Below are 113161 nucleotides of genomic sequence, written 5' to 3'. Positions count from 1 at the left end.
GCGGGCGTCCCTTTGCGGGACATGCTCAGGGTAATGCCTTTTGTTTTAACAGCTTTCTGATACTCATAAGATGTATAAACAGAACCTTGGTCACTATGTAACACGCAGTTCTCTGGCAGTGCGGGCAGCTGATCAAGTGTGTGTAAGACAAAGTCTGTGTCCTGTCTATCGCCAATTGTAAAAGCAATCACTTCTCCATTGTATAAATCCAATATACTGGAAAGATACAATTGTTTCTGCCCATAAGGCAAATATGTGATATCCGTTACTAGCTTTTCCAGAGGGCGATCAGACTGAAAGTTTCGATCCAATATATTCTCGGCCACGGCATATGGCTGCCCATCTTTCTTGCGCTTTTTCACCTTAACCCGGCATTGCCACTGATTCTTCTGCATAATGCGCTGAACCGTTTTATGATTCACACGCATTCCCTTTTTTAATATGGCTGTGATTTTCCGATAGCCATATCGAAACTTGTGTTCTCGGCACAACGTGCCGATTTGTTTTTCTAAATGGCATTTAGGGTTATCTTTCATCAGATTCTTCTTCCAACGATAATAAGATGCTCGTGAGATACCTAAATGAATACAGATATCCTGTATGGTCATTGTGCCGCGCAATGCTTCTACAAGCTCGACTGGCGTTTCGCTATCAGCTTCCTTTCCAATTCGTTGTACTTTTTTAAAACTTCATTCTGTTGTCTCAGATAACGATTTTCTGCCTGCAGTTTCTCTAATTCGGAAGAATACTCCGGGCCTTTTCCGTAAGTGTATTGCTTTCCGACAGGCTGTTCGAATCGATGTGTATCCCCAGTCTTATGCCATCTAACCCATGTCTGAACCTGTGTCTTATTCTTAATATTCAATTCCTGCATGATCTCTTTCATAGGCACGCCTGCCAATCTCATTTCTACAGCCTTCTGTTTCACTTCAACCGGATAACTCACTCTTGTCCCCATAGAAAAAACACCTCCAAGTCTAATTTCGGCTAACAATCATCCGTTTTCAAACTTGAAGGTGTTTTTTGTTTGTCTCATCTTATGGGGTCAGTCCCTAGTATGCAAGGTTTTTTATTATGCGTTCATAGCGTAAATGGTAAAAGACAGGTATGTGGCAAAAGCGCTCCATAATAAATAAGGAACCAGAAGCCAGGCTGAAGCTTTACTGTATTTACTGGCAATGAGCAACAGAATGAGTGTTGTCACCGCCACAAGCAGGCAATCGATAGATGCAGCAAGCAAATTTTTCTGTGTGAATTGAAAATAGCTGAATCCTTGATTCACGATATAATTGATGAGAAGCATCACCCAAAAAGCTTTGGATTCTTTACATGAAAACTTTGCGTATATTAAGGCTGCTGTGAGCGAAATAAGCGCAAACAAAACCGTCCATATGATGCCGATCACTGATCTGCTCGGCGTCCAGTCAGGTTTTTGCAGCGCGTCGTACCATTCCCGGTCGATGGGAAAGAGAACCCCCGCTAAAGAAAACAAGACATATGTAATGATAAATACAATAATCGCACTGATATACTTCTTTTTCATTTGTTCCCTCCGTCATTCAATGTCAATACGTTAGTTCCCTTTTTTTGGAAAGATTAAACTTTTTAAAAGGTTTATGCACCATTAAGTGTATGGGTTTTCAGTGTGAAAATGCAGCAAACCATTTATTTGTATTCAAAAACCCCGGCAGGCCGGGGTTTTAATCAGCATGAAGATCGCCGAATGTCGTCATAATTCCTTCTTCGTCAAGTTCCTGTTCATATTTTTCGTGTGCTTTGCTTGGATACACGGAAATGTTTTTGCCGGTAATATCTGTCGCGATAAAGTTTTCATAATCCTCAGCATAGCCGATGTTTTCTTCTGAGTTCATTGTCATATCCCCGTAGCTGAGCGGAGGATCCTCTAAATCCTGAGGCGTTTCTGAGTTTCCGTATTCCTCAACATCCTGATAAGCATCTTCACTATCGTAAGCCGCCCGGATTGATTCATCATCATCAAATTCAAACTGTCCGAACGGTGTTTCCTCTTCAATCGGCCTGTCTTTGGAAACGGCATCCTGCGAGGAATATTCCGCCAATGTCGTAGCCGTCGGCAGAGCTTCGAGTCTGTCATAAGGAATGTCCTTGCCGCTGACTTCACATGTGCCGTATGTGCCGTTTTCAATTTGTTTCAGAGAGTAATCAATGTCGCGAAGGTGCTCCCGTTCATGGTCGAGCAGAGCCAGGTCTTTTTCCCGCTCGTATAATTCGGTCGCCTGATCGCCGGGATGATTGTCATAGGAAGACAATTCGCCGGATGACTGATACGGGAATTCATCAGTTAACTGAAATTGATCATTTTCTTTAAAGCGGCTTAAAATATCATGTCTGGCTTCTTCCAATTCTTTTTTTAAGTGTGTGATCTGTTCGTTTGTAAGCACATCAATCCCTCGTTTCTATGTGATGCTTACTGTTAGTATGAACGCTTTTGCGCAGAAAAATGGTGGATAAAAATAGTCATTTTCCCATGAGGAAGTAAAAGGATACAGTGATTGCCGAGAGTGGGGAAAGAAAATTCAAGTTTGTTTCTTTATTCATTTGCGCAAAAAGGTTTATAATAAGAAATGCAGGCATTTTGTCGTGCTCAAATCTGTGTGTTTGACACAAAGTCATCACAGGTGTATTGTATTAAAAGCATTTAACGGATTATGGAGGAATGTCTCATGGTGACAACGGTGCAGCATACGTTCCGAGAGGAAGCAGATCATGCATTACATAAAGCCAAACAAGTCAACCATGCTGTCTTATTGAGCTATTCAAGACGTATTGCGTCTTTAGACCCTCTATCATTTTTCAAAGACGGAGCAAAAAAATATAAAGGCAAACGATTTTTTTGGTCAGAACCCGGTAGTGAATTAACAATAGTCGGTCTTGGCACAGAAGCGCTGTTCCAATCGAATGAAAAAAATGGAAAGCGTTATCACGACGTTTTTGAACAATGGGAGCGCTTTAAAAAGACGGCTTTTCATATTCATGAAGAAGAAGAGGCGGCGCATACCGCGGTCGGCCCTGTTTTATTCGGCGGCTTTTCATTTAATCCCGCTGAAGAGAGAGGAGACGAATGGAACGGGTTCGAAGAAGGACTGTTCTTTATCCCCTCACTCATGCTGACAAAGACGGCAGATGGTGATTATTTAACCGTCAATCAATGGGCAGCAGACGGTAATCAGGCAGAAGATACGCTGAAACGTCTGAAATCTTTTTCGGAAGCTTTTTCAGTTTCTTCAATTGAGTATGAAGAATATCCTGTTTTAACAAAAGCGGAAGAACTTGATGTGGAAAACTGGCTTGAAGCCATTAAAACAGCAACAAATGATATGAAAGCAAATCAATATGATAAAGTCGTGCTGGCAAGGGAAGTTGTTTTGTCATATGATGGGCCTATTCCGGCGGAGAGCGTTGTCCGTAAGCTTTTGACAGACCAAACGACAAGCTATGTTTTTGCGATTGAGCAGGGAGATAAATGCTTTGTCGGCGCTTCACCGGAACGGCTGATCAAAAAATCCGGCAAAGACGTCATGTCCACCTGTCTGGCAGGTTCAATTAAGCGCGGAGAAAATCAACAAGAAGATGACCGTCTCGGCAAGGAATTGCTGCATGACGAAAAAAATCTCGCGGAACATGATTTTGTGGTTCAGATGATACACGATTCTTTCTTGTCGAGCTGCAGCGATGTGAAAAAGCCTGCAGGTCCGCAATTATATAAAACAAAAAGTGTTCAGCATCTATATACGCCGATCACAGGCCATCTTAAAACGTCCGCTTCGCTGTTTGATTTAATTGAAAAGCTGCATCCCACACCGGCATTGGGAGGAGCTCCCCAGCAGAAAGCTGTTGAAGTTATCGCTGATATTGAACCGATGACACGCGGATGGTACGCGGCACCGATCGGCTGGATGGACGGCGGGGAAAACGGAGAATTTGTCGTGGCTATCCGATCAGGACTGATTGAAGGCAAAAGTGCGCGGCTTTTCGCAGGCTGCGGTATTGTTGAAGATTCAGATCCGCAATCAGAATATGAAGAAACACAAATTAAACTAAAGCCGATGATCTCTGCTTTAGGAGGTGAAAGGCTTTGACAAACCCGATTACACATTATATCGGAAGCTTTATTGATGAATTCGCTCTATCGGGTGTCACCGACGCGGTTGTTTGCCCGGGATCGAGGTCAACTCCCTTGGCGGTTTTGGCGGCGGCCCACCCGGATATTCAAGTCCATATACAGATTGATGAACGGTCCGCAGGTTTTTTCGCACTCGGTCTTGCAAAAGCCCGCCAGCGTCCGGTCATGCTGATTTGTACGTCAGGAACGGCAGCGGCTAACTTCTATCCGGCCGTGATTGAAGCTCATTATTCAAGAGTGCCGCTTATTGTCCTGACTGCTGACCGGCCTCATGAATTGAGGGAAGTGGGGGCGCCTCAGGCGATTAACCAGCATTTTCTGTTCGGTAACTTTGTTAAGTTTTTCACAGACTCGGCTCTGCCTGAGGAAAATCCTCAAATGCTGAGCTATATCAGAACATTGGCCGGCAGAGCCGTAAGTGAAGCCGGGAAGCGTCCGATGGGGCCGGTCCATATCAATGTGCCGCTCAGAGAGCCTTTGATGCCGGATTTATCAGCCGGACCTTTTGAAAGAATGAGAAAGGGGCGGCACGTCTCAGTCACAACAGGGATTCAGTCAGCTGATCAAGATTCTCTCTGTCATATTACAGAGCGTCTTGCGGGGACCGAAAGAGGTATGATCGTCTGCGGCGAAATTCACGGTGAAGCAGAAAAGCAGCAAATCATCGCGCTTGCCGAGATGCTTCAGTTCCCGATTTTGGCTGATCCGCTTTCAAACCTCCGAAACGGGGAGCATGATAAGACGCTGATTATTGATGCTTATGACTCGTTTTTAAAAGATGAAGAAATAAAAGAGGCGCTGCGCCCTGACGCTGTGATCCGCTTCGGTCCGATGCCGGTTTCCAAACCGCTCTTTTTATGGCTCAGAGATGATCCTGCCATTGAGCAGTTTATCGTCGATGAAGACGGAGGATGGAGAGATCCCACCCAGGCCGGCGCGCATATGATTCATTGCCATCCGTCGGTGTTTTTGGAAGCGGTCCGTTCAGCTGAAACCGGAAAACGGCCGTCCGGATGGCTTGAGAAATGGCAATTTGTCAATGACCGGTTCCGGAGTCATTTACAGGCCGCGAACATGGATGATTTATCATTTGAAGGAAATGTATATCGTCAGCTTCAGCACCTTGTCCCTGAAGGCAGTTCGATTTTTGTCGGCAACAGCATGCCGATTCGCGACGTGGATACGTTCTTTGAAAAACAAGATCGTTCCTTCCGTGTTTATGCCAACCGCGGCGCTAACGGCATTGACGGAGTTGTCTCCTCGGCTATGGGACTGTGTGAGGGTACAAAAGCTCCTGTCACGCTTGTAATTGGAGATTTATCGTTTTACCATGATTTAAACGGGCTGTTAGCGGCTAAAAAACTTGGAATTCCGCTTACGGTTATTTTAATAAACAATGATGGCGGCGGGATTTTCTCGTTTTTGCCGCAGGCATCTGATAAGACTCATTTTGAAGAACTGTTCGGTACGCCGACGGGTCTTGATTTCCGGCATGCCGCCGCACTGTACGGCGGGACGTATACTTGCCCTGAGACATGGGAAGCATTTAAGGATGCGTATCAGCCGCAGGCGGACAAGCCCGGACTTCATATAATCGAGCTGAAAACAGATCGGACATCAAGAGTTCAATTCCATCGCGATCTGCTGCAGGACGCAGTGCGGGAAGTGAAAAAAGAATGGAAACTGTAACTGTTAAAACGGCCGACGGTGTATGCTATCGGACTGCTGATAGCGGACACGAATCGTCTGAAGCTATTGTTTGTCTGCATGGATTTACGGGCAGCAAAGAATCATGGATGTTTTTACGCGGCATGTTTCCCGGCGAACGAATGGTGATGATTGACTGCCTGGGTCACGGGGAGACAGACGCGCCTGGGCAAGCGGCAAGGTATAGTACGAGCCGGCAGGTTGCGGACCTTGCCGCCGTTTTTGATCAATTAAAACTTCACAAAGTGAAACTTATTGGTTATTCTATGGGGGGGAGACTTGCGTATTCCTTTGCACAGGCATTTCCGCATCGGGTGTCAGCGCTTGTTTTGGAAAGTACAACCCCGGGCCTGAGCACGCTTCAGGAACGCAAGAAGCGGATTCAGTCAGACCGGAAGCTTGCTGACTTTATATTGCGGGAAGGTATAACATCGTTTGTCGATTATTGGGAGAGCATTCCGTTGTTTGCCACGCAGCTTTCTCTGCCGGACAGCGTAAAGGCATCCATCCGTGCCGGCAGGCTGAAAAATAATCCGTCCGGACTTGCAGGCAGCCTGCTCGGAATGGGGACGGGCTCACAGCCTTCCTGGTGGGAGGCATTACACCGCATCAAGGCGCCCGTCCTGCTCATATGCGGTGAATGGGATGAAAAGTTTTGCGCTATTAATCAAAAGGTGCATAACCTGCTCCCATCAAGTAAAATAGAGGTTGTCAAACAGGCGGGGCACACGGTACATGTGGAACAGCCGCGAATTTTTGGTAAGATAGTAAGTGAGTTTTTATACGGCTTGTAAAGCATAAAGAAAATAGCTTTTCGGCCGGACTCAGGCAAAAATGAAGGAGGTCATATCAATGGCTGCAGAATGGAAAAGTGAACGTCAGTACGATGAAATCCTGTACGAGACGTATAACGGTATTGCAAAAATAACAATTAACCGCCCGGAGGTACATAACGCATTTACTCCTAAGACGGTATCAGAAATGATTGACGCGTTTGCTTGTGCGCGTGATGACTCCAATATTGGTGTCATCGTTCTTGCGGGAGCGGGAGATAAAGCATTCTGTTCAGGCGGAGACCAAAAAGTACGCGGTCACGGCGGATATGTCGGAGACGATCAGATCCCGCGTCTGAATGTGCTTGATCTTCAGCGTTTGATCCGTGTTATTCCTAAACCGGTCGTAGCGATGGTATCAGGCTATGCCATCGGCGGAGGCCATGTGCTTCATATCGTCTGTGATTTAACGATTGCGGCCGATAACGCGATTTTCGGCCAAACCGGACCGAAAGTGGGAAGCTTTGATGCCGGTTACGGCTCAGGTTACCTGGCGCGTATCGTCGGACATAAGAAAGCCCGTGAAATCTGGTACCTGTGCCGTCAATACAACGCGCAGGAAGCGCTCGACATGGGGCTTGTCAATACGGTTGTCCCATTAGAGAAACTTGAAGAGGAAACAATTAAATGGTGTGTAGAAATGCTTGAGAAAAGCCCTACAGCCCTTCGTTTCCTTAAAGCGGCATTTAACGCAGATACAGACGGCCTCGCCGGAATTCAGCAATTTGCAGGAGATGCAACGCTTCTTTATTACACGACTGACGAAGCGAAAGAAGGCCGCGATTCCTTTAAAGAGAAACGCAGTCCCGATTTCGGTCAATTCCCTCGTTTTCCGTGATCAGATGACACTACGAAACAGCTTGAGCCGCTCTGGTCCAAGCTGTTTTCTTTTCAAAAAAAGTACTTTTACCTCGGAGATGATAACATGCTGACAGAACAGCCGAATTGGCTCATTCAAAGGGCTCAGCTGACACCAGAGAGAATCGCTCTCATATTTGAAAACAAACAGATGACATTCAGAGAATTATATCATGCTTCTAAACAAATGGCCGCGCGGCTGTCCAAATACTGCTCGCTTAAAAAAGGAGACCGTGCCGCGATTTTGCTTTCTAACAGACCGGAAATGGTTTATGCCGTTCACGCCTGCTTCTTATTAGGGGCGGAAGCTGTGCTGTTGAATACGAAACTCTCAAAACAGGAACGGTTGTTTCAGCTCGAAGATTCACAGGCAAAGCTTTTATTGACGGAGGACGGTTTTTGCCGCGAAGATTATGAATCTGCGGTCGCCGCCGCGGACGTGGACGAGCTGCAGGCCAAAGCCGCGGGAGACATGGAACCTGAAGCTTATGTAACGCTTGATGATACGGCGACTCTCATGTATACGTCAGGAACAACGGGAAGGCCGAAGGGGGTGCAGCAGACTTTCGGTAATCATTATTCCAGCGCTGTATCGTCTGCGCTGAATCTGGGGGTCACGGAGCGGGACCGCTGGCTTATTGCGCTGCCGCTGTTTCATATCAGCGGTCTGTCTGCGCTGTTTAAGTCGGTCATTTACGGCATGCCTGTCGTGCTTCATCAAAAATTTTCTGTCACCGATGTGCTTGACAGCATCAGCTGCCATCAGGTCACGATCATTTCAGCGGTGCAGACCATGCTTTCGGGCCTGCTTGCGGAAACTGAACAATGTCCTGAATCACTGCGCTGCATTCTGCTTGGCGGGGGGCCGGCACCGCTGCCGCTCCTTGAAGAATGCCGCAGGAAACAATTTCCGGTATTCCAATCTTACGGCTTGACTGAAACCTGCTCACAGATTGTCACGCTTTCTCCGGAATTCAGCATGGACAAGCTCGGCTCGGCCGGTAAACCGCTGTTTTCATGCGAAATTAGAATTGAAAAAGACGGAAACCCTTGTGCGCCGTTTGAACACGGTGAAATTACGGTGAAAGGCCCGAATGTGATGAAAGGGTATTATCATCGTGACGACGCAAACCAGGCCGCTTTTCATAATGGATGGTTTAAAACGGGCGATCTTGGCTATTTGGATGATGAAGGGTTTTTATACGTGCTGGACAGGCGGTCGGACCTCATTATTTCAGGCGGAGAGAACATCTACCCGGCAGAAGTGGAAGCGGCGCTGCTTGCCCATCCGGCTGTAGCGGAGGCCGGTGTTTCGGGAGCAGAAGATCCGAAGTGGGGGAAAGTGCCGCATGCTTTTCTCGTGCTGACTTCTTCTGTCAGTTCTGAGGAGCTGACCGCCTTTTGCCGTGAGCGGCTTGCAAAATATAAAATACCGGCTGCTTTTTTCGCGGTTGACGAGCTCCCGCGGAACGCGTCCAATAAACTGATGAGACATCGGCTGAATGAGCTTCGTAAAGGAGAATTGTCATGATTAAGATTGAAAAAATCACCCTTTATCATGTAAGTATGAGGCTGAAAAAACCGTTTAAAACAAGTATTGAAACGCTGCAGGACCGTAAATTTTTGATCGTGGAAGCGATCGATGAAACCGGGAGAACCGGCTGGGGGGAGGTATCGGCGTTTTCTTCTCCGTGGTATACAGAAGAAACGATTCAGACATGCGCGCATATGCTGAGAGATTTTTTCATCCCGAATGTCGTAGGCCGCGAGTTTTTCCATCCGTCAGAGGTGCCTGACAGTCTCGCGCGTTTCAAAGGAAACCGCATGGCAAAAGCGGGGCTGGAATCAGCCGTGTGGGATCTATATGCCAAGAAAAAAGGGATATCACTCGCAGAAGCCTTAGGGGGCAAAAGAGATAAAGTGCCCGCCGGCGTGGCGGTGGGTCTTGCTTCGGCTGATGAGATGCTTCGGGAAATTGAGCAATACGTAAAAGAAGGTTATCAACGTATAAAAATAAAAATTCAGCCCGGCCATGACGTTGATCTGGTCAGAGCCATCCGCAGCCGTTTTCCGAACGTACCGCTGATGGCGGATGCCAACTCGGCATATGAACTGAAAGACATCAGCAGGCTGAAAGAGTTGGATGAATTCCAGCTCATGATGATAGAACAGCCGCTTCAGGCAGATGATATTGTCGATCACCGCCACCTGCAGAAACACTTGAGAACCGCGGTATGCCTTGATGAAAGCATATGCTCATATGATGACGCAAGGCGGGCGATTGAGCTTGGGAGCTGTAAAATCATTAACATAAAACCGGCGCGTGTAGGAGGCCTGACAGAGGCTTTAAAAATACATGACTTATGCAGAGAGCATCACATGCCGGTTTGGTGCGGCGGAATGTTTGAAACCGGCATTTCGAGAGCGCAGACAGTCGCGCTTGCTTCGCTGCCGCAATTTACGATACCGGGTGATATTTCCTCATCAGACCGATACTGGGAGGAGGATATTGTCACTCCCGACATCCATATCGAAGAGGGGTTCATCTCTGTTCCGGACGGTCCCGGACTGGGTGTCGAAGTCAATCAGGAAATAATGAGAAAATACGTCACCCAAATGGACGTTTTTACGACAAACAACTGATAAAAAGACATTTCAGCGAGTTGAGCTGCCTGTATGCTGCTGTTATATTGAAACTGTTCATCATCACCCCTTCCCCCGTTTGAACCGGCTGTATCAGCCGGTTTTTTTAATGAGCGGACACTTGACAAATGTGAGTGTGTGCGATAATTTTGCACAAAGGAAACTTTTTGTCCTGTATCAATCATTTGTTCTTAAATATAAAGAATTGTCATAAGACTGACATCAACATCACATTTAAAAGAGAACGGGACAAAGGAAAGGGGACGGATATGAAAAAAAGCAGTGTAATGGCGTCTGTGCTGATGGTTTGTTTTGCATTGTCTTCATGCAGCTCTGAATCTTCAGGCGGACAAAAAGGAAAGCTCACGATTACGGCTACCACTTCTCAGGTGGCTGACACCGCTGAACATATCGGCGGAGACCATGTTGAAGTGACGTCACTGATGGGGCCTGGAGTCGACCCGCATCTTTATAAAGCATCACAAGGAGATACGAAAAAATTAACGGAGGCGGATGTTGTTTTATACAGCGGACTTCACTTAGAGGGGAAAATGGAGCATATGTTAACGAAAATCAGCAGGCAAAAGCCGTCCGCAGCAGTGGCTGAATCAATACCGAAGGAGAAATTGATTCCAGCGGGTGAGAATATGTATGATCCGCATGTATGGTTCAGCATTCCGTTATGGCTGTATGCCGTTGACGAAATCGAAGCGCAATTAAAAAAAGCAAAACCGGAATATGCAGACGACTTTACAAAAAACGCCCAAGAGTATAAAGAGAATTTGAAATCTTTAGATAAAAAATCGAGAGAAAAGATCGGGACAATTCCCGAAAAAAGCCGTGTACTAGTTACGGCACATGATGCCTTTGCGTATTTTGGCAAGGAATACGGATTTGAGGTCAGAGGACTTCAAGGGCTGAGCACGGACTCTGATTACGGACTGAAAGATGTTCAAAAGCTTGTCAGTCTGCTTGCGGATAAGGAAATTAAAGCTGTGTTTACGGAAAGCAGCGTATCGAAAAAGTCAATAAACGCGGTTGTTGAGGGCGCCAAAGAAAAAGGTCATGATGTTTCGGTCGGCGGCTGGCTGTATTCAGATGCCATGGGCGAAAAGGGGACAAAAGAGGGCACGTACGCCGGTATGATCGCCCATAACATAGATACGATTGTCAGCTCATTAAAATAAACAGGAAGGGAGAGAATGACGTGTATCCTGTCAGCATTGAAAATGTGACGGTAGCCTATCACAAAAAACCGGTCCTGCAGAACGTCACCATGCAGGTGCCGGAAGGAAAACTGATCGGGATTATCGGGCCGAACGGAGCCGGAAAATCAACGTTGATAAAAGCTGTTTTAGGATTAACGCCAAGCGCCTCCGGAACGGTCTCTATTTATGGGAAATCATCAGAAAAGGAGCGGAAGAGGATCGGCTATGTTCCGCAGCGCGGTTCTGTGGATTGGGATTTTCCGACAAGCGCTCTGGATGTCGTTTTAATGGGAAGATATGGGCATATCGGCTGGTGCAGGCGTCCGAAAAAACGTGATATTGATTTTGCTGAAGCCTGTTTGGATAAGATCGGTATGCTTGATTATGCCAAAAGGCAGATCAGCCAGCTTTCAGGAGGCCAGCAGCAGCGGGTTTTTCTGGCCCGGGCTTTATGTCAGGATGCGGATATATACTTTATGGATGAACCGTTTGTGGGAGTTGACGCCGCTACGGAGCGGGCGATTATCACGCTGTTGACGGAATTAAAACAAAAAGGAAAAACCGTGCTCGTCGTCCATCATGACCTGCAGACGGCAAAGGAGTATTTCGATTGGATGCTGCTGCTGAACATGAGAAAGATTGCTTTCGGACCGACTGAACACGTGTTTACAATCGAAAATTTACAAAAAACGTACGGAGGAAGGCTTGCATTTTTGAAAGATCACCTCCTGGCCGAAGGGGGAACGGGCTGATGGCGCTGCATCATATATGGCTTCAGCTTCAGGAACCGAATACCCAATGGGTGTTGGCGGGAACTTTGCTTCTCGGCATGGCAAGCGGCGTGCTGGGAAGCTTTGTGCTTCTCAGGAGGCAGAGTCTGATCGGCGACGCCATGGCTCATTCGGCTTTGCCCGGAGTATGTCTTGCGTTTCTCATTGCCGGAGAAAAGACGATGCTGTTCTTCTTGATCGGAGCGGCTGCCGCGGGGCTTGCTGGAACTTGGTGCATCCAGAACATCACGGAGCATTCAAAAACGAAGGAGGATTCTGCGATCGGCATCGTATTGTCCGTGTTTTTCGGGATCGGCATTATTCTTCTGACCTATATTCAAAGACTCGGTTCCGGAAGCCAGAGCGGGCTTGATTCTTTTTTATTCGGTCAGGCGGCGTCACTCGTTAAACAGGACATTGTCATCATCGGAGTCATTTCTGCCGTTCTGCTTTTATTGTGCGCCGTCTTTTTTAAGGAATTCAAATTGATCACATTTGATATGGCATTTGCGAAAGGGGCGGGACTGCCTGTCAGGTTTCTGAACGGACTGCTGGTTTTTTTAATTGTTTGTGCGGTTGTGATCGGGCTGCAGACGGTCGGTGTCATCTTAATGGCGGCCATGCTTATTACGCCGGCGATCGCCGCAAGGTATTGGACGGAGCGTTTAACGGTCATGATCGTGCTGTCCGGATTAATCGGCGGGTTATCCGGTGTGGCGGGAACGCTTTTAAGTACGACGACGGACGGTATGGCGACCGGGCCGTTAATTATTTTAAGCGCGGCTTCCGTTTTTCTGTTTTCTCTATTATTCGCTCCGGATCGCGGACTGGTGTCAAAGACGGTTAAACTTTTCCGGCTGAGAAAAAAGACCGCTTTTGAGCAAACGCTCTCAGCTATTTACGAGATGAGTGAACAAACGAATGAAACCTCAGTCACCGGGCAGATGTTGAAAAAAGAATGGGAGCGCCCTATCAGGAAACTGGAGAAAAAGGGATACCTCAAGCGCAGCGGAGCCGAACAATGGCGGATGACGGAGGCAGGGCTGACGAAGGGATACGAAATTGTCTTATCACAGCGCATGTATGAAGTTTACCTCATGCATGAAACGGAACTGGCCGGTATAGAAACGGCCGCCAGGGACGAATTTCATCCGGATCTTCTGCCGAAAGAACTGAAAGAAAAGCTTTTGCAGCTTTTACGATTGCACGGGCGAATGCCGAATGAATCACTTCAAAAGGAGAAGGGAGGCGCTTACAATGAGTTATGAAGCGTGGATTATCGCAACGGGAATCTTAGTCGGCGTGAGCTGCGCGTTAATCGGCACTTTTCTTGTGCTGAGAAACATGGCGATGCTTGCTGACGCGATCAGCCACACGGTGCTGCTCGGAATTGTCGGCGCTTTCCTTGTGACGGGAGCCCTTAACGGAATTCCGATGTTTATCGGAGCTGCGGCATCCGGGCTGCTGACGGCTTTTTTCGTACAGTTTCTGCACAGTAAAGGCGTGCAGTCTGACGCGGCTATCGGTGTCGTTTTTACGTCCTTGTTTGCGATCGGCGTCATTCTGCTGTCTGTATACGGCAAACATGTACATCTTGATATAGAACATTCGCTTATGGGAGAAATTGCTTTCGTTCCGTGGAATACAGCTCAGCTGTTCGGCTTCGATATCGGCCCTAAAGCGTTTTGGATGATTTTATCTGTGCTTATCATCAATGTGCTGTTGATTGTCTGCTGCTATAAAGAATTTAAAATCGCCGCCTTTGACCCGGAAATGGCGATAGCCATCGGCATTCCTGTCCTGGTCATTCATTATGTGCAGATGGGTATGCTGTCGCTTACGACGGTTGCTTCTTTTGATTCAGTGGGAGCGGTTTTAGTCGTTGCGATGCTGATTGTACCGCCTGCAGCCGCCTATTTACTGACAAACCGCCTTTCTTCCATGCTTTTCATCAGCGCGGGTATCGGCGGGCTGTCAGCCGTATTGGGATATGGCGCCGCCACATGGCTCAACGTGTCAATTTCAGGTGCGATGGCTGCGATGACCGGCGTGTTTTTTCTGCTGGCCTTTCTGTTTTCTCCGGCTCAAGGGCTGATTTCAAAAAGGCTTGCGGCGCGGAAATTAAAAAGAGCTGTATAAAACAGCTCTTTTCTTTTATAAATCATGCGGTTTAAAGGTTTTGCAATCCGTTTCTTCACTTTTTTCAGCGGTTTCGCCTGTATGGCTGACCACATAAATAGCGTCGGCCGTGCATTTGTTTCCTCTGCCCCAATATGAACAGTTATTGACTTCACACAGAATTTTTTGGTCCATGCTGGCTCCCCTCCAAGATAAAAGGTACGCCATTAGTATGAGCCGCCCTGATTTCTGTTATTCCTCCTGGCGGATATAACGTCTGTCTTTCATAAAGAGCTTCCAGAAGAAATAAAACCCGGGAAACAAAATGATGAAAGCGACGATATACGTCATAAACAGCGCCCTGAAGGTTGCCGGCTCCGTAAATCCTGACATGACCGTAATATCCGGGTAAATCATATAAGGAAGATGCGCCCGTCCGTATGCATAGCTTGCCAGAAAGTATTGAAGCGCAATGGCGATCATGGCGATTCTCGGTTTGCCGAGGTTGCGGCCGAAGCGCTTATTCGGCAAAAACAGAGCCACACCGGCAATGATAAATGTAATGACAGACAGAATGAGCCATGTCTTGTCTTTCATCATCCCCGTATACAGCCAGCCGGCTTCAGAGCGTAATGTCAGCATAATGAAGAAGGCAAACAGAAGCGACAGCGGCCCTGTTAGTAAAGAGCTCCGTCTGTAGATGCGGTACGCATGCTCCTCTTCCGCAACATTTGAAAAATCGGCCAGAAGCAGTGAAGATAAAAATAAAGTGCTTAAAATGGCAAAGCCGATAAACGCATACGCATTAAGGCTTGTAAAGACATTTGCCAAATTCAGGTGATACACGCCGCCCGTCTTCTCAATAAATCCTCCGTGTGTGACCGGAAGGACCAAAATCAGCACAGCGGGAATAATGAAGCCCGAAATTCCGGAGATATATCTCATGATTTTTCTTTCCTTCGCAGTATTGGAGAAGACGAGAAAGCCGCTGCGGATGGCCAAAAGCAGCAAAATAATACTCCCCGGGATCAATAAAACGGTTCCCAGCACGAAGGTTGCCCCTGGAAAGAAGCTGAATAGGGCGACAACGATCGCGACGATAAAGACGTTGGTCACTTCCCATGTCGGGGACAAATAACGGTTGGCGATGTTTGTCGCCTTTGTTTGTTCTCTATTTAAATAAATCATCGACCAAAAGCCTGCTCCGAAGTCCATCGTTGCCATGACCGCGTAGATAAACACGAAGCCCCATACGATTGATATCGCAATGAGAGCATCCATGGTAATGTCCATTTCAATTCAGCCCTTTCTATTGTTAGGATTCCGCCGCTTTTACATCCTCCTCAACGGGATGTTTGCGGAAATAATAAAGCAGCACATAAATGACTGCGGCTGCCAAAATGGCGTAAACGACCGTAAACAGGATGAACAGCAAACCGATTGAACCGGTTGTCGTGACGACATCAGACGTTTTCAGGAGATGGTAAATCACCCATGGCTGCCGCCCCGTACAAGCGAATATCCACCCGAATTCAATTCCGATCAGACTGAGCGGTCCTGCGGTTAAAAATAAAATCAAAAGCCAAGTCGGAAAGCTGTCTTTCTTTAAAATTTTTCTCCAAACGATGCCGATGATTGAGTACAAAATGAGCAGCATCCCGATGCCGACCATTCCGTTAAAAAGTGTATGGATGAATAAAGGCGGCCACTCGTCTTTCGGAAACGCGTTCAATCCTTTGACGACGGTATCAAAGCTGTTTGCAGCCAAAAAGCTTAAAGCCCAGGGTACTTCTATCGCCCATTTTACTTTTTCTTCTTTTGCGTCAGTAAAACCCCCGATCGCAAGCGGAGCGTGTGATCTAGTTTCAAACAGCCCTTCTGCGCCCGCAAGCTTCTCAGGCTGGTATTCGTAAAGAAGCTGGGCTGACTCGTGACCGTTTAAAGAGGCAAGAATGGAAAAGATTCCGCCGATCGTTAAGGCGAGCAGCAGCGCTTTTCGGTGAAAGCGGTATACCTGCTCCTGTTTTCTCGTTCTCAGCATTTTATAAGCCGCAACTGACGCAACGATAAATGCACCGGTCATGAAAGCCGTCAGTACGACATGGCCCGCGGTGGTGAAAAAGCTTGGATTAAAAAACGCTGCCCAAGGTTCGACATCAGTGATTTTGCCGTTTAAAATTTTAAAGCCGGCCGGCGTTCCTTCAAATGCGTGAACATTTGTGATTAAGACGGCGGATGCCGCGGCGCCGATCAAAACGAAAATAACGGCAATGATGCGCATCGCCGGAGTCAGCCGGTCAGCGGCGTAGACATAAATGGACATAAACAGCGCTTCGATAAAGAAAGCATAAATTTCAATCTGAAACGGGAGTGACATCACCCTGCCGATGACTTCCATGAATCCGGGCCACAAAAGGGCAAGCTGTGTACCCGCGATCGTTCCGGTCGGTATCGCCACGCCGAGCAGAACAGCCTGCGCCTTCGTCCACCTTTTCGCCATAATGGCATAATGCGGATCTTTTGTTTTCTGATAAATCAATTCAGCCATTAAAATCATCAGAGGCAAGCCGACACCAAGCGTCGCAAAAATAATATGAAAGCCCATGGTTGTCCCGAACAGGCTTCTGGCTAACACTAAATCATCCACGATCATAAACCGCCTTTCTAAATTACCGTTTTATGTAATGTGGTTATATTATTTGCTGAAGCGATTAGATTATTCTTCTGATTCCATATATGTGCAGGGTTTAGAAACCAAGGGATCAGGGCATATATGATTGACAAGCGGTTATTTAAGGTTTAAAATAAAACGTAATCATTACGATTTGAGAAAGGGAGATCAGCATGAAAAAAGATATTCATCCGGATAACCATCAGGTGATTTTTCAAGATGTGAACAGCGGCTACCGCTTTTTAAGCCATTCTACGAAAACGTCAGAGGAAACGGCAGAGTGGGAAGACGGAAAAACATACCCGCTGATTAAAGTAGAAGTCAGCTCAGATACGCATCCGTTTTATACAGGCCGCCAAAAATTCAACGAAAAAGGCGGGAGAGTCGAACAGTTCAACAAAAAATACAATATGGGGAAATAAGACAAGCCCAATGGGGTTTGTCTTATTTATTGAGCACTTTGTCATCTCGTGCGGGGAGTGACGAATTGACCCGCCTTATGTTATATTGTGAATAAAAAAGCAGAAAGGAAACACCAAGATGAGTCTTCTAAACGATATCATGCAATTTAATGAGCAGTTCACTAAAAACAAAGATTATGAAAAATACCAAACATCTAAATTCCCGGATAAAAAGATGGCGATTTTGTCCTGTATGGACACGCGTCTTGTAGAATTGCTTCCGCATGCGATGAACATGCGAAACGGCGATGTGAAAATTATTAAAAGTGCCGGCGCGCTTGTCGCCCACCCGTTCGGAAGTATCATGCGCAGCCTTTTAGTGGCCGTATACGAATTAAACGCCGATGAAGTCTGCGTTATCGGCCACCATGATTGCGGCATGAGCAAAATCAACAGCGAGGATATGCTTGATAAAATTATCGACCGCGGTATTCCGAAAGAGCGGATTGACATGCTGAAGCACTCAGGAGTTGATCTTGATCAATGGCTGAAAAGCTTTGATTCAGTAGAAGCGAGTGTTACAGACAGCGTAAACGTCATTAAACACCATCCGCTATTCCCTGACAATGTGCCGGTGCACGGTCTGGTGATTGATCCTGAAACTGGTAAACTTGATCTGGTGATCGACGGCTACCAGCATATGGACTAATGTTTTTGTTTTTTGTCCGGTACGGGATCAACACCGCCCGGATGAAAAGGGTGGCACTTTAAAATCCGCTTCAGTGTCAGCCATCCGCCTTTTAATGCGCCGTGAGTCTTGACGGCTTCGATTCCGTACTGTGAACACGTCGGATAAAAGCGGCATGACGGGGGTGTCAGCGGAGAGATGAACTTCTGGTATCCGCGGATGAACGCAATCATTATGGTTTTCATCAAAAAACCACCTTTCTGATGCTAGTATAGAAAAAAAATTTCAGATTGAAAAGCTTCCGCCACAATTCTTATCGGAAAACTGTGTTATAATGGATGCATATTCTGAAAAAAGGGAGTGCCATTATGCCTTCAGTAGAAAGTTTTGAGCTTGACCATAATGCGGTTGTGGCTCCGTATGTAAGACATTGCGGAGTGCATAAAGTCGGAACAGACGGCGTCGTGAATAAGTTTGACATTCGCTTCTGCCAGCCGAACAAACAGGCGATGAAGCCGGATACGATTCATACGCTTGAGCACTTGCTTGCGTTTACGATTCGCACACATTCTGAGAAATACGATCACTTCGACATCATAGATATCTCACCGATGGGCTGCCAGACAGGCTATTATCTTGTTGTCAGCGGCGAGCCGACAGCGGAAGAAATTGTAGACCTGCTTGACGCTACGCTGAAAGAAGCCATCGATATTACGGAGATTCCGGCGGCCAACGAAAAACAGTGCGGCCAGGCGAAACTTCATGATTTAGAAGGCGCGAAACGCCTGATGCGTTTCTGGCTGTCACAGGATAAAGAAGATTTGCTGAAAGTGTTCGGATAAAAAACAGGCCTTTTTGCTGACATGCAAAAAGGCTTTTTTACATATTTCTAAAAAATGTCACACCTTGTGTGTAAGCGTTTGCTAAAATAGAAGCAAACATAAAGGAGTGATGGGATGAAACGGGCTGTATTGGCAGGTATGTGCGGTATGGTATTTTTATTATCTTCCTGCGGGGGCAATTCGGACAAAACCTCCGCGGATGAGGAGCCTAAAGCGCTTGAGGTCAAGCTTACAGGACCGGAAACGGCAGCACCGCATGAAAAAGCGGAATACAAGGCGGAGGTTTTTTACGGCGGCAAGCGTGTCACGGATGCGGATGAAGTCATGTTTGAAGTATGGAAAGAAGGAAAAAAAGGCAGCAGCAAAACAAGCAAGGCCAAGGAGGAAAAAGGGGCGTATCACCTGCGGACTGAATTTGATGAAGAGGGTGTCTATACCGTTCAATCCCACGTAACGGCAAAACAGCAGCATAATATGCCGACTGTAAAAGTGCGTGTCGGGGATGCTGAAGCTGCCGATGATTCCTCCGGCCATGAGGAACAGACGCATCATCATTAAGGATTTTTTTTATCCGTCAAGCCTTTTGATGCGTCCTCCGGCGGGTCAATCGTATGTTTTACATTATAAGCTCTTACAGTCGACCAGATGGATAAAAGCAGCACGGCGAGCACGATAAGAAAGCCGAAGCTCAGAAGAAGCAGCATGAAATCCCTCCTTTTTAACAAATCATAACATATTTTCCATCCGTAAAATCAAGGGCTAAAAATTTATGTTTTAACACACGATATATAGGGTATATCAATAGTAAACCAAAGGAGGAAGATAGGCATGTCAGAAAAACTATTGGATGCAGTCAATAAACAAGTTGCAAACTGGACGGTCATGTATGTGAAATTACATAACTATCATTGGTACGTCAAAGGGAAGGACTTTTTCACATTGCATGAAAAGTTCGAGGAGCTGTATAACGAAACGGCTACATATATTGATGATCTGGCAGAACGTCTGCTGGCATTAAACGGCAAGCCGATCGGCACAATGACGGAATCATTGAAGACAGCGTCTGTAAAAGAAGCGGAAGGCAATGAGAGCGCAGAACAAATGGTACAGAACATTTATGATGATTTCACTGTCATTGCGGAAGAGCTGAAAAGCGGCATGGACCTCGCAGATGAGGTAGGAGACGAAACGACCGGTGATATGCTGCTTGCCATTCACCAGAATATCGAGAAACATAACTGGATGCTGAAAGCGTATTTAGGATAATCAACAAGGGAAGACCGGGGCTATAAAGCACTCGGTCTTTTATTTGGCTGCCGAAGAGAGGTGTTGTCCATTTTTCTGAAAAATCCAGTCCGTTCCATTCACTTTTCATAGAATAATGTAAGGCCGTTTCTGTGAAAGGATGTTGGATCAAGTGGGCAAAGACTTTGGCATCTTTTCGTTTTTTGCAGTGATCGTGTCGGCAGCGGGGTTTTTCTTCGGAGGTTTTCAGTATTCGTTTCTGATTTTGCTATCGGTCATGGCGATTGAGTTTATCAGTACAAGCTTAAAAGAATCTCTTTTGCAGCAGCTGAGCGCAAGAAAGCTTTTTGCGCGGCTGGTCAAAAAAATCGTGACCCTGGCATTAGTCTCAGTTTGCCATTTTTTTGACCAGCTGCTTCATACCGAAGGCGCCATCCGTAATTTGGCTATCATGTTTTATATCTTATACGAATCGGTTCAGATCGTGATTACGGCAAGCTCGCTGGGCATACCGGTTCCGCAGGTGCTCGTCGACCTATTGGATACCCTGAAAAATAAATTCAAGCGCAAACCGTAACATTTGCTTCAAAGGAGGCTATACTAGCGGGTATGATGGTTTTCCTCTGAATTTTTGATAAAGGGCTTCCGAACAAACGCAACTGTGGTATGATGTATGGAAGATATGAAGGAACGGATTAGAGGGATAAACATGTACGAGTTTAAAGACTATTATCAGAACACTGTTCAGCTCTCCTTTGAACACCAGCCTTTTTCAGACAGCCCGAAGCACGTATGGGTCATATGCCGATATGGAGATAAGTGGCTTTTGACCGAGCATGAAGACCGGGGGTTTGAATTTCCGGGCGGAAAAGTGGAGCCGATGGAATGTGCGGAGGAAGCGGCCCTGCGCGAGGTGAAAGAAGAAACCGGCGCCGCGGTAAGACATCTGAAGTACGTCGGACAGTATAAAGTTCTCGGCAGGGAAAAGGTAATCGTGAAGAATATTTATTTTGCCGATATTGAAAAGCTTGAAAAACAGGCTGACTATTTTGAAACAAAGGGGCCGGTGCTGTTCAGCGAACTGCCGGAGAATCTCCCCCGAAATAAAAAATTCAGTTTCATTATGAAAGATTCGGTGCTTCCGATCAGTCTGAAAAAGCTGAAAGAGGACGGCGTATTTCAATCATAAAAACGAAGACCCGGCGTTTACGCACGGGTCTTTTTTATATTTTTCCTTTCGTCCATTTTCTTTCTAACAGTTCGACTCCCTGATACATCAATGTCGCAAAAATCGCGATGATCAGAAGGCTTAAGAACACAAGAGTGAAATTGAAGACCTGGAATCCGTAAATGATCATGTAGCCCAGACCTTTTTCGGAAACGAGAAACTCGCCGACGATGACACCGACCCAGGATAAACCGACGTTCACTTTAAGCGCGGAAATAATCGCGGGGGCGCACGCCGGCAAAATGACTTCTTTAAACATGATGCTTCTTTTCGCTCCGAAGGTTTTCATGACCTTAATATAGTTTTCATCCACTTCCTGAAAAGCCGTAAAGACGACGATTGTCGTGATAATGACACTGATGACTGCTCCCATGGCGACAATGCTTGTGAAATTCGGTCCGAGAGCCACGATGAGAATCGGTCCGAGTGCGACCTTCGGCATCGCGTTTAAAATGACGAGGTACGGGTCTAAAACCCGGGCGAGCCTGTTTGACCACCATAACAGAGCGGCGAGGCATGTGCCGAGAAGCGTGCCGAGCAAAAAGCCGAGAACGGTTTCTCCTAAGGTTACGCCGATGTGCGCCGCAAGGGATCCGTCCGCAATCTTTTCAACTAAAAGCCTGCAAACGGCGGAGGGTGAGCTGAAGATTAACGGATCGATCCAGCCCGCCCTGCTCGATATTTCCCATCCGGCAAAAAATACGATGAAAATGGCGGCCTGATACGCACGGATCCGGAGCTTTTCTTTTTGGTGTCTTTTCTTAAACTGCTGATGAAGCTGTTCAATCGTGCCGCTGCTGTTTTTCAAGGGAATTCAGCTCCTTCCATATGGTTTGAAACAGCGGCTGAAAGGCCGGATCCTGACGCGCGTCAAACGGATCTAAAGCCGCGAGCTCCTTAGGCACGGTGAATATTTGGTGGATGGTGCCCGGCTGATTCGAAAATAAATAGATCGTATCGCTCATGGCGATGGCTTCACCGATATCGTGGGTGACGAGCACGGCGGTTTTTTGAAAATCCTTTAATGTTCTGAAGACAAGGTTTTCTAAAGAAAGCTTCGTTTGAAAGTCCAGCGCGGAAAACGGTTCATCAAGGAGCAGCAGGCCCGGGTCCGGCGCAAGAGTTCTGGCAAGTGCCGCCCGCTGCCGCATCCCGCCTGACAGCTCTTTCGGGTATTTCTTTTCAACGCCGATTAATCCGAGCTTAGGCAGAAGGCTGAGAACTTCAGCTCTTTTTTCTTCTGTTAATGTTTTTGAAATGTGTAAACCGAGCAGCACGTTTTCCTCAATTGATTTCCAAGGAAATAAATAATCCTGCTGAAGCATATAACCGATTTGGTGTTCTTTATGGTTCGGCACGCTTCCTTCAATCAGCACCCGGCCTTGCGCAGGGGTGATAAGGCCGGCCAGAATGGACAGGAGTGTGGTTTTTCCGCATCCGCTCGGCCCGAGAAAGGAGATGAAATCCCCTTTTTCAATCTGAAAATGTATATCTTTCACGGCGGTTGTCTTTTCTTTCAGCGAGAAATAAGTATGTGTTACATGATCGACATGTAAAAAAGACATTCATGTTCCTCCTATTGTTCTGAGGTGACTTTTTTGGCGATTTTTGTGTTGACGAGTTTGCTGTACGGAATGTGTTTCGGGAGCTCTCCGGCTTCATCCATAATAGATTGAAGCTGTTCCCATTCATCCTTTTGCAGAACTGGGTCTGCAGAGAATGACTTTTGTTTTTTATAGCGCTCTATTGATGTTTCGATAATGGCCGGATCGGTATCGGCAAATTCCTTCTGAATCGTTTTTGCGATGTCTTTGGCCGGATGGCTTTCCACCCATTGCTGGGCGCGATAGATGGCGCGGGTGAATTTTTCCGCCGTCTTTTCATTGCTTTTCAAATAACTTTCTTTTGCCATAAAGGTTGTGTATGGCACTTGGCCGGAAGCTTCTCCGAAGGATGCGACGATATGGCCGATGCCTTCTTTTTCAAATTGGGATGCCGTCGGTTCAAACAGCTGCACATAATCACCCGTTCCGGATGCGAATGCGTTGGAAATATTGGCGAAATCAATGTTTTGAACGAGGTTAATGTCTTTTTTCGGCTCTATGTGATTCTTTTTCAGGACGTACTCACCGGCCATTTGGGGCATGCCGCCTTTTCGCTGGCCGAGAAATGTTTTTCCTTTTAAATCGCTCCATTTGAATGATTTCTCATCCTTCCGCGACACGAGAAATGTGCCGTCCGTCTGTGTCAGCTGCGCGAAGTTGATGACCGGATCTTTTGCTCCCTGCGCCTCCACGTAAATGGATGTTTCAGAACCGACCAGCGCGATATCAGACCCGTTTGACAAAAGCGATGTCATCGTTTTGTCTCCGCCCCATGTTGTTTGAAGTGACACTTGGAGCCCTTCTTTTTTAAAGAAACCTTTTGCTTCAGCGACATACAGAGGCGTATAGAAGATGGAGTGTGTGACTTCCGCCACCTTTACCTTCGTCAGACTTTCTTCCTGTCTGCAAGCCGGAAGAATGAGCAGGAAAAAGGCGCATATGACAAAAACGCAGCCCGTTTTGAGCCATTTGTTCACGGTGTAACCTCCTTGTTTTAAGCGTTAAAATAACCTTTTCTGCTTTACATATCGTATGATGGGTATAAAAAATGTGTGAGTGCCCATATTCACGTTGGGAAAGAATAAAAAAACTGATGATATAAGGAGGCTCATTGTTTTGCTGGTAGAAAAGAAAAGGTTCCCGTCTCCGAGTCCGCATGTCCGCCTCTTTGAGGTATGCTATGAGTCAGAAGGGCTGAAGGTAAAGGGGCTCCTTGCCGAGCCTGCGGCGCCGGGCACATATGACGGTTTTTTATATTTGCGCGGCGGCATAAAAAATGTCGGCATGGTACGCCCCGGAAGAATCGTTCAATTCGCTTCCCAAGGCTTTGTCGTGTTTGCGCCTTATTACAGAGGCAACCAGGGCGGCGAGGGAAATGAAGATTTTGCGGGAGAGGACAGAGAGGACGCGTTTTCCGCTTTTCGCCTGCTTCGGGAGCATCCGAACGTCAGGGAAGGGCGGGTGCATATTTTCGGTTTTTCCCGGGGCGGAATCATGGGGCTTTTGACCGCGATTGAAATGGGGCATCAAGCGGCTTCGCTCGTATCATGGGGCGGTGTGAGCGATGTGGTGCTTACTTATGAAGAGCGGAAGGATATGCGGCGGATGATGAAGCGGGTGATCGGCGGCACGCCGAAAAAGGTGCCGGATGAATACAGATGGCGTTCGCCGTTTGAAAAAGCAGACCGCATTCAGGCCCCTGTGCTGCTCATCCATGGAGAGAATGATGAGAATGTTTCGATCAAACACGCCCGAATGATCGAGGACAAGCTGAAAGAGGAGGGGAAACCGGTGGAAACCTGGTATTACAGCGGTTTTACGCATTATTTTCCGCCGCAGGAAAACAGACGCATTGTCCGGCGGCTGGCGGAATGGATGAAGACACGGTAAGATGCCTGATTTATGATATGATAATAAAGAATAAGAGAATGAAAGGGGATTTTCATTTTGGGAATGCCTGTTGAATTTAATACCATGATTGTGACAAAAGGCAATGAAAAACGGATAGAGGAAAATATCTTTTTATTGGAGAAAGAGGGCTACCGCGTCTATCCTCTTGATATTCCGATGGACGTGCGCAAAACGAAAACCGGCGAGAAATCCGGCACCGGCGAGGTCCAAAAGCTCGAATGGGCGAACGGCCGGACAAGCATTACATACAGACTCACGTCGCTTCATTCGACAAACTGAAAAAACAAAAGCCGAGGGCATAAACGCCCTTGGCTTTTTTGATTACACGAGAGGTCCGCCGGCTTTGGCAATCGAGTCTGCATGGGAAAACTTTTTAAAGTTTTCTTTAAACTCATTGGCTAAAAACAGCGCTTTTTCGTTGTATGCTTGTTTATCGCTCCATGTGTTTTCAGGCTGAAGAACTTCATCCGGAACGCCCGGAACATGAACGGGACTGCGCAGGCCGAAAATGCTGTCTGCCGTCATGTCAGTCTGGTTCAGCCTGCCTTCAATAGCGGCCTTGACCATCGCTCTTGTATACGAAAGTTTCATCCGTTCTCCGACTCCGTACCCTCCGCCGGTCCAGCCTGTGTTGACCAGGAAGACTTGAACGCCGTGTTCGTCGATTTTATGCCCGAGCATTTCGGCATATACATGCGCCGGAAGCGGAAGGAACGGTGAACCGAAGCACGTCGAGAAAGTCGTTTGCGGAGATGTCACGCCGCGCTCGGTTCCCGCAAGTTTACTGGTGTACCCGCTTAAGAAGTGATACATCGCCTGTTCCTTCGTCAGTTTGCTGATCGGAGGGAGCACACCGAATGCGTCCGCCGTTAAAAAGACGATTGCCTGCGGATGGCCGGCAATGCTCGGCTGCACGATATTGCCGATCATCTCAATCGGATATGCGGCTCTTGTGTTTTCCGTGTAGAAGGAATTGTCGTAATCCGCTTCACCCGTTTTTTCATCAAGCACGACATTCTCAAGAACAGACCCGAAGCGGATCGCACGAAAAATCTGCGGTTCTTTTTCCTCGCTCAGATTGATACATTTAGCGTAACATCCGCCTTCAATGTTGAAAACGCCGGAATCTGACCAGCCGTGCTCGTCATCGCCGATCAGTTTGCGGTCCGCATCGGCTGAAAGCGTCGTTTTCCCTGTGCCGGAAAGACCGAAAAACAGGGCGACATCGCCTTTTTCACCGACATTGGCTGAGCAGTGCATCGGCAGTATATCCTGCTGCGGAAGCAGGAAGTTCATAATGGAGAATATTGATTTTTTCATTTCTCCGGCGTATTCGGTGCCGCCGATTAAAATGACGCGCTTTTCGAAAGAGACAATGATAAATGTTTCCGAATGCGTGCCGTCCGTCTCCGGATCTGCTTTAAAATGCGGAGCCGAGAGAATGGTGAAAGGCTGCGCTTGCGGATCTCTTTCATCCGTCTCCGGTCTGATAAACAGCTGGCGTGCGAATAAATTGTGCCACGCAAATTCATTTACGACCGTAATCGGGAGTCTGTATTTTTCATCCGCTCCTGCGAATCCTTCAAAAACAAACAGTTCATCCCGCTGTTTTAAGTAGCTGACGACTTTGGCGTACAGCTTTTCAAACGCCTCTTCAGAAATGGGCTGATTCACCGCGCCCCAATCAATTTGATTTTCTGTGCTTTGTTCACGGACGATAAATTTATCTTTAGGTGACCTGCCTGTATAAGCGCCGGTGGTGGCGCGTACGGCGCCCGTTGATGTCAGCGTTCCTTCATTTCGGCTGATCACTTTTTCGGTAAGTTTTGGAGCCGATAAATTATGATGCACATTCGGACTTGCAAGTAATGCTTGAAGATCTGCGGTTAAATCAACTAATTTCATAAAAACCTTCCTTTGCCGGTTTATTTGTATTTCGCTGAATGTGGAATTAGTATAACATATATCTGAAAATAGTCTATACTATTTGCGGTTTTTTGTTTGTGTTTTTCCATTGCTTCCCGAAATAAAGGCGCGTAATCACTTTAATTCATATTGACACTTTCCGCCCTTTTACGATAAGATATTTCATTGAGCGGATACTCTTATCCCGAGCTGGCGGAGGGACAGGCCCGATGAAGCCCAGCAACCGGTTTCTCTGTAAAAAAGCAGGTGAAAACACTGTGGGAAACCAAGGTGCTAACCTGATGCAAGGTTTAATATTTTCCTTGAGCGATAAGAGTGAAAGGCACACAGACCAAACCCTTTCCTCGAGTGGAAAAGGTTTTTTTATTTCATAAAATATGCCAATTAACATTCTCTGATATAGTATGACATTGTATTAAGAGGGAGCGAGTTCCGTATCATATGAGAAGGTCTTGCAAAAGATCTTTTTTCAGGAGGAAAAGTGAATGAGTAAAAACCGTCGACTATTTACATCTGAATCTGTTACTGAGGGTCATCCGGACAAAATCTGTGACCAAATTTCTGACAGTATCTTAGATGAGATTTTAAAAAATGACCCGAACGCGCGCGTGGCCTGCGAAACATCTGTAACGACAGGACTTGTGCTGGTAAGCGGAGAGATTACTACATCAACATACGTTGACATTCCGAAAACAGTCCGTGAAACGATTAAAGAAATCGGCTACACACGCGCCAAATACGGATTTGATGCGGAGACTTGCGCTGTTTTAACATCAATTGATGAACAGTCTGCGGATATCGCAATGGGTGTCGATCAGGCTCTTGAAGCGCGTGAAGGCACAATGAGCGATGCTGAAATCGAAGCAATCGGAGCGGGAGACCAAGGCCTGATGTTCGGTTATGCGTGTAACGAAACGAAAGAGCTTATGCCGCTTCCGATCTCTTTGGCGCATAAATTAGCCCGCCGTTTGAGCGAAGTCCGCAAAGAAGACATTCTTCCGTATCTTCGCCCTGACGGCAAAACGCAAGTTACCGTTGAATATGATGAAAACAACAAGCCGGTCCGCATCGACGCGATCGTTATTTCAACTCAGCACCACCCGGAAATTACGCTTGAGCAGATTCAGCGCAATCTGAAAGAGCATGTCATTAATCCTGTCGTGCCTGAGGAACTGATCGATGAAGAAACAAAATACTTCATCAACCCTACGGGACGTTTCGTAATCGGCGGACCTCAAGGTGACGCGGGTCTTACCGGCCGTAAAATCATCGTTGACACATACGGCGGATATGCACGCCACGGCGGCGGCGCATTCTCCGGTAAGGATGCGACGAAGGTAGACCGTTCTGCGGCATACGCTGCGAGATACGTAGCGAAAAACATCGTGGCAGCAGGCCTTGCTGATTCTTGTGAAGTGCAGCTTGCATACGCAATCGGCGTGGCACAGCCTGTTTCTATTTCCATCAATACATTTGATACAGGAAAAGCTTCTGAAGAAAAACTGATCGAAGTCGTACGGAATAACTTCGACCTGAGACCTGCCGGCATTATTAAAATGCTTGATCTGCGCCGCCCGATCTATAAGCAGACTGCTGCTTACGGCCACTTCGGACGTCATGATGTGGATCTTCCTTGGGAGCGTACTGACAAGGCGGATGCGCTTCGCAAAGAAGCACTAGGAGAATAATTTTATAGCCGCTTACTTAAGCGGCTTTCCCTTTTTGTAGATGCTGCCATGCTTATTTTTACATAGCGTGAAACCAATGGCGTAACACAGCGTCTATAAAAAGGGGGTCCAATTAGAAAATTACACTTATGGAGGCTATACTATGTGTGGATTTGTCGGTGTTTTTAATAAGCATCCATTAACTCAAACCGCAGATCAAGAAGAGCTAATCAAACAAATGAACCAAATGATCGTTCACCGCGGTCCTGACAGCGATGGGTATTATCATGACGAGCACGTCGGATTCGGCTTCAGACGGCTCAGTATTATTGACGTAGAAAACGGCGGACAGCCTTTATCATATGAAGACGAAAAATATTGGATCATTTTTAACGGCGAAATCTATAACTACATTGAATTGAGAGAAGAGCTTGAAGCGAAAGGCTACACTTTCAATACAGATTCCGATACTGAAGTGCTCCTTGCGACATACCGTCATTATAAAGAAGAAGCCGCTTCAAAGCTTCGCGGAATGTTTGCGTTTTTAATCTGGAACAAAGCTGACCGCGTTATGTACGGCGCGAGAGACCCGTTCGGCATTAAGCCGCTGTATTACACAACCATCGGGGACAAAGTATATTTTGCATCTGAAAGAAAAAGTTTAATGGCCGCTCAAAACGGCATTGATCTTGATACAGCTTCTTTACAGCAATATATGTCTTTCCAATTCGTTCCTGAACCGAGCACGCTTGACGCTGAAGTGAAAAAAGTCGAGCCGGGCAGCCAGTTTACGATCCGCCCGGAAGGCGACATCGCGTTTAAAACATATTTTAAAGCGAACTTTAAGCCTGTTCAGTCTGATGAAGATAAATTGGTGAAAGAAGTCAGAGACGCAATCTTTGACTCTGTCAAAGTTCACATGAGAAGTGACGTTCCTGTCGGTTCGTTTCTATCCGGCGGTATCGACTCTTCTTTTATCGTCTCAGTTGCGAAAGAATTTCACCCGAGCCTTAAAACATTTTCCGTCGGTTTTGAGCAGCAGGGCTTCAGTGAGGTTGACGTAGCGAAGGAAACGGCTGCCGCGCTCGGGATTGAAAATATCAGCAAAGTCATTTCTCCTGAGGAGTATATGAACGAGCTTCCGAAAATCGTCTGGCACTTTGATGACCCGCTTGCAGATCCGGCGGCGATTCCTTTGTACTTTGTCGCAAAAGAAGCGAAAAAACATGTAACGGTCGCGTTATCCGGGGAAGGCGCGGACGAGCTGTTCGGCGGGTACAATATTTACCGCGAACCGCTTTCGCTTAAACCGTTTGAACGCATTCCGTCCGGTCTGAAAAAAATGCTTCTTCATGTGGCGTCCGTCATGCCTGAAGGAATGAGAGGGAAAAGCCTCTTAGTCCGCGGCTGCACACCGCTTGAGGAGCGTTATATCGGTAATGCGAAGATTTTTGAAGAGCCCGTGAAAAAACAGCTGCTCAAACATTACAATCCAGAGCTTTCATACCGTGATGTCACGAAGCCGTACTTTACGGAAAGCCGTTCATACAGCGACATTAATAAAATGCAGTATGTTGACATCCATACGTGGATGCGCGGCGACATCCTGTTAAAGGCTGACAAAATGACGATGGCCAACTCATTGGAACTGCGCGTGCCGTTCCTTGATAAAGTCGTGTTTGACGTGGCTTCTAAAATTCCGGATGAACTGAAAACGAAAAACGGCACGACGAAATACCTTCTGCGCAAAGCTGCTGAAGGGGTAGTGCCTGATCATGTGCTTAACCGCAAAAAACTCGGCTTCCCTGTGCCGATCCGCCACTGGCTGAAAAATGAAATGAACGAATGGGTTCGCAACATCATTCGTGAAAGTGAAACAGATGCTTATATTGAAAAGGATTATGTCCTTCAGCTTCTAGAAGATCATTGTGCCGACAGAGCGGACAACAGCCGCAAAATCTGGACCGTGCTGATCTTCATGATCTGGCACAGCATCAATGTTGAAAAAAGACTGGTGCCGGAAGAGCTGAATCATCAGCCGAAAGAAGTCATTTTCGTTTAATCCAAAAGGCTTTCGATGTTATCGAAAGCCTTTTTTCTATTGTTTTTTTGTAAACCGTCTATTCCGCTCTGTTTTCGACAAAGTATTACGCAATATTCAGAAAAAGGTTATAATAGGACTAATCGGGTAGATTCCGGAAAGTGTTTTCTGGCTATTTCGTCTCGGTTTGTTGTTTCTTTGTCAAAATCAGGGGGAGGGAGAGTTATGCAAAACAAAGAAAAAACGCTTCACCGCGGCTTGGAAGAGCGGCATATCTCGCTTATGTCGTTGGGCGCCGCGATTGGAGTCGGGCTGTTTCTCGGGTCGGCTTCTGCCATAAAGCTTGCCGGGCCGGGGATTTTAGCCGCTTACGCCTGCAGCGGACTGATTATGTTTTTTATTATGCGGGCATTAGGGGAAATGGCGATTCAAAAGCCTGTAGCCGGCTCATTCAGCCGGTATGCCAGAGATTATCTCGGTCCGCTTGCCGGGTTTTTAACAGGCTGGAATTATTGGTTTTTATGGGTTGTTACCTGCATGGCGGAAATCACCGCGGTCGGCATTTATATGGGCTACTGGTTCCCTGACGTGCCGTCATGGATCTGGGCGCTTTGTGCACTCGTCATTATGACGGCTGTCAACTTTCTGGCGGTCAAAGCGTACGGTGAGCTTGAATTCTGGTTTGCGCTCATTAAAGTCTTGGCGATTCTGTCAATGATCGCGATCGGTCTGGTGATGATCGTATTCGGTCTCGGAAACGGAGGCGTTGCGCTCGGAATCAGCAATTTATGGAGCCACGGCGGCTTTTTCCCGAATGGGATTAAAGGGGTGCTGCTGTCGCTTCAAATGGTCATGTTTGCCTATCTCGGGATTGAGCTGATCGGTGTCACAGCCGGTGAGGTCAAAAATCCGGAAAAATCACTGGCGCGGGCCATAGATACTGTTTTTTGGCGCATTCTCATTTTTTACGTCGGAGCTTTGTTTGTCATTATGTCAATTTATCCGTGGCAGGAAATCGGTTCAGGCGGAAGCCCGTTTGTTTTGACATTTGAAAAAATCGGAATACCCGCTGCAGCCGGAATCATTAATTTTGTCGTATTGACGGCGGCTCTTTCTTCCTGCAACAGCGGGATCTTCAGTACGGGGCGCATGCTGTTCAATCTGGCGGAACAAAATGAAGCGCCTAAAGCATACGGTACGGTCACAAAAGGCGGTGTGCCGGGAAAAGCGGTATTGGTTTCAGCGGGCGCGTTGTGCATCGGCGTTTTGTTGAACTACGTGGTGCCGGCGAAAGTGTTTACGTGGGTGACGAGCATTGCGACGTTCGGGGCGATTTGGACATGGTCGATTATTTTGCTTTCTCAAATGAAATATCGTAAAAGCTTACAGCCGGAACAACGGAAAAAACTGAAATATAAAATGCCTTTATACCCCTTTTCCTCATATATCTCGCTGGCATTTCTGGCTTTTGTCGTTGTGCTGATGGCTTTTGATGCAGAGACCAGGGTGGCCGTCATCATCGGTCCTGTCTGGTTCGGCATATTATTAGCCGCCTACTACGGGAAAGGTTTCCATAAAAGAAAAGACATAGGTCTGGAAAACGGACAGACATTCGCCGAAAAAGCGTAAAAAAAGAGCCCGGAACATGGGCTCTTTTTTTTCATAGGATCGGGCCGGCGGGGGAAGAATAAAACAAATTCCTGAACATTTTGCTTCTGTTTCCTGACAATCGGGAGAATGCAAATGGTTTTTACTTAAATAATATTTTGAAAAATGGTACAGTAGTAAAAACAAAGCTGATCTATTTTTATTTCTTTTGCAGTGTTTTATAATATCGGCCTTTTTCAACATATTCCGTTCTGATTCTTTCCATGTCCTGTATGTCTTCTTCTGTCAGCCGGCGGATAACCTTTGCGGGCCGGCCGAACGCAAGACAGCCGGGAGGAATGGTTTTGCCCGGAGGAACGAGACTTCCGGCGCCGATAAACGCGCCTTCTCCGATTTCCGCCCCGTCAAGAATGACGGAGCCCATACCGATTAAAGCATTCTTTTTGATGATTGCGCTGTGCAGTGTAACCTGATGGCCGATCGTGACGTCATCTTCAATAAGAAGCGGGCGGTTCGGACTTTGATGCAGACAGCTCAAGTCCTGTATGCTGACTCTTTTTCCGATCCTTGTCGGCGCAACATCCCCCCGGATGACGGCCGAGAACCAGATGCTTGATTGTTCTCCGATCACGACGTCGCCCGTAATGACGGCGTTATCCGCAATGAACGCTTCAGGATGTATGTCAGGCGTAAATTGTTTATAAGGGTAGATTATCATGTCTCATCCTTCTTTCTCTAAATTTATGTAAGAGGTGAACTGCATGTGGACTTGGAAAGCAGACAGGCCCGTCGGTACCATTGTCATTATCCACGGGGCGAGCGAATACCACGGGCGTTATAAATGGCTCGTTGAAATGTGGAGATCTTCCGGATATAACGTGGTGATGGGCGATTTGCCCGGTCAGGGAACGTCGACCCGCGCCAGAGGGCATATTCGCTCTTTCCAAGAATACATTGATGAAGTAGATATATGGATTGATAAAGCGAGAACGCTTGAAGCGCCCGTTTTCCTTTTGGGCCACAGCATGGGCGGACTGATTGCGATAGAATGGTTTAAGCAGCAGAGAAATCCCCGCATTACGGCACTCATTTTATCATCACCTTGTCTGGGTCTGCAAATAAAAGTCAATAAAGTCCTTGATTTTGCGTCTAAAGGACTGAACGTCCTCGCTCCGTCCCTCAGAGTGGATTCCGGCTTATCACCTGATATGGCAACGAGGAATGCGGATATGATTGAAGCGGATCAAAACGATTCTTTATATGTCACGAAGGTATCCGTAAGATGGTACAGAGAGCTTTTAAAAACCATTGATGCCGCTATGGTGCCGACTGATGCGTTTTTAAAGGTGCCGCTTTTGCTTATGCAGGGCGGAGATGACAAAATCGTCGATAAAATGAAGGTCCGCAAATGGTTTTCCGGTGTGGCTTCCCATAATAAATCGTACCGGGAATGGGAAGGGCTTTATCATGAAATTTTTAATGAACCGGAAAGAGAAACTGTGTTTAAGGCGGCAAAAGCCTTTACAGATCAGTATATTTGAATTCGCTGGGGGTGCATATGTTGACAGTACCGGAACATCCTTTTAACCTTATGGCAAAAGTGTATCGGGAAATTTTTCCGCTCGTTCATCAGGAATTGAACATGTGGCGGGAAAAATCAGATTCCATTAAAAATACCGAGCTGCGGCAGCAGGCGGCTGCAAGTATCCGCGATAAATCGTTTCATTGTGAAGGCGGCGGCATTTTAGCCCTGCTTTCGGGAGAGCAAAAACAGAAATGCGTGCAATTTATCATCGCGTATCAGACAATCAGTGATTATCTGGACAATCTGTGCGACCGCAGCACCTCGCTTGATCCCGAGGACTTCCGCATGCTTCATCTTTCCATGCGTGACGCGCTGACGGTCGGTGCCGAGGTGCGGCCGTACTATCAGTACAGAGACGAGCGGGATGACGGCGGTTATCTTCATGAGCTGGTCAGAACATGCCAGCGGGTGCTCGGGTCAATAGAACATTACGGTATCATTAAACCTTATTTGCTTGAGCTGTGTGATTATTATTGCGATCTTCAGGTTCATAAGCATGTCGTTGAGCATGAACGCGTTCCGAGGCTTAAAGGCTGGTTTGAGCAGTACCGGTCACAGCTTCCGGAAATGGAGTGGTTTGAATTCTCGGCCTGCGCCGGATCGACGTTAGGCATTTTCTGTCTCGTTGCTTACTCGTTCCAGCCTGATTTTAACGAACTTACCGCTGAGAAAATCCGCAGCAGTTATTTTCCGTACATACAAGGGCTGCATATACTGCTCGATTATTTAATTGACCAGGAAGAGGATCTGCTTGAAGGCGATCTGAATTTCTGTACGTATTATCAGTCTCATGAAGAAATGATGCAGAGACTGCAGCATTTTATTGAAAAAGCGGATGAACATTTGAAAGGCATTCCGCATGAAAATTTTCACCGGCTGATCAACAGGGGGCTGCTCGGCGTCTATTTATCCGATGACAAAGTCGCCGGCCAAAAAGAAATGGGCCGCCTCGCGCGAAAGCTGATCAGGGCAAGCGGAAAAACGTCATTTTTCTTTTATATCAACGGAAGAGCCTACCGCAAATTTCAGAAGATGGCTTGGACGAAAAGTTCGTAATGGGTGAACTGCGCCTCTCGTGTAAATCATGACGGCGCAGTTTTTTATTTATGACGTGAAGTATGAAATGAAACATTGTTTGCGCCTGCAGAATATGATACTTTAATTTTATGAAAAAATTAAAGTATTTAGCGGTTATAGCATTACTTTCCATTTCCGGAGGCTGCTCCGTCATCCATGCTTCCGCCGGCTATCATCCTGTCTTGATAGCGCACAGGGGCTCTTCTGCGATTGAGCCGGAACATACAGCTTTGTCTTATGCGCGTGCCATTAAAGACAAAGCAGATTATATTGAGATAGACTTACGGGAGACAAAGGACGGCCATCTGATTGCAATTCACGATAAAACGGTAGATCGGACAACAGATGGTAAAGGGATGACAGATGATCTGTCTTTGGCTCAGATTAAGAAACTGAATGCGGGAAAAGGAGAAAAGATTTTAACATTAGAAGAAATCATACAGAAATTCGGACAAACTGCCAATTACTATATTGAGACAAGAGAAAGCAACGGCAGCCTGGTGATGGAAAAGAAACTGATTGACATATTACAAAAACATAAGCTGATTTCCAGCCATAAAGCAGTCATTGAGTCTTTTAGCGGGAAGAGCTTAAAGAAAGTTCGATCTATGAATAAAAAAGTTCCTCTTGTCCGATTATTAAAAGATAACGAGGCTGAGGAGATAAATGATAAGCAGCTGCAAACCATTAGAACGTATGCTGATACAGTCGGGCTCAACGCCAAATTGGCAAATGAAGCAGTCGTGAAGCGCATTCATCACAATAAGATGAAAGTGCACGTGTTTTTTGATAAGGAAGACGAGCATACGCTGACGCCTATTATGCTGAAACAAAAAGCAGATGGTATCTTTACAAACAATCCCGCTTATACACGCGGCGTGCTGCAAAACAGTAAATAAAAAGAGACATGCGCATTTTACGCTGTCTCTTTTTTTAACGGTTTCTTTTTTGCCGCAAGGTGCATTGCGAATTTGCCGATCAGCCCGATGACAAAAAATGCAGCAAACCACCAGTAATAGGTTTTCGCGAACTCAAATCCTAAATGTCTTGATAAAATGATGACGAACATCACATAGGGAACACTTGAAAATATGATGCGAAGAATATTCAAACTGCCGCTCCTCCCAGATGTTACACTTAAAGATGTGCTTTTTTCCATTATTTCATAGTAATTGATGTTTCTTGAAAAGTAAACACAAAAAGAGTCGGCCCGCTTATGACAGGCCGATTCTTTATTTGCCGGCAGATTTCTTTTCAATCGCTATAATAAACGGCGGGTCGTTTCGCTGGTTGAGAAAGCCGTAGCTCAGCACGCGCGCTTTTTCCTGATCAAGATTGCTGCAGTACTCCAGTAATGCACTTTTTTCCGTCTTGCCTTCAGGATGCCCGTGGTACACAACGAGAACGATCAGCCCGTTCTCCTTCAGCAGTTCAAGGAGCTGTTCGATCGCGGAAATGGTTGAGTGACCGTTTGTCGTAATGCTTTTATCGCCGCCGGGCAGATAGCCGAGATTAAAGACGGCGCAAGCCACACGACCGAGCGCATCTTCAGGCAGCGATGCCTTTATTTGATCATGGCTCTTATGGTGAAGCGTGACGCGCGGGCCGAAGTCGGCACCGAGCCGCTCCTTCGTTTTAGCGAGTGCGTCCGCTTGAATATCAAAAGCATGAACATGTCCTGTCTCACCGACAAGGCCGGCCAGAAAATATGTATCATGTCCGTTGCCCATCGTCGCGTCAACCGTGATATCACCTTCCTGTGCGGCGGACTTCAGCAATTCTTTACTGAAAGGGAGGATGTGCATCAAGGTCATAGGGCGGTCTCCTCCCCGATCTTTCTGAAGAGCTTCCCTTGATAGCTTCCCCGTGTTTCCAGCTCTTTTTGAATGGCGCCCAGTACTTCCCACTTATTGACGCTCCACATCGGTCCGACCATTAATTCGATCGGCCCGTCTCCCGTAATGCGGTGAACAATCATTTCCGGGGGAATGATTTCGAGCTGATCACATACAAGACTTACATATTCTTCTTGAGAAAGGAACTCCAGCTTTCCTTTTTCATATTGCTTCACCATCGGTGTGCCTTTTAATAAGTGAAGCAGGTGAATTTTAATGCCTTGCACATCCAAATCAGCGACGGCTTTGGCCGTCTCCATCATCATGTCCCTGTTTTCAAGCGGAAGCCCGTTAATGATATGGGAACAAACGCGGATGCCGTGTTTTCTCAGTTTATTGACACCCTCAACATAGCAGTCAAAGTCATGGGCGCGGTTGATCAGAAGGGCGGTCCGCTCATGCACGGTCTGCAGCCCGAGTTCAACCCATAAATAGGTCCGCTCATTCAGTTCGGCCAAATATTCCACGACATCGTCCGGCAGGCAGTCCGGACGGGTCGCGATCGACATGCCGACAACGCCGTCAAGCTTGAGGACGGATTCAAATTTTTCACGCAGCTCCTCTACCGGGGCATGCGTATTCGTGAACGCTTGGAAATATGCGATATATTTGCCGTCTTTCCACTTTTCGTGCATACGGTTTTTGATATCGTGAAATTGCGTGAGTAAGTCATCGGCCCGATTGCCGGCAAAATCGCCGGAGCCCGCCGCGCTGCAGAATGTGCAGCCTCCGTGTGCAACCGTGCCGTCCCGATTCGGGCAGTCAAAACCGCCGTCAAGCGCGACTTTAAACACTTTATGCCCGAAATGCTCCCGCAGATGATAATTTAATGTATGGTACCGTTTTTCCGTATTTGAATAAGGAAAAGGGTTATTCTCGTTCAATGTTCAAAAAGCCTCCCTCACATCAGATGCATCCTAAAATTGTAGCATGAATGATGGGGGTTCACAATCTGAAAACAGGATGCGGCTTTCTTTTGTTTATTATGACTGCAGGCAGGATTCTCATTCCTTTAGCTTAAACACGGAAAATTTGGTTCTCTTTCCTTCAACCTTCGGGTGTTATTATTTTTGGTCCGCTCAAACTAAGTTTGATTTCCCATTCACTGAGGAGGGGTTTCGTTGGCAACAAGACAATCAGTAGATGAACATCTCCAAAGAAGCGAACAGGCGTATGAATTTGCGAATGAACAATTTATGACCGCTTCGAAACAAGAGCATTATAATGATAATGAGTACAGTGAAGCGCAAATGATGCTTGAAAACGCGGTGAATGAATTAAACAAGCTGTCATTATCTGCGAATGATCAGCAAAGAGAGCAGCTTTACCGAATGAGATTGCAGCTGCAGACCTTGCAAAACAATATGATTTTGCAGCGTAATTTTGATTACTGACCGCTCCGTTTCAAATGGTTCAGCCAACCTGCCGGAATCCCGGCGGGTTTTTTTGTATTTTTTTAAAAAAAGAATTGACAATAGGGCGGAGTGTGTTTATTGTATTACGTGTACTACTTGATGTAATACACATAAAACACTCGAAAAATGAAATCGACATATAAATGTTAAGCATAGGGAAGGGGAACTTTCATGAAAAACAAAAGATCCGTAAAACAAGATGTGCCTCTTATTATCGCCGCCTCGGTTTTGGCCAGCAGTCTGTTTGCCGTTCTTGTCGTCATCGGATTTCAATGGCAGAACATTTAAAGAAAGAGAGCAGCTCGTAAAAGAAAGAAGGGAAGTAAATGATTCAAATCGATCCGAGAAGCTCAACTCCGATTTATGAGCAGATCATACAGCAACTGAAAGAGCTTTGTTTAAAAGGGATCATGAAGCCGGGGGATAAACTTCCTTCTGTCAGGGAATTGGCAACGATCATTATCGCCAATCCGAACACAGTCAGCAAAGCGTACAAGGAGCTCGAACGCGATGGTGTCATTGAAACGCTGAGGGGAAGAGGGACGTATATATCGGAGAATGCAAAAACGACATTGGTTGAAGGGAAGATGACGATGATAAAAGAGCAATTGAAACAGCTCATCATCGATGCCCATTACGCGGGAGTTGAGCTGGAGAAGCTGCAGGAATGGATAAAGGAAATCAGCGCTGATCTGAAAGGAGGCAAGGATCATGATTGAATTGCGGAATCTCTCAAAAACAATAGACGGTAAAGAAGTGCTCAAGGATATTTCGCTCACCATCGGAAAAGGGGAAATTTTCGGACTGCTCGGGCGAAACGGATCAGGGAAAACAACACTGCTCCGGCTCATTCAGCAGATTCTGCTGCCGGATCAAGGGACGGTTTTATTTAATCAGGTGGAAATAAAGCGACATCCGAAAGTAAAACAGAACATCATTTATATGCCTGTTGAAAATCCTTTTTATGACAAGTATACATATAAACAGCTTGTTGCGATTGTAAGCAGAATCTATCCGAATTTTGATGTGACTTACGCCAATGAGCTGATGAACAGGTACGGCATTCCGGAAACGAAGAAATACCGTGAATTATCGACAGGCCTGAAAAAACAGCTTGCGCTCGTCCTTGCCTTTGCTTCACGTCCGGCTCTTATCCTTTTGGATGAACCGACGGACGGAATTGACGCCGTAACGCGTCATGACGTGCTTCAGCTTATGGTGGATGAAGTGGCTGAACGGGAAACGAGCATTCTGATTACCTCACACCGTTTAGAAGATATTGAGCGAATGTGCAACCGGATCGGGTTTTTGGAAGGAAATCAGCTGACGAATGTGATGGACTTGGATGATATGAAGGAAGAGTACATGAAAATTCAAATGGCATTTGAAGAGGACGTCGCCTTGAAGATCAGAGAACAAAACATACCGATTCTCGACCATGCCGGTGTGTTTTATACGGTGCTGATTCAAAAGAACGATGAAAAGAAAAAGAACTTTCTGCAAGAGCTGCAGCCGAAAGTATGGAACGAACTTCCTGTGAACTTAGAAGAAGTCTTCATCGCGAAGTTCGGAGGGAACCGGAGATGGTAGACAGGGGATTGCTGTACAGGGAATGGGTGCAGAATCGAACTGTTCTTGTGATGGTCGGTATTTTTTTAGCGGCGGTCAATCCATTTGAAGTGTTAAATACCTATCTGGTCTATCAAGGCTGTCTGGACACCCCGGAAGCATATTGTAACTTTTATGTGAATTCTCTGGAGAGCGGAATGCTGAACTTAAACTGGGCGCCCGCTGTCATTTTGGCGGTTTGCTTATTCGGACTGGAGCGTACGAAAGGAACGATTGATGCGCTGTTCAGTCTGCCTTATTCCCGCGCTCAGGTGTTTCACACTAAATTTTGGCTCGGGGCGGCGCTCATTACCGGCGCTCAGGTGATCGGCTACGGGCTGGCTGAGCTGCTCATTCTTCTGTTAAAGCCTGAGCGCGTATATTTCTTTCACCATTACAGCGTCGGAGAGATTATTGTGAGTGTTTTGGCTTTTACATTGGTTGCGAGCGCAGGCTGCTTAACGGGCAATACATTCGCCCAGCTGTTAACGGCGTTTACTGTGTCGATATCACCATACTTGATCATTACGTTGCCATTGTCCAATGTAGAAGTCATCTTCGGAGCCGGCATGTATGAGCTGATGCCGTCAGTCGATGCTTATATCAAAGTATACAATTTTTTTCAATATCTGAATCCAATAACGTACGGTGATACCGATTGGGTATCTGCCAGCAAGTATATATTAATCATTCCGGCAGTGATGAGCATTGTATTTTATGCCATCGGGTACTTTTGCTATGTCAGGCAGCCGGTGGAACGGAACGGCCGTTTTTTTCTCTGGAGACAGCTTGACCGGCCCATTCAGATTGTGGTGATCATAATCGCCGTTCTCGGTTTTGGCCTGGCGGGGTACTCGACGGGACATACGATGACAGGGTATGTGGCCGGGATGCTGGTCGGAGGAGCGATCGGATTTTTGGTCAGTTATTTTGTGATTTATAAAAAAACGAAGCATGTGTAAGAGAGGAGGACCGGAATGATACCGCGGGGATTGTTGTACACAGAATGGAAAAAAAATCAGTGGTTGTTTTTATGCAGCGGCATTCTTTTAATGGCGGCAAACCCTTTTATGGTTTATAACAACTACTCAACATATCAAGAATGTTTGAATAACCCAGCTCTTCAAGATTGTGAATTCGTTGTCAATTATACGAATGGGTCGCCTCTTTCCTTCAGCTGGATTGTGAGTGTCATCATTGCCGTCTTCTTATTAGGCTTGGAACGGACAAAGGGAACGATGGATGCCTTGTTAAGCATGCCTTACAGCAGAGGCCAAATCTTTCAGACGAAATTCTGGCTCGGCGGGGCAGTCATTGTTGTTCCTCAGGCGATAGGCTATGGAACGGCGTCATTGCTGATATCTTTGCTGAAACCGAGCCATACGTACGATTTTGATCATTTTTCAATCGGAATGATTGTCATCAGTTTTATGGCTTACGCCTTGTTAATGGCATCCGGCGCATTAACGGGACAGATATTCGCCCAGCTGTTAACGGCGTTTACCGTCACAGTTCTGCCCTTTTTACTCATCGGTCTGCCGGCCGCGAATTTGGAGGTCGTATTCGATTTTAGTGTCGGAGATCAATTTTCTTTTATCAGCAGTTATATCGAATCCCGTCTTTTTATATTTGTAACCCCTATTGGATATGTGTTTAACGACTGGATCAGAGAAAGGGATTTGATTTTAATCATTCCGATTGTGATGAGCCTTGTCTTTTATCTGATCGGTTACGTCAGCTTTCTGAAACATCCGAATGAACGGAACGGCAGATTCTTTCTTTGGAGAAAATTGGACCGGCCGGTGCAGATCTTGGTGATTGCCTTTGCCGTTATGGGTTTCGGCGTTTTCGGATATGGGGTCACAGACACGATGTTCGGCTATTTAGCCGGCATTATCTTCGGCGCGATTATCGGGTTTTTCATCAGTTATTTTACGGTTTACAGGAAGTCAAAGCATATGTAGATCTGTTTGAAAATGAGCAGTTTGGAGGAAGGCAAGGTGCCGATTAGCGGTTTGCTTTATAAAGAATGGAAGCAGCGGCAGACGCTGCTGCTTCTTACATCGGGGTTCTTAGCTATTTTAGGCCCTTTGGCAATTATAAATGAGTATTTTCACTATAAGGATTGTTTAAAAACACTTCATCAATATTCAGGTTCAGTTTGTACGTTCAGCATTGATTACAGCAATCGGAATTTGATTGGGCTGCATTTCATTCCTCCGGTTATGATGGGGCTTTTTCTGATAAGAGGAGGCAGGGCTGAAAGGATGTTTACACTGAGTCTTCCGTATTCGAGAAGCCGGATATTTCATACGAAGTTTTTCTTGGGAGCAGCCGTGTTAGCCGGCTCGCAGTTTGTTTCTTACGGAGTATCTGACCTATTGTTTCTAGCGCTTAAACCTGACGCTGTCCATCATTTTCAATCATTCAGCTCAGGGATGCTGGTCATCAGCTTGATGATTTATGCATTAGTGACAGCTGCCGGCACGATAACGGGCAATTTAGCGGCGCAGCTGATCACGGCGTTCACGGTTTCCGTCTTTCCGATCGTGGTTATGACGATTTACTTGTTAAACGCTGAGTTCCTTTTTGGCAGGCAGGCTGTGCCGGATATTGATTTCCCTTGGAGCGGATTTCTGATCTATTTCATGCCTGCCGCTTACATCCATACCTCATGGATGTATTACATGAAACACGCATTGTTAATTTCCGCAATTATGGGATTTTGTTTCTATCTATTCGGCTATGCGAATTTCCTGAAAATGCCGAGTGAACGAAGCGGACATTTTATCCTAAGCAAACACATTGAACGCACCATTCAAGTGCTCGTCATGGTGCTCAGTATGCTGGGAAGTGCGGGGGTATGCGGATATGCTTATAACGGTTCGTATACCGGTTACATATTCGGCATGCTTATCGGCGCGGTGATCGGGTTTTTCATCAGTTATTACTTCATCTATAAAAAAACGAAACAGATATAAGGGGGAGTGGTGTACATGATAGAAGTACAGCATATTGATCATTCATTTAAAATCGGCAGGAAAGGCAGAGAGAGTGAGGTTCCGGTATTGAAGGATGTTTCTTTGACCGTTGAAAAAGGGGAAATCGCCTGTATCGTCGGGCGGAGCGGTTCCGGAAAATCAACGCTTCTGAATTTAATTTCCGGATACATAGCGCCGACGAAGGGCCGTATCGTCATTAATGGCACTGATGTGACGGGCTTCAGTGAAAAAGAGTGGGCGCAGTTCCGCCTCGGGCATTTCGGTTTTATTTTTCAAAGTTTTCAGCTCATTCCGAGTCTGACAACCTATGAAAATGTTGAAATGCCGCTTGCCTTAAAAGGCGTCAAACCGTCTGAACGCAAGCAGAAAGTCGCGGACATGCTGAAACGGGTCGGACTTGAGAATCATGCGAATCATTATCCGAATGAGCTGTCAGGCGGCCAGCAGCAGCGTGTCAGTATCGCAAGAGCCCTGATTTTAAATCCGTCGATTATTTTAGCTGATGAGCCGACGGGAAGTCTCGATTCAGAAACGGAGCTTGAGGTGCTTGCGTTAATTCAGCAGCTGAACCGGGAGCGCGGGATTACATTTGTCATCATTACGCATGACGATGAAGTCGCTTCGATCGCGCATTCAAAATTCCAGCTGCATGACGGTGTATTAAAAGGGGGCGTTACTGTTGAGATTTAAGGATCAGATTCACTTTATCAGAAGAAATATGAAGAAAAACCGGCTGCGTGTTTTCATGACGGTGCTGGCAACGACAATGGCGTGCGCGTTTTTGGTCGTGCTGGCGTCCGTCGGATTCGGCATCCAAAAAACGATTACAGACATTACGATGAGCCAGCAGATTGTTACGGAAATCAATGTGCTCGGCCAAGAGAACGGAAAAGCCGTGAAGAAATCAGACTTGGAAAAGTATAAGAATGTCAAGTCTGTCGTTGAAAGAACACAAGTGTATGAACCGAATAAAGCGTCGTTAGGAAACCGAACAAATGAAGATTCTGCCATTGTGCTGACAAACATGAACGATGAAGTCAAAGCCAATATGGAGCTTGATCAGGGAAGGGTCGCCCGTACAGAGAATGAAATCGTGGTCGGCTATGATTTTGCGAAGAACCTATTGACGAAAAAAGAGGCTGACGCTTACGACAAAGAGTTAAAGGATCACCAAGGCGACATGTCGGAGGTGAAAAAACCAAAAGGCTATACGAAAGACCTGCTTAATAAAACGATACAGCTGAGCATCTCCAAAACAAACAAAGACGGAGACGTTGAGAAAACGAAAACGTACGACTTCAAAGTAGTCGGAATTACAAAAAAACCGTCCCAAGATTGGATAGAAGATACAAATATTTTTGTGAGTGATCAATTCAAGAAGGACTTCTCAACATTCTTGGATCTGAAGAATGGAAATGTGGAAAAAAACATCAATGTGTATGCGGACAAATTCGATCATGTCGATCAGATTACCCATGACCTCACGGATGACGGCTTCTATGTCAGGTCTGTCACAACCGAGCTGAAGGGCGTCAATACCTTTTTCCTCGTCTTTAAAATCGGCCTGATCTTTGTCGGCTTTATCGCCGTCGTGATTTCTGCCATCGGTATTTTCAATACGATGACAATGGCGGTTACGGAAAGAACGCAGGAAATCGGGATTATGAAAGCGATCGGCGCAAGCCCGTCCATCATCCGCAGAATGTTCCTGATGGAAAGCGCCTATATCGGGATATTAGGTTCTGTCATCGGGATTATCATTTCTTACGGAGTGAGTTTTGCCGTCAATCTGGCTGTGCCGGTTATCTTGAAAGCGGTAGGGGGAAACACCGGAGCTGAAGATCTTCATTATACCTTCTCCTATATCCCGCTCAGCCTCGTTGTGATCGCAGTTGTCATTTGTGCGGGGGTCGCGGTGATTTCCGGTATGAATCCGGCCCGCAAAGCGACAAAAACCAATGTTCTGACTGCATTAAGAAGAGAACTGTAAAGGAAAAAAGCCGGCTGGACATCAGCCGGTTTTTCCTCTATCTATCAGAAAAGGGCGGATACCATGTTTCACATTTTGTTAATAGAAGATGATAACACTTTGTTTCACGAGATGAAAGAGAGATTAACGGGCTGGTCATTTGCGGTGCACGGAATAAAAGATTTCAGCCGGGTCATCCGGGAGTTTTCCGAAATTAAGCCTGATTTGGTGATCATTGATGTACAGCTGCCGAAATTTGACGGCTTTCATTGGTGCAGAATGATACGCTCCCAATCAAACGTGCCGATTCTCTTTTTGTCCTCGCGCGATCATCCCGCGGATATGGTCATGTCGATGCAGCTCGGGGCAGATGATTTTATTCAGAAGCCTTTTCACTTTGATGTGTTAATCGCGAAAATACAGGCGGTGTTCCGCCGTGTGCATCAATACGGCACAGAACCGGCGCTGATGAAAAGATGGTGCGGGGCGGTCATTGACACAGAAACCAACACGGTCAGCCGTAAAAACGGTTCGGTCGAGCTGACCAAAAACGAAATGCTGATCTTAAAACTGCTGGCTGAGCAGAAAAATAAAATCGTCAGCCGGGAAGAACTCATCAGAAGCCTATGGAATGATGAGCGTTTCGTCAGTGATAATACGCTGACGGTGAATGTCAACCGGCTGCGGAAAAAACTCGATCAATTAGGCATCGGGAAAATGATTGAAACCAAGGTGGGGCAGGGATACATCGCAAAGGAAGAAGACGGTCTTTATGATTAAGTCATTTCTGCTCGAAAGAAAAAGCTGGATCGCGATGTTTCTTTTGCAGCAGGCTGTGCTCCTTTTTGCGGCATATATTGATCCGTCTATTCCGTTTTTTTCGGTGCTGTATTTCGTTTACCTGTCGCTTCTTGTGTTTCTTGTATTTCTCTTGTTCCGCTATCGTAAAGAGACCGCCTATTATAAAAGCTTAAGAGAGTGGGACGCCAATTTAGACATATCTTATCTTAAAGCGCCTGACAGTCCGTTTGAGTCTATCGTTGAAGAAAGCATTGAAGGGCAGACAGAGCAGTTAAGAAAAAGCTCACTTCATCTTCAGGCGGCGTCAGAGCATGAAAAGGACGATCTGATGTCATGGATTCACGAGGTCAAAACACCGCTGACAGCGATGCATCTCATGATCGAGCGCCTTGATGAACAGCAGCTGAAAGCCCCTTTGCTGTATGAATGGCTGCGGATTCACCATCTCCTGGACCAGCAGCTTCATCAGAAACGATTGTCCTTTATTGAAAATGATTTATCATTCCAGCGAATTCAGCTCAGACCGCTCGTTTTCAAAGAAATTAAAAATCTGCAATCATGGTGTATACAAAAAGGGATCGGGTTTGACATTCAGCTTGATTCACCAGACGTTCACAGTGACGGAAAATGGCTTTCCTTCATCATCAGGCAGCTGTTAAGCAATGCCGTCAAATACAGTGAGGCGGATGACATTACCTTAAAGAGCTATGAACAAAACGGCCGGGTGCATGTGGATATCGAAGACCGCGGCATCGGCATCGAGCCCAAAGATCTTCCGCGCATTTTTGAAAAGGGATTTACCTCGACGCGAATGAGGCGTGATCACGCGTCAACGGGGATGGGCCTGTATTTGGCTCAAAAAGCCGCGGCTCCGCTTCTTATCCGGATCAGCGTGCGCTCTGAGCCGGAAAGCGGCTCGGTTTTTACCTTGGTGTTTCCGAAACAGAACGATGCCGTCAGCATGTTCAGCGTGTGACAAAAGTGTCACATGCTTTTCTCTTTTGTTCGCTTAATCAAACGAAAAAAACGGTTTCTGTTTTTAAAATAAAGATAACCAATGTAAAAGGAGAATCATAACGTGATGATTTTAGAAGCAGGCAATATACAAAAAAGCTACGGAAACAAGCTGAATAGACAAGAGGTGCTGAAAGGAATTGATCTTCAGATTCACAAAGGGGAATTCGTCAGCATTATGGGCCCGTCGGGATCAGGGAAAACGACCCTTTTGAATGTGCTTTCCTCCATTGATAAAGTGAGCGCGGGCACCATTAAACTGAATGAGACGGAGATTACATCCATGAAAGAAAAACAGCTTGCCGAATTCAGAAAACGGCATCTTGGCTTTATTTTTCAGGATTATAATTTATTGGACACCCTGACCGTGAAAGAAAACATACTCCTGCCGTTATCCATTACGAAAATGTCTAAGAAAGAGGCGGACCTGCGATTTGCCGAGACGGCAGAGGAGCTTGGGATCTATGATTTGCGACATAAGTATCCGAGTGAAATTTCCGGCGGGCAAAAACAGCGGACGTCTGCCGCAAGAGCTGTTATTCACGAGCCGGGCATTATTTTTGCTGATGAGCCGACCGGAGCGCTCGATTCAAAGGCTGCCATGGATTTACTGAATAAACTCAGCCGTCTGAATCAAAAACGCCGCGCCACCATTGTGATGGTGACGCATGATCCGGTTGCCGCCAGCTATTCCGGACGTGTGGTTTTCATTAAAGACGGCCGTGTGTATACACAGCTGAATAAAGGCGGCCAGGACAGACCGGACTTTTTTCAGGATATTATGAAAACGCAAAGTGTATTGGGCGGAGTTCAGGCATGAGTATTCATCATTTGATCTTCCAGAACCTGAAAAAGAATATGAAAAACTATTACCTTTACGTTTTTGCGCTGGTGTTCAGCGCCGCCCTTTATTTCGCGTTTGTCACGATGCAATACGATCCGGCGCTTGATGAAATGAAAAGCTCCATAAAAGGAGCGGCGGCAATCCGGGCCGCCTCTGTACTGCTTGTGGCGATCGTGTCGGTATTTCTTTTATACGCCAACACCATTTTTATTAAACGGCGCGGCCGGGAAATCGGCTTATTCCGATTAATCGGCATGACGAAAATGCACATTTTCCGCATACTCAGCACAGAAAATTTCATTTTGTATTTCGGATCGATTTGGATCGGTATTTTTGCCGGCTTTTCTCTCTCGAAATTATGTATGATGATGCTGTTTCATACAGTCGGTGTGAAAGCCTCTGTCTCACTGTTTTTTTCAAGCAAGGCGTTCGTTCAGACGTTAATTGTGTTCGGGGCAATTTACCTGCTGATTATGATGATGAATTACTTATTTATTAAACGGCAAAGCATTTTGTCTTTATTTAAAACCGCGTCATCGTCAGAAAGCGGCATAAGGCGGCTCTCTTGGGTGCAGATGGCGATCGGCGTTGTCGGTATCGGGGCCATTATCGCCGGCTATGCCGTGTCCGCGGATTTATTTGGAGGCAGTTTTACGAGCATGAATGAACTGTTTTCGGCAATGGTGTTTATTCTCGGCTCGGTCATTATCGGAACCTATCTGTTTTATAAAGGTTCGGTCAGCTTTCTGGCAAATCTCATCCGGAAATCAAAAGGCGGATATCTGAATGTCAGTGAAGTGCTGTCTTTGTCATCCATCATGTTCCGGATGAAGTCAAACGCCGTCCTGCTGACGATTATTACGACTCTTTCGGCGCTGGCAATCGGTTTGCTGTCTCTAAGCTATATCTCGTACTATTCCGCGGAAAAATCGGCTGAGCAAAATACAGCCGCGGACTTTGCCTTTGATAACCAAAAGGAGACTGACTCATTTACCGCTTTATTGAAGAAAAACGGAATTGAACACAAAGTGAAAACAATCAAGACCATTCAAGCCGGTGTCAATATGAAGAACATCATAAACGGCGATATGAAAAGCTTTCAACAAGACCCGTCCAGCTTGGCGCTGCCGATTATAAGCGAGAAAGACGCAGAAGGGACGGAGCTTTCTGACGGAGAAGCCGTGTTTACCGGATATAATGATATGATGAAAAGATTTCTCGACCTGAAAACGTCAGGTTCCATTGATATAAACGGCAAAACGGATAAAATACCGCTGGCGTATAAGGGCTTGAAGAACGACTTCCTCCTGTCATATACATTTACAAGCGGAGGGCTGCCGACCGTTATCGTCACGCAGCAGGTATTTGATCGGATCGAGAAAGATATCGACCCGTCCATCCAGGGAAAATCAAATCGGTTTTTCGGCATTACACTCAAACGTGAAGAGGACATCCAAAAAGCTGATGGTCTGTTTCAGGCGCAGCACTATTCTGACGGCGCGCTTTCACAATTTGAAACGGCTGACACCCAAAAGAAAAACATGGGGCTGATCATGTTTATTGTCGGCTTTTTGGGATTAACCTTTCTGATCACCTCAGGCTGTATCCTTTATTTTAAACAAATGGGCGAGTGTGAGGATGAGAAGGCTGATTACACGATATTGCGGAAGCTCGGCTTCACAACGGGGGATCTGCTGAAAGGCATCCGACGGAAGCAGGCGTATCATTTCGGGATTCCGCTCGTTCTCGGGCTGTTCCACAGCTATTTTGCCGTTCAGTCAGGATGGTTTTTATTCGGAACGGAAGTGTGGACGCCGATGATCATCGTCATGGCGCTGTATACGCTGCTGTACTCCATCTTCGGCATGCTGTCGGTGCTATACTATAAAAAGGTCATTCAATCCGCCTTGTAAAACAAGTTGAGGAGCCTCCGCATAAGCGGAGGCTTTTTTTGTATGAATAGAAGAAAGCGATTTTTAAAAGAATAGACATACGTCATTTTCTCGCGCGGGGGAGCCTTATGCAGAAGTATTTTCAATTGAAATCTGAAACAGGAGCCTTTCATCTTTTTTCCAAGGAACACATTTTCACGCTGTTGATCATCGGATTGCTGGGGACGGGCGTGATCATGTTCCGGAAAAAGCTCAACCAGAGGCGGCCGAATCGCGTTTTCCGCTATGTGCTGTTCATTCTCCTTGCCGTGTCGCAGATCAGCTATCATATATGGCTGCTATGTCATCATGCCTGGTCGCTGAAAACAGCTCTGCCGCTGCAGCTGAGCGACCTTTCCGTCTATTTGGCGATGCTGATGGTCATGACAAAAAGCAAAAAACTGTTCGCCTTCCTCTATTTTGCCGGTTTGGGCAGCGCCGTACAGGCGATGGCAACACCTGATTTAGGGGCGTATTCTTTCCCGCATTTTCGGTACATCGTGTTTTTCGTCTCTCACGGCTGTGTTTTTCTTACCTGTCTATTCATGGCTGCTTCAGAAAGGTACAGGCCGTCGGCGCGCGGGCTGTGGGTATCGGTGCTGATCGTAAATCTGTACGGGGCGTGTGTCTTTTTTATTGATCGTGTGCTGAATGCAAATTACCTATATTTAATGAAAAAACCGAAGACCGCTTCGCTTCTGAACGTTTTCGGACCTTGGCCGTGGTATCTTCTATCAATGGAAGCGGCGGTGATATTGAGCTTTTTCATTCTGTATATTCCGTTTTGGCTGCTGAGGAAAAGAGCATGAGGCCGGCCTGTTTTTATGAATACAATCATTTGTAATTTTTTCAACATTCCGGCATTATTTTTTTCAGATTCTGGTGTTGAAAAAAGACGTCCGCGGCGATAGAATGAATGTGCTATGATAACGTGTTCGATACGGAGCCGCGGCTTGCGGTTTCCGTTTTTTCATGGGATTTTTTATAGAGAGAGGGGGATCGGTATGCCGCGCGCTTTGAAGATATTAATCATCGGAATGTTTATCAATGTGACGGGCGCATCTTTTTTGTGGCCGCTGAATACGATCTATATTCATAATCATTTAGGGAAATCGCTGACTGTTGCGGGGATTGTTCTGATGCTGAATTCCGGTGCCAGTGTGGCGGGGAATTTATGCGGCGGATTTTTGTTTGATAAAATCGGCGGATTCAAATCCATTATGCTCGGCATTATGATCACATTGGCAAGTCTTCTCGGACTCGTTCTGTTTCACCAATGGCCTGTTTATATTTGGCTGCTCATCATTGTCGGCTTCGGTTCCGGTATCGTGTTTCCGGCCAGTTACGCCATGGCGGGAGCGGTATGGAAAGAAGGCGGGCGGAGAGCTTTTAATGCGATTTATGTAGCTCAGAACGCAGGTGTCGCCGTCGGCTCGGCACTCGGCGGGATGGTTGCGGCGTACTCGTTTACGTACGTGTTTTTAGCCAATGCTATGCTGTATGTGCTGTTTTTCCTTATCGTATTTTTCGGGTTTCGAAATATCAAAACCGGAAATGCGAGCCAGGTTTCTGTCCTGGACTACGAGCCTGTCAGCAGCAGAACGAAATTTACGGCGCTTCTCATATTGAGCGGCGGGTATGTTCTCGGGTGGATTGCCTATTCTCAGTGGTCCACAACCGTTGCGTCACATACTCAAAGCATCGGTATGCCGCTTTCATTATACAGTGTGCTCTGGACCGTAAACGGAATATTAATTGTCGCCGGACAGCCTCTCATAGGAGTTGTTTTGAAAAAATGGTCCGGTGCGTTAAAAACGCAGATGGTCATCGGCTTTTGTATTTTTATCGTCTCGTTCGGCGTGCTTCTCAGCGCCAAGCAATTTCCGATGTACCTCACCGCAATGGTGATTTTAACCGTCGGAGAAATGCTTGTCTGGCCTGCCGTGCCTACCATTGCCAATCAGCTTGCGCCTAAGGGGAAAGAAGGGTTTTACCAAGGATTCGTCAACAGTGCGGCGACGGGCGGCAGAATGATCGGGCCGCTTCTTGGCGGCGTGCTGGTTGATCAGTACGGAATGAGCGTGCTGCTGTTGATCCTGATGGTGCTTCTTGTTGTCAGCATCGCAGCGACGGTGCTGTACGACAAACGCCTGAAAACCGTTAGTAAACAAAACGTCCAAGTGCGATGACGACATAAAAAAATCCCGCTGTTTCGGCGGGATTTTTTTGTTTATACGACCGGAAGCACGTTGACCGCGTCCTTAACGTTTAAATATGTCTTTAATGAAGAAAAGCTGGCATCAAGCTGATTCATTCTCATGGCGAGGGAAGGCTTGATCCCGGTGATAATCAATTCCGTGCCGATTAATTTAAGCAGGTGGTGCAATTTGAAAATCCGGTCTGCGGTCTGTTCGTTTACCTCGGCCAGACCTGATAAGTCTATAATTAAGTAATCATCTTTAGATGCGGTTAATATGTCCGTCAAAGTTGTCACGATTGAATCAAATCGTTCTTCCGTTAAGTTTCCCACTAACGGCAAAGCGGAGATGCCGTTTCGGATCGGAACAATCGGCGTTGACAGTGTCGTGATTTCTGCGAGGGAATCCTCAAGGAGCTTTTCGTATTCTTTCTGCTCTGTGATGTCTTTTTGAAAACCGACAAAATAGAGCTTGTCTTCAACATACAGAGGATCAATGTTGAGTTCATTCCAAAATGGGGTGCCGTCTTTTTTGACATTTTTCAGCCGCACCGTGATCTTTTCTTTCTGGTTTAAGCTCTTTCTTATTTTCGCGACTTGTTGACGGTCGGTTTCTTTGCTTTGCAGAAATCTGCAGTTCTTACCTAATATCTCTTCGGAAGAGTAGCCTGTCATATCCATAAATCCCTGATTTGTATATATGATGGGATTGTCCTCAAGAGAGGGGTCTGTAATCACCACGCCGATACGTGCGTGATCAAGCGCCTTTTTGATAAGCTCCAGCTGCTCCGGTTTTCCGAATACATTTGAGTCAGCCATGTAAAACCCCCTTTTGGCCGTAAAGCTGCGCGCTTTTTCAGCCATTGTTTCTCCCCTTTTTAAATGAATCTACAGTAACCGTAGCATAACATATGTTCTGATTCAAGCAGCCGAAGTTTGCAATTTGTCATTCGGGCTTGTCCTCATATACACTGAATATATAAGGGGAAGGCACATCATCGCTAAGTAAGTGACTAGGTCATTGTCACTGGGTGAAAAATGAATCTAATGCATCAAGCTTACCGATCATGTGTTCACATATAATGGAAGAAACAAGCTTTTTACTTTCCTGCTCAATCGCCGGTATGTAGATATCGAAAATCATCGTATTCGTAAGGGGGCTGGATGGCCTGAAGTCGCTTTACTAAATAAGGGCTTTAGGAAGGTGATGAAGATGCTGCATCAGGTAATAATTGCTTGTGTAATTGGAGGAATCATGGGGGTTCTCGGTCATGTGAAAAAGAGAGGCAGGCTGGAGAAACCCAGAATGACAAAGCGGTTTATCTATCTCGGTTTTTTGGAAGATGGTTTTATCGGAATGGCTGCTTCCATCTTACTTGTCTTATCCGCTGACCCCGATTCAGGAATTCAACTCGTCATCTTATCCATAATCGCAGGCTACGGCGGAGAAGCTGTTCTCAGGAGCTTTGATTTTGTCAGAGAACAAAACAGTGATTCGGCCGAAGCAAAACCACACCAGCAAAAAAATCCTCCATCAAAATAATATCCCCGCTCACGACCCGTTCCGGGTACATTCCCATTGTATACAAACCTGCTTGCACTTATGAACAGAATTCTATAAAATACAGGTAAGATTACGGTAGCGATAAGAACAGTGAAGAGGAGCAGTAAGAAGCAGATTTTGCAATCAGAGAGTTGACGGCCGGTGCAAGTCAATCAAGTCTGTTTCCGAACTCGCCTCAGAGTTGCAGCGGCAAAACCGCTGACGCATAACTGCGTTAAAAGTATCAAGTGAGTGTGGCTTAAAAGCGCGCTAACGAGGGTGGTACCGCGGGAAACAAAAATCTCTCGTCCCTTTTTGGGATGAGGGAGTTTTTTTTAGTTTTAGAATAATCTGAATACAATCTTCCTCATCCCGTCAATACTTGGACTACATACGCCGTATTCAATCAGAAGGAGGTTTTTACGTTGAGTTTTCAGCACGAAAAAATAGAAAAGAAATGGCAGAATTACTGGTTGGATCATAAAACGTTCGCCGTCAGTGAAGAGAATGACAAGCCGAAGTTTTACGCGCTTGACATGTTCCCGTATCCTTCAGGAGCCGGCCTTCATGTCGGACATCCGGAAGGCTATACGGCAACCGATATCCTTTCGCGCATGAGACGCATGCAAGGATACAATGTGCTTCATCCGATGGGATGGGACGCGTTCGGGCTTCCTGCCGAGCAATACGCGCTTGACACGGGGAATGATCCGGCTGAGTTCACAAAACAAAATATAGATAATTTCCGCCGTCAGATTCAATCACTCGGATTTTCTTACGATTGGGATCGTGAAATCAATACGACTGATCCGGACTATTACAAGTGGACGCAATGGATCTTCACTAAGCTGTACGAAAAAGGGCTCGCTTACGTAGACGAAGTGCCGGTCAACTGGTGCCCGGCGCTCGGAACGGTGCTTGCGAACGAAGAAGTCATTGACGGCAAAAGCGAGCGGGGCGGCCATCCGGTTGAACGCCGCCCGATGAGACAATGGATGCTGAAAATCACCGCTTATGCGGACAGGCTTCTTGAAGATTTAGAAGACCTTGACTGGCCGGAAAGCATTAAAGACATGCAGCGCAACTGGATCGGACGCTCAGAAGGCGCAAACGTGCATTTCGCGATCGACGGCACTGATGACACGTTTACGGTGTTTACGACAAGACCGGACACGCTGTTCGGCGCGGCTTATGCCGTACTGGCTCCTGAGCATGAGCTTGTGGAGGCCATCACGACGCCTGAACAAAAAGAAGCGGTAGACGCTTATGTTAAAGAAGTACAGGCGAAAAGTGACCTGGAACGGACGGATCTTGCGAAAACAAAAACAGGCGTCTTCACGGGCGCATATGCCGTAAACCCTGCAAACGGAGAAAAGCTGCCGATCTGGATAGCGGATTATGTCCTCGCCTCTTACGGAACGGGCGCTGTAATGGCCGTGCCGGCGCATGATGAACGTGATTTTGAATTCGCCAAAGTGTTCAGCCTGCCTGTCAAAGAAGTCGTAAAAGGCGGAAACACGGAAGAAGAAGCGTACACGGGAGACGGAGAGCATGTCAATTCCGGCTTTCTGAACGGACTGAATAAAGCGGAAGCGATTGAAAAAATGATCGCCTGGCTTGAAGAAACGAAAAACGGTGAGAAAAAAGTGACATACCGCCTGCGTGATTGGCTGTTCAGCCGCCAGCGCTATTGGGGCGAGCCGATTCCGGTTATTCATTGGGAAGACGGCACGTCAACAGCCGTTCCTGCGGAAGAGCTGCCGCTGATTCTGCCGAAAACCGATGAGATCAAACCGAGCGGAACAGGTGAATCACCGCTTGCCAACATTAAAGAGTGGGTGGAAGTCACTGATCCTGAAACGGGCAAAAAAGGCAGAAGAGAAACGAACACGATGCCGCAATGGGCGGGAAGCTGCTGGTATTTCCTCCGCTTTATCGACCCGAAAAATCCGGATCAGCTCGCTTCACCTGAGAAACTGGATAAATGGCTGCCCGTTGATATTTACATCGGAGGAGCGGAGCATGCCGTGCTTCACCTTCTGTACGCGCGTTTCTGGCATAAATTCCTCTACGATATCGGTGTCGTGCCGACGAAAGAACCGTTCCAAAAGCTGTATAACCAAGGAATGATTCTAGGGGAAAACAATGAAAAAATGAGTAAATCCCGCGGAAACGTCGTCAATCCGGATGAAATTGTGGCGTCTCACGGAGCAGATACGCTCCGCCTGTACGAAATGTTTATGGGGCCGCTTGATGCATCTATCGCCTGGTCTGAATCAGGTCTTGACGGAGCTCGCCGCTTCCTTGACCGTGTATGGCGTTTGTTTATCGAGGAAAACGGCGAGCTGACGGGCAAAGTGACAGAAGGCGCGGGCGAAACTCTTGAGCGCGCCTATCATGAAACGGTCATGAAAGTGACAGAAAACTTCGAAGCCCTTCGTTTTAACACGGGCATTTCTCAGCTGATGGTCTTCATTAATGAAGCTTACAAAGCGAATGAACTGCCGAGAGAATATATCGAAGGTTTTGTGAAGCTGCTTTCTCCTATTGCGCCGCATTTGGCGGAAGAACTGTGGGAAAAACTCGGGCACGAAGGTTCGATTGCATACGAGGCTTGGCCTGCTTATGACGAATCAAAACTGGTGGATGATGAAGTGGAAATCGTCGTCCAGCTGAACGGAAAAGTAAAAGCGAAATTAATGGTTCCGGCTGATGCTGATAAAGCAGCGTTAGAACAGCTCGCACAAGCTGACGAAAAAGTAAAAGACCAGCTTGAAGGAAAAACGATCCGAAAAATCATTGCCGTACCGGGCAAGCTTGTCAATATCGTGGCAAACTGACCGGACGAAGCCCCTCTCCTACAGAGAGGGGCTTTTTTATCAGGCCTCTATCATAGAAATTGCACCGCAGGCTTTGGTATACTTAACACCATAAAGATGAATGGGAGTGTCACACATTGAAAATAAATGAAATCAGCACAGCCGCACTGGAAGAAAAATTAAAAGCGGGAGAAGAGCTGTATCTGATTGATGTCAGAGAAGACGAAGAAGTTGCCGAAGGAATGATTCCGCAGGCCGTTCACATCCGCATGGGAGACATCCCTGAGAAGATGGATGCGTTAGACAAGGACAAGGAATATGTATTTATCTGCCGTTCCGGAAAAAGAAGCATGAACGTTTGTATGTATTTACATGAGCAGGGCTTCCGTACGGTTAATGTTGAAGGCGGCATGCTGGAGTGGGAAGGCGAAACAAAGCCGAAGAAATAACGCTTTGAAGTGGAAGAAGAAAAGGGACGTGCGTCTTTTTCTTCTTTTTTTATAAAAAAACGGGAGGCGAATCAGGTGAAACCGATGATCCGCGCTATGAAAACAAACGATATCAAACAGGTCCGGCAAGTCGCAGAACGCAGCTGGCATCATACGTATGAAGGGATTATTCCCAGACACATTCAGGATCAGTTTCTCGAATCCGCCTATCAGGATGAGATGATGGAACGCCGGCTCTTGCATTCTCTGTTCTTTGTGGCAGAAGAAGAAAGGCGAGTGCTCGGTTTTGCAAATGTCACCCCGGTTCAAAAAGACGGAAATGCGGAGCTGACCGCCATCTATATTGACCCGGATTGCCAGGGAAGCGGGATAGGAACGGCACTCCTTAAAGAATGCATCAGGCAGTCCGGCGGGGTAAAAAAGCTTTATGTCCATGCAGAAAAAGAGAACCGCATCGCCTTGTCCTTTTATCAAGCGAAAGGGTTTCAATGGGTATGTGAATTTGAAGAAGACTTTAGGGGACACACCTTACAGACGGTCAAACTAGTGCTGAACATATAAAGCGATCCAGCCTTTCCGGGGCCGGATCGCCAATGATCAGTGATAAGCCGGGAGCCGGTCTTTGTGCGCTTCAAATAAGTCATCGCACAAAGATATGATGTCATTCATGGAAAGCTCGGCGCTCGTATGCGGGTCAAGCATGGCCGCCTGATATACGGCTTCCTTTTTTAAAGTAACGGCCGCTTCGATGGTTAAAAGCTGTGTGTTAATGTTTGTTCTGTTGAGCGCCGCGAGCTGCTCCGGAAGTTCGCCCGAATAGCACGGCATAATGTGGTTTTTGACGGCTGTGCAAGGCACTTCAACGACCGCTTTCGCGGGCAGATTCGGTATCAGCCCGGTATTCAGCACATTGCCGCCGAATGTGAACGGACGGCCCGTCTCCATCGCTTCTATAATTCTCGAACCGTATTCTTTTGAGCGTTCATGCGTCAGGTTTTGGTTGTTGATGATGCCGTCTCTCATCGTTTCCCAATTGTTGATTTGTTCCGCGCATCTCCTCGGATATTCATCAAGCGGAATTTGGAGTTCATCTATCAGCTCCGGATACCGGCTTTTTATAAAATACGGGTGATATTCGGCATTATGCTCAGATGATTCCGTTACGTAGCAGCCGAATTTATCCATCAGCTCAAACCGCACCATGTCCTTATGTTTCGTCTTTTGTTTTTCGCGTGCCCGTCTTTTAATTTCCGGATATAAATCAATTCCATCTTTTTTAATCTCCAAAAGCCAAGCCATGTGGTTGATGCCGGCAATGCGTTCTTCCGTACCTTCATGATCCATGCCGAGTGAGTCAAACAGATCTTTGGTACATACCTGGACGCTGTGGCACAGGCCGACCGTTTTGACATTTGTATGTCTGAGCATCGCTCCGGTCAGAGAGGCCATCGGATTTGTATAGTTTAACAGCCACGCATCCGGGCAGACCTCTTCCATGTCTTTTGCGATGTCAAATAAAACGGGGATGGTGCGAAGGGAACGGAAAATGCCGCCTATTCCGACGGTATCGGCAATCGTCTGGCGGAGACCGTACCGCTTCGGGATGTCAAAGTCAATAACCGTCGCGGGTTTATAGCCTCCGACCTGAATGGCGTTTATCACATAGCCGGCGTGTTTAAGCGCCTGTTTTCGGTCATCGTAGGAGATGATGGATATACTCGTATTGTAGCGGTCTCTCATGTTTTCCAGCATGAGCTGGGATTCTTTCAGCCGTACAGCGTCAATATCATAAAGCGCGAATTCAAACCCGTTTAATGCTTCAGTCAGTAAGCAGTCCCCCAGTACATTTTTTGCGAAAATCGTGCTCCCCGCTCCGATAAACGTAATTTTCTTCAACAGAAATTCCTCCCTTTTCTTCTCAGCCTTTGACCGCCCCGGAGGACAGCCCTGAGATAAAATATTTTTGAAGCGCCAAAAACAATACGACCATCGGCAGCATCGCCATAATCGCGGCTGCGGCGACTAAGTGAAGATTGTTCGCGTTTTCGCCGAAGAATCCCGCCATGGCCACGGTCAATGTCTGCACCTTTTGATCTTGTAAAAAGAAAATCGCAAATTGGTAATCGTTCCAGATAAACACGCAGGAAATAATGCAGACCGTTGCGGTAATCGGTTTCAACAAAGGAAACACGATTGTATAAAAAGTCCTGATCAATCCCGCGCCGTCCATCCTGGCGGCTTCCTCAAGCTCTTTCGGAATGGAAGAGCGGATAAACCCTGAATATAAGAAAACGGTCAGCGGCATATATGCAGCCGTATTAATGAGAATGGCTGCGGCATGCGTATTGATCAGCCCCGCATCAGCGACCATCTTGTATAAAGGAACCATGGAAGTCAAAGGCGGGATGATCATGATAGAAATCAAAAGGCCGAAGACGATTTTGTTCAGCTTTGTATTTCTTCTAGCGAGCGGGTATGCGGCAAGCGAACCCATGAAAATTAACAAAGCGGCGGAAACGGCTGTAATGATAATCGTGTTCAGAAAGGATTGCCCGAGAGAGGCACGTTCCCATGCTTCACGAAAATTCTGAAATGAAAAGGCGGATGGCAGCGACCATTTTGAACTGTAGTCTCCTTTTGCTTTTAATGACGTGGTCAGCAAAATATAAAAGGGGACAATATGAACGCACGAGATAACGGCTGCCAACAGCGTAAAAATCCGCATTCGGGCTGTTTTCATGACATTTCCGTCTCCTTTCGCTTGAAATACACGAGAGCCGAAAAGCTGATGACAAGAATAATGACGGACATAAATACTCCTTGGGCGGCGGCATATCCCGCATCCTGCCGTTTAAAATATAAATCATACATAAACGTCGACATCGATTGAGAGGAATTGCCCGGCCCTCCTGCGGTCAGCGCGAAAATGACATCAAACAGCTTCAGCCCGCCGATGATATTGATGACCATGTTGATGGTGACAGCCGGCATCAATAATGGCAGGGTGATGGTGAAAAACGGCTGAAGACCTCCAGCGCCATCCATTTTTGCGGCTTCGTAATAATCTTTCGGAATGCTTTGCAGCCCCGCTAAATATACAATCATCGCAATGCCTGCGTATTGATACGTGTTAATCATGACGATAATCCACGGGTTTGCCGCAGGGCTTGCCAAGGCGTTGACAGGACCGATTCCCAGTGCGCCAAATACATCATTCAGCGCACCCCCGTCATATGAGAAAATAAAATACCAAATGTATCCCATAATCAGCGGACTGATAATGACGGGCAGGTAGACGATCGTTCTTGTGAGCGCCTTCATTTTTAAGCTCTGATTCAAAAGCAGCGCATATAAAAGTCCGAGCATATTCTGAAAAAAAGTGCTTCCAATGCCGTAAAGCAAAGTGTTTTTCACAACAAGCCACGTGTCCGGATCTGTAAAAAGCCTTTTATATTGAGTGACCCCCACCCATTGATACGTCTGTGAGAAGCCGTTCCAGTTTGTAAATGTGATAAAAGCGCCTTTGACAAACGGAAAAATCATGAAAATAAAAACCGTGGCAAGAGCGGGAACGTACATCCACCACAGTGACGCGGGTTTTACTGGCTTTTGATGTTGAAATCCTTGGGTTTCTCTTGCAAGATCACTCATTCTTTTTCAGCTCCCCGTGAATCAGATTGAAGCCGGAGCCGCTTATATTCCCTGCCGAGTTTCGCTGAAATTTCAGCGGGGGTTAAGATATCGGCCATCAGCTCCTGCCCGGCTGTTCCCATCACATCCCACATTCCGTTCGGCAAATAAAGGCGGTCAAAATAAGGCTGCACCTTAATATGCTGATAGCGCTTATAGTCATTTGCGTAGAAAATGTCCGTTTGTACATTCACTAATCCGGCCGGAAGCGAGGTCGCTTCGGCAATTGATTTTGCATGCTCGGGTCGGGCCATAAATGCGATAAACTGTTTCGCTTCTTCAAGCCGCGGGGAATCCTTGAATGCCGCCAGCGTGTAACGTTCGCCTCCGATCCAAACCGGCGCGTCTCCCTTGTGGACGGCCGGGGTCGGTATGATGCCGACTTTTACCTTCGGATTGATTTGAGCGACGTCTTGGCCGAGGGTGCCGCCCTGCAGCGTAAAGGCGATTTTGTTTTGCGCCATCAGTTCAATGAGCTGGGATCGTTTTGCCGTCACGGCATCTATATTGAGCAGGTTTTCCTTTTGCATCTCTTTCAGTTTGTCAGATAAATAGGTGAAGTGTGTCCAGCGGAAGGTTCCGTTTAACAGCTGTTTTTTGTAACGGTGTGCGGGATCTGTGATGAGAAGCGGTGCGGCGAATTGATCGTAATATTGGGCAAATGAGCTTTTCTCATAGCCGGCAAACCAAAAGGGGGTGATTGTTCCGCCGCTTTTTTCTTTAATCTGTCTCAGTGCCTTCATAAAATCATCCATTGTTTCCGGCGGTTTGATTCCGTATTTTTCCAATAACGTGCGGTTGTAGGCCAGTCCGTCCTTTGCCTGATTCAGAGGGAAGGCGTATATTCTGCCTTTGGCGTCTTTGAGCATGCTGTTTAAATTCGGATCGAGCCGCTTCGTCCAAGACATGCCGCTGAGGTCAGCGGTATATTCTCCGTAGCGGATTTTGGCCCAGCCGTGTGTGTCGAAAAGATCGGGCATGTCACCGGCCGCCATTCTGACCCTCATCATATTTTCGTAGTCATTGCCTGGGAAATGAACGTTTACTTGAATGTCCGGATGTTCTTTTTGGAATGAATCAGCCAACTTTCTGAATACGGCGCGTTCGCTGTCTGAGGATATTGTGGAATAGACTGTCAATGTTTTCTGCTTTTCTCCGGCGCCGCTCTGTTCTGCCGAGCAGCCGGGAAGGATCATGCAAGTAAAAGAAAGAAACAAAGCCAGTAAGCGTTTCATCTTTTCCTCCTTTAAATATGATAGTAACGCTGCGGGACACGTCACCTCCTTTCTTGTGAGCCGCAGCTTTGTCTGACAATCAATGAAGTGGGGAGCGTCACGGCCAGCGGGACGGTTCTGCCGTTTAAACGGTCGAGAAGCAATTTGACACCCGTCCGGCCCATCTCTTCCGTGTATACTTTTACCGTTGATAACGGCGTGCTGGCGTATTCTGCCTCATCAATTCCGTTGAAGCTGACAACCGCCGTATCGCGCGGGACTTGAAGGCCGGCTTCCTGCAAGGCTTTTAAAGCGCCGACAGCCATCGAATCACTTGCGATAAAAAAGGCATCGGGGAGACTTCCGCCTTTGATGGCTTCATTCATCAGCCGGAACCCTTCGTGCATGCTGTATTCGCCGATCAGTACATGCTCCGGCTCGGCGCCGGCCATTTGTAAGAAAGCGGTCAGACGCTTATCCTCAATCGTTTTATTGCTGTTTACGCCGTCTATGACGGTATGCTCCCGCTCCCGGCCGCCGATATAACCTAGCCGCTGATAACCGAGCGACAGAAGATGTTCTATCGCCTTCTGCGCTGCGGCATAAAAATCCACGCTGACGGAATCGTAGCGGGCGGGATCGGGTGTGCCGTTAACAAATACCGCGTGCCTGAAAGCGGCGCTGATATTCGTAAGCGCCTCGTCTTGCAGGCTGCCGATGACGATGACGCCGTCCAGTTCGTGAAACATATGCTCTTGAAAAGAACCGAGATGGATAGAAGATGTGATAAAAACTTTTTGCCGAAAGCATTCTTCCTCAATGCCTTTTCGGATCGCCGAAAAATAAGGATCCTGCCGTTCTTCTTCGGGTGACAGGCAGCTGACAACGCCGATCAGGGGCGCTGAATCGCTGCGGCTGCGGTTCTTCCGTTTTTTTGCCGACGGCTGATAGCCCAGCTCATCGGCGATCCTCAGAACTTTTTCTCTTGTTTCATCAGTCACGGCCAAAGAGTCATCCTTATTTAAAATTCTCGATACTGTCGCGCTGGATACAGATGCCTGTAAGGCAATATCTTTGAGACGGACCATTTCGCATCTCCTTTTTACTAAATATTTACTAAACAGAAATGACCTGGTTATTGTTAAAATGATATTATCATACGTTAGTAAGCGTTTTCAATAACTATTTTTGGTTGCTTTTAGTAAAAATCAGTAAAAAAGAAAATCTGTTTTTCTCTATCATATTTCAATTGAACCGGAATAAATTGATAGAGAAAGGAGAGGGTGATGTGCTGAAGATAGCTGTTTTTGATGAGGAGCATGAAAAGGATCTGCAGACTGAAGTCAATACATTTTTAAAGGGGATTTCTGATGAACAGCTCGTTGATATTAAATATACGGTAGCGGCGGCCTGTGATCCTGAAGGTGAGCAGCTTTATTGTTTTTCCGCTCTCATTTTATACCGAAAATAAAAAAGCCCGGACGAAAGGGACTGACCCCATAAGATGAGACAAACAAAAAACACCTTCAAGTTTGAAAACGGATGATTGTTAGCCGAAATTAGACTTGGAGGTGTTTTTTCTATGGGGACAAGAGTGAGTTATCCGGTTGAAGTGAAACAGAAGGCTGTAGAAATGAGATTGGCAGGCGTGCCTATGAAAGAGATCATGCAGGAATTGAATATTAAGAATAAGACACAGGTTCAGACATGGGTTAGATGGCATAAGACTGGGGATACACATCGATTCGAACAGCCTGTCGGAAAGCAATACACTTACGGAAAAGGCCCGGAGTATTCTTCCGAATTAGAGAAACTGCAGGCAGAAAATCGTTATCTGAGACAACAGAATGAAGTTTTAAAAAAGTGCAACGAATTGGAAAGGAAGCTGATAGCGAAACGCCAGTCGAGCTTGTAGAAGCATTGCGCGGCACAATGACCATACAGGATATCTGTATTCATTTAGGTATCTCACGAGCATCTTATTATCGTTGGAAGAAGAATCTGATGAAAGATAACCCTAAATACCATTTAGAAAAACAAATCGGCACGTTGTGCCGAGAACACAAGTTTCGATATGGCTATCGGAAAATCACAGCCATATTAAAAAAGGGAATGCGTGTGAATCATAAAACGGTTCAGCGCATTATGCAGAAGAATCAGTGGCAATGCCGGGTTAAGGTGAAAAAGCGCAAGAAAGATGGGCAGCCATATGCCGTGGCCGAGAATATATTGGATCGAAACTTTCAGTCTGAACGCCCTCTGGAAAAGCTAGTAACGGATATCACATATTTGCCTTATGGGCAGAAACAATTGTATCTTTCCAGTATATTGGATTTATACAATGGAGAAGTGATTGCTTTTACAATTGGCGATAGACAGGACACAGACTTTGTCTTACACACACTTGATCAGCTGCCCGCACTGCCAGAGAACTGCGTGTTACATAGTGACCAAGGTTCTGTTTATACATCTTATGAGTATCAGAAAGCTGTTAAAACAAAAGGCATTACCATGAGCATGTCCCGCAAAGAGACGCCCGCTGATAATGCCTCCATCGAATCGTTTCATTCCTCACTAAAGTCTGAAACGTTCTATCTTAACAGCATTGATCGAACTACGACGACCATCGTAGAACGCACTGCCATAGAATACATTCATTATTATAACAATATTCGTATTCAAACGAAACTAAACAGCCAATCGCCGATACAATATCGGCAATTGGCTGTATGAAGGTGTTTTGATCCCTGTCTCAAAAACAGGGGTCAGTCCCGAAATGCCGGGCTTCTTTGTGCATTATGCTTTTTTGACGCGGGGACTTCTCGGTTTTTGGTATTTCTCCGCTTGTTTGATTCCTTTTCTCTCGCTCGCTAATGACTTGTACAGAGACACGATCATCAGAAGGATCACGACTGAAAACGGAACCGCGGCGAGAATGGCCGTGTTTTGCAGTGCGGCCAGACCGCCGGAATATAATAATACCGCTGCCACGGCGGACTGGATGATGCCCCAGATGATTTTCACCCGGTTTGAAGGGTCTAATGAGCCGTAAGACGTTTGCATTCCAAGCACAAATGTCGCTGAATCCGCTGATGTAATAAAGAATACAGCGATCAGAACAAGCGTTAATACGGATGTCACCATTGTCAGCGGATAGTGGCTGAGTGCGCCGAACAGCATCGTATCCGTTGACATTCCCGCGACATTGAATACGCCTTTCTGCTGAAGATCCATCGCGGATACACCGAAGATCGCAAACCATAAGAAAGCCAATATACAAGGTGTCACCAACACCCCGATTAAAAATTCCCGGATCGTCCGGCCCCTTGATACACGGGCGATAAAAATGCCGACAAACGGCGACCAGGATATCCACCAGGCCCAATAGAAAATGGTCCAGCTGTTAATCCATTCGCGTTTTTGGGGATCATTCGGAGACAAGCGAAAGCTCATCTGCACGATATTTTGGATGTATTGGCCGATAGAATCGGTAAATGAGTTCATAATCAGCACCGTCGGGCCTGCAATGAGCATAAAGATCATTAAAATACCCGCGAGCGCCATGTTGGTATTGCTTAAGTATTTAATCCCTTTGCCGATTCCGCTCCACGCAGAAATCAAAAATAACACGGTCACGACAGCGATCAGGATCAGCTGAATGGAAAATGTTTTTGGAATGCCGAATAAATAATGCAGACCGCCGTTGATCTGAGTCGCTCCGAGCCCTAAGCTTGTCGCCACACCGACAACGGTCGCAAACACCGCGATACAGTCAATTGCTTTGCCGATCGGCCCGTTTACTTTATCGCCCAAAAGCGGTGTCAGTGTGCTGCTGATCAAACCGGGCGCGTCTTTTCTGAATTGAAAATATGCGATACATAAAGCGACGACCGCATAGATGGCCCAAGCGTGCAGCCCCCAGTGGAAAAATGTGTACCGGAGCGCATCACGAAATGCTTGGGGCGTTTCTGTTTCACCTGAGGGAGAGCTGATGGCGTAATGGCTGATCGGTTCCGCAGCCCCGTAAAATACCAAACCGATTCCCATGCCCGCGCTGAAAAGCATGGCAAACCATGATAATAAGCCGAATTCCGGTTTTTCCCCGGGTTTTCCGAGTTTTATTGTGCCGATCGGACTCACAATGAGAAAGAGACAGAAACCGACAAATATAGAAACGACCAGCAGATAATACCAGCCGAAAGAATCCGTAATAAATTTTTGTGCCGTATCAGTGACTTGCTGCAGGCTGTCAGGAGAAATGGCCCCCCATAAAACCGCAGCTGCTGTGATGACAATCACAATCCAAAAAACACTGGAGATGTTCTTCTTCAAACGTTCTCACCCTCTGACTATTTTTTTCAATACGCCATTTTGTTTTAGTGTGGTCGTACGATTACAGATCATTCCTTTCTTCCTATTCCCTCAATCAGGTGAAACAAAACGCAGAAAACTCTATCATGTTTTTGGTCAATTATCAACGGGGACGCTCAGGTAAATGCGCTTTAAACCATTTAGAACGAGCGTGAGAAACGTCCTGCATTCAAACCGGCGAGACGACCCGTGACAAAGGCTGAAGTGATATTGTAGCCCCCGGTATAGCCGTGAATGTCGAGTATTTCTCCGCAAAAATATAAGCCTTCCATTTTTTTAGACGCCATTTGTTTCGGCTCAATCTCTTTTACGGAAACACCTCCGCCTGTGACAAACGCTTTGTCCAAAGAAAGCGTTCCGTCAGCGGCAACCGTAAATTGTTTGCAGTCTTTGACAAAAGCCCTGAATTGATCCTTCGGCAGTTCCGTAAAGCTTGTCTGCGGATCAAGACCGTTCCGTTCCAGAAGAAAAAGCAGGTACCGTTCCTGCATCCACGGCTTCAGCGCGTTTTTGAGCGCTTTTTTCGGTGCGTCTTTCAGTTCCTTGTGCATCTTTTGAAATAACTCTTCCTCGTTGATGCCGGGAAACAGATCGATGCGGAGTTTGACCTCTGGCTGCTTTTTCAGTTCTTTGACGACAAACTGGCTGCAGCGGAGAATGGCGGGGCCTGACAAGCCGAAATGGGTAAACAGCATGTCCATCACGTGTGTGACGATTGGTTTTCCTTTTTTATTCAGGACGCTGACGGCCGCGTTTCTAAGAGACAGCCCCTGAAGTGTTTTTTGTTTAATAAACGGTTCTGACGACGTAACCGGCACTTCCGTCGGAAAGAGTTCGGTCACGGTATGACCGGCCGCTTCCGCCCATGCATAGCCGTCTCCGGTGCTGCCGGTATGCGGGACTGATTTTCCGCCGACCGCGATAATGACGGCGTCTGCGTTAATGTGTTCGTCATTGTTTGTCGTAATGCCTGCTGTCCTGCCGTTCTCGTACCGCACTTCTTTGATTTTTTCATTTGTGCGGATGATGACATTCAGTTGTTTTAATCGGTTCAAAAGCGCATCGACAACGCTTTGCGCTTTGTCCGTCACCGGGAACATGCGCCCGTGGTCTTCTTCTTTCAGCTGAATGCCGAGTTTTTCAAAAAAGGCGATGATATCTTCATTATTAAATTCGGAAAACGCGCTGTATAAAAAGCGGCCGTTGCCGGGGATGTGTTTGATGATTTCTTCAACGGTGAGGCGGTTGGTCACGTTGCAGCGCCCGCCGCCGGAAATCGCCAGCTTCCGTCCCAGCTTGTTTCCTTTATCGATTAATAATACGTCCGCCCCTTCTTCGCCTGCGGCAATCGCAGCCATTAAACCGGACGGACCGCCGCCGATCACAATCACGTCATAATGTTTCATATTTCATCAACAACTTTCTTTTTCACGTATAATAGGCGGAAATGTCCGCTTTCTGCTATTATAGCGAAAGAAAGGGAATCCTTAAACGTATTTAGTTTTTTAAAGGGTTTTCCCAAAAAGTTTCCCGCTGTAATTATTACCGTCTAATTGCCCAGTTGTGTTAAAATAGAAAAGTTGAATCTTCGTAGAAAATGGTGATGAGGAAACATGTCAAGCAAATTGTTAAGGGGCACGTTCGTGCTGACGCTCGGCACCTATATATCGCGGATTTTAGGGATGATTTATCTGATCCCGTTCGGAGCGATGGTCGGAGCGACGGGCGGAGCTTTGTTTCAATACGGATATAATCAATATACACTGTTTTTAAACATTGCCACGATGGGATTTCCCGCCGCGGTTTCAAAATTTGTCTCGAAATATAACTCCAAAGGAGACTATGAGACGAGCAGGCGGATGCTGAGAGCGGGAATGTCGGTTATGCTCGTAACCGGGATGATCGCTTTTTCAATTCTTTATATTTCGGCGCCGTTTTTTGCGGAAACATCTCTCGGCGGCACGAGTAACAACGGACTTACGATTGACCACGTCGTTTATGTCATCCGGATGGTCAGTCTGGCACTTTTGGTCGTGCCGATTATGAGTCTTGTGCGCGGTTTTTTCCAAGGTCACCAGATGATGGGGCCGACAGCCGTTTCACAGGTTGTGGAGCAGCTTGCCCGGATTATCTTTTTATTGGGCGCAACGTATTTGATTTTAAGAGTGATCAACGGCGGCCTTGTCATCGCGGTCGGATACGCGACTTTCGCGGCGCTGATCGGATCATTCGGAGGGCTTGTCGTCCTTTATATTTACTGGAATAAGCGGAAGGGCGATCTCCTGGCGATGAAGCCGAATCTCGTCCCGTCTGCGAACTTAAGTTATAAAAAAATGTTCATTGAGCTTTTCAGTTATGCCGCTCCTTACGTATTTGTCGGACTGGCGATTCCTTTGTATTCATATATCGATACGAATACGTTTAATAAAGCGATGATTGCGGCGGGCCATAAGGATATCAGCCAGGACATGCTTGCGATTGTCACCCTTTATGTGCCGAAGCTTGTTATGATCCCGGTTTCTCTGGCGACCGCTTTCGGTCTGACGCTGATTCCGACGATTACTGAATCGTTTACGAGCAGGAATTATAAGCTTTTGAACCAGCAGATTAACCAGACGATGCAAATCATTCTGTTTTTGGTTATTCCCGCCGTTGTCGGGATGTCCGTGTTATCGGGTCCGGCCTATACGTTCTTCTACGGCTCTGAAAGTCTTCGCCCGGATATCGGACAGGATATATTGTTCTGGTACGCGCCTGTCGCGATTCTGTTTTCTCTGTTTACCGTAAACGCCGCGATCCTGCAAGGGATTAATAAACAGAAATTTGCTGTCGTGAGCCTTTTCATCGGCGTCATTATAAAAGTGGTGCTGAACGTGCCGCTGATCAAGCTGTTTCAGGGAGACGGGGCCATCCTGGCAACGGCGCTCGGTTATATCGCTTCTCTTCTGTACGGTTTTATCATGATTAAGCGCCATGCGGGCTATTCGTATACGGTACTTATAAAACGGGTCATTTTAATCGCAGTCCTGTCCGTCCTGATGGGAGTCGCGGTCAAGCTGACTCAATGGCTGCTCAGCTTCTTTGTAACATACCAAAGCGGCCAGGTGTATGCGGCGATTGTCGTCTTTGTCTGCGCCGCTGTCGGCGGTGCGGTGTACATGTTTGCCGCGTACCGAATCGGATTTTTACAGAAAATGTTTGGAAACCGTCTGCCCCGCGTTTTGAGAAGAGGCAGGCATTCCGCCCATTAAGAATAATGAATAGTCCGCTTATCGCGGGCTTTTCTTTTTAAAGGAGAGGATCAGGATGAGACTTGATAAGCTGCTTGCCAACAGCGGATTCGGCTCAAGAAAAGATGTGAAAAAAATCGTCAAGGCTGGGGCTGTCATGATTGACGGAGAGCCGGCGAAAGATGTGAAAACCCATGTCGATCCGGAAAAACAGGACATCACGGTATACGGAGAGCCGGCAGATTATCGTGAATTTATTTATGTCATGATGAATAAGCCGCAAGGAGTGCTGTCCGCTACCGAAGACAGCCGCCAGCAAACGGTGGTTGATCTGCTGACGCCTGAAGAACAGCGATTTGAACCGTTTCCGGCGGGACGTCTTGATAAGGATACGGAAGGCTTTTTGCTTCTGACCAATGACGGGCAGCTCGCTCATCGCCTGCTTTCTCCGAAAAAGCATGTGCCTAAAACATATGAGGTCCGGTTAACTTCACCCCTGTCACCGGAAGACATCATTCATCTGGAAAGAGGCGTCGTCATTGAAGGAGGATATAAGACGAAGCCGGCAGCCGTTGAAATCATTACAGAAAGCCCGGATGAAACGGTGATTCACTTGACCATTACAGAAGGCAAATATCATCAGGTGAAGCTGATGGCAAAGGCTGTCGGAAATGAAGTGGCTTATTTGAAGCGGCTTTCGATGGGGGCTGTTTCTCTTGACCCGGATCTAAAACCGGGAGAATTCCGCGAGCTGACTGAAGAGGAGCTCGAAACGCTGAGAGGCGCTGAAGTGTAATCGATATCAGAAAAGCCCAAAACAGATTTGTTTTGGGCTTTTTATATAGAGGAACAAAAAACAAGGCAAAGACGCTGCTTTGCCTTGCAGCATGTCAGGCCGAAAAGGGCCTTATGTAATTGTTCGCTTAAGATGTAATTTTCACTTTTTTTCGTGTTGTCTCCCACTTGCCTCGGCTAGGACTATGAACAAGATCATTGTATGCTAACACATTTAAGTCTCGCTGAATGGTTCTAGGTGTAATGCCGAATTCATCAACCAGTTCCTGTGTTGTCACAAGGCCTTTTTCCTGGATGAACATGTAAACTGATTTAATCCGAGTCAGCATACGATTTGTTGAAGGTTTCAAAAAACCACTCCCTATCATAAGATCGGATGGACTTGATATACCACAACTTTCGACTCTAAAACTTCGTACGAATAAGCAACAAAGGATGACATTCTGTTTTTTCTCTTTTAACTGCCTCCATTATACACGATATGGACAACATGAATCTAGGAATAAGCGCAGATAATTTTTTCCAATTGGGTGCCGCCTTGGTGCATTACTATGCCCGGTCCGCTTTTATTATTATGGAAACTGAAACTTTTTTTAAACATGTCCGTATGAAAACCGGGGAGTGAGACATTTGGGAGAATTATTGAATGCAAACATTGTCTGCGCCGGTTATGCTGACAGGCCGAAGGTGATTTCTGATGTATCTCTGTCAGTCAACGCTGGTGAAATTGCCGGTTTAATCGGAGCGAACGGCGCGGGGAAAAGTACAGTGATAAAGGCGGTTCTCGGGCTGTCCCGGGATATAGAAGGCGATATTGAGTGGAATGATTCATCTTATGCTTACATACCGGAGCGTCCGAGTTTTTACGATGAACTGACGCTTTGGGAGCACCTCGAGCTGACCGGGTCATTGCGGGGTATAGAAGGGGAAGAATGCCGTGAGCGGGCAGGGCGGCTGCTTGAAGAGTTTTCGCTGACGTCTGTAAAACATGATTTGCCTTCCGGCTTTTCAAAAGGGATGCAGCAAAAATTGATGCTCATACAGGCATTTTTGGCGAAGCCGGATATTTACATCATTGATGAGCCTTTTATCGGACTTGATCCGATCTCAACGAAGCTGTTTACCGACATGCTGATTGTTGAGAAAGAAAGGGGCGCGGGGATTTTGATGTGCACTCATGTTCTGGATACGGCGGAAAAAATCTGCGACCGGTTTTATTTGCTGGATCAGGGCGCTCTGCTTCTTCAAGGCACGTTAGAGGAGCTTCAGGAAAAAACGGGGAGCCGTTCACTGCTGGATTGCTTTTATTCAGCGGTTCGGAGCAGTCAGCGATGACCGGGCGGGCTTTGTTTTTTCAAAGGCTGTTTCATTATTGGCGGTATCAATGGAAGGTGTTCCAGACGGTCATTGATTGGACGGTCGCGCTGTATATCGTTCTTCCCGCTGCCGCATTTGCCGTTTATCAATATGCTGATTGGCTGAACGGCAGGGGGCTTCTTAATGGAGCGGCAGGAGTATTAGGGTGGGGCTGGCTGTATGTATTCAGTGCCCTGCTGTTGTGCACGGGTTTTATTCATACCTTTTTGCTGGAAGCGGATCACGTATTTTTGGTGCATGTAAAACATCTGATGCAAAAGCTGAAACGGTATGCGCTTTTGTATTCGATGTTCCTTTCCCTTATCAAATGGGGTGCGCTTGCCGTATTGTTATTTCCCTTATGGCGCCAATACGGTGACTGTACCTTACCGGCATATTCAGGTATGTTTTGCTGTCTGTTCGGCTTCCATACTGCAATATTAGCGGTGCACCGGCACAGAAAAAACAGCAGGCGGACATTCGGGAATCAGGCGGCGGGCTGGCTGAAAGTGATGGTTCTGATGGCGGGGGCGTTTTTTATGATCGTCTTTGCCGCCGAATGGTATTGGCTTTGGCCGGCGGGCTGTATATTGTTCATCTGTTCCGCTCTTTTGACTTGGAAAGGGACGGAGACATTATCAGCCTTTGAGGAAGAAGTGCTTGAAGAGAACAGGCGCAAGCTTTCATTCGCGGCCTCTGTTTTGATGCTCAGCCATGATGTGCAGCTCCCGAATGGTAAAAATAAAGGGCGGAGCAAGCCGTTTTTATATCCCGGCTCAAAGCACATCTTTACAAAACGGTCGGCGTATACGGCGTGGAAAGAATTGTTCTTTAAAGTGCTGATCCGAAACGGCGGGTATCTCCGGCAGCTTTACCTTTTAACCGCGGCTTTTACGGCTCTTATTCTCGTTCTTCCGCTCTTAGTGAAGCCGGCAGTCCTTATTTTATTTGCGATCGTCAGCCGCTATGCCGCGTCGCTTTTATTTGACCGGATCACGGATAAACCGGTTTTAAGCGGTATCAAGAGAGACAGTGATGACTATTTCAGGGCGCGAAACAGCGCATTAACCGTCATTCAAATCATCTGTTCCGCCTGGTGTCTCATTGCCGCGATTCTTTCCGTTCTTTATATGTGAAAATCCCTTTCCGAAAAAGGAAAGGGATTTTTCTTAATGTCCGTTCAAAATAAAAAGCTGAATAAAAAACAGCACGGCGAAGATGATGACTAGAGGATGGATTTCGCGCCATTTTTTCTTAGCTGCTTTAACAAGCGGATATGAAATGAAGCCGAGTGCGATTCCGGTTGAAATACTGGACGTTAAAGGCATCGCCAAAATGACGAGAAAGGCCGGGAACGCTTCATCAAGCTCATTCCAGCGGATATTTGAGACTGCGCCCATCATCAGGCTGCCGACAATAATCAGAGCCGGTGACGTAATCGCGGACACTTCCGATAAGACGCTGACAAGCGGGCTGAAAAACATGGAAACGGCAAACATAACGGCTATCGTCAGCGCCGTCAGACCCGTTCTTCCGCCGGCCGCCACACCTGCTGAAGATTCAACGAACGCGGTCGTCGGGCTGGTGCCGAAGATGCTTCCCACCGTCGTAGCGGTCGAATCAGCCAAAAGCGCTCTTCTGGCATTCGGAAGCTGATTGTTTTTGATCAATCCCGCTTGTTCGGCGACACCGATCATGGTGCCGGTCGTGTCAAAAATCGTAACGAGAAGAAAAGAAAACACAACGGCGTACAGACCGTGATGCACGACATCCCCGAGGGCACCGAACGGATTTGTGATCAAAAGCCCCTCCGGCAGGTGCGGGAAGGACATGAATCCTTTCGCGAAATGGATCTGTCCGGTCAAAAAGGCAATGATAGCGGTCAGCGCCATTCCGATGAACAGAGCCCCGTTTACATTCAGCACCATCAGTACAATACTGATGATAAGTCCGATAAGCGTTAAAATGACGGCGGGCGAATGAAGATCGCCGAGTGCGACCAGATTGGATTTATCAGCCGTGATGATTCCGGATTGGCGTAAGCCGATAAAAGCGATAAATAAGCCGATGCCGGTCGTAATTCCGTATTTTAAATTGTCCGGAATCGCTTCTATAAGTTGTTTTCTTAAAGGCGTTAACGATAAAATAATAAAGATGACTCCCGCGATAAAAACGGCGCTGAAAGCCGTCTGATACGTAATGCCGCTGCCTGTGCCGACAACGTGAAAGGCGAGATACGCGTTTAAGCCCATGCCGGGGGCAATGGCGATCGGAAAATTCGCAGCGAGAGCCATCCATAAAGTTCCGACAATGGAAGCGATAATCGTCGCGGTGAATACCTGGTCAAACGGAATCCCCGCATTGGAAAGGATCACCGGATTGACGACAATGATATACACCATTGTGAAAAAGGTGGTCAATCCCGCGGTAATTTCTCTTTTTATTGTCGTTTGATGCTTGTCGAGATGAAACATAAGTACCTCCAATGACGAACATTTTTTCAAAACATCATCTATATTATTCGTTTTATCGACATTTTGCAAGTCTTTATCAAGAAAGGGGATTTGTGATGAACTGGGAAGTTGAAGTCATCAGAAACAAAGAAGATCTGATCCGTGACACGCAGAAGTTTTTGCAGATCAACAGCGTAATGGACGAATCAACAGCCGGTCCCGGCCGGCCGTTTGGAGAAGGCGTCAATGCCAGCCTGACGTCACTGCTGGAATTCGGTAAAAAAGAAGGCTTCACCGTAAAGAATCTTGACGGCTATGCGGGCCATATTGAATGGGGAACGGGTGACGAAATCGTCGGCGTTTTGTGCCACGTCGATGTCGTTCCGCCCGGAGACGGCTGGACGAGCGATCCGTTTTCAGCCGATATCAGGGATGGCCGGATATATGCCAGAGGCGCCATTGATGATAAAGGGCCGACAATGGCGGCGTTTTATGCGCTGAAAATCGTCAAAGACATGCAGCTCCCTTTATCCAAACGCGTGAGAATCATCATCGGAACGGATGAAGAAAGTGATTGGAGATGCGTGGATCACTACTTCAAACACGAAAAAATGCCTGACATCGGCTTTGCTCCTGACGCAGATTTTCCGATCATTAACGCGGAAAAAGGAATTATAGATGCGTCACTGCGCATTGTAAAAAGCGCTTCTGACAAAGACGCAAAAAACGTGCTTCTGTCATTCCGTTCAGGACTGCGTTTGAACATGGTGCCGGATGCGGCTGAAGCGGTTATTGAAGGGAACGGTCTTGATGCCGTGCACGCGTATTTCAGCAAATGGCTTGAGCAGTCAAAAACACAAGGTGAAGCAGTTTCGGAAAATGGAAAACTGACGCTTCGGGTGTACGGAAAATCATGCCACGCGATGGAACCGGATAATGGTGTCAATGCCGGCTTAAAGCTTGCTGAATGCCTTAACGGAACAGAGCTGGATGGAGCCGGAAAGCACTTTGTCAAAACCATCAGTGACTATTTTTCAAATGATACACGAGGCAAAAAGCTGAAAATTGATTGCAGGGATGACATCAGCGGAGAGCTGACATTGAATGTCGGCACCTTTACATACAGAAAGGGTGAGGAAGGAGAACTCGGCATCAACATCCGTTATCCCGTCACTTCAGACAGCAAAGTCATCCGTGATGCTTTTACGTCTGCTGAAGAATTCCGGCTTGAAGAATTTAAAGACAGCAAACCGCACCACGTTTCTGCTGATCATCCGCTCGTAAAGACGCTTCAAAAGGTTTACGAAGGACAAACGGGAAAGAAAGCGGATCTGATTTCAATCGGCGGAGGAACGTATGCGAGATCCCTTTCGGCGGGCGTCGCGTTCGGGCCGCTGTTCCCCGGCCGGCCTGACAGCGCGCATCAAAAGGATGAGTACATTGAAATCGATGACCTTCTCAGGTCAACGGCTTTATATGCCGAAGCCATTTATGAGCTTGCCAAGTGATAATAAAAAGGGACGCCGAAAGCGGCATCCCTTTTTATCATTCAAATGACCATAAATCCGTTGATAAATAACGTTCTCCCGTATCGGCCGTCATACAGATGACGATCTGTTCGGAAGGGAGGCGTTTGGCGGTTTCAATGGCGGCAAAGCAGGCGGCGCCTGAAGACGGGCCGACGAGTATGCCTTCTTCCCGGGCCAGACGCCGTGTTGTCGTATACGCATCTTCATCAGATATTTTCATGATTTCATCGTAAACGTCCTGATTCAGTATGCCGGGAATAAATCCGGGGCTTGTCCCGACAAGCTTATGAGCGCCGGGTTTTCCGCCAGACAGGACGGGAGATCCCGCAGGCTCGGCGACATGAACAATCATATCCGGGAAAAGCTCTTTCAGCGTTTCTCCGGTTCCGGTAATGGTTCCGCCCGTTCCCGCCGTTGCCACAAAAGCACCGAGCGGTCTGTTGAGCTGCTGAACGGCCTGATAGATTTCAATGGCTGTCGTTTTTCGGTGGGCATCTGGATTTGCGCCGTTATCGAATTGCATCGGGATAAAACTTCCCGGAATCTGTTCGGCGAGTTCTTTCGCTTTTTTGATGCTGCCGGGCATTCTTTCCGCCCCCGGTGTTAACACAACCTCCGCGCCGTACGCTTTCAGGAGGTTGATGCGTTCTTTCGTCATCGTGTCAGGCATGACGAGGATTGCCTTGTAGCCGCGCGCCGCCGCGTTCATCGCCAGGCCGATGCCTGTGTTGCCGCTTGTCGGTTCGATGATGACAGAGCCGGGTTTTAAATGCCCGCTGTTTTCCGCTTCAATGATCATATTGTAAGCCGCTCTGTCTTTGACACTGCCGCTCGGGTTAAACGATTCTAATTTTAAATAGACCTGTGCTGCATGTTCTGGCTGAAGGCGATTGAGCTTTACGATCGGTGTGCCGCCGATCAGCTCCGCCGTGCTGTTTACGATTTTCAAGGCCGGCTCATTCCTTTCTGTATAAAACGTTCGGTACATAATATCCTATCATAATGAGCGGACAGGGTTCTCCTCTCCGCTTATCCGTTTTATAATAACACCATAACCAAAGAGGGGGAGATCCTCGTATGAAAGCTTCATTGCCGCATTATTTTATCGGCATTCCGATTCCGGCTGACATTGCTGAACCGATTTGGGAAGCAGCCAAAAAGGAGCCGGCGTTATCATTCAAAAAATGGGTGCACCCGCATGACTATCATATTACGCTCATTTTTCTCGGAGCCGCGGATGAAGAACGGCTTGCGAAATTATCGTCTCTGCTCGCAGATGCTGCGTCGGCAGCGCAGCCGTTTACCGTACAGTTTCAGCATCTGGATATTTTCGGCGACCGCAGACAGCCGAGAGTGCTTCACCTTGAGCCCGAACGGAATGAACTGCTCTTTGATTTGCGGGAAAAAACAAAACAGGCTGTTTTGAAAGCCGGTTTTCAAGTGGAAAAACGGCCGTATCACCCTCATATGACGATGGCGCGGAAGTGGGCGGGAGACCGGCCGTTTCCTGACGATGTGCCGTTTGAAAGCGGCAGGGTGCAAAGTGCCGTCAGCCGGTTTTCCCTGTTTCAGACCCATCTTGACCGGTCGCCTAAATACGAAGAAATCGCACAGTTTCAATTGACATAAACAAATATTCGGAGTGGAGAAATCACATGGCACAGATCATCAAAATTCACGACTGCATATCCAGATATGAACTTGATCCATACCATTATATGAACCAGTTTATCCGGCTGAAGAAAGAACGCTGGGAGGCGCTTCTTGAAGCGTTTGACCGGATGACGGAAGAAAGGGAAACGGAAACGGCTGCCGTCGGGGAAACCGATCAAGCGCCGGCCAGGAAAAAATTTTCCTTAAAAAAGAGAAAAGAAGAAAATACGGCCGATATAAATGAAAAGAGGCACCAATGGTTTGATGAACCGGAGGGAGAAGAGGCGCTGTTCGGGAATCTTCCGTCTCAAAAGTCTGAGCTCGCGCCTTTTTTCAAAGATCAGCTGTATGACTTTCAATTAAAATGGGCGAGCTCCACGCTTTCTCAAAAGTCTGAGCTTCCGCAGGCGGTCAAAAGGGACAGGATGTTAAAAATGCTGGCTCAAAAGCTGCCCGATTCCTATTTTGTGATGTATCATCCGGTTCTGCAAATTCAGCAGGCGTCCGTCGAACTGAGCATTATCATCATCTCGCCGCTGGAGATTTTCTGCGCCGCTTTTATGGAAGCAGAAGAGGACAGCGTATATATCGGATCAAAACACCGTTTTTGGGAAGAAAGAGGCTCCGGCAGCACGCGCCAAGTATTGAATCCGTCTCTCAGCCTGCACCGGACGGACTCGGTCGTTTCGCAAATCATAAAAGAAAAGCAGGCCGACATTCCCGTGCGGAAGCTTTTGCTCAGCAGAACGTCTTATATTGATTACCCGGAGCCGCCGTACGGGCTGGAAATAGCTGATAAACGGACTGCCGCAGGGTGGCTGGAAAAGCAGCAGAAAAATACGGCGCCGATCAAGCACCACCAGCTGAAGGCGGCGAAGGCTCTTTTGTCTTACGGGTTGAGCGATTCAAGCCGGAGACAGGAATGGCTTGATTAAAGCGGTCGTTTGCCGGCTGTCTCTTCATCTATGAAGCAGGTGAGAACAAACGATGAGTCAATGGTTTTTTATTATTAATCCGGTCTCAGGAGGCGGGCGGGGACGGCGTGTCTGGAAATCAGTTCAAAAAGAGCTGACCAGGCGCGGGGTCAGCCACCGCTCTTTTTTGACCGGGCATCCCGGACATGCGGAGGTGCTGGCGAGACAGATTTCAATGATGCAGGATCATAAGCTTAAGCGGCTGTTCGTCATCGGCGGTGACGGGACGATGCATGAAGTCATTAACGGACTGAAAGGAACGGATCAGATTGAGCTGACCTTTGTGCCCGCCGGTTCGTACAATGACTTTTCCAAAGGGCTCGGTATTAAGAAGTCGGCGCTCCTCCAAGAAATCAAAAGTCTGCACCGCCCGCTCACACGGAAATTTTTTGCGGGAAACATCAACTTTTTTCATGACAAAGCGCAATCACTTTATTTTATTAACCACCTGTCTGTCGGTTTCGATGCCTCAGTTTTGAAGGCAGCCGCGAATTTTCCGTTATCGCGCGTTCTTCGGTTTTTGCGTCTCGGTTTTGTGATTTACCCGCTCGCGCATTTACATACGGCCTCGGGGTTTCAGCCGTTCAGATTTGTTTGCACGGCAGACGGCCAGAGGCGTGAATTCCGCAATGTCTGGTTTGTCATTGCGGCTAATCATCCTTATTACGGAGGCGGCATGAAAGCGGCGCCTTCAGCAAATCCCCGTCAAAACCATTTTGATATTGTCATTGCAGAAAACCTGTCCTTTTTCTCGCTGTATCGTTTTTTATGGGCGATGAGCTTCGGCCGGCATATCAAAATGGACGGAGTGACGATGATAAAGGGGAAGGAATTCGTTTTTGAAACAGATGGGAAAATTCCGTTTCACGCTGACGGCGAGCTGATCGGAACGACGCCGTTTCGGCTTATGCCGGGCGGCGCGCCGTTGAAAATAAAAACATAATAAACAAATGAAACCCGTCAAATGTTTCACGGCAAAGAGCGGTTCGCGGCATAAATCTTCAGAATTCACAGGTGTTCTTGCTAGTTTTGCTTGACGAAGTTTGTGCTGTAGCGCTAAAATTTATAGGACGGCTATTGATTAGCATATGAGACTCTCAATAGCTGTCTTTTTTATTCTCATGAAATTGTTTATGACAGGCCGCTCCGCCAATAGAGAAAGGCTGGAGGCCTATTCTAAAATATTTTAAGAAATGATGGGTTGAACATTGATATGAACTGGTTGGGACAATTACTAGGTAGCGATTGGGAGATCTTCCCCGCCGGAGGAGCTACAGGAGATGCATATTATGCGAAACATAACGGCCAACAGCTTTTTTTAAAACGTAATAGCTCGCCCTTTTTAGCCGTGTTATCCGCCGAAGGCATTGTTCCGAAGCTGGTTTGGACAAAACGGATGGAAAACGGAGACGTCATTACGGCTCAGCATTGGATGGCGGGCAGGGAGCTGAAGGCAAAGGATATGAGCGGACGCCCGGTGGCTGAGCTGCTCCGCAAAATCCACACATCAAAAGCTTTGCTCGACATGCTGAAAAGATTGGGAAAAGAACCGCTTGATCCGGGCGCCCTTTTGACGCAGCTGAAGCAGGCCGTCTTTGCCGTGCGGCAATTTTCGCCGCTTATTCAGGAAGGCCTTGCTTATTTGGAAGCTCATGTGGATCAGGTGCAATTCGGTGAAAAAGTCGTTTGCCATTGTGATGTGAATCATAATAACTGGCTTCTGTCAGAAGACAACCAGCTGTATTTAATAGATTGGGACGGCGCTATGATAGCCGATCCGGCCATGGATCTCGGCCCTTTATTGTATCATTACGTCGAAGAGCCAGCGTGGGACAGCTGGCTTGGGATGTACGGCATGAAGCTCACGGAAGGGCTTCGGCTGCGGATGGCGTGGTACATGTTATCGGAGACCATCACCTTCATCGCCTGGCACAAATCAAAAGGAAACGACAAAGCGTATCATGATGCCATGGAAGAGCTTCATGCCCTGATGAAGCGGATTGTCAAGTAGTCAGGAGTACGAATCCATCTGCTCCACCCATTGGGACAAATGGTTTTGGTGCTCCTGAATATGCGTGTCGATGGAATCGGCCGTGATGCCGGACTGGCTGTAGCGGTAGACGTCCTCGAGCACGTTTTTTATATTTGAATCAAGCCCGGTGTTGGCCATCAGTGATTTGATGACGCGCTCCAGCTGTTCATACTCGGCAACCGTGCCGCAGCAATCCAATTGATGGTCGGCCAATATGTCCTTTAATAACCGGACCTGATGTTCGCTTGTTAAGCCCATGATTCATATACACATCCTTTCTGTGTCATACATTGTGCAAAGCGGTGCGGTTTTATGCATCACATGAGTGTTCCGGACCGGGGGAGCCTCTTTTTTTATGCAGCCGGCGCCTTTAAAAGGCGCTTGCGGCTCTTTATGTTTCATGGTATGTTGTTACTCGAAATTATAGATAGAGGTGTCAATCATATGAGAATGCGCCATAAACCTTGGGCGAATGATTTTCTGGCAGAAAACGCAGACATCGCCATCAGTGATCCGGCCCAGTATAAAGGGCGGTGGAACACGGTCTTTGGCAATGACAACCCGATCCATATTGAAGTCGGTACGGGAAAAGGGCAGTTCATTTCTGGAATGGCCAAGCAGAATCCGGATATCAACTATATCGGAATTGAGCTGTTTAAAAGCGTCATCGTCACTGCCGTCCAAAAAGTAAAGGACAGCGGGGCTCACAATGTCCGTTTGTTAAATATAGACGCGGAAACACTGAATGACGTATTTGAACGGGGCGAAATCAAGCGCGTATATTTAAACTTTTCTGACCCGTGGCCGAAAAACCGTCACGAAAAGCGCCGTTTAACATTTAAAACGTTCTTGAAAAAATACGAAGAAGTGATGGGCGAAACAGGTGAGATTCATTTTAAAACCGATAACCGCGGTTTATTCGAATACTCTCTGAAAAGCTTTTCCGAATACGGCCTGCTTCTGACGGAAGTCAGTCTTGATCTGCACAACAGCGATCCGAAGGGCAATATTATGACAGAATACGAAGAAAAATTCTCCGCGCTCGGCCAGCCGATTTACCGGGCCGAAGTTGAATGGAGAACAAAAGACAGACTCTGATGCGGGAGTCTGTTTTTTTATGCCGCCATTTGCTACCATTACATCAGGAGGGATCAAGATGGAGACATTGAATATTGGGAATATTTCATTAACATGGCTGGACGGCGGTGTAACGCATATGGACGGCGGAGCGATGTTCGGCGTTGTCCCGAAGCCTTTATGGTCGAGAAAATACCCCGTAAATGACAAAAACCAGATTGAATTAAGAACAGACCCGATTCTGATCAGAACAAACGGCCTGAATCTATTGGTTGACGCGGGTATCGGCAGAGGGAAATTTTCTGATAAACAAAAAAGGAATTACGGCGTAACACAGGAATCCAATTTAAAACACTCTCTTCGTGAACTCGGGCTTTCCTGTGAGGACATTCATATTGCGGCGATGACCCATCTTCATTTTGACCATGCATGCGGCTTGACGGAATACAGCGGAGAGGAGCTTGTCTCTGTTTTCCCGAATGCCCGCATTATCACTTCTGCAACAGAGTGGCGCGAAATGAGAAACCCTAATATCAGATCGAAAAATACATATTGGAGAGAAAATTGGGAGGCGGTACAAGATCAGGTCGAAACCTTTGAGAACGAGTATCAGCTGACAGAAGGCATTACGATGCACCACACCGGCGGCCACAGCGACGGCCACAGCGTCATCGTCTTAGAAGACGGCGGGGAGACGGCTGTGCATTTTGCCGACCTGATGCCGACGAATGCGCATAAAAATCCGCTATGGGTGCTGGCATATGATGATTATCCGATGACCTCCATTCCGCAAAAGCAGAAATGGCAGACGTTCGCGGCAGAAAAAGACGCCTGGCTGATCTTCTATCACGATGCGATTTACAGAGCGGTAAAATGGGGAGAAGACGGCGAAGTGGCTGCATCTGTCAGACGGGAGAAAAAATAGGCGGATCGATGATTTACCTGTATGAATTTCGGGAATAAAAGCAAACCTAAGACAAATTGCTTTGAAAGGAAGAGACAGGTGAATCAATTTCAAGTGACGAAAGATGGAGAAATCAAAACAACTCTGCGCGGATTAGAAGTGCTTTCTACGCCTTTTTTAAATAAAGGGGTGGCCTTTACACAGGAGGAAAGAAAGGAACTCGGGCTCGAGGGATTTCTGCCGCCGAAAGTATTGACAATCGAAGAGCAGGCGAGGCGGGCCTACGAACAATTCAGTTCGCAGCCTGATGAGCTGAGCAAAAATGTGTACTTGACCGCTCTCCATGATCGGAATGAAACGTTATTTTACAGGCTGTTAAATGATCATTTAGGCGAAATGCTGCCGATCGTATATACGCCGACCGTCGGCACCGCGATCCAGCGTTACAGCCACGAGTACAGAAAACCCCGCGGTCTGTATTTGTCAATAGATGACCCTGAAGGAATGCGCGCCGCATTTCAGCAGTTCGGAAAAAATGAAAACATTGACTTAATCGTTGCCACAGATGCGGAGGGTATTCTGGGAATCGGTGACTGGGGCGTCGGCGGCATCGCCATTTCTGTCGGAAAACTCGCGGTGTATACGGCGGCCGCCGGAATTGATCCGTCACGAGTGCTTGCGGTCGTATTAGATGCCGGGACAAATCAAGAAAGCCTCTTAAATGACCCGCTGTACGTCGGAAACCAGCATTCAAGAGTGCGCGGCGAGAAATATGACCGCTTTATTGATGAGTATGTCTCGCTTGCCCGGGAAACATTCCCGAATGCGCTGCTTCATTGGGAGGATTTCGGTACGGCTAACGCCCGCGGCATATTAAAACGGTATAAAGATAAAGTCTGTACGTTTAACGATGACATTCAAGGAACGGGCGCGGTGTCGCTTGCAGCTGTTTTAGCGTGTGCGAAAGCGTCAAAAGTGCCTTTAAAAGAGCATAAAGTCGTCGTCTTCGGCGCGGGAACGGCCGGTATCGGAATTGCTGAGCAGCTGCGCGAAGCTATGGTGCATGACGGATTAAGCGAAGAAGAATCATACAGCCGCTTTTGGTGTATCGACAGAAACGGATTGTTAACGGATGATATGAAGGACCTGCGTGATTTTCAGGTTCCGTACGCCCGCCCTGCTGATGAAGTGAAAGAGTACGGCCGCAGCGGTGAAGGCGGATCAATTGATCTGGCGGAGACGGTGCGACAGGCCAAGCCGACGATCCTGATCGGCACATCCACCGTTTCAGGCGCATTTACGGAAGAAATCGTCAAAGAAATGGCCTCACATGTCAAACGGCCGGCTATTTTGCCGATGTCAAATCCGACGACATTATCAGAAGCAAAACCTGAAGATTTAATTAAATGGACGGAAGGCCGCGCGCTTGTCACAACGGGAAGTCCGTTTCCGCCTGTTGCGTATAACGGCGTTACCTACCATATCGGACAGGCGAACAACGCGCTCGTATTCCCGGGACTCGGGCTCGGCACGATTGTGACAAAAGCAAGGCTCATTACGGACAATATGTTCGTTGCCTGCGCGAATGCCATCGCCGGTATGGTGGACGTCGGCAAGCCGGGAGCGCCGATGCTTCCGAAAGTGGAGGATCTCAGGACGGTATCGGCAACAGTGGCGGTAGCCGTAGCTAAAGCTGCGATTCAGGACGGTGTAGCGGAAACGGAACCCGAGGATCTGATCCAAGCGGTGCAGGACGCGATGTGGAACCCCGTATATAAACGAATTCGGCCGATGTAACCGAATAAAGCCCAAAACGCTGATGGTTTTGGGCTTTATTTTTTGCTTGTCCGAATTATGAGGCGACAGAATCAATGACATCGACAATCTGGCCTGTTTTTGCATTGACCATAACTTCATATTGCTCCAGTTCGCCGAATGCCGAACGTGTCACGCCGGTTTTGTATACCTGGATGGTTTCTCCGTTTACCTGGTAGGGCTCGGGCTCTGTGTAAATCCATGATCCGTCTATCGGCCCGCGCTGTTTAAAAGCCGCTTTCACGATACGGAGCGCTTTTTCTGAAGAGATATAAGGTTTCATCGCATACTTTTTCACTGCGATGGCAGCGCATAATCCGACTCCTGCACCTAAGAGAAAATGACGTAATTTCAATATGAAGCACCTCCAATTATGTCGTAGTTTTTATTATACAGAAGATGCCAGACGGTGTTAAGTAAAGCGGCGGTTTTACAGCCCATTCAATCTGAGCGCTTGGAAAACAGTTGTTTTTCTAATAAAATAAAAGCATTACATAGAAATGAGGGGAAAATATGAATGAGGAAACGAAAACGCTTTTCCGGACGCTGACGCAGCTTCCCGGCGCACCGGGGAATGAACATCAGGTCCGCTCCTTTATGAAACGGGAGCTTGCGAAATATGCGGATGACATCGTGCAGGACAGACTCGGAAGTGTTTTCGGAGTAAGGCGCGGCGCTGAAGACGCGCCGACCGTTATGGTAGCCGGGCATATGGACGAAGTCGGGTTTATGGTGACACAGATTACGGATAACGGCATGCTGAGATTTCAGACGCTCGGCGGCTGGTGGAGCCAGGTGCTGCTTGCCCAGCGCGTCGAGGTGCAGACGGATAACGGACCGATTATCGGCGTCATCTCAAGCATCCCGCCCCACATTTTAACGGATGCCCAGCGCGCAAAGCCGATGGAGATCAAAAATATGATGATTGATATCGGTGCCGATGACAGAGAGGACGCGGTCAAAATGGGGATCAGACCGGGACAGCAGGTCGTGCCGGTCTGCCCGTTCACCCCGATGGCCAACGAGAAGAAAATATTGTCCAAAGCGTGGGATAACCGCTACGGCTGCGGGTTAAGCATTGAACTATTAAAAGAGCTGCACGGAAAAGACCTGCCGAACAATCTGTACGCCGGGGCCACCGTTCAGGAGGAAGTCGGCTTGAGAGGGGCGCAGACAGCGGCCAACATGATTCAGCCTGATCTCTTCTTCGCGCTTGATGCCAGCCCGGCAAATGATATGAGCGGCGATAAGGAGCTGTTCGGCCGTCTCGGCGAGGGGGTGCTGCTCCGCATTCTCGACAGAACGACGGTCATGCACCGCGGGATGAGAGAGTTCGTCCTTGATATGGCGGAAACGCACAATATCCCTTATCAATATTTCGCTTCAGGCGGAGGAACGGATGCCGGACGGGTCCACATATCAAACAGCGGGGTTCCGTCTGCCGTCATCGGCATTTGTTCAAGATACATTCATACAAATGCCGCTATCATCCATGTCGATGATTATGCAGCGGCGAAAGAAATGCTCATTAAGCTTGTCATGGCGAGTGACAAACAGACGGTCGAAACGATCAGAGAAAATGTATAAAAAAATAAGCAGTCAATAAGTCCCTTTGAATACTTATTGACTGCTGTTTTTACATTCTGTTTTAAGCCGCATGATCGAGACAGTTCATTAAAGCGTATTGAAAATAGAATTAGGTAACACATATTATTTTTCAATATTATTATCAAAATGGTTCCAATCCAAATAAACAACCACGAATCTTTATTGCAATGATAAACGTTTTTAAATCAAAAACATGCTGCAAGCATTGAGATGAGCAGCGATTTCACAAAAGTCGAGTCATTTGCATTTTTTATTTGTTCTGCAAGGAGGTATGATTATGACAAAAAAGACAAACATAAAATTTCCTCTTGAACTGATTCATACTGAAGTGGTGAGTTTAGGTAAGCAGGACCGCATAAAGGCGGCCTGCTTATTCTGTTTCAAATAAATAAGAGAGTGCTTTCATCGCTTGATTTACGGTTTCGACCGTAATATTCGCTTTTCCGGAAAGCTCTTTCAGCGGATGATGAAGTTCTTTCGGGCGGATGAGAATGAGCGGCTTTCCTTTTGCGATGGCATAAGAAGCATCCATCGCGGTATTCCACTGTTTATATTTCTCGCCAAACAGGGCGATCACAAAATCGGCTTTTTCCATCAGCACCTCTGTACGGAAATTGTTGATATCAGAAGCTCTGGCGTCTTTTAAAACAGAATCGGGCTGCACGCCCATAATCTCTTCTCCGATATTGTCTGAGCGTTCATGGTTTTCCATCGGACCGACAAACGTAATCGGCAGGTTCAACGCTTTTGCTTTTTGTTTGATTTCATCCCGCCAATCACTGTGGATTTCACCCGCTAAATACACGACAAACTGCATCTTTTGCCCCTCCTTATGTGCATATTCAGAATTTCGTACGGCTACAAGCAAAATGGTAAACGAAACTTGCTTGATAATGCAAATGAAATATGATAATGATATTGCATATAGTTGGTCTTGCCGTAAACAGTCTGGTATGATCCAATTGGACAAACATCAGCATATAAAAAACTCATAATCCAGATGGAGGAATGACAATGAAAAAGATTGAAAGCACGGAAGAATTGCAAAAAGCGGTACAAGACGATTGGGCGGTATTTATGTTTTCAGCGGATTGGTGCCCGGACTGCCGCTTTGTGGAGCCGTTTCTTCCTGAGCTGGAAGCGGACTTTCCTGAATTCACTTATTACTACGTAGACCGCGATCAATTTATTGATACATGCGCGGAATGGGAAATTTACGGCATTCCGAGCTTTGTTGTGTTTAACGGCGGAAAAGAAGTGAACCGCTTCGTCAGCAAAGACCGTAAAACAAAAGAAGAAATTGAGCAATTTTTAACCGATTCCCTTGCTAAAGCATAAAGGAGGCCACGGGCTTTGAAAATGACGTCAAGGAAGCTGGCGGATTTATTAAAACAGCGCCTGCAGCACGAGAACCGATCCTTCTTTTTTGACAGAGAAAAAGACACCCTCCGTGTTGAGGATCAAACGACCAAAAAAGGCATCACATTGGAGCTCCCGCCGATCATTGCGAAGTGGGAGACAAAAAAAGAAGAAGCGATCGACGAAATCGTCTACTATGTGTCAGAAGCGATGGAGGCGATGGAAGGCAGCGGACAGGAGATGTCCGGAAAGGAAGCCGGAATCTACCCGGTCATCCGCTCCACGTCATTTCCCGATCAAACGAGCGACGGCATTCCGCTCGTGTATGATGACCATACGGCCGAAACGAGAATCTACTACGCGCTTGATCTCGGTAAGACGTACCGCTTAATTGACAGCCGTATGCTCGAGAAAGAAAACTGGACAAAAGAACGCATCAGGGAGACGGCGTCATTCAATCTCCGCTCTCTTCCTTCGGTCGTGAAACAGGATACGGTTGCGGATAATTATTTTTATTTTTTCAGGGCGAATGACGGCTATGACGCCAGCCGGATTCTCAATGATTCGATTCTTCATGAATACAAGCAGGCCGCTGAAGGCGAATTAGCGATTTCCGTTCCGCATCAGGATGTATTAATACTTGCTGACATTCGAAATGAATCGGGTTATGATATTTTAGGGCAAATGTCCATGAGCTTCTTTGCAAGCGGCACGGTGCCGATTACGGCCCTTTCATTTCTGTATAATGAAGGCAGACTGGAACCTGTGTTTATCATGGCGAAAAGCCGGCCGAAAAAGGATTAGAAAGGATTTTTCTTATGAACGCTTTTTACAATAAAGAAGGTGTGGGAGATACGCTTCTGATCTCTCTTAAAGATGCAGCACGCGAAGAAATCGGCTATGAAAGAGAAGGCGATGTCGTCAGAATCTTTAACAAAGAAACAAAAGAAACGACGGGCTTTAACATTTTTAACGTGTCTTCTTACTTACAGATTGAGGACAACGGCCCCGTCGCTTTGTCTGAGACATTCGTTCAGGATGTGAATGAAATACTGAACAGAAACGGCGTTTCAGAAACGCTGACGGTTGACCTTTCTCCGAAATTTGTTGTCGGTCACGTTGAATCGAAAGAAAAACATCCGAATGCGGATAAACTGAATATCTGCCAAGTGAATGTGGGAGAGGAAACCCTTCAAATCGTTTGCGGCGCGCCGAACGTGGACAAAGGGCAAAAAGTCGTCGTCGCTAAAGTCGGCGCGGTAATGCCGAGCGGACTTGTGATTAAAGACGCTGAATTAAGAGGCGTTCCGTCAAGCGGCATGATCTGCTCCGCGAAAGAACTCGCTTTGCCGGATGCGCCGGCGGAAAAAGGGATTCTTGTTCTTGAAGACAGCCGCGAGGCCGGCGAAGCATTTCAATTCTAACTCCCATAAATAAGCGCACAGAATCGAATGATGTGAGAGAAAGCCGTTAAGCAGGCCTGCTTAACGGCTTTCTTCAGTTGGGAGCTTAATCTTTTCTGAGCCGCCCGGCAATGGTATACTAAATATCGTCCCAGACTACTAAAAAGGGAGTTAGAGAGTGATTAAACATGAGTTGGCTGAATAAATTTTTTGACTTATTTTTAGGTGAAAAAGAAGAAGAGCATGAACGTGAACCGAACACGCATGCCCAAATCCCGAAACAGCACATACCGGATCAGCCAGAAGGCAAATTAACGCGCATGGAAGATCCTAAAATATATTACGAATATCCGAAAGGGAATTTCCGCTTCCCTGTCGTTCCGGACGGCTATAAGCGAACGGAGCAAAACCAAAGACAGCGGGAAAGGCACGAACGCCGCCAGCCGTCCCGGGGTTATGCCGCCGGGAAGGAGCAAACCGAGCGGAAACAGCATACACATAAAGAGCCTGATGCCGTGAAAAAGCCCTTTAAACCGTCATCCATTCCTTCACCGGTTTACGGCTTTCAATCTCAGCACAGCATCAAAAAAGCGCCTATTTCCGAAAAGCGGCGTGAAGAGAACGTAACATTGCTGTCAGAGGAGCAATTTGTTCCGCCAAAATCCGGTCAGGAAACGGAAAAAGAGCCCGTCTTCACAACATCCGGCATAACAAAACAGACGAATGACCGGCCAGACCCGTTTGCGAAACAAGAAACGGAAGAAATCCAGGCCGTTAAAAAAGAGGAGCTTCACACCGAGGCTGAGAATGCAAAAGAGCAAGTGTTTGCAGCACCAGAACCGCAGCAGGCTGAAGAGCGGGAGCACACGGAAAGCGCGGAGTCTGCCGGCTTTACAGAAGAACAGGAGCATGAACAAACCCGCCCGCAGCCTATAATAGAGCCTGAGTATGAAGCATCCCGAACGGCTGACAACACAGAGGAACAAGCGGCGCCGCAGGAGGAATATCAAGAGCCTGAGCCGGAAAAAGCACCGCCTTTTGAAACCGCAGAAGAACCGGTGTATACATACACAGAACCCGGATACGATGAGGAAGTTCAGCCGCAGTCTGAAGACAAGCCCGAATCAGGTGAAACCGACGCGAAACAGGAAGCAGATGCTCAGCCTGAGTACAATGAAGCCGAGCGGCATTCAGATTCCGAGCCTGAACCTGCAAGCATCGAGACGGCCGATGCCCCGTCCCGGCCTGCCGAAGAAAAAACGGAGCATCGCGGACAGCCTCAGACTGTGAAAAAAGCGGAGCGGCCGAAAGAGCGCAATGTTCCGTTTAACGTCATGATGCTTAAAAGCGATAAACACAAGCAGACGAAGACGCCAGAGGGCGGAGCGAGCTATGTCTTTCCGAATCTGTCGCTTCTGGACGTACCGCCGGCGCAAAGACATGACGACCAATCGTGGATTGAAGAACAGCGCGAGCTTTTAAACGTTACACTGAAAAACTTTAATGTGCGCGCCCAAGTCGTTCATGTCACACAAGGCCCGTCCGTCACACGTTTTGAAGTGCATCCTGAGCCCGGAGTGAAAGTAAACAAAATTACAAACTTAGCAGATGATATTAAACTGAGCCTGTCTGCCAAGGATATTCGGATTGAGGCGCCGATCCCCGGTAAAAACACGATCGGCATTGAAGTTCCGAACCGCGTAAGCAAAGTCGTCGATTTACGGCAGATGATCAGAAGCGCCGCTTTCAGGACGAATCCGTCTCCGCTTACAGCCGCGCTCGGTGTCGATATTTCCGGAAACCCGGTCGTCATTGATTTGAAAAAGATGCCGCACGGGTTGATAGCGGGTGCGACAGGATCGGGAAAAAGCGTCTGCATCAATACCATTTTGGTCAGTCTGCTTTATAAGGCGGATCCGAGTGATGTCAAAATGCTTCTGATTGATCCGAAAATGGTCGAGCTTGCGCCTTATAACCAAATTCCGCATTTGGTCAGCCCCGTCATCACGGACGCCAAAGCCGCGACCGCCGCGTTAAAATGGGTTGTGGAAGAGATGGAACGGCGATATGAACTGTTTGCCCATTCGGGTGTGAGAGATATCGGCCGCTTTAATGAATTAACCGCCGATCATAAGACAGGCGAAAAGCTCCCGTACCTCGTAGTGGTCATTGATGAGCTTGCTGATTTAATGATGGTCGCGCCGAACGATGTGGAAGAAAGCATTGCCAGGATCGCGCAGAAAGCGAGAGCCTGCGGCATTCATCTGCTTGTCGCGACACAGCGTCCGTCTGTCGATGTCATTACCGGAATGATCAAGGCAAACATACCGACGAGGATTGCATTCTCCGTCTCAAGCCAGGTAGATTCCAGAACGATCATCGACATGGCGGGAGCGGAAAAGCTGCTCGGAAAAGGCGACATGCTGTACTGGGAAAACGGTACCGGAAAACCGGTGCGCCTGCAGGGCAACTTTGTATCCGACAGAGAGATTGACCGCGTCGTCTCTCATGTCAGAAAGCAGCTGCCGCCTTCTTATTTGTTTGAACAGGAAGAACTGATCAGGCAGGGAACCGCCCTCAAGGAAGAAGACGAACTGTTTCCTGAGGCGTGCCAATTCGTCGTGGAGCAAAACAGCGCCAGCACCTCAAGCCTTCAAAGAAGGTTCAGAATCGGTTATAACCGCGCCGCGAGGCTGATTGACATGATGGAAGCCGAAGGCATGATCTCAGAAGCGAAGGGCAGCAAACCCCGTGAAGTGCTGATTACGGCCGCTGACATTGCTCAAGAATAAGAATATCGTTCATTTTTCTCACAAACATGGTATGATAGTGGATGGACCATCAAAACTGCATCACTGTCACGCGCTGAAATATCATGCGGCAGGTTTAATCAAAAAGAAAGTTACAGATACTGACGATAACGTAAAAATAAATGGAAGCGCCGCTGTGCGGGCTTTTCGCCCGCGGCGGTCGCAAAATGAAATGAGCGTCATATACTGGGGAACAGATAGACGTTTGTTGGAGGTACGATTATGACTGTTTATCATTTTGTTGGAATAAAAGGGACAGGTATGAGCCCGCTTGCTCAAATCCTGCATGATACAGGGTATCAGGTGCAGGGATCGGATATCGAGAAGCAGATTTTCACTCAGGCTGCCCTTGAAAAAAGAAATATCCCGATCTATCCGTTCAGCACCGATAACATCAAACCCGGCTTAACGGTAATCGCCGGAAACGCATTCCCTGATTCTCATCCGGAAATCGCAAAGGCGCTCGCTGAAGGGATTCCTGTCATCAGATATCATAAATTTTTAGCTGAATATATGAAAAAATATACAAGTGTCGCGGTAACGGGCGCACACGGCAAGACGTCCACAACGGGCCTCTTGGCACACGTGATGCAGCAGGCGAAGCCGACTTCGTTTCTTATCGGGGACGGGACGGGCAGAGGAAATGAAAGCAGCGAATACTTTGTATTTGAAGCCTGCGAGTACCGCCGTCATTTCTTAAGCTATCAGCCTGATTATGCGATTATGACGAATATTGATTTTGACCACCCTGATTATTTCGCCAACATTGACGATGTGTTTGATGCTTTCCAAAACATGGCGCTTCAAGTCAACAAAGGCATCATTGCCTGCGGTGATGACGAGTACCTGCCGAAAATTCACGCCAATGTGCCTGTCGTGTATTACGGCACGGGAGAAGAAAACGATTTTCAAGCGAGAAACATCGTAAAAAATACGGAAGGCACGACATTTGACGTCTTTGTCCGCAATACGTTTTACGATACGTTCTACATCCCGGCATACGGCCATCACAATGTCCTCAATTCCTTAGCGGTCATTGCGCTCTGCCACTATGAAGAGATAGACGTGAACATGATTAAGCTCGGACTTGAATCATTCGGCGGCGTCAAACGCAGATTCAATGAAAAAGTGATCGGCAGCCAGGTACTGATCGACGACTACGCCCACCATCCGACTGAAATCAAAGTCACGATTGAGGCGGCGCGCCAAAAATATCCCGAACGTGAAATCATCGCGGTATTTCAGCCGCATACGTTTACACGGACGCAATCATTCCTGGATGAATTCGCAGAAAGCTTAAGCGCGGCCGACCGCGTGTATCTGTGTGACATTTTCGGCTCTGCCCGCGAGAACGTCGGCAAGCTCACGATCACGGATCTTCAGGAAAAAATCGATAACGCAGAACTCATTGAAGAAAATGACACATCCGTGTTAAAAGCGCATGAAGGCGCAGTGCTGATCTTCATGGGCGCCGGAGACATTCAAAAATATATGAGAGCCTATGAAAACGTCATAGCGTAACGAAAAAGCAGTGGGGCTCTCACTGCTTTTTTGTGCGTGCTGCAAAGGGATTTACCGAGAAACGGAGAAATAGTATACATACAGATCTTTCATATATGTTTATCATTTTAAGAATTGGGTATATACCACTATATCCTGCAATAAGGAGGTATTAGATGATCATCATTCTTTACTTAAGCGTCGCACTCATTGCCGTTGCATTTCTCATCCTCGTCATCTATCTGTCCAAAACATTAAAGTCCGTGCAGATGACTTTAACAAACGTTGCCTCGACTTTAGACGGCCTTGAAGGGCAGATGAAAGGCATTACCGCAGAGACAACCGAGCTGTTACATAAGACAAACCGTCTCGCGGAAGACATTCAGGAAAAATCAGAGAAATTAAATACGGTTGTCCATGCTGTCCAGGAAGTGGGAACTTCCGTCCAGCAGTTTAATACATCCATAAAGCAGGCAGCAGGTTCCGTTACGGCCTCTGTAAGAGAGAATCAGGATAAGATCAGTCAGGTTGTCACCTGGAGCCAGGCCGCTATGGAAATATGGGACAAGTGGAAGCAAAAGAAAAAAACATCGCTTTAATCATAAGAAAAATCCACTAAGGAGGAATCATAATGAGCAAAGATGGAATCAATAGTAAGGATTTTTTAATCGGAACGCTGATCGGGGGAATTATCGGCGCGACAACGGCGTTGTTTCTGGCGCCTAAATCAGGTAAGGAGCTGCGCGACGATCTCGGCAGTCAGGCTTCTGCGTTAAAGGATAAGACGGACAGAATGACGGCCGACGCGAAAGAAAAAGGCTCTCAATATGTCAGCATCGCCAAGGACAAAACATCTAATATCACCCAGCTGGTAGCTGATCAGTCAGGCCAGATTATGAATAAAGTGAAGGATTTAAAAGACCGTTCTAAGAGCACACTAACCGAGAAAGCCGAAGAGACGAGAAGCGAAATGCAGGACACGGCCCAAAGCATCAAGGCCGAAGCGGAAGACGCCGGGGAAAAAGCCGGTCAGGCAAATCGCTGATCTTCAATAAGGAGAGATAACCGACATGACAAAACAGCTGATATCGTCTGAAGAAGAGTTCAAAAATGCCGCTGAGAAAGAAAACACGCTCGTGTTTTTGAAACACAGCACAACCTGCCCGATCAGCCAAGCCGCGTTTCAGGAGTTTGACGCCTTTGCATCGGAGCATTCGGAAGTGCCTTCTTATTACCTGCAGGTGCAGGACAGCCGGCCGCTTTCAAACTATATCGCCGAGACATACGGCGTGAAACATGAAAGCCCGCAAGTATTCGTCATTACAAACGGCGAAGTGAAATGGCACACGTCTCATTCACAAATCACAAAAAACGCAATAGAGCAGCACCTTTCATAATTGCTGGCCGCCGGTTGATACCGGCGGTTTTTTTTTGAAAAAAACTATTGATCATTTCAGCCGGATCATGTAGGATATCAATATACGTTACTTCAACGCATAAAAGCTTAAAAGCGTTTTGGTGATAAAGTAAAATGTGAAAAAATTTATTATTTCATATTCCTATTTTCGCATAACTGTAGTAAGATGCATGTTAACCATTAAAATAAAACATAGCATAGAAGGGATGAAAAAGATGAGCAACAAGGAATTAGAGAGCCTAAGACAGCAGGCAGACGCACTAAACTTAGAAATCCTTAAATTAATCAATGAACGCGGAGCCGTTGTAAAAGAAATCGGTAAAGCAAAGGAAGCACAGGGTGTCAACCGATTTGACCCTGTCAGAGAGCGTACAATGCTTAACCGCATTATTGAAAGCAATGACGGCCCATTTGAAAACTCAACGATCCAGCATATTTTCAAAGAAATTTTCAAAGCCGGACTTGAACTTCAAGAAGAGGATCACAGCAAAGCGTTGCTCGTCTCCCGGAAGAAAAAAGCAGAAGATACGATCGTTGATATTAAAGGCGAAAAAATCGGTGACGGCGATCAGAGATTCATCGTCGGACCTTGTGCCGTAGAAAGCTATGAGCAGGTTGCCGAAGTAGCGGCCGCAGCGAAAAAACAAGGCATTAAAATCCTGCGCGGGGGCGCGTTTAAACCCCGCACAAGTCCGTATGATTTCCAAGGTCTCGGTGTAGAAGGCCTGCAAATTCTTAAACGCGTCGCTGATGAATATGACCTCGCGGTGATCAGTGAAATCGTAACGCCCGCCCACATTGAGCAAGCGATTGATTACATTGACGTCATTCAGATCGGCGCGCGGAACATGCAAAACTTTGAATTGCTGAAAGCGGCCGGCTCCGTTAAAAAGCCGGTATTGTTAAAACGCGGTCTTGCCGCAACAATTTCAGAGTTCATCAATGCAGCTGAATACATCATGTCACAAGGAAACGATCAAATCATTCTTTGTGAGCGCGGAATCAGAACGTACGAAACGGCAACGAGAAACACACTCGACATTTCTGCCGTGCCGATTTTGAAACAGGAAACTCACTTGCCGGTGTTTGTTGACGTCACACACTCAACAGGACGCCGCGATCTCCTGCTTCCGACAGCAAAAGCGGCGCTTGCGATCGGCGCTGACGGCGTGATGGCCGAAGTTCACCCTGATCCTTCCGTTGCCCTTTCAGACTCTGCGCAGCAGATGGATATACCTGAATTCGAGAAATGGCTGAACGAATTAAAGCCAATGCTGAAAGTAAAAGCATAATACAACGTTCCGCTCTTTAAAGGCCGCCTCGCGCGGCTTTTTTTTCGTATCTTCATTTTATTTAATTATAAAATGAAAGTGAACGTTTTCATCACTGGGAAAAACGTGTATAATTTCATGAGAGATATTTAAATTTGATGAATAATGAAAAATAATGTACACTACTGACTTACGCTTACAATCATAAACGACAGAATGCGAAATCGTACGACATTTCTTTACATAAAGTGTTTATGCTATAGATAAGGATAAGTGTATCCAGTAAAAGGAGTGGTTTCAGTGAGCAACATTACGATATACGATGTGGCCAGAGAAGCAAATGTCAGTATGGCAACTGTTTCCCGCGTCGTGAACGGCAACCCGAATGTAAAACCGACGACCAGAAAAAAAGTATTGGAAGCCATTGACCGGCTCGGCTACCGCCCGAACGCGGTGGCAAGAGGGCTTGCAAGCAAAAAAACGACAACGGTCGGCGTCATCATCCCTGATATCTCAAGCATTTTCTACTCGGAACTTGCGCGTGGAATTGAAGATATCGCGACGATGTACAAATATAATATTATTTTAAGCAACTCGGACCAAAATCTTGAGAAAGAACTGCATCTGTTAAATACGATGCTCGGCAAACAAGTGGACGGTATCGTATTTATGGGCGGCAACATTACGGACGAGCATGTCGAAGAATTTAAGCGCTCTCCTGTGCCGATCGTCTTGGCGGCATCAGTGGAAGAACAGGGCGAGACGCCTTCTGTCGCCATTGATTATGAACAGGCGATTTATGATGCCGTTAAGCTTTTCATTGATAAAGGGCATCGCGATATCGCATTCGTCTCCGGACCGATGCAAGAGCCGATCAACCGTTCGAAAAAACTGCAAGGGTACAAACGGGCGCTTGAAGAAGCGGCGATTCCGTTTAACGAGCAATTCGTAGCGGAAGGCGATTACACCTATGATTCCGGTATGGAGGCGCTTCAAAGCTTGATGGGCCTTGACCGGAAACCGACGGCGATTCTTTCTGCGACGGATGAAATGGCCCTCGGCATTATCCATGCGGCCCAAGATCAAGGTCTTTCGATTCCTGATGATCTTGATATTATCGGTTTTGACAATACGAGATTGAGCCTGATGGTCCGCCCTCAGCTTTCAACAGTCGTGCAGCCTACGTACGATATCGGCGCCGTGGCGATGAGACTTTTGACAAAACTGATGAACAAAGAGCCGGTTGAAGAGCATATCGTCGAATTGCCTCACCGCATCGAATTAAGACAATCAACCAAGTCATAAAAAAACGGAAAAGCAAGCTTCACTCTGAGGGGTGGAATCTTGCTTTTTTACTTGAGTAAGGAGAAGATATGAAACGTTTTGATTATCTGACGCCCGTTGGCTTTATGTTAGGCTGTATTATTGTCGCAATCGGTATTCTGTCAGGGACGGGACTGGCGGGAATCAGTTCATTTTTAGATTTGACTTCTTTTTTAATCGTCACAGGTGGCCTTGCTGCGGCGGTCTTTATCAGTTTTCCGCCGAGGGATTTAAAGAAAACCCCTTCTGTTCTGAAACAGGTATTCTCCCGTCAGGATGACAATGTGAAAGAGCTTGTCAGAGTATTTGTCAGCCTTTCGGAGCAGGCGCGCAGGCAGGGGCTGCTGTCTCTGGATGACCAGGCGCGTGAGATCAAGGATCCGTTTTTAAAAAAAGGGCTTTTGCTTGCGATTGACGGCTGGGACGAGGAAACGATCCGGCTGGTGATGGATTCTGAGATCGCCGCGATGGAAGAAAGACACAGAAAAGGAAGACGCGTTTTTGAAAAAGCCGGTGATTTCGCACCCGCCTGGGGAATGATCGGGACGCTCGTCGGACTCGTTCTCATGCTTAAAAACTTAAATGACCCGCATACCCTCGGACCGAACATGGCCGTTGCGCTATTGACGACGCTGTACGGAGCGCTGCTTGCCAACTTGGTATTTATCCCAATCGCGGCAAAGCTTGAAGAAAAAACGGAAAGTGAAATTTTCATCAAACAGGTCATGATCGAAGGGGTTGTCGGCATCCAATCGGGCAAAAATCCCCGCAACCTCGAAAGTCAGCTTGTCGTCTTCAGCTCAAGAGAAGACTGGCGTAAAGGACAGCCTGCGAACAAGAAAAAGGGCGCTGTCCATGAAGCTTAGAAAAGAGCGTTTTGAAAGAAGAAACAAACCGGAACATTCCGGCGGTTCACCAAGATGGATGGTGACGTTCGCTGACTTGATCACGCTCATTCTCGTGTTCTTTATATTGCTTTTTTCGATGTCGCAAATAGACGCGGAAAAATTTCAATCTGCCGTTTCATCGATTCATACAAACGGCAGCGGGGGTGAACCGGCGTCATCAGACAAAGCAAACGAAAATAAAGAACAGGATTTGCTGTTACAAAACGTGAAGACATACATAAAAGCGCATCATTTGAGTTCGAAATTGACGGCGAAGCGCGATGAGCGCGGAGTGGTTCTGGTGCTGCAGGAGGCCGTTCTGTTTCAGACAGGAAAAGCGGATGTGCTGAAAAACGCCGAGCCGGTTCTGCATCAGATCGCGGTGCTTTTAAAAACAATTCCGAATGACATACAGGTAGAAGGCCATACGGACAGCCGCCGGATTTCCACCTATCAATTTCCGTCGAACTGGGAGCTGTCGTCTGCAAGAGCGGCGAGTGTGATCCGGTATTTTACCGCGAATGAAGACTTTTCCGCCAAACGGTTTATCTCTGCCGGGTATGCGGATACGAAACCTGTGAAGGACAACAAAAGTCCCGGACATATGAAAGAAAACCGCCGTGTAGAAATTGTGATCAAAAAAACGACCTCCTCATAAGGTCGTTTTTTATTTTGTCTTATACCGCTGCTCAGACCGGATGGCAAAAAGTGCTTTTTCCACGGTTTGGGCATTTTTTTCTGAAATTTCTTCTTTGCGGGGAATCGGAGGATATAATTGTTCAGGATCACTCCAAAAAGCGGGCAACGTGCAGGGGGAGTGCTTCTGCCATTTATCAATCCATTTCTGCGGTATGCGTTCCCCGGGATCAATCCCTTTCATCTCAAGCCAAATGCGGCTCCATGCTCTCGGGACGACTCTCCAAATATCGTATCCGCCGCCGCCGACCGCGATCCATCTGCCGCTGCAATATTGATGGGCTAATGAATGAGCGAGCCGCGGGATCTCCTGATAAATGGAGATTGTATTGGACAGGTGTGTCAACGGGTCGTAATAATGGGCGTCCGCACCGTTTTGGGTAAGAATCACATCCGGTTTAAAAAAAGCCGCGATTTCTGAGGCGGCCGTTTTGTAAGCGTGAAGAAAGGAATCGTCCTCTGTGAAAGCGTCCAGCGGAATGTTAAAAGAATAGCCGTAGCCTTGCCCGCTTCCTTTTTCCAGTACCTGTCCCGTCCCGGGAAATAAATAACGCCCGGTCTCGTGAAAAGATACAGTGCAGACATCAGACCTGTCGTAAAACGTAAATTGAACGCCGTCGCCGTGATGGGCGTCTGTATCAATGTATAGCACTTTTGCCCCGTAGTTCTTCTGGATGTATTGGATGGCCACGGCGCTGTCATTATAGATACAAAAGCCTGAGGCCCTGCCGCGGAAGCCGTGGTGAAGGCCGCCTCCTAAATTGCAGGCGTGCCTAGCTTGTCCCGTCATGACATAATCAGCCGCCGTTAAGGTGCCGCCTACCAGAAGTGACGCGGCTTCATGCATGCCGGCAAAAACGGGGGTGTCTTCCGTTCCGAGACCGTAGCTTTCTCCTTCTGCGGCAGGGAGCCGGCCCGCACCCGCTAGTTCCACCGCCTGTATATAATCCTCCGTATGAACGAGAGCCAACTCTTCTTTAGCGGCCGTGCGCGGTGTGACGATATCTCCTTCGTCAAACGCATCCGCCGCCTGAAGCAGATCGTATGTTAAAAGCACGCGGCGCTGATTGAACGGATGTTCCTGATGAAATTGATACGTCTGATAAGAAGGCGAGTAAACAAAAACGCTGTCTCTCATGGCTGATCCCTCAAATGTTTCGGCCATAAGACATTGTATCCGGCTTCTTGAACGGCACGGATAAAAGGGAGCGGATTCATCGTCTTCACCCGGAAGACGAGAATGTTCGACCCGGCGGAATCATGGGGATAGACGAGCACACTCAGGATTTGCAGCTGAAGATCACGGCACATGCAGCTGAGATCAGCAAGGCTTTTTGTCATATCCGTCACCAGGATTTCCACCTGTGATCCCGGCTGGGCCGCGCCTGTCAGGCTGACGAAAGTCCGGAGCACGTCGGTTTTCGTTAAAATGCCCGTCAGCTTATGGTTTACCATAATCGGCAGACAGCCGATGCCGTGCTCATAAAAGGAAGCGGATATTTCTTCCACAAAGTCAAGCGGGTGAGCGCAGATGACATTCCGTTTCATAATGGTCTCCACTTTGTTTGTCAGAAACACGCCGCGTTCCTTTTGGTCAAAGCTGCCGGGGCCGGCCTGTTTAATGTCTCTGTCTGTGACAATACCGATGACGTGCAGCTCGTCGTCGATGACAGGGAGATGGCGGATATGATATACCTTCATTTTACGGACGGCTGTTTCAATGGAGTCGTGTTTTGAGACGGTGATGACGTCCCGTTTCATGATTTGTTCTGCAATCATCTTTTTATCCCCTTTGTATGTCAGTCAATACATAAATCGCTGATAAAAACGAAGCCTGTCGAACTGTTCAATTGACTCCTGACTGACGTGCCTGCCGATGCGGGCCATCAGACAATTGGCCGGGTGAGAGCTGATTTCCGGTTCATCCGTTGCGAACCAGACAAGACCCCCGGCATTCATCATCTTTTCCATGATCTTTCTGTATTCCCACACATCTTTTTTCATTCCTTTTAAATCCCAATGCCAGTAATATTCCGTCGTCATGATGATGTACCGTTCCATCTGTTCATCCATCATGCTGACTGTCAGCAGCGTTTTTCCGACAGAACAGCCCCTGTAGCCGGGAGCGACCTCGATCGCCCCGAGTTCAAGGAGGTCTTCCATATTTCCGTCAGACCACCGTTCAAGCGGATCAGGATATAAATACGTCACATAGCCGATAATCGTCTGTCCGTCCCTGGCGATAATGATCCGACCTTCAGGAAGCCCGGCGATCTCGATTAACGCTTTGTGCTGTTCATGAGGAAGGCGAAAGGCTGTCAGGCCTTCATGAAACTCATACTGTGCTAGGTCCTCTGGAGGAACGGGCCCTTCTACTAAAAGAGGGCCGGCTGCTGTCTGAATTGATGAAGAATGGTACGTTTTATGATGTTTCACTGATTCACCGCCTGTCGGTTCTTAATAAAAACACATCTCCCTTAAGCATAACAAAATATAAAGCGTTTTCAATAGTGTTGTAATTTATATTTTAAAAATTGAGAAAACTGTGAACATCTACTATAATTAGTCTATAGATAAGCAAAGGGGGATGTTGCATGAATTTGAAAGCGTTGCCGGCGGAAAAGGGGAATTATCATCTGCGAAATTATGAGGAAACGTACCGCAGCTTCGATTGGAAAGAGGTCGAAGCGGAGTTTTCCTGGCATCAGACGGGGAAGCTGAATGCGGCGTATGAAGCAATTGACCGTCATGCCGAATCATTTCGAAAAAACAAAGTAGCGCTGTATTACAAGGACGCAAACCGGGATGAAAAATACACATTTAAAGAAATGATGGAGGAATCGAACCGGGCGGGAAATGTACTGAGACGGTATGGAAACGTGGAAAAAGGGGACCGCGTTTTTATTTTCATGCCGCGTTCGCCGGAGCTTTACTTTATCATGCTCGGCGCAATTAAAATCGGTGCGATCGCCGGTCCTTTATTTGAAGCGTTTATGGAAGGCGCCGTCAAAGACCGCCTCTTGAACAGCCAGACAAAGGTTGTCGTGACGACACCTGAACTGGCCGAACGGATTCCGGCGGACAGCCTGCCCGACCTCGAGCATATTTTCATTGTCGGCGGCAGCAAAGAAGCGGGAGATAAAATCATCCATTATGATAAAGCGGCTGAGGGAGAAAGCACGAGACTTGATATTGAATGGATGGACAGAAGAGACGGCTACCTGCTTCACTACACATCAGGATCTACCGGAACGCCTAAAGGTGTGCTCCACGTTCATGAAGCCATGATTCAGCAATACCAGACCGGCAAGTGGGTGCTTGATCTTAAAGAAGACGATATTTACTGGTGCACTGCGGACCCGGGCTGGGTGACCGGGACGGTGTACGGGATATTTGCGCCGTGGCTGAACGGAGCGGCGAATGTGATCGTCGGCGGCAGATTCAGTCCGGAAAACTGGTACGGCACGATCGAGAAGCTCGGTGTCAGCGTCTGGTACAGCGCTCCGACGGCTTTCAGAATGCTTATGGGCGCCGGAGATGAAATGGCATCCAAATTTGACCTTACTTCACTTCGTCACGTCCTGAGTGTCGGAGAACCTTTGAACCCCGAGGTCATCAAGTGGGGACATAAAGTATTCGGCAAGCGCATCCACGACACATGGTGGATGACAGAAACGGGCGGTCAGCTCATCTGCAATTATCCTTGCATGGAGATCAAGCCGGGTTCAATGGGGAAACCGATTCCGGGAGTGGAAGCGGCGATCGTTGACAATCAGGGAAATGAGCTTCCGCCGTACCGAATGGGAAATCTCGCCATTAAAAAGGGCTGGCCGTCGATGATGGATTCCATTTGGAATAACAAAGAGAAATATGATTCTTATTTCATGCCGGGCGGCTGGTATGTTTCCGGAGATTCTGCTTATATGGATGAAGACGGTTATTTCTGGTTCCAAGGCAGAGTCGATGATGTCATCATGACATCCGGCGAGCGCGTCGGCCCGTTTGAAGTCGAAAGCAAACTTGTTGAACATCCGGCGATTGCCGAAGCCGGCGTTATCGGAAAGCCGGACCCTGTCCGGGGAGAAATTATTAAAGCGTTTATCGCGCTCAGAGAAGGGCATGAGCCATCCGATCAGCTGAAGGAGGACATTCGCCTCTTTGTAAAACAGGGGCTTGCCGCGCATGCCGCACCGCGGGAAATTGAATTCAAAGATAAACTTCCGAAAACACGGAGCGGAAAAATCATGAGACGTGTGCTGAAGGCATGGGAGCTGAACCTGCCGGCAGGCGATCTGTCCACAATGGAAGATTAAAGACGGCGTTGACATCGTATCTTATTTATGTTAAAAATGAGTAAGCTTCATACGAAAAGGTTTTGATTGAGACAAGTAGGATATCTGATTGTTCAAGAGAGCTGATGGCCGGTGAAAATCAGCACATAAGATATGCCGAATACACTCATGAACCGCTTTTGCGAACAAAGCCATTCAAAGGCTTTCAGTAGTGAAAGAACGGACACGGTCCGTTATCAAACAGAGTGATAAAAGCTTTTTTATGCTTTTATTAGTAGGGTGGTACCGCGATTATATCGTCCCTTCGTTTTAAACGAAGGGGCGTTTTTTATTTTCATAAACAAAGGAGCAGACAAAATGACTAACTTATTAGAGGATTTATCATTCCGCGGCTTAATCCAGCAAATGACGGATGAAGAAGGACTGAATAAACAGCTGAACGAAGAAAAAATCCGTTTATACTCAGGGTTTGACCCGACGGCTGACAGCCTGCACATCGGACACCTTCTGCCGATATTGACACTGCGCCGTTTCCAGCTTGCAGGCCACCATCCGATTGCGCTTGTAGGCGGCGCGACGGGACTGATCGGCGATCCGAGCGGCAAAAAAGCGGAGCGTACGTTAAATACTCAGGATATCGTTGTCGAATGGTCGCAAAAAATTAAAAATCAGCTTTCCCGATTTTTAGATTTCGAGGCCGGAGAAAACCCCGCTGTCATAGCGAACAACTTTGATTGGATCGGAAAGCTGAGCATTATTGAATTTCTCCGTGACGTCGGAAAGAACTTCGGAATCAACTACATGCTTGCGAAAGATACTGTAAGCTCAAGAATTGAAACCGGGATTTCTTACACGGAATTCAGCTACATGATCCTGCAATCCTACGATTTTCTGAATCTGTACAGAGAAAAGAACTGCAAACTCCAAATCGGAGGCAGTGACCAGTGGGGCAACATCACGGCCGGTCTTGAACTGATCAGAAAATCAGAAGAAGAAGGGGCGAAAGCTTTCGGTCTTACCATTCCGCTCGTCACAAAAGCTGACGGCACGAAATTCGGCAAAACGGAAGGCGGCGCCATTTGGCTTGATAAAGAAAAAACATCGCCGTACGAATTCTACCAGTTCTGGATCAATACAGATGACCGCGACGTCGTCAAATACTTAAAATACTTTACTTTCTTGTCAAAAGAGGAAATTGAAGCTTATGCTGAAAAAACGGAGACGGCTCCTGAGAAAAGAGAAGCGCAGAAACGTCTCGCTGAAGAGGTGACTGTTCTTGTACACGGCCGCGAAGCGCTTGAGCAGGCCGTTCATATCTCCCAGGCGCTGTTCAGCGGCAATATTAAAGAGCTTTCCGCTCAAGACGTCAAGGTAGGATTTAAAGATGTACCTTCGTTTGAAAAAGACCGCTCTGAAGAACTGTCTTTAGTAGACGTGCTTGTGGAATCTAAATTGTCGCCTTCAAAACGGCAGGCCCGCGAAGACATTCAAAACGGAGCTGTTTATATTAACGGCGAGCGCCAGACGGACATCGGGCATCTTTTGACTGCGGAAGACCGCATTGAAGATCAATTTACCGTACTGCGCCGCGGAAAGAAAAAATACTTCCTGATCACGTACTGAAAATAAAAAGCAGTCCGGCCGCTCAATGCGGCAGGCTGCTTTTTTATGTTTTGTGAATACTGCACGGGGAAATGAGTACAGTACATAGTATAAGCAAAACAGGGAAGGGGTGCTGCGCCGTGAATTTCATGTTTACCATCGCAAAAGAAAGATTGCAGCGGGATCATTGGGAACAGCAGCAAAGCATAAACGCCGAAGCCAAAGCCGAGGAATCAGAGACAGAAGAAGAAAATCCGACATCATAAAGGGAAAGCCTCCATTCTGCGGAATGGAGGCTTTTGATTGTCACCATATCAGCCTGACGGCGGCCATCAGCACGACTCCTGTGATGACCGTGATGGATAAGCTTTTTGTCCGCATTGCGCAAAGCAATGTCGGGATGAGAACGATCATGGCTTTCCAATCAAAGGTCAAAGCGCTGTTTGTTTTCACAATCATGCTTTCCGTTACCAGAGCCGTCAAAATACAAAGCGGAATAAAGGAGAGCCATTTTAAAGCCAACTCAGGCATCTGAATGTTCCGGACAAATATAAACGGAACAATGCGCGGCACAAGTGTAACAATCATGCAGCCGAGTATAATCCAGATCATTTGTGTGCTGATGCTCATTTGTCCGTCACCACCCCGATCGTTGCCACAATCACGGTTGAGGCGATGACCGCGATGTGTGACGGGACGAAATACGATAACAAGACCATAAAAATGATCATGTAGAGAATTAAGGAGAGGCTGTGCTTCAGCTTTTCCGAAGCTGACGACTGCAATTGCAGCACAAGCAGCGCCGCAAACATAGCGGGCAAAGCAAAGTCCAGGCCGAGCGCGTAAGGATCAGATATCCATTGTCCGAGAAGCCCGCCCATCACGCAGGAAATAACCCAGCACATGTAAGCGGTTATATTGAGGCCGTTCATCCACTTATCGTATAACCTGCCGTTCTGAGCCGCTTTGTTCACCGCTACCCCGAAAGATTCGTCAGTAAGCAAAGCCCCGAAGCCGATATTTTTCGCCAAAGAGTATTTCGTGAAATACGGCGCGATGGTCAGGCTCAGCAGAAGGTGCCGCAGATTGACGATAAACGTCGTTAAAATAATGGCGGAAATAGGACTCCCGGAAACAAGGAGCGAGCAAATAATAAATTGGGCGGCGCCGGCATAGACACATAAAGATAACAAACAAATTTCGAGAATGCTTAGATGAGAGGCAACGCCAACGATGCCGAAAGCAAAACCGATGCTCATATAGCCCAGCAGCGTAGGCACACAATCCCGCACCCCCTGTAAAAACGTATCGTTCATTTCCCGGGAAACGGCGGTTTTTTGCACTTCTGTGTTAATCATTTTTTATACTCCTTTCATAGAGATTATAATGATAACGACTAATGAAAAAATCAAAGAAAATACGGTTCACATTTATATGAACCGATTTCCGGTGACGACATGAAATAACGAATGGTTTTGTTTCATCAGGCCCTCAACTTTTTCAGCCCCTACTTCTTTCACAAGCTCCGCGAACATCAGATCGTGCCTCATATATTCCATGGCCACGAGAACGAGAGCGGGATCTTCTGATTTAATGGCCCAGGCATTCGTCTGCGGAGAAAAATTGGCGATTAAGACTTCTTTATTATCGCGGGCAGCTATCGTTAATCTCCCGCCCATCCGTTTCTCCGCCACTTCAGGAGACATATTATGATTTGTCGTATTTCCGAGCTTCACTTCCGGAGGGCCGAACACAATCGAAAAGACGGGCAATTGTTCGGCGGCGCGTTTGTTAGCGGCTTCTTGAATAAAGGGAATCTGCTGTTCCCAGACAGACAGCCACAACTCTTCCTCGGCTTTTTCAATCATATCCTTCATCTCATTGATGACATGATCATTCGTGCTGATGCGGCGGATGACATTCATCTCCTGCTCGCTTTCCAGTGCCAATAACTTTTCCTCAAGGTAGCCGAATGAACTCTCGAAATCGTGCCGGAGCCGGTCGATTAATTCCTTTCCGGCCAGCGGGGCATATGTAACCGGATCAGACGGCACAATATGGACAGCGCCTTTATCAACTAATTTCCCCAATACCTCATAGATCATTGAGCGGGGGACGCCTGACCTTTTGCTGATTTCATATCCGGTAACAGGCGAGTGTTTCAACAAGCCGATATATGCTTTACATTCATATTGAGAAAATCCAAATTTCTGTAATTCTTTCAGAACATCCTCCATAAACATCCTCCGTAGTGGTTATTCATGAAACTACTATAATGTAAGCGGTTATATCTTGTCAATGGGACTTGAGTGCTGAAAGAAAGGTGCGCCTGTTTTGTCGCTTTCCAAATTAGTTTATGGTGAGTTACATGTATGGCTTTTGTGAAAAACGTTGCCGTAGACCCACACGAATGCCGTTTGATACGATAAATTCAAGAAGTTAAAAAGAGGAGGATCACGGTGGAAAACACCTCTAAAATCGCTTTTTTATCGGTTATAAGCAATTCCCTGGTCGTCATGCTCAAAATAGTGGTGGGGATAATAACCGGATCTGTCGCGATACTTTCTGAAGCCATTCATTCTTTTTTAGATTTGATCGCCGCCTTCATCGCCTTTATCTCCGTCAGGATTTCAAAAAAGCCGGCTGATACAGGGCATCCGTACGGTCATGGAAAAGTCGAGAATCTGTCGGGGACTATCGAGACGATTCTGATTTTTGCGGCAGGGATTTGGATGATATATGAATGCGTTCAAAAACTGGTCAACCCGGCGCCGGTTCATCTGCCCGTATTGGGCATTGTTGTGATGCTTGCGGGGGCTCTCATTAATTTGATCGTTTCGAAGTTCGTAAAAAGAGAAGCCGAAAAGGTTAATTCCGTGGCAATGAAATCAAATGCCCTGCATTTACTGACTGACGTGTACACATCATTAGGCGTAGCGGCAAGCCTTTTGGTCGTTACCATAACGGAGTGGTACATACTTGATCCCATTATAGGTATGGTGCTGGCGATGTATATCATATATGAAGCGTTTAAGTTAATGAAAGAAGCATTCCCGCCGCTGATTGATACCCGTTTGTCGGAAGAGGAAGAAAAAACAATTTTAAAGATTATTGAAACATTTCAACAGGAATTTATTGAAATTCACGATTTTCGTACAAGACGCTCCGGCCCGCAGGAGTATATTGATTTTCACCTGGTCGTAGCCTCTCACGTGACGATTAAAGACGTGCACGACCTGTGTGACCGCATTGAAAGAGATATTACGAATGAATTCAAACAAGCACAGGTAATGATTCACCCCGAGCCGGAGAGCGAGAGGAAGAAATAAATCGATCTTATGTTTGCGTTTGTTCCCGGCAAAATGCCTGCAAAAGGCCCGTTCCCACGGGTCTTTTTGTTGTATAAATGACTATTTCTCGCTCATATGAGAGAGAAGCTTATACACGTGAGGGGTTCATTTCATACGTTATGTTGTAAAGAAAAAGGGAGGTGAACAGAATTGAACGCTATTTCTGTTAAAGAAATTGAACATGGAGTTGCCGTTGCGGAAAGAGAAGGTTTAGGGGAGTATTTATACCAAGAACCGGTTTCTAAAAAATGTTCGCGCCGTTCCCGCAGCAGAAAACGGACACACCGTTCTCGCAGCAGAAGACGGACGCATCACCGGACACACCGTTCCCGCAGCAGAAGACGGAGCCATCACCGGACACACCGCTCCCGCAGCAGAAGACGGACGCATCACCGGACACACCGCTCCCGCAGCAGAAGACGGACGCATCGCCGGACACACCGTTCCCGCAGCAGACGGTCTCATCAAAAACGCACCCGCAAACGCTGTTTTAAATGCTGACTGCAGACTCTATTACAAGTAACGGGGATCTGCTATAATGGCAAGAGAACTGCATAAAAGATCCGGTATCATCATCCGCGGACACTGAACTGACAACATGGCGCTGTTTGTTCGTGTCCGTTTTTTATGTCAAAAAAGATGCCGGAGGATAAAAAGGAAGGGATGACGCCGAATGAAGCTGAATGAGGATTTTTATAACTCTGAAGGAAAGACAGTCTCTTTGCCAAACATAAGCAGCAAGCTTTTGCATATCACGGACAGCGGGCATATCAGCATTGACTTCATCAGCATAAGCAGGCTGCGGAAGGCTTCAAAAATCGCGATCTTAGGTGACAGCGTCGCCCGGGGGCTGCGTGCGGAATACGGCTTTGGTGACATTCTGAAAGACCGGACAAACGCTGATATAACCAATCTGTCTGTCAGCGGCGTTAACATGAGCAACAACGGAAGCGATAACATTTATCAGCAGGCGCTTAAAACAAAGGGACATGATGTCATCATTGTCCAGGGAACAGATGATGATTGGTGCAACCACATTCCCATCGGCACAGATGAAAAGGATATCACCACATTTTACGGTGGCTTCTGCCAAGTGATTCAGCAGCTGCGAAGCGGAAATAAAGGCGCGAGCATCATTGTGGTGACCCCAACGAGACAAGCAAAAATATCAAAAGGAAAAATCGTCCGCCGTGATACTGATAAAAATAAACTGGGTCTGAAGCTGGCTGACTATGTGAAAGCCCAAAAAGAAGCCTGCACACTCCTCTCTGTACCGTATGCCGACCTGTTTGATACAGATCTCATCGACCCGTATAATCCCGCTTTCCGCAGCATGTGCATGTCAGAAGGTCTTCATCCGAACGAGAAAGGGCATCAAATCATATTTCAGGAAATCTGCCGGAATTATTATTACTATTATGGGTACGATTATTTTCGGCTTTGCTTTTCTAAAAGCTCAATTATTCTTTGAGATGCGTGTTTTTGCGCTCTCAAAAGCGAGACGATATTACCGGTAAAACCGATTAAAATGATAAGCAGCAAAATGATCATCCACATAGCGAACCTCCTGTCGGGTTTTAAAACATTCTCTTTTTATTTTACTTATGATGGATGGGCCGGAGAATAGGTCTAACTGATGGTGTTTTTTGAGAGCCGGTGAAAAGTCCATAAAAAAAGCACAGACTGAAGGGACTGACCCCTGTTTTTGAGACAGGGATCAAAACACCTTCATACAGCCAATTGCCGATATTGTATCGGCGATTGGCTGTTTAGTTTCGTTTGAATACGAATATTGTTATAATAATGAATGTATTCTATGGCAGTGCGTTCTACGATGGTCGTCGTAGTTCGATCAATGCTGTTAAGATAGAACGTTTCAGACTTTAGTGAGGAATGAAACGATTCGATGGAGGCATTATCAGCGGGCGTCCCTTTGCGGGACATGCTCATGGTAATGCCTTTTGTTTTAACAGCTTTCTGATACTCATAAGATGTATAAACAGAACCTTGGTCACTATGTAACACGCAGTTCTCTGGCAGTGCGGGCAGCTGATCAAGTGTGTGTAAGACAAAGTCTGTGTCCTGTCTATCGCCAATTGTAAAAGCAATCACTTCTCCATTGTATAAATCCAATATACTGGAAAGATACAATTGTTTCTGCCCATAAGGCAAATATGTGATATCCGTTACTAGCTTTTCCAGAGGGCGTTCAGACTGAAAGTTTCGATCCAATATATTCTCGGCCACGGCATATGGCTGCCCATCTTTCTTGCGCTTTTTCACCTTAACCCGGCATTGCCACTGATTCTTCTGCATAATGCGCTGAACCGTTTTATGATTCACACGCATTCCCTTTTTTAATATGGCTGTGATTTTCCGATAGCCATATCGAAACTTGTGTTCTCGGCACAACGTGCCGATTTGTTTTTCTAAATGGTATTTAGGGTTATCTTTCATCAGATTCTTCTTCCAACGATAATAAGATGCTCGTGAGATACCTAAATGAATACAGATATCCTGTATGGTCATTGTGCCGCGCAATGCTTCTACAAGCTCGACTGGCGTTTCGCTATCAGCTTCCTTTCCAATTCGTTGCACTTTTTTAAAACTTCATTCTGTTGTCTCAGATAACGATTTTCTGCCTGCAGTTTCTCTAATTCGGAAGAATACTCCGGGCCTTTTCCGTAAGTGTATTGCTTTCCGACAGGCTGTTCGAATCGATGTGTATCCCCAGTCTTATGCCATCTAACCCATGTCTGAACCTGTGTCTTATTCTTAATATTCAATTCCTGCATGATCTCTTTCATAGGCACGCCTGCCAATCTCATTTCTACAGCCTTCTGTTTCACTTCAACCGGATAACTCACTCTTGTCCCCATAGAAAAAACACCTCCAAGTCTAATTTCGGCTAACAATCATCCGTTTTCAAACTTGAAGGTGTTTTTTGTTTGTCTCATCTTATGGGGTCAGTCCCTGAACGGGTCTGTGCTTTTTTCTCTTATTTCAGCAGGTTCAATGATTCACGATTAAAGGCTTCCAAATCGTCAGGTGTTCTGCTCGTTACGATGTTATGGCTCACGACGACTTCTTCATCTTTATAATGTGCGCCGGCATTGATTAAGTCTTTGCGGATGCTGCGGAATCCCGTGATATCTTTTCCTTTAAGAAGGTCGGTATCAATCAGCAGCTGCGGGCCGTGGCAGATCGCGAAAACGGGTTTCTGATTTTCCACGAATGCTTTAGTGAATTCACCCGGGCGGTCATCTCCGCGCAGAAGATCCGGTGAAAAGCCTCCGGGAATCAATAACGCATCGAATTCCTTGGCGTCTGCGTCTGAGATCGCTTGATCGATCTTTACTTTCTCACCGTGTTTGCCCGTCACTTCTTTCCCTGCTTCCAAATCTATTGTCACCACACTGTGGCCCGCTTCTTTAAATGCGTCCGCCGGGCTTGTATATTCAATATCCTCAAATTGATCTGTCATCAGAACTGCGATTTTTTTGCTCATACATCATGCCTCCTGTGAATTTGTATATGACAAGAATATCAGGCAGATTCCCGCCTCACAACGTATTTGCTTATGAAAAAAGACCCCTCTGAAAAAGAGGAGCCAAAAGGTACGGAGGTCTGCTGAAACTTACGTGTTTAACTTGAGATAAGGCAAGAAATCGAACCAATTACTTTTTGCGTCTTTTTTTATGCTTTTTACACCCGCATTTCCCCGGATCTCCCGGATCAATGACTTCGTGAATTGTTTCTTCCTTATAAACGTGGCGGGGAACATAACGGATATGCTCTCTGTTAATGTGTTTGATGGGATGGACGTAAACCACTTCTTTGTCAGTATACTTGTCAGTCACAATATACTTAGGGTCACAGTAATACACTTTCGATTTTTTACCCATTCATCTCACCTCCCGTACTTTATTAAATGCTGGCAAGGAGGGTTTTGCATCGGACAAGTACACCGTGGCAAGTCCACAATTTTTCATATGCAATTTCGTTTTTCTGGTTTTTCCTGAATCCGCCTCAAATTGGAACGGTTAACCCTTTTTGAGCAGGGAAATCTATAAAAAAGAATTCAAAAACGATTCTTTTCTCAGGTCAATCGAGATGCATACATCTTTAGGGGGATTTCAGAATGCTCGATGAAAAAACGATTGAAATCATTAAAAGCACAGTGCCGGTCTTAGAAGAGCATGGTGAAGAAATCACAGGCCGATTTTATGACCTGCTGTTTCAGCATCACCCTGAGCTGCTGAATATCTTTAATCAGACAAATCAAAAGAAAAAAACACAGCGTACGGCCTTGTCGAATGCTGTGATCGCGGCCGCAGCCAATATTGACCGGCTGGAAAACATAGTCCCCGTCGTCAAACAAATCAGCCATAAGCACCGGAGTATCGGTGTTAAGCCCGAGCATTACCCAATCGTTGGAAAGTACTTGTTAATCGCGATAAAGGATGTGCTAAAAGACGGGGCCGCTCCTGAGGTCATTCAGGCATGGGAAAAAGCATACGGCGTCATTGCAGACGCTTTTATCGGAATTGAGAAGGACATGTATGAACAAGCGGAAACGCAAAAAGGCGGCTGGAAAGACTATAAGGCGTTTACAATTGATAAAAAGGTAAAAGAAAGCAAGGAGATAACGTCGTTTTATTTAAAACCGGAAGACGGACAAGTTCTCCCCGAATTCAAAGCAGGGCAGTATATCAGTGTAAAAGTATACATTCCGGACACGGGCTATACGCATATCCGCCAGTACAGCTTATCCGACGTGTCCGGTAAGGATTATTACCGGATTTCCGTTAAAAAAGAAGGGGTTGTTTCCTCATATCTGCATGACCAATTACACGAAAAGGATTCAATTGAGATCAGCGCTCCGGCCGGGGATTTCGTATTAGACCCTGATTCCAAAAAGAATCTCGTTCTCATCAGTGCCGGTGTCGGAATTACTCCGATGATCAGCATGTTAAAGACGGTTGCCAAAACCCAGCCGCAGCGAAACGTTCTCTTTATCCATGCGGCAAGGAGCGGAGAGTATCATGCGTTGCGGCATGAAGCTGAAGAAGCCGCGGAACACTCATCCGTTGACACCCTCTTTATTTACAGCGAGCCGTCCGAACAAGACCGTTCAGAAAACATTCGTTTTCGGGAAGGCCGGATTGACAAAAAGCTGTTAGAAGAAGTGATGACAGATAAAGATGCTGATTTTTACCTGTGCGGATCACCGTCGTTCATTAAAGAAATGAAAAAGCTGATTTCTGAATTCAATACACCGCCGGAATCCATTCAATATGAATTATTTGAACCCCAGCTGAGTATGGTGTGACGGAAGAAGGAAGGATTTTAATGTATGAAGCACCCGGATTGGGTGCTTTTTTTATTCTCTTGCAAGGGATTGCTAATTTTTCTCTTACGGATCGGTACTGAGAAGCGGCTTTTGTTGAAATTAGATCGATGATATCAGGTTTTCAAAACGAATCAGTCATTATCTCCGCTTTTATTTTATAAACCAAAAAACCAAGAACTTAATTAGCAGGATAAATGAATAAGAATTATGGGAATCTTTAACCGTCAACATGCCGCTCCAAGTTGACAAAAAGTTCGCACTCTTTGATGAACGCCAGTAAAACAGTTCCGACAGGTTCGTTTTCGCTGCTTGCCTATAATGATCCACAATAATATTTTTGCATTCGCTTTCTTTGTCGTAATAATCATCCCGATAAAGAAATCCAATGAAATCCGTGCCCTGTTAAATTGCCCCAATTCCCTTATGTCTGATATCATCGGCCGTCTATCCTGCCGCTGTTGAACGCCCCGTGATAGCTGACTGAAAGCAATAACGCAGGCGGGCCATGTGTTTTTAACTTTAGGCACTTATTTCAAGCAATGTTGAGACAAAAAACGATTTTCTCCTACAGACGGACAGCTGCAATATCCTGAACCGGCGCTTAATTTTTATATGCAAGAGAGATTTAAAATAAAAAATATGTATTTGTAAAGTATGAAAAAATTGAAAGGAAGATGAAGAAATGAGAATATTTGAATATTAATCACTAATAGACTGAAAAATTGATATAATGTACTATAAAGAGAATTTTTGGTGATTTCCAGTGATGGTATAGTGAAGTTGTTTGAGTCCCTTCTTTTAGGGGATTAAAGATAATTACACAACAAAATAAAATTAAAAGAGTAAAGTTTGAAGTTGTGGAGCTATTCTAAAATGGAAGGATGTTCTGGATGGCGTTTAATATAAGTGGAAGAAAT

At 46.8% G+C, this 113161-nt stretch carries 119 protein-coding genes, 1 pseudogene, 1 riboswitch and 2 other annotated features (2 of these 123 only partly in view); of the genes and pseudogenes, 79 read left to right on the top strand and 41 right to left on the bottom strand.

The window, feature by feature from the left end; translation table 11 throughout:
- The 3 genes from U2H13_RS14695 to U2H13_RS14685 form a co-directional block, all read right to left on the bottom strand.
- A protein-coding gene (locus U2H13_RS14695) for an IS3 family transposase (RefSeq protein WP_121692599.1) occupies positions 1-958 on the bottom strand; the annotation gives its coding sequence in 2 pieces (ribosomal slippage) (positions 1-685 and positions 685-958; 1152 coding nt in all); it reaches 193 nt to the left of the window's first position.
- 114 nt (positions 959-1072) lie between these two features.
- A complete protein-coding gene (locus tag U2H13_RS14690) occupies positions 1073-1543 on the bottom strand; it encodes a TspO/MBR family protein (protein ID WP_121984738.1) in 471 nt (156 codons plus the stop codon).
- Between the two features lie 157 nt (positions 1544-1700).
- Entirely contained in the window at positions 1701-2420 is a 720-nt protein-coding gene (locus U2H13_RS14685; RefSeq protein ID WP_007613312.1) for a TraR/DksA C4-type zinc finger protein, read from the bottom strand.
- 282 nt (positions 2421-2702) lie between these two features.
- Between U2H13_RS14685 and U2H13_RS14680 the strand changes: the two genes are divergently transcribed.
- From U2H13_RS14680 to U2H13_RS14635, 10 genes are all read left to right on the top strand, one after another.
- Positions 2703-4118 (top strand): isochorismate synthase MenF, encoded by a 1416-nt coding sequence (locus U2H13_RS14680; RefSeq protein WP_376700514.1) that lies wholly within the window; start codon positions 2703-2705, stop codon positions 4116-4118.
- Positions 4115-5851 (top strand): 2-succinyl-5-enolpyruvyl-6-hydroxy-3-cyclohexene-1-carboxylic-acid synthase, encoded by a 1737-nt coding sequence (gene menD / locus U2H13_RS14675; RefSeq protein WP_014418712.1) that lies wholly within the window; start codon positions 4115-4117, stop codon positions 5849-5851. Before U2H13_RS14680 ends, menD begins: the two co-directional genes overlap by 4 nt.
- Positions 5839-6663: a 2-succinyl-6-hydroxy-2,4-cyclohexadiene-1-carboxylate synthase gene (menH, locus tag U2H13_RS14670; RefSeq protein ID WP_376700513.1), complete on the top strand. Its 825-nt coding sequence runs from the start codon at positions 5839-5841 to the stop codon at positions 6661-6663. The genes menD and menH overlap by 13 nt, the downstream gene beginning before the upstream one ends.
- A 58-nt stretch (positions 6664-6721) precedes the next feature.
- On the top strand, positions 6722-7540 hold the full coding sequence (gene menB / locus U2H13_RS14665; RefSeq protein WP_376700512.1) for a 1,4-dihydroxy-2-naphthoyl-CoA synthase: 819 nt from the start codon (positions 6722-6724) through the stop codon (positions 7538-7540).
- 87 nt (positions 7541-7627) lie between these two features.
- Positions 7628-9091 (top strand): o-succinylbenzoate--CoA ligase, encoded by a 1464-nt coding sequence (locus U2H13_RS14660; RefSeq protein ID WP_376700511.1) that lies wholly within the window; start codon positions 7628-7630, stop codon positions 9089-9091.
- On the top strand, positions 9088-10203 hold the full coding sequence (gene menC / locus U2H13_RS14655; RefSeq protein ID WP_025649760.1) for an o-succinylbenzoate synthase: 1116 nt from the start codon (positions 9088-9090) through the stop codon (positions 10201-10203). Before U2H13_RS14660 ends, menC begins: the two co-directional genes overlap by 4 nt.
- A gap of 269 nt (positions 10204-10472) precedes the next feature.
- The gene (locus U2H13_RS14650) at positions 10473-11390 is read left to right on the top strand and encodes a metal ABC transporter solute-binding protein, Zn/Mn family (RefSeq protein ID WP_110124310.1); all 918 of its coding nucleotides are present in this window, start codon (positions 10473-10475) and stop codon (positions 11388-11390) included.
- A gap of 20 nt (positions 11391-11410) precedes the next feature.
- A complete protein-coding gene (locus tag U2H13_RS14645) occupies positions 11411-12163 on the top strand; it encodes a metal ABC transporter ATP-binding protein (RefSeq protein WP_072177721.1) in 753 nt (250 codons plus the stop codon).
- The gene (locus U2H13_RS14640) at positions 12163-13449 is read left to right on the top strand and encodes a metal ABC transporter permease (protein WP_017418425.1); all 1287 of its coding nucleotides are present in this window, start codon (positions 12163-12165) and stop codon (positions 13447-13449) included. The genes U2H13_RS14645 and U2H13_RS14640 overlap by 1 nt, the downstream gene beginning before the upstream one ends.
- Positions 13439-14320 (top strand): metal ABC transporter permease, encoded by an 882-nt coding sequence (locus tag U2H13_RS14635; RefSeq protein WP_017418424.1) that lies wholly within the window; start codon positions 13439-13441, stop codon positions 14318-14320. Before U2H13_RS14640 ends, U2H13_RS14635 begins: the two co-directional genes overlap by 11 nt.
- Positions 14321-14335: 15 nt before the next feature.
- On the opposite strand, the gene U2H13_RS14630 is transcribed toward U2H13_RS14635, so the two are convergent.
- From U2H13_RS14630 to U2H13_RS14620, 3 genes are read right to left on the bottom strand one after another with little or no spacing between them, the layout of a single operon-like run.
- Complete coding sequence (locus U2H13_RS14630; protein ID WP_007408842.1) at positions 14336-14494, bottom strand: DUF1540 domain-containing protein; 159 nt, start codon at positions 14492-14494, stop codon at positions 14336-14338.
- Positions 14495-14551: 57 nt separating this feature from the next.
- On the bottom strand, positions 14552-15592 hold the full coding sequence (locus U2H13_RS14625; RefSeq protein WP_014418703.1) for a cytochrome d ubiquinol oxidase subunit II: 1041 nt from the start codon (positions 15590-15592) through the stop codon (positions 14552-14554).
- 22 nt (positions 15593-15614) lie between these two features.
- Complete coding sequence (locus U2H13_RS14620; RefSeq protein WP_015418060.1) at positions 15615-16946, bottom strand: cytochrome ubiquinol oxidase subunit I; 1332 nt, start codon at positions 16944-16946, stop codon at positions 15615-15617.
- A gap of 197 nt (positions 16947-17143) precedes the next feature.
- Here U2H13_RS14620 and U2H13_RS14615 point away from each other — a divergent pair, with 197 nt between their 5' ends.
- Both U2H13_RS14615 and U2H13_RS14610 read left to right on the top strand, forming a co-directional pair.
- Entirely contained in the window at positions 17144-17392 is a 249-nt protein-coding gene (locus tag U2H13_RS14615; protein WP_003152229.1) for a type B 50S ribosomal protein L31, read from the top strand.
- A 118-nt stretch (positions 17393-17510) separates the two neighbouring features.
- Positions 17511-18080, top strand: coding sequence for a carbonic anhydrase (locus U2H13_RS14610; RefSeq protein WP_003152233.1), 570 nt, complete (start codon positions 17511-17513; stop codon positions 18078-18080).
- Here U2H13_RS14610 and yidD read toward each other — a convergent pair.
- Positions 18077-18304 carry a membrane protein insertion efficiency factor YidD gene (gene yidD / locus U2H13_RS14605; protein WP_007408838.1) on the bottom strand — a complete coding sequence of 76 codons (228 nt, stop codon included), beginning with the start codon at positions 18302-18304 and terminating at the stop codon, positions 18077-18079. The two genes, U2H13_RS14610 and yidD, sit on opposite strands and share 4 nt — an antisense overlap.
- Before the next feature lie 123 nt (positions 18305-18427).
- Between yidD and U2H13_RS14600 the strand changes: the two genes are divergently transcribed.
- Together U2H13_RS14600 and U2H13_RS14595 are read left to right on the top strand one after the other, a co-directional pair.
- Positions 18428-18901, top strand: a complete 474-nt coding sequence (locus U2H13_RS14600) for an S-ribosylhomocysteine lyase (protein ID WP_003152237.1) — start codon at positions 18428-18430, stop codon at positions 18899-18901.
- A gap of 114 nt (positions 18902-19015) precedes the next feature.
- Positions 19016-19459: a FixH family protein gene (locus U2H13_RS14595; protein WP_014418701.1), complete on the top strand. Its 444-nt coding sequence runs from the start codon at positions 19016-19018 to the stop codon at positions 19457-19459.
- Here the strand turns inward: U2H13_RS14595 and ytzI are convergent.
- Complete coding sequence (gene ytzI, locus U2H13_RS14590; protein WP_007408836.1) at positions 19456-19605, bottom strand: YtzI protein; 150 nt, start codon at positions 19603-19605, stop codon at positions 19456-19458. The two genes, U2H13_RS14595 and ytzI, sit on opposite strands and share 4 nt — an antisense overlap.
- Before the next feature lie 124 nt (positions 19606-19729).
- Here ytzI and U2H13_RS14585 point away from each other — a divergent pair, with 124 nt between their 5' ends.
- The 3 genes from U2H13_RS14585 (at position 19730) to ytkD (ending at position 21335) form a co-directional block, all read left to right on the top strand.
- On the top strand, positions 19730-20167 hold the full coding sequence (locus tag U2H13_RS14585; protein WP_007408835.1) for a Dps family protein: 438 nt from the start codon (positions 19730-19732) through the stop codon (positions 20165-20167).
- A gap of 151 nt (positions 20168-20318) precedes the next feature.
- Positions 20319-20723, top strand: a complete 405-nt coding sequence (locus U2H13_RS14580) for a holin family protein (protein WP_007408834.1) — start codon at positions 20319-20321, stop codon at positions 20721-20723.
- Positions 20724-20855: 132 nt separating this feature from the next.
- Positions 20856-21335, top strand: a complete 480-nt coding sequence (gene ytkD / locus U2H13_RS14575) for an RNA deprotection pyrophosphohydrolase (protein WP_003152244.1) — start codon at positions 20856-20858, stop codon at positions 21333-21335.
- A 34-nt stretch (positions 21336-21369) separates the two neighbouring features.
- Here ytkD and U2H13_RS14570 read toward each other — a convergent pair whose 3' ends face one another.
- From U2H13_RS14570 to U2H13_RS14560, 3 genes are read right to left on the bottom strand one after another with little or no spacing between them, the layout of a single operon-like run.
- Complete coding sequence (locus tag U2H13_RS14570; RefSeq protein ID WP_014418698.1) at positions 21370-22182, bottom strand: ABC transporter permease; 813 nt, start codon at positions 22180-22182, stop codon at positions 21370-21372.
- On the bottom strand, positions 22157-22939 hold the full coding sequence (locus tag U2H13_RS14565; protein WP_003152246.1) for an ABC transporter ATP-binding protein: 783 nt from the start codon (positions 22937-22939) through the stop codon (positions 22157-22159). Before U2H13_RS14565 ends, U2H13_RS14570 begins: the two co-directional genes overlap by 26 nt.
- Positions 22940-22950: 11 nt before the next feature.
- Positions 22951-23955 carry an ABC transporter substrate-binding protein gene (locus U2H13_RS14560; RefSeq protein WP_021494496.1) on the bottom strand — a complete coding sequence of 335 codons (1005 nt, stop codon included), beginning with the start codon at positions 23953-23955 and terminating at the stop codon, positions 22951-22953.
- Between the two features lie 139 nt (positions 23956-24094).
- Between U2H13_RS14560 and U2H13_RS14555 the strand changes: the two genes are divergently transcribed.
- Together U2H13_RS14555 and U2H13_RS14550 are read left to right on the top strand one after the other, a co-directional pair.
- Positions 24095-24868 (top strand): S9 family peptidase, encoded by a 774-nt coding sequence (locus tag U2H13_RS14555; protein WP_021494495.1) that lies wholly within the window; start codon positions 24095-24097, stop codon positions 24866-24868.
- Between the two features lie 57 nt (positions 24869-24925).
- Complete coding sequence (locus U2H13_RS14550; protein WP_003152249.1) at positions 24926-25168, top strand: DUF2584 domain-containing protein; 243 nt, start codon at positions 24926-24928, stop codon at positions 25166-25168.
- Positions 25169-25210: 42 nt separating this feature from the next.
- Here U2H13_RS14550 and pckA read toward each other — a convergent pair whose 3' ends face one another.
- Positions 25211-26794, bottom strand: a complete 1584-nt coding sequence (pckA, locus tag U2H13_RS14545; protein ID WP_007613256.1) for a phosphoenolpyruvate carboxykinase (ATP) — start codon at positions 26792-26794, stop codon at positions 25211-25213.
- 197 nt (positions 26795-26991) lie between these two features.
- Positions 26992-27131, top strand: a riboswitch (SAM riboswitch).
- A 169-nt stretch (positions 27132-27300) separates the two neighbouring features.
- On the opposite strand from pckA, the gene metK reads away from it, so the two are divergent.
- The 3 genes from metK (at position 27301) to alaP (ending at position 32152) form a co-directional block, all read left to right on the top strand.
- A complete protein-coding gene (gene metK, locus U2H13_RS14540) occupies positions 27301-28503 on the top strand; it encodes a methionine adenosyltransferase (protein ID WP_003152253.1) in 1203 nt (400 codons plus the stop codon).
- Positions 28504-28645: 142 nt separating this feature from the next.
- Positions 28646-30544 (top strand): asparagine synthase (glutamine-hydrolyzing), encoded by a 1899-nt coding sequence (gene asnB / locus U2H13_RS14535; protein WP_003152255.1) that lies wholly within the window; start codon positions 28646-28648, stop codon positions 30542-30544.
- Positions 30545-30748: 204 nt separating this feature from the next.
- A complete protein-coding gene (gene alaP, locus U2H13_RS14530; RefSeq protein WP_017418420.1) occupies positions 30749-32152 on the top strand; it encodes an alanine permease AlaP in 1404 nt (467 codons plus the stop codon).
- 178 nt (positions 32153-32330) lie between these two features.
- On the opposite strand, the gene U2H13_RS14525 is transcribed toward alaP, so the two are convergent.
- On the bottom strand, positions 32331-32846 hold the full coding sequence (locus tag U2H13_RS14525; RefSeq protein WP_026092272.1) for a gamma carbonic anhydrase family protein: 516 nt from the start codon (positions 32844-32846) through the stop codon (positions 32331-32333).
- A 46-nt stretch (positions 32847-32892) separates the two neighbouring features.
- On the opposite strand from U2H13_RS14525, the gene U2H13_RS14520 reads away from it, so the two are divergent.
- The 3 genes from U2H13_RS14520 (at position 32893) to U2H13_RS14510 (ending at position 35692) form a co-directional block, all read left to right on the top strand.
- The gene (locus U2H13_RS14520) at positions 32893-33672 is read left to right on the top strand and encodes an alpha/beta hydrolase (protein WP_003152261.1); all 780 of its coding nucleotides are present in this window, start codon (positions 32893-32895) and stop codon (positions 33670-33672) included.
- 20 nt (positions 33673-33692) lie between these two features.
- The gene (locus U2H13_RS14515) at positions 33693-34772 is read left to right on the top strand and encodes a tetraprenyl-beta-curcumene synthase family protein (protein ID WP_121984744.1); all 1080 of its coding nucleotides are present in this window, start codon (positions 33693-33695) and stop codon (positions 34770-34772) included.
- Positions 34773-34882: 110 nt separating this feature from the next.
- The gene (locus tag U2H13_RS14510) at positions 34883-35692 is read left to right on the top strand and encodes a glycerophosphodiester phosphodiesterase family protein (RefSeq protein ID WP_280156917.1); all 810 of its coding nucleotides are present in this window, start codon (positions 34883-34885) and stop codon (positions 35690-35692) included.
- 17 nt (positions 35693-35709) lie between these two features.
- On the opposite strand, the gene U2H13_RS14505 is transcribed toward U2H13_RS14510, so the two are convergent.
- The 3 genes from U2H13_RS14505 to U2H13_RS14495 all read right to left on the bottom strand — a co-directional run bounded on the left by U2H13_RS14505 (position 35710) and on the right by U2H13_RS14495 (position 37572).
- Complete coding sequence (locus U2H13_RS14505) at positions 35710-35904, bottom strand: hypothetical protein (RefSeq protein WP_003152265.1); 195 nt, start codon at positions 35902-35904, stop codon at positions 35710-35712.
- A 121-nt stretch (positions 35905-36025) separates the two neighbouring features.
- Complete coding sequence (locus U2H13_RS14500) at positions 36026-36607, bottom strand: class I SAM-dependent methyltransferase (protein ID WP_121984742.1); 582 nt, start codon at positions 36605-36607, stop codon at positions 36026-36028.
- Complete coding sequence (locus U2H13_RS14495; RefSeq protein ID WP_007408822.1) at positions 36604-37572, bottom strand: TIGR01212 family radical SAM protein; 969 nt, start codon at positions 37570-37572, stop codon at positions 36604-36606. Before U2H13_RS14495 ends, U2H13_RS14500 begins: the two co-directional genes overlap by 4 nt.
- A gap of 237 nt (positions 37573-37809) precedes the next feature.
- On the opposite strand from U2H13_RS14495, the gene U2H13_RS14490 reads away from it, so the two are divergent.
- The 14 genes from U2H13_RS14490 to U2H13_RS14425 all read left to right on the top strand — a co-directional run bounded on the left by U2H13_RS14490 (position 37810) and on the right by U2H13_RS14425 (position 51461).
- Complete coding sequence (locus U2H13_RS14490) at positions 37810-38082, top strand: YtzC family protein (RefSeq protein WP_003152272.1); 273 nt, start codon at positions 37810-37812, stop codon at positions 38080-38082.
- A gap of 347 nt (positions 38083-38429) precedes the next feature.
- A complete protein-coding gene (gene ytrA, locus U2H13_RS14485) occupies positions 38430-38822 on the top strand; it encodes a GntR family transcriptional regulator YtrA (protein ID WP_014418691.1) in 393 nt (130 codons plus the stop codon).
- Complete coding sequence (locus U2H13_RS14480) at positions 38815-39693, top strand: ABC transporter ATP-binding protein (protein WP_003152276.1); 879 nt, start codon at positions 38815-38817, stop codon at positions 39691-39693. Before ytrA ends, U2H13_RS14480 begins: the two co-directional genes overlap by 8 nt.
- A complete protein-coding gene (locus U2H13_RS14475; RefSeq protein WP_072176865.1) occupies positions 39687-40673 on the top strand; it encodes an ABC transporter permease subunit in 987 nt (328 codons plus the stop codon). Before U2H13_RS14480 ends, U2H13_RS14475 begins: the two co-directional genes overlap by 7 nt.
- Positions 40674-40688: 15 nt before the next feature.
- Positions 40689-41675 carry an ABC transporter permease gene (locus U2H13_RS14470; RefSeq protein ID WP_021494491.1) on the top strand — a complete coding sequence of 329 codons (987 nt, stop codon included), beginning with the start codon at positions 40689-40691 and terminating at the stop codon, positions 41673-41675.
- Positions 41676-41711: 36 nt separating this feature from the next.
- The gene (locus tag U2H13_RS14465) at positions 41712-42692 is read left to right on the top strand and encodes a hypothetical protein (protein WP_014418688.1); all 981 of its coding nucleotides are present in this window, start codon (positions 41712-41714) and stop codon (positions 42690-42692) included.
- A gap of 15 nt (positions 42693-42707) precedes the next feature.
- Positions 42708-43403 (top strand): ABC transporter ATP-binding protein, encoded by a 696-nt coding sequence (locus U2H13_RS14460; protein WP_007408816.1) that lies wholly within the window; start codon positions 42708-42710, stop codon positions 43401-43403.
- Positions 43393-44703, top strand: a complete 1311-nt coding sequence (locus tag U2H13_RS14455) for an ABC transporter permease (RefSeq protein ID WP_179156111.1) — start codon at positions 43393-43395, stop codon at positions 44701-44703. The genes U2H13_RS14460 and U2H13_RS14455 overlap by 11 nt, the downstream gene beginning before the upstream one ends.
- Before the next feature lie 63 nt (positions 44704-44766).
- On the top strand, positions 44767-45462 hold the full coding sequence (locus tag U2H13_RS14450) for a response regulator transcription factor (RefSeq protein WP_014418686.1): 696 nt from the start codon (positions 44767-44769) through the stop codon (positions 45460-45462).
- The gene (locus tag U2H13_RS14445) at positions 45455-46459 is read left to right on the top strand and encodes a sensor histidine kinase (protein ID WP_014721692.1); all 1005 of its coding nucleotides are present in this window, start codon (positions 45455-45457) and stop codon (positions 46457-46459) included. Before U2H13_RS14450 ends, U2H13_RS14445 begins: the two co-directional genes overlap by 8 nt.
- 102 nt (positions 46460-46561) lie before the next feature.
- Positions 46562-47317, top strand: coding sequence for an ABC transporter ATP-binding protein (locus U2H13_RS14440; protein WP_029974130.1), 756 nt, complete (start codon positions 46562-46564; stop codon positions 47315-47317).
- A complete protein-coding gene (locus tag U2H13_RS14435) occupies positions 47314-49254 on the top strand; it encodes an FtsX-like permease family protein (protein ID WP_174532444.1) in 1941 nt (646 codons plus the stop codon). Before U2H13_RS14440 ends, U2H13_RS14435 begins: the two co-directional genes overlap by 4 nt.
- Before the next feature lie 107 nt (positions 49255-49361).
- Complete coding sequence (locus tag U2H13_RS14430; protein WP_128496818.1) at positions 49362-50081, top strand: TIGR02206 family membrane protein; 720 nt, start codon at positions 49362-49364, stop codon at positions 50079-50081.
- 195 nt (positions 50082-50276) lie between these two features.
- The gene (locus U2H13_RS14425; protein WP_017418406.1) at positions 50277-51461 is read left to right on the top strand and encodes an MFS transporter; all 1185 of its coding nucleotides are present in this window, start codon (positions 50277-50279) and stop codon (positions 51459-51461) included.
- 41 nt (positions 51462-51502) lie between these two features.
- On the opposite strand, the gene U2H13_RS14420 is transcribed toward U2H13_RS14425, so the two are convergent.
- Positions 51503-52288 carry a PAS domain-containing protein gene (locus U2H13_RS14420; protein ID WP_025649747.1) on the bottom strand — a complete coding sequence of 262 codons (786 nt, stop codon included), beginning with the start codon at positions 52286-52288 and terminating at the stop codon, positions 51503-51505.
- A 388-nt stretch (positions 52289-52676) separates the two neighbouring features.
- Here U2H13_RS14420 and U2H13_RS14415 point away from each other — a divergent pair, with 388 nt between their 5' ends.
- The 4 genes from U2H13_RS14415 to U2H13_RS14400 all read left to right on the top strand — a co-directional run bounded on the left by U2H13_RS14415 (position 52677) and on the right by U2H13_RS14400 (position 56841).
- On the top strand, positions 52677-53012 hold the full coding sequence (locus U2H13_RS14415; RefSeq protein ID WP_015418038.1) for a DUF4257 domain-containing protein: 336 nt from the start codon (positions 52677-52679) through the stop codon (positions 53010-53012).
- A 102-nt stretch (positions 53013-53114) separates the two neighbouring features.
- Positions 53115-53328, top strand: a binding site (T-box leader).
- 109 nt (positions 53329-53437) lie between these two features.
- Positions 53438-55852 (top strand): leucine--tRNA ligase, encoded by a 2415-nt coding sequence (gene leuS / locus U2H13_RS14410; protein ID WP_029974135.1) that lies wholly within the window; start codon positions 53438-53440, stop codon positions 55850-55852.
- A gap of 116 nt (positions 55853-55968) precedes the next feature.
- Positions 55969-56280: a rhodanese-like domain-containing protein gene (locus tag U2H13_RS14405; RefSeq protein ID WP_007613212.1), complete on the top strand. Its 312-nt coding sequence runs from the start codon at positions 55969-55971 to the stop codon at positions 56278-56280.
- Between the two features lie 84 nt (positions 56281-56364).
- A complete protein-coding gene (locus U2H13_RS14400; protein WP_125778519.1) occupies positions 56365-56841 on the top strand; it encodes a GNAT family N-acetyltransferase in 477 nt (158 codons plus the stop codon).
- Positions 56842-56877: 36 nt separating this feature from the next.
- Here U2H13_RS14400 and melA read toward each other — a convergent pair whose 3' ends face one another.
- Genes melA through U2H13_RS14375 form a run of 5 tightly spaced genes read right to left on the bottom strand, consistent with a single transcriptional unit; the run spans position 56878 to position 62272 of the window.
- Positions 56878-58176, bottom strand: coding sequence for an alpha-galactosidase MelA (gene melA, locus U2H13_RS14395; protein ID WP_021494482.1), 1299 nt, complete (start codon positions 58174-58176; stop codon positions 56878-56880).
- 22 nt (positions 58177-58198) lie between these two features.
- Positions 58199-59020 (bottom strand): carbohydrate ABC transporter permease, encoded by an 822-nt coding sequence (locus U2H13_RS14390; RefSeq protein ID WP_007408803.1) that lies wholly within the window; start codon positions 59018-59020, stop codon positions 58199-58201.
- Complete coding sequence (locus U2H13_RS14385) at positions 59017-59931, bottom strand: carbohydrate ABC transporter permease (protein WP_021494481.1); 915 nt, start codon at positions 59929-59931, stop codon at positions 59017-59019. The genes U2H13_RS14390 and U2H13_RS14385 overlap by 4 nt, the downstream gene beginning before the upstream one ends.
- The gene (locus tag U2H13_RS14380) at positions 59928-61205 is read right to left on the bottom strand and encodes an ABC transporter substrate-binding protein (protein ID WP_021494480.1); all 1278 of its coding nucleotides are present in this window, start codon (positions 61203-61205) and stop codon (positions 59928-59930) included. Before U2H13_RS14380 ends, U2H13_RS14385 begins: the two co-directional genes overlap by 4 nt.
- Positions 61206-61246: 41 nt before the next feature.
- The gene (locus tag U2H13_RS14375; protein WP_038459551.1) at positions 61247-62272 is read right to left on the bottom strand and encodes a LacI family DNA-binding transcriptional regulator; all 1026 of its coding nucleotides are present in this window, start codon (positions 62270-62272) and stop codon (positions 61247-61249) included.
- A 200-nt stretch (positions 62273-62472) separates the two neighbouring features.
- Between U2H13_RS14375 and U2H13_RS14370 the strand changes: the two genes are divergently transcribed.
- Both U2H13_RS14370 and U2H13_RS14365 read left to right on the top strand, forming a co-directional pair.
- On the top strand, positions 62473-62655 hold the full coding sequence (locus U2H13_RS14370) for a sporulation protein Cse60 (protein WP_003152309.1): 183 nt from the start codon (positions 62473-62475) through the stop codon (positions 62653-62655).
- Between the two features lie 111 nt (positions 62656-62766).
- A protein-coding gene (locus U2H13_RS14365; RefSeq protein ID WP_376700510.1) for an IS3 family transposase occupies positions 62767-63917 on the top strand; the annotation gives its coding sequence in 2 pieces (ribosomal slippage) (positions 62767-63040 and positions 63040-63917; 1152 coding nt in all).
- A 63-nt stretch (positions 63918-63980) separates the two neighbouring features.
- Here U2H13_RS14365 and U2H13_RS14360 read toward each other — a convergent pair.
- Together U2H13_RS14360 and U2H13_RS14355 are read right to left on the bottom strand one after the other, a co-directional pair.
- Positions 63981-65516 (bottom strand): BCCT family transporter, encoded by a 1536-nt coding sequence (locus U2H13_RS14360; protein WP_014418673.1) that lies wholly within the window; start codon positions 65514-65516, stop codon positions 63981-63983.
- A 179-nt stretch (positions 65517-65695) separates the two neighbouring features.
- Positions 65696-66961, bottom strand: coding sequence for an NAD(P)/FAD-dependent oxidoreductase (locus U2H13_RS14355; protein ID WP_376700509.1), 1266 nt, complete (start codon positions 66959-66961; stop codon positions 65696-65698).
- Positions 66962-67168: 207 nt separating this feature from the next.
- Here U2H13_RS14355 and U2H13_RS14350 point away from each other — a divergent pair, with 207 nt between their 5' ends.
- The gene (locus tag U2H13_RS14350) at positions 67169-68806 is read left to right on the top strand and encodes a polysaccharide biosynthesis protein (RefSeq protein ID WP_021494478.1); all 1638 of its coding nucleotides are present in this window, start codon (positions 67169-67171) and stop codon (positions 68804-68806) included.
- 55 nt (positions 68807-68861) lie between these two features.
- Entirely contained in the window at positions 68862-69581 is a 720-nt protein-coding gene (locus U2H13_RS14345; RefSeq protein ID WP_072176855.1) for a pseudouridine synthase, read from the top strand.
- Between the two features lie 127 nt (positions 69582-69708).
- Here the strand turns inward: U2H13_RS14345 and U2H13_RS14340 are convergent, their stop codons facing one another.
- Positions 69709-69930, bottom strand: a complete 222-nt coding sequence (locus U2H13_RS14340) for a DeoR family transcriptional regulator (RefSeq protein ID WP_003152337.1) — start codon at positions 69928-69930, stop codon at positions 69709-69711.
- 280 nt (positions 69931-70210) lie between these two features.
- Between U2H13_RS14340 and U2H13_RS14335 the strand changes: the two genes are divergently transcribed.
- Entirely contained in the window at positions 70211-70915 is a 705-nt protein-coding gene (locus U2H13_RS14335) for an ABC transporter ATP-binding protein (protein WP_100261958.1), read from the top strand.
- Positions 70912-72072: an ABC transporter permease gene (locus tag U2H13_RS14330; RefSeq protein WP_021494476.1), complete on the top strand. Its 1161-nt coding sequence runs from the start codon at positions 70912-70914 to the stop codon at positions 72070-72072. Before U2H13_RS14335 ends, U2H13_RS14330 begins: the two co-directional genes overlap by 4 nt.
- Before the next feature lie 33 nt (positions 72073-72105).
- On the opposite strand, the gene U2H13_RS14325 is transcribed toward U2H13_RS14330, so the two are convergent.
- On the bottom strand, positions 72106-73410 hold the full coding sequence (locus tag U2H13_RS14325) for an NCS2 family permease (protein WP_014418668.1): 1305 nt from the start codon (positions 73408-73410) through the stop codon (positions 72106-72108).
- Positions 73411-73505: 95 nt separating this feature from the next.
- Here U2H13_RS14325 and pepV point away from each other — a divergent pair, with 95 nt between their 5' ends.
- Positions 73506-74897 carry a dipeptidase PepV gene (gene pepV / locus U2H13_RS14320; RefSeq protein WP_156735666.1) on the top strand — a complete coding sequence of 464 codons (1392 nt, stop codon included), beginning with the start codon at positions 73506-73508 and terminating at the stop codon, positions 74895-74897.
- A 37-nt stretch (positions 74898-74934) separates the two neighbouring features.
- On the opposite strand, the gene cysK is transcribed toward pepV, so the two are convergent.
- Positions 74935-75906: a cysteine synthase A gene (gene cysK, locus U2H13_RS14315; RefSeq protein WP_020954278.1), complete on the bottom strand. Its 972-nt coding sequence runs from the start codon at positions 75904-75906 to the stop codon at positions 74935-74937.
- 89 nt (positions 75907-75995) lie between these two features.
- Here cysK and thpR point away from each other — a divergent pair, with 89 nt between their 5' ends.
- The 4 genes from thpR to U2H13_RS14295 all read left to right on the top strand — a co-directional run bounded on the left by thpR (position 75996) and on the right by U2H13_RS14295 (position 79556).
- The gene (thpR, locus tag U2H13_RS14310) at positions 75996-76547 is read left to right on the top strand and encodes an RNA 2',3'-cyclic phosphodiesterase (protein ID WP_012118221.1); all 552 of its coding nucleotides are present in this window, start codon (positions 75996-75998) and stop codon (positions 76545-76547) included.
- Between the two features lie 26 nt (positions 76548-76573).
- Positions 76574-77506: a hypothetical protein gene (locus U2H13_RS14305; RefSeq protein ID WP_376700508.1), complete on the top strand. Its 933-nt coding sequence runs from the start codon at positions 76574-76576 to the stop codon at positions 77504-77506.
- 52 nt (positions 77507-77558) lie between these two features.
- A complete protein-coding gene (locus U2H13_RS14300; RefSeq protein ID WP_138092787.1) occupies positions 77559-78488 on the top strand; it encodes a YegS/Rv2252/BmrU family lipid kinase in 930 nt (309 codons plus the stop codon).
- Between the two features lie 270 nt (positions 78489-78758).
- Positions 78759-79556, top strand: a complete 798-nt coding sequence (locus tag U2H13_RS14295; RefSeq protein ID WP_060562763.1) for a phosphotransferase family protein — start codon at positions 78759-78761, stop codon at positions 79554-79556.
- Here the strand turns inward: U2H13_RS14295 and U2H13_RS14290 are convergent, their stop codons facing one another.
- Positions 79557-79835, bottom strand: coding sequence for a YtzH-like family protein (locus tag U2H13_RS14290; protein WP_003152357.1), 279 nt, complete (start codon positions 79833-79835; stop codon positions 79557-79559). It abuts the gene before it with no gap.
- Positions 79836-80021: 186 nt separating this feature from the next.
- On the opposite strand from U2H13_RS14290, the gene trmB reads away from it, so the two are divergent.
- From trmB to U2H13_RS14275, 3 genes are all read left to right on the top strand, one after another.
- Positions 80022-80675 (top strand): tRNA (guanosine(46)-N7)-methyltransferase TrmB, encoded by a 654-nt coding sequence (gene trmB, locus U2H13_RS14285; RefSeq protein ID WP_003152359.1) that lies wholly within the window; start codon positions 80022-80024, stop codon positions 80673-80675.
- 58 nt (positions 80676-80733) lie between these two features.
- The gene (locus U2H13_RS14280; protein ID WP_060562748.1) at positions 80734-81579 is read left to right on the top strand and encodes an MBL fold metallo-hydrolase; all 846 of its coding nucleotides are present in this window, start codon (positions 80734-80736) and stop codon (positions 81577-81579) included.
- Between the two features lie 78 nt (positions 81580-81657).
- A complete protein-coding gene (locus tag U2H13_RS14275; protein ID WP_024085698.1) occupies positions 81658-83355 on the top strand; it encodes an NAD-dependent malic enzyme in 1698 nt (565 codons plus the stop codon).
- Between the two features lie 55 nt (positions 83356-83410).
- Here U2H13_RS14275 and U2H13_RS14270 read toward each other — a convergent pair whose 3' ends face one another.
- The gene (locus U2H13_RS14270) at positions 83411-83728 is read right to left on the bottom strand and encodes a PepSY domain-containing protein (protein ID WP_003152366.1); all 318 of its coding nucleotides are present in this window, start codon (positions 83726-83728) and stop codon (positions 83411-83413) included.
- Positions 83729-83886: 158 nt separating this feature from the next.
- On the opposite strand from U2H13_RS14270, the gene U2H13_RS14265 reads away from it, so the two are divergent.
- Positions 83887-84960, top strand: coding sequence for a M42 family metallopeptidase (locus tag U2H13_RS14265; protein ID WP_003152370.1), 1074 nt, complete (start codon positions 83887-83889; stop codon positions 84958-84960).
- 391 nt (positions 84961-85351) lie between these two features.
- Here the strand turns inward: U2H13_RS14265 and U2H13_RS14260 are convergent, their stop codons facing one another.
- A complete protein-coding gene (locus U2H13_RS14260) occupies positions 85352-85798 on the bottom strand; it encodes a YtoQ family protein (RefSeq protein ID WP_003152372.1) in 447 nt (148 codons plus the stop codon).
- Between the two features lie 197 nt (positions 85799-85995).
- Here U2H13_RS14260 and U2H13_RS14255 point away from each other — a divergent pair, with 197 nt between their 5' ends.
- From U2H13_RS14255 to motS, 12 genes are all read left to right on the top strand, one after another.
- On the top strand, positions 85996-86319 hold the full coding sequence (locus U2H13_RS14255; RefSeq protein WP_003152373.1) for a thioredoxin family protein: 324 nt from the start codon (positions 85996-85998) through the stop codon (positions 86317-86319).
- A 15-nt stretch (positions 86320-86334) separates the two neighbouring features.
- Positions 86335-87144: a DUF1444 domain-containing protein gene (locus U2H13_RS14250; protein ID WP_012118213.1), complete on the top strand. Its 810-nt coding sequence runs from the start codon at positions 86335-86337 to the stop codon at positions 87142-87144.
- Positions 87145-87158: 14 nt separating this feature from the next.
- Positions 87159-87764 carry a YtpR family tRNA-binding protein gene (gene ytpR, locus U2H13_RS14245; protein WP_003152375.1) on the top strand — a complete coding sequence of 202 codons (606 nt, stop codon included), beginning with the start codon at positions 87159-87161 and terminating at the stop codon, positions 87762-87764.
- A 167-nt stretch (positions 87765-87931) separates the two neighbouring features.
- Positions 87932-90535 carry a DNA translocase FtsK gene (locus tag U2H13_RS14240; protein WP_376700507.1) on the top strand — a complete coding sequence of 868 codons (2604 nt, stop codon included), beginning with the start codon at positions 87932-87934 and terminating at the stop codon, positions 90533-90535.
- 240 nt (positions 90536-90775) lie between these two features.
- Entirely contained in the window at positions 90776-92074 is a 1299-nt protein-coding gene (gene murC, locus U2H13_RS14235) for a UDP-N-acetylmuramate--L-alanine ligase (protein ID WP_061862490.1), read from the top strand.
- A 155-nt stretch (positions 92075-92229) separates the two neighbouring features.
- Entirely contained in the window at positions 92230-92652 is a 423-nt protein-coding gene (locus U2H13_RS14230; RefSeq protein WP_007408777.1) for a DUF948 domain-containing protein, read from the top strand.
- A gap of 32 nt (positions 92653-92684) precedes the next feature.
- Complete coding sequence (locus U2H13_RS14225) at positions 92685-93098, top strand: YtxH domain-containing protein (protein ID WP_003152380.1); 414 nt, start codon at positions 92685-92687, stop codon at positions 93096-93098.
- 25 nt (positions 93099-93123) lie between these two features.
- The gene (ytxJ, locus tag U2H13_RS14220; RefSeq protein ID WP_029973314.1) at positions 93124-93450 is read left to right on the top strand and encodes a bacillithiol system redox-active protein YtxJ; all 327 of its coding nucleotides are present in this window, start codon (positions 93124-93126) and stop codon (positions 93448-93450) included.
- A 235-nt stretch (positions 93451-93685) separates the two neighbouring features.
- A complete protein-coding gene (locus U2H13_RS14215; protein ID WP_003152383.1) occupies positions 93686-94762 on the top strand; it encodes a bifunctional 3-deoxy-7-phosphoheptulonate synthase/chorismate mutase in 1077 nt (358 codons plus the stop codon).
- A 279-nt stretch (positions 94763-95041) separates the two neighbouring features.
- Positions 95042-96046 carry a catabolite control protein A gene (gene ccpA / locus U2H13_RS14210; RefSeq protein WP_003152385.1) on the top strand — a complete coding sequence of 335 codons (1005 nt, stop codon included), beginning with the start codon at positions 95042-95044 and terminating at the stop codon, positions 96044-96046.
- 68 nt (positions 96047-96114) lie between these two features.
- A complete protein-coding gene (gene motP, locus U2H13_RS14205) occupies positions 96115-96930 on the top strand; it encodes a flagellar motor protein MotP (RefSeq protein WP_003152386.1) in 816 nt (271 codons plus the stop codon).
- A complete protein-coding gene (motS, locus tag U2H13_RS14200; RefSeq protein WP_003152387.1) occupies positions 96920-97609 on the top strand; it encodes a flagellar motor protein MotS in 690 nt (229 codons plus the stop codon). The genes motP and motS overlap by 11 nt, the downstream gene beginning before the upstream one ends.
- A gap of 9 nt (positions 97610-97618) precedes the next feature.
- Here motS and U2H13_RS14195 read toward each other — a convergent pair whose 3' ends face one another.
- Genes U2H13_RS14195 through U2H13_RS14185 form a run of 3 tightly spaced genes read right to left on the bottom strand, consistent with a single transcriptional unit; the run spans position 97619 to position 100083 of the window.
- Positions 97619-98785, bottom strand: a complete 1167-nt coding sequence (locus U2H13_RS14195) for an acetoin utilization protein AcuC (RefSeq protein ID WP_021494463.1) — start codon at positions 98783-98785, stop codon at positions 97619-97621.
- A complete protein-coding gene (locus U2H13_RS14190) occupies positions 98782-99426 on the bottom strand; it encodes an acetoin utilization AcuB family protein (RefSeq protein WP_021494462.1) in 645 nt (214 codons plus the stop codon). Before U2H13_RS14190 ends, U2H13_RS14195 begins: the two co-directional genes overlap by 4 nt.
- Positions 99427-99450: 24 nt before the next feature.
- Positions 99451-100083 carry a GNAT family N-acetyltransferase gene (locus U2H13_RS14185; protein WP_015240397.1) on the bottom strand — a complete coding sequence of 211 codons (633 nt, stop codon included), beginning with the start codon at positions 100081-100083 and terminating at the stop codon, positions 99451-99453.
- 158 nt (positions 100084-100241) lie between these two features.
- Here U2H13_RS14185 and acsA point away from each other — a divergent pair, with 158 nt between their 5' ends.
- From acsA to sr7p, 3 genes are all read left to right on the top strand, one after another.
- The gene (gene acsA, locus U2H13_RS14180; RefSeq protein ID WP_103526694.1) at positions 100242-101960 is read left to right on the top strand and encodes an acetate--CoA ligase; all 1719 of its coding nucleotides are present in this window, start codon (positions 100242-100244) and stop codon (positions 101958-101960) included.
- Between the two features lie 53 nt (positions 101961-102013).
- Positions 102014-102246, top strand: a binding site (T-box leader).
- A 50-nt stretch (positions 102247-102296) separates the two neighbouring features.
- Complete coding sequence (gene tyrS, locus U2H13_RS14175; protein ID WP_007613147.1) at positions 102297-103562, top strand: tyrosine--tRNA ligase; 1266 nt, start codon at positions 102297-102299, stop codon at positions 103560-103562.
- Positions 103563-103681: 119 nt separating this feature from the next.
- Positions 103682-103807: a small protein SR7P gene (sr7p, locus tag U2H13_RS14170; protein ID WP_007408768.1), complete on the top strand. Its 126-nt coding sequence runs from the start codon at positions 103682-103684 to the stop codon at positions 103805-103807.
- A 40-nt stretch (positions 103808-103847) separates the two neighbouring features.
- On the opposite strand, the gene U2H13_RS14165 is transcribed toward sr7p, so the two are convergent.
- From U2H13_RS14165 to U2H13_RS14155, 3 genes are all read right to left on the bottom strand, one after another.
- Positions 103848-104171 carry an AzlD domain-containing protein gene (locus U2H13_RS14165; RefSeq protein WP_007408767.1) on the bottom strand — a complete coding sequence of 108 codons (324 nt, stop codon included), beginning with the start codon at positions 104169-104171 and terminating at the stop codon, positions 103848-103850.
- Positions 104168-104899, bottom strand: coding sequence for an AzlC family ABC transporter permease (locus U2H13_RS14160; protein ID WP_038464177.1), 732 nt, complete (start codon positions 104897-104899; stop codon positions 104168-104170). The genes U2H13_RS14165 and U2H13_RS14160 overlap by 4 nt, the downstream gene beginning before the upstream one ends.
- A gap of 72 nt (positions 104900-104971) precedes the next feature.
- Positions 104972-105778 (bottom strand): TrmB family transcriptional regulator, encoded by an 807-nt coding sequence (locus U2H13_RS14155; protein WP_007408765.1) that lies wholly within the window; start codon positions 105776-105778, stop codon positions 104972-104974.
- Positions 105779-106000: 222 nt separating this feature from the next.
- On the opposite strand from U2H13_RS14155, the gene U2H13_RS14150 reads away from it, so the two are divergent.
- The 4 genes and pseudogenes from U2H13_RS14150 (at position 106001) to U2H13_RS14135 (ending at position 108362) form a co-directional block, all read left to right on the top strand.
- Complete coding sequence (locus tag U2H13_RS14150; protein ID WP_065180599.1) at positions 106001-106870, top strand: cation diffusion facilitator family transporter; 870 nt, start codon at positions 106001-106003, stop codon at positions 106868-106870.
- A gap of 171 nt (positions 106871-107041) precedes the next feature.
- Positions 107042-107092, top strand: a pseudogene (locus U2H13_RS14145) (hypothetical protein); the annotation flags it as partial.
- 47 nt (positions 107093-107139) lie between these two features.
- Entirely contained in the window at positions 107140-107385 is a 246-nt protein-coding gene (locus U2H13_RS14140; protein ID WP_061862486.1) for a hypothetical protein, read from the top strand.
- A 179-nt stretch (positions 107386-107564) separates the two neighbouring features.
- Positions 107565-108362, top strand: coding sequence for an SGNH/GDSL hydrolase family protein (locus tag U2H13_RS14135; RefSeq protein ID WP_376700506.1), 798 nt, complete (start codon positions 107565-107567; stop codon positions 108360-108362).
- Positions 108363-108619: 257 nt separating this feature from the next.
- Here the strand turns inward: U2H13_RS14135 and U2H13_RS14130 are convergent.
- The 4 genes from U2H13_RS14130 to U2H13_RS14115 form a co-directional block, all read right to left on the bottom strand.
- Positions 108620-109770, bottom strand: a protein-coding gene (locus tag U2H13_RS14130; protein ID WP_099721935.1) for an IS3 family transposase whose coding sequence is annotated in 2 segments (ribosomal slippage) — positions 108620-109497 and positions 109497-109770 — 1152 coding nt in all. Because the reading frame shifts where the segments join, the coding sequence is not laid out codon by codon here.
- Positions 109771-109889: 119 nt separating this feature from the next.
- Positions 109890-110399, bottom strand: coding sequence for a type 1 glutamine amidotransferase domain-containing protein (locus tag U2H13_RS14125; protein WP_121984327.1), 510 nt, complete (start codon positions 110397-110399; stop codon positions 109890-109892).
- 169 nt (positions 110400-110568) lie between these two features.
- A complete protein-coding gene (locus tag U2H13_RS14120; RefSeq protein WP_021494455.1) occupies positions 110569-110796 on the bottom strand; it encodes a hypothetical protein in 228 nt (75 codons plus the stop codon).
- A gap of 5 nt (positions 110797-110801) precedes the next feature.
- Positions 110802-110873 carry an SWIM zinc finger family protein gene (locus tag U2H13_RS14115; RefSeq protein WP_223204447.1) on the bottom strand — a complete coding sequence of 24 codons (72 nt, stop codon included), beginning with the start codon at positions 110871-110873 and terminating at the stop codon, positions 110802-110804.
- Between the two features lie 159 nt (positions 110874-111032).
- On the opposite strand from U2H13_RS14115, the gene hmpA reads away from it, so the two are divergent.
- Entirely contained in the window at positions 111033-112223 is a 1191-nt protein-coding gene (gene hmpA / locus U2H13_RS14110; protein WP_121984328.1) for an NO-inducible flavohemoprotein, read from the top strand.
- 245 nt (positions 112224-112468) lie between these two features.
- Here hmpA and U2H13_RS14105 read toward each other — a convergent pair whose 3' ends face one another.
- Positions 112469-112771, bottom strand: coding sequence for a DnaB-like helicase C-terminal domain-containing protein (locus U2H13_RS14105; protein WP_076983800.1), 303 nt, complete (start codon positions 112769-112771; stop codon positions 112469-112471).
- Positions 112772-113134: 363 nt separating this feature from the next.
- On the opposite strand from U2H13_RS14105, the gene U2H13_RS14100 reads away from it, so the two are divergent.
- Positions 113135-113161, top strand: the start of a protein-coding gene (locus tag U2H13_RS14100) for a helicase C-terminal domain-containing protein (protein WP_353406327.1). Its footprint extends 2544 nt past the window's final position; only the first 27 of its 2571 coding nucleotides appear in the window; it begins with the start codon at positions 113135-113137; the stop codon falls past the right edge of the window.

The sequence above is a fragment of the Bacillus sp. A1 genome (genome assembly GCF_042296235.1).
GTDB lineage: Bacteria > Bacillota > Bacilli > Bacillales > Bacillaceae > Bacillus > Bacillus velezensis.
This window is presented reverse-complemented; position numbering and strand designations above follow the sequence as displayed.

Excerpts from the sequence above, each read along its gene's own strand:
- U2H13_RS14690 (WP_121984738.1), bottom strand. The coding sequence starts at position 1,543 with ATGAAAAAGAAGTATATCAGTGCGATTATTGTATTTATCATTACATAT.
- U2H13_RS14680 (WP_376700514.1), top strand. The coding sequence starts at position 2,703 with ATGGTGACAACGGTGCAGCATACGTTCCGAGAGGAAGCAGATCATGCA.
- menH (WP_376700513.1), top strand. The coding sequence starts at position 5,839 with ATGGAAACTGTAACTGTTAAAACGGCCGACGGTGTATGCTATCGGACT.
- menB (WP_376700512.1), top strand. The coding sequence starts at position 6,722 with ATGGCTGCAGAATGGAAAAGTGAACGTCAGTACGATGAAATCCTGTAC.
- U2H13_RS14660 (WP_376700511.1), top strand. The coding sequence starts at position 7,628 with ATGCTGACAGAACAGCCGAATTGGCTCATTCAAAGGGCTCAGCTGACA.
- menC (WP_025649760.1), top strand. The coding sequence starts at position 9,088 with ATGATTAAGATTGAAAAAATCACCCTTTATCATGTAAGTATGAGGCTG.
- U2H13_RS14650 (WP_110124310.1), top strand. The coding sequence starts at position 10,473 with ATGAAAAAAAGCAGTGTAATGGCGTCTGTGCTGATGGTTTGTTTTGCA.
- U2H13_RS14640 (WP_017418425.1), top strand. The coding sequence starts at position 12,163 with ATGGCGCTGCATCATATATGGCTTCAGCTTCAGGAACCGAATACCCAA.
- U2H13_RS14635 (WP_017418424.1), top strand. The coding sequence starts at position 13,439 with ATGAGTTATGAAGCGTGGATTATCGCAACGGGAATCTTAGTCGGCGTG.
- U2H13_RS14630 (WP_007408842.1), bottom strand. The coding sequence starts at position 14,494 with ATGGACCAAAAAATTCTGTGTGAAGTCAATAACTGTTCATATTGGGGC.
- U2H13_RS14625 (WP_014418703.1), bottom strand. The coding sequence starts at position 15,592 with ATGGACATTACCATGGATGCTCTCATTGCGATATCAATCGTATGGGGC.
- U2H13_RS14615 (WP_003152229.1), top strand. The coding sequence starts at position 17,144 with ATGAAAAAAGATATTCATCCGGATAACCATCAGGTGATTTTTCAAGAT.
- U2H13_RS14610 (WP_003152233.1), top strand. The coding sequence starts at position 17,511 with ATGAGTCTTCTAAACGATATCATGCAATTTAATGAGCAGTTCACTAAA.
- yidD (WP_007408838.1), bottom strand. The coding sequence starts at position 18,304 with ATGAAAACCATAATGATTGCGTTCATCCGCGGATACCAGAAGTTCATC.
- U2H13_RS14600 (WP_003152237.1), top strand. The coding sequence starts at position 18,428 with ATGCCTTCAGTAGAAAGTTTTGAGCTTGACCATAATGCGGTTGTGGCT.
- U2H13_RS14595 (WP_014418701.1), top strand. The coding sequence starts at position 19,016 with ATGAAACGGGCTGTATTGGCAGGTATGTGCGGTATGGTATTTTTATTA.
- ytzI (WP_007408836.1), bottom strand. The coding sequence starts at position 19,605 with ATGCTGCTTCTTCTGAGCTTCGGCTTTCTTATCGTGCTCGCCGTGCTG.
- U2H13_RS14585 (WP_007408835.1), top strand. The coding sequence starts at position 19,730 with ATGTCAGAAAAACTATTGGATGCAGTCAATAAACAAGTTGCAAACTGG.
- ytkD (WP_003152244.1), top strand. The coding sequence starts at position 20,856 with ATGTACGAGTTTAAAGACTATTATCAGAACACTGTTCAGCTCTCCTTT.
- U2H13_RS14565 (WP_003152246.1), bottom strand. The coding sequence starts at position 22,939 with ATGTCTTTTTTACATGTCGATCATGTAACACATACTTATTTCTCGCTG.
- pckA (WP_007613256.1), bottom strand. The coding sequence starts at position 26,794 with ATGAAATTAGTTGATTTAACCGCAGATCTTCAAGCATTACTTGCAAGT.
- metK (WP_003152253.1), top strand. The coding sequence starts at position 27,301 with ATGAGTAAAAACCGTCGACTATTTACATCTGAATCTGTTACTGAGGGT.
- asnB (WP_003152255.1), top strand. The coding sequence starts at position 28,646 with ATGTGTGGATTTGTCGGTGTTTTTAATAAGCATCCATTAACTCAAACC.
- alaP (WP_017418420.1), top strand. The coding sequence starts at position 30,749 with ATGCAAAACAAAGAAAAAACGCTTCACCGCGGCTTGGAAGAGCGGCAT.
- U2H13_RS14520 (WP_003152261.1), top strand. The coding sequence starts at position 32,893 with ATGTGGACTTGGAAAGCAGACAGGCCCGTCGGTACCATTGTCATTATC.
- U2H13_RS14510 (WP_280156917.1), top strand. The coding sequence starts at position 34,883 with ATGAAAAAATTAAAGTATTTAGCGGTTATAGCATTACTTTCCATTTCC.
- U2H13_RS14500 (WP_121984742.1), bottom strand. The coding sequence starts at position 36,607 with ATGACCTTGATGCACATCCTCCCTTTCAGTAAAGAATTGCTGAAGTCC.
- ytrA (WP_014418691.1), top strand. The coding sequence starts at position 38,430 with ATGATTCAAATCGATCCGAGAAGCTCAACTCCGATTTATGAGCAGATC.
- U2H13_RS14480 (WP_003152276.1), top strand. The coding sequence starts at position 38,815 with ATGATTGAATTGCGGAATCTCTCAAAAACAATAGACGGTAAAGAAGTG.
- U2H13_RS14475 (WP_072176865.1), top strand. The coding sequence starts at position 39,687 with ATGGTAGACAGGGGATTGCTGTACAGGGAATGGGTGCAGAATCGAACT.
- U2H13_RS14470 (WP_021494491.1), top strand. The coding sequence starts at position 40,689 with ATGATACCGCGGGGATTGTTGTACACAGAATGGAAAAAAAATCAGTGG.
- U2H13_RS14460 (WP_007408816.1), top strand. The coding sequence starts at position 42,708 with ATGATAGAAGTACAGCATATTGATCATTCATTTAAAATCGGCAGGAAA.
- U2H13_RS14450 (WP_014418686.1), top strand. The coding sequence starts at position 44,767 with ATGTTTCACATTTTGTTAATAGAAGATGATAACACTTTGTTTCACGAG.
- U2H13_RS14445 (WP_014721692.1), top strand. The coding sequence starts at position 45,455 with ATGATTAAGTCATTTCTGCTCGAAAGAAAAAGCTGGATCGCGATGTTT.
- U2H13_RS14435 (WP_174532444.1), top strand. The coding sequence starts at position 47,314 with ATGAGTATTCATCATTTGATCTTCCAGAACCTGAAAAAGAATATGAAA.
- U2H13_RS14430 (WP_128496818.1), top strand. The coding sequence starts at position 49,362 with ATGCAGAAGTATTTTCAATTGAAATCTGAAACAGGAGCCTTTCATCTT.
- U2H13_RS14425 (WP_017418406.1), top strand. The coding sequence starts at position 50,277 with ATGCCGCGCGCTTTGAAGATATTAATCATCGGAATGTTTATCAATGTG.
- U2H13_RS14420 (WP_025649747.1), bottom strand. The coding sequence starts at position 52,288 with ATGGCTGACTCAAATGTATTCGGAAAACCGGAGCAGCTGGAGCTTATC.
- U2H13_RS14415 (WP_015418038.1), top strand. The coding sequence starts at position 52,677 with ATGAAGATGCTGCATCAGGTAATAATTGCTTGTGTAATTGGAGGAATC.
- U2H13_RS14400 (WP_125778519.1), top strand. The coding sequence starts at position 56,365 with ATGATCCGCGCTATGAAAACAAACGATATCAAACAGGTCCGGCAAGTC.
- U2H13_RS14390 (WP_007408803.1), bottom strand. The coding sequence starts at position 59,020 with ATGAAAACAGCCCGAATGCGGATTTTTACGCTGTTGGCAGCCGTTATC.
- U2H13_RS14385 (WP_021494481.1), bottom strand. The coding sequence starts at position 59,931 with ATGAGTGATCTTGCAAGAGAAACCCAAGGATTTCAACATCAAAAGCCA.
- U2H13_RS14380 (WP_021494480.1), bottom strand. The coding sequence starts at position 61,205 with ATGAAACGCTTACTGGCTTTGTTTCTTTCTTTTACTTGCATGATCCTT.
- U2H13_RS14375 (WP_038459551.1), bottom strand. The coding sequence starts at position 62,272 with ATGGTCCGTCTCAAAGATATTGCCTTACAGGCATCTGTATCCAGCGCG.
- U2H13_RS14355 (WP_376700509.1), bottom strand. The coding sequence starts at position 66,961 with ATGAAACATTATGACGTGATTGTGATCGGCGGCGGTCCGTCCGGTTTA.
- U2H13_RS14350 (WP_021494478.1), top strand. The coding sequence starts at position 67,169 with ATGTCAAGCAAATTGTTAAGGGGCACGTTCGTGCTGACGCTCGGCACC.
- U2H13_RS14345 (WP_072176855.1), top strand. The coding sequence starts at position 68,862 with ATGAGACTTGATAAGCTGCTTGCCAACAGCGGATTCGGCTCAAGAAAA.
- U2H13_RS14330 (WP_021494476.1), top strand. The coding sequence starts at position 70,912 with ATGACCGGGCGGGCTTTGTTTTTTCAAAGGCTGTTTCATTATTGGCGG.
- U2H13_RS14325 (WP_014418668.1), bottom strand. The coding sequence starts at position 73,410 with ATGTTTCATCTCGACAAGCATCAAACGACAATAAAAAGAGAAATTACC.
- pepV (WP_156735666.1), top strand. The coding sequence starts at position 73,506 with ATGAACTGGGAAGTTGAAGTCATCAGAAACAAAGAAGATCTGATCCGT.
- cysK (WP_020954278.1), bottom strand. The coding sequence starts at position 75,906 with ATGTACCGAACGTTTTATACAGAAAGGAATGAGCCGGCCTTGAAAATC.
- thpR (WP_012118221.1), top strand. The coding sequence starts at position 75,996 with ATGAAAGCTTCATTGCCGCATTATTTTATCGGCATTCCGATTCCGGCT.
- U2H13_RS14305 (WP_376700508.1), top strand. The coding sequence starts at position 76,574 with ATGGCACAGATCATCAAAATTCACGACTGCATATCCAGATATGAACTT.
- U2H13_RS14300 (WP_138092787.1), top strand. The coding sequence starts at position 77,559 with ATGAGTCAATGGTTTTTTATTATTAATCCGGTCTCAGGAGGCGGGCGG.
- U2H13_RS14295 (WP_060562763.1), top strand. The coding sequence starts at position 78,759 with ATGAACTGGTTGGGACAATTACTAGGTAGCGATTGGGAGATCTTCCCC.
- U2H13_RS14290 (WP_003152357.1), bottom strand. The coding sequence starts at position 79,835 with ATGGGCTTAACAAGCGAACATCAGGTCCGGTTATTAAAGGACATATTG.
- trmB (WP_003152359.1), top strand. The coding sequence starts at position 80,022 with ATGAGAATGCGCCATAAACCTTGGGCGAATGATTTTCTGGCAGAAAAC.
- U2H13_RS14280 (WP_060562748.1), top strand. The coding sequence starts at position 80,734 with ATGGAGACATTGAATATTGGGAATATTTCATTAACATGGCTGGACGGC.
- U2H13_RS14265 (WP_003152370.1), top strand. The coding sequence starts at position 83,887 with ATGAATGAGGAAACGAAAACGCTTTTCCGGACGCTGACGCAGCTTCCC.
- U2H13_RS14260 (WP_003152372.1), bottom strand. The coding sequence starts at position 85,798 with ATGCAGTTTGTCGTGTATTTAGCGGGTGAAATCCACAGTGATTGGCGG.
- U2H13_RS14255 (WP_003152373.1), top strand. The coding sequence starts at position 85,996 with ATGAAAAAGATTGAAAGCACGGAAGAATTGCAAAAAGCGGTACAAGAC.
- ytpR (WP_003152375.1), top strand. The coding sequence starts at position 87,159 with ATGAACGCTTTTTACAATAAAGAAGGTGTGGGAGATACGCTTCTGATC.
- U2H13_RS14240 (WP_376700507.1), top strand. The coding sequence starts at position 87,932 with ATGAGTTGGCTGAATAAATTTTTTGACTTATTTTTAGGTGAAAAAGAA.
- murC (WP_061862490.1), top strand. The coding sequence starts at position 90,776 with ATGACTGTTTATCATTTTGTTGGAATAAAAGGGACAGGTATGAGCCCG.
- U2H13_RS14230 (WP_007408777.1), top strand. The coding sequence starts at position 92,230 with ATGATCATCATTCTTTACTTAAGCGTCGCACTCATTGCCGTTGCATTT.
- U2H13_RS14225 (WP_003152380.1), top strand. The coding sequence starts at position 92,685 with ATGAGCAAAGATGGAATCAATAGTAAGGATTTTTTAATCGGAACGCTG.
- ytxJ (WP_029973314.1), top strand. The coding sequence starts at position 93,124 with ATGACAAAACAGCTGATATCGTCTGAAGAAGAGTTCAAAAATGCCGCT.
- U2H13_RS14215 (WP_003152383.1), top strand. The coding sequence starts at position 93,686 with ATGAGCAACAAGGAATTAGAGAGCCTAAGACAGCAGGCAGACGCACTA.
- motP (WP_003152386.1), top strand. The coding sequence starts at position 96,115 with ATGAAACGTTTTGATTATCTGACGCCCGTTGGCTTTATGTTAGGCTGT.
- motS (WP_003152387.1), top strand. The coding sequence starts at position 96,920 with ATGAAGCTTAGAAAAGAGCGTTTTGAAAGAAGAAACAAACCGGAACAT.
- U2H13_RS14195 (WP_021494463.1), bottom strand. The coding sequence starts at position 98,785 with ATGAGAGACAGCGTTTTTGTTTACTCGCCTTCTTATCAGACGTATCAA.
- U2H13_RS14190 (WP_021494462.1), bottom strand. The coding sequence starts at position 99,426 with ATGATTGCAGAACAAATCATGAAACGGGACGTCATCACCGTCTCAAAA.
- acsA (WP_103526694.1), top strand. The coding sequence starts at position 100,242 with ATGAATTTGAAAGCGTTGCCGGCGGAAAAGGGGAATTATCATCTGCGA.
- tyrS (WP_007613147.1), top strand. The coding sequence starts at position 102,297 with ATGACTAACTTATTAGAGGATTTATCATTCCGCGGCTTAATCCAGCAA.
- U2H13_RS14165 (WP_007408767.1), bottom strand. The coding sequence starts at position 104,171 with ATGAGCATCAGCACACAAATGATCTGGATTATACTCGGCTGCATGATT.
- U2H13_RS14160 (WP_038464177.1), bottom strand. The coding sequence starts at position 104,899 with ATGATTAACACAGAAGTGCAAAAAACCGCCGTTTCCCGGGAAATGAAC.
- U2H13_RS14155 (WP_007408765.1), bottom strand. The coding sequence starts at position 105,778 with ATGGAGGATGTTCTGAAAGAATTACAGAAATTTGGATTTTCTCAATAT.
- U2H13_RS14140 (WP_061862486.1), top strand. The coding sequence starts at position 107,140 with ATGTTCGCGCCGTTCCCGCAGCAGAAAACGGACACACCGTTCTCGCAG.
- U2H13_RS14135 (WP_376700506.1), top strand. The coding sequence starts at position 107,565 with ATGAAGCTGAATGAGGATTTTTATAACTCTGAAGGAAAGACAGTCTCT.
- U2H13_RS14125 (WP_121984327.1), bottom strand. The coding sequence starts at position 110,399 with ATGAGCAAAAAAATCGCAGTTCTGATGACAGATCAATTTGAGGATATT.
- U2H13_RS14120 (WP_021494455.1), bottom strand. The coding sequence starts at position 110,796 with ATGGGTAAAAAATCGAAAGTGTATTACTGTGACCCTAAGTATATTGTG.
- hmpA (WP_121984328.1), top strand. The coding sequence starts at position 111,033 with ATGCTCGATGAAAAAACGATTGAAATCATTAAAAGCACAGTGCCGGTC.